A 115,343-nucleotide genomic window follows, 5' to 3' on the forward strand; every position below is an offset into this window, starting at 1 on the left:
TATATGATGACACATATAGAAGTACTTTAGTGAAAATTTAATGCATTTTTACTTGTTTTTTACCACAGTACTTTGTTCTGGTTTGTATTTATTTTTATTAACCAGATGTCCCGTTAGGAATTCCTCCCTTAATAACCCAGTTTCCATTCTCTTTAATTAAAATTCGAATACCATTTCCTCCTGTTTTATTTTTTGTGTAAGTTTCATGGATAATGGCTTTTTTCTTGTCTTTAGTAAATAAGGGTTCGGAAAATCGAATTAACGGTATTGAATCTCTATATCGTTCTATGTCCTTTAATGAAATCAGTTTTACTTTATTGTTTTTTATATTTGATTCCTGCCAATTTTCAATGGACCATGACTTATATTTTTCGTTCATTTCATCTAGCTCTTTTAAAGATATGATATCCACGACTTTTTGATATAAAATTTGATAGGCAACTGTATTCTTTTTGGAATTATAGGCTCTATAGTAAGGATTTAAAATATTTATAGGTTTAAAGGCATTTTCATTAAAATAAGTTTCTCTTATTAACAATACTGAATCATATTCTTTCAAAATAACGTTGACAATTTCTTGAGTATCCTTATTCAATATACCTATTTGACTTTTACAAGAGACACACAACAATAGTATAAATAATTTCACTAAAAGATGATTTTGTGTATTTTTCATAATATTAAATTTTTAGTTGCAGGGGTTTCCTTGTGCGGTTGCTGAATCCGTATCTTCAGCAAGATTAATGTTTTCAATTCTTGTTCTATCTGCCTCACTCAAATCCGATATTGATTGAAATATTTGAGTATTCATTAAACCTCCCCAAGCCAAGTCGTTATAATATTGGTTAGTATTTTGATTATTATCCCAAATTGAGATAGCATTCGAAATTGTGTTGACATAGTTTCTGGCCATTTCTTCATGGTGATATTGATTCCATCCTGCAGCACTATTTGGGTCTCCATATTTTTTTGCAACCAAGTCATTCCAAAGTTCTGGAAATGTTTTAATGAAATCATCTACATTAGAATCCACATAACTTAAAATATAAGCATGAATGGCTTCGTGCACTATTGTACGTGCAATAGCTGTCGTTGTTGCAGAATTTACAAAATTAGGATTGATTTTTGTCAGATAATTATTTGCTGTTTGATTATTCCAATCTGTATTTGCAGCGTCGGCTGTAATACTAGTTTCAAGCGTCCAATTAAAATCTGAATTTTCATCTAAAAATTGATTGACGATATCTTCAATTGCATTGCCATTTTGAATAGCTTCTAAAATAGCTTTTGAGCAAGCGTCTAAATTATCCGAGTCAATCTTGTCATCTATTGTTGCGTTTGCATTAGAATTGCCACCTGTCCCAGTGCCACCACCATAACCATCATCTCCATCATTCCAGTCCCAATCATCACTGCAAATTTGAAAAGTATGAATTAAAGTACTCTCTTGAGTTCCGTCAGAATAGGTGACAATTTCATACACTCCGTACCATTCACAAACGGGTTCGGGGGCTTCAGCTGATCTGTTAGCTGTAGAATCGGATTTATTGTTTGAATAATTCGGGATTAATCGATTTTCTTGATCAAATGAAATGGAAGTCAATTTCAATATTTCAGATCTTTCCTTTATGTTTGAGTAATTCGAAATGAAAACCTTTAGGTTTACTGAATATGGTTCACTTCCACTTTTCCCGAATATGAGAAATGGATAAGTCATTTTATTCTTAGATTGCTTTTTATTCTTTTACGTTAAAGACAAGTTAGAACTTGAAAAAGGAACATAAAGTTTTTCATTTTTTAAAAAAGAATTATTCCAATCTATTTTACCTTTATAAAAGCTGTTCTTAGTTATTGGTAGATTAGGGTTTTGCTCGAACCAGTTTTTAGCCTCAACCACATTTTGAGGTAGTTCATCATATAATGCACCCTGTTGGCAACTTAATACTGTTATTGCGATTGCTACAAGTAAATTTATTTTTTTTAAATGTTGTTTCAGTTTTTTCATAATTCATTAAGGTTTTAAAGTTAGTGAAAATGTTTATTGTTTTGGTCTTATAAACCATAACTTCAGGATATAGATAGTTTTAATTGCTTACATCCAGAATTAAACGAATTTATAATTTTTTTCGCACAAAGTCAATTAATTTATTGAGGCAACTAAAAGTTTTTTATGTTTTTCAAATGGCTTTAAGATGAGCCAAATAATTTTAGAGTATCCCTAAATTATTAGTATTTGCGAGATAGTTTTCAATACTCGTGTTCCAACTATTAAAAATTCATAAATTATCGTATTTTTGCTGCACAATTTAAAAGGTAGATGTTAGACAAATTACAAATAGTAAAGCAACGTTTTGATGAGGTGAGTGATTTAATCATTCAGCCAGATATCATGACCGACCAAAAACGATACATTGCATTAAACAAAGAATATAAAGACCTTAAGATTCTCATGGAGAAACGTGAGGAATATATCGAGGTAACTAATAATTTTGCTGAAGCTGAAGGAATTATTTCAGAAGGTGGTGATGCAGAAATGGTTGAAATGGCCAAAATGCAATACGATGAAGCTAAAGAGCGTATCCCACAAATTGAAGATGAAGTAAAATTCCTTTTAATTCCGAAAGATCCTGAAGATGCTAAAAATGCTGTAGTAGAATTACGTGGAGGAACCGGTGGTGATGAAGCGAGTATTTTTGCTGGCGATTTGTTTAGAATGTATTCCAAGTATTGTGAAAGTAAAGGCTGGAAAGTGGATACGGTAGATTTTAGTGAAGGTACTAATGGTGGCTTTAAAGAGATTCAATTTGAGGTTACTGGTGAAGATGTGTACGGTACTTTAAAATTTGAAGCCGGTGTACACCGTGTACAACGTGTACCGCAAACAGAAACCCAAGGGCGTGTGCATACCAGTGCAGCAACCGTTATGGTGTTTCCGGAAGCTGAAGAATTTGATGTGGAAATTAACCCAAAAGAAGTTAGAATTGATTTTTTCTGTTCATCAGGTCCTGGTGGTCAGTCTGTAAATACAACGTATTCTGCAGTACGTTTAACGCATATTCCAACGGGCTTAGTGGCGCAATGTCAAGACCAGAAATCGCAACATAAAAATAAAGAAAAAGCGTTTAAAGTATTACGTTCTCGACTTTATGAAATGGAATTGGCTAAGAAAAACGAAGCTGATGCCGCTAAACGTGGTACCATGGTAACTTCAGGTGATAGAAGTGCTAAAATTAGAACCTATAACTATCCGCAAGGGCGTGTAACCGACCATAGAATTGGTTTAACGCTTTACGATCTATCAAATATTGTAAACGGAGATATTCAAAAAATTATAGATGAATTACAATTAGCTGAAAATACTGAAAAGTTAAAGGCTAATAGCGACGTGATTTAGATTCCATATGGGTTTTTCCTTAGGGAAAGATATTAGGACGAGTAGAATAAAACAAGAATAAGCACAAAACAGTTTCCTCCTTTGGAGGATTAAGGAGGAATGACAACAAACCAACTAGTAACTGAGATCAAAAAAAAACAATCCTTTCTATGTATTGGGTTAGATGTCGATTTAAATAAAATACCACAGTATCTTTTAAAAGAAGAAGATCCTATTTTTGCTTTTAATAAAGCGATTATAGACGCCACGCATCACTTATGTGTGGCCTATAAACCAAATACGGCGTTTTACGAAGCTTATGGTTTAAAGGGGTGGAAATCTTTAGAGAAAACCATTAAATATATAAACGAAAACCATCCAGAAATTTTTACTATTGCCGATGCAAAACGTGGTGATATTGGGAATACCAGTACCATGTACGCAAAAGCTTTTTTTGAAGATTTAGCTTTCGATTCGGTTACGGTGGCTCCCTATATGGGGAAAGATTCTGTAGAGCCTTTTTTGGCGTTTGAAGATAAGCATACCATTCTATTGGCATTAACTTCAAATCAAGGTGCTTTCGATTTTCAAACGAAAACAGTAGACGGTACAGAATTGTATAAACAAGTGTTAGAAACTTCTAAAACTTGGAAAAATTCTCAGAATTTAATGTACGTTGTTGGTGCGACTAAAGCAGAATATTTAGCGGATATTAGAAACATTGTACCAGATAGTTTTTTGTTAGTTCCTGGAGTTGGGGCGCAAGGAGGTAATTTGCAAGATGTTTGCAAATACGGAATGAATGCCCAAGTTGGTTTGTTAATAAACTCTTCTAGAGGTATTATTTACGCATCTAATAGCGCCGATTTTGCGCAGGTTGCAGCAGCTAAAGCTTTAGAGCTTCAGCAAGAAATGCAAGCAATTTTATCTGAATAGCAATTAACCGTTTACCGTATGGGAATAGTCAACCTTGTGGATGTCTTCTACAAAGTTTGAAATGATTCTTTCAATTTCTTTTAAATTCATTAACTTATTTAAATTGGGCTTAATTTTGCCAACTTTACAAAAATGTGGACTCATAACTTCTTTTTGTTTAAAGTACGGAAGTTTTGAATTACTGGATGTAACTTAATAGTTAAAGAATTGATAAAAAAAAGCTTAAATTAAATTTGTGCGTGATTTCTTGAAAAATAACGCAGTGCATTTAATTTGTTTAGAAGCCGCATGGCTCTAAATTCAGCGAGATCGCTAACTTCAGAATCTGTTTGGCGGAAATTATAGGCTTGCTCCATGAGTTGTTTGTATTGCTCATCGAGTTTTTCTTGACGGTTTTTTATGGTATCGTTGACTCTCATATAGTTGACTGAATAACAGGGTATTAAATATACATTTTTTATTCAGAAATGAAAATAAATATTTAATTTATTTTTCAGCCACTAAAAAAAGAGCTTTTATTAATCTTGAAGCGCGAATACTTTCCTTAATAAATCGGTGGTTCTAGACGATAAATTGGTGCGAATTTCTTTTTCTTCAACAGCAATCATGGTGTAAACACCTTTTAGAGCTTCACCTGTAACGTAGTCTGTTAAGTCTGGGTTTACGTTGGCAGTAAAAGGAATGCTATTGTATTTGTTAATAAGGTTGCTCCAAATTTCATCGGCTCCTACTTTACTAAATGAATTTTTAATTACAGGGTTGAATTTATCATATAACGCAGTTTGAGTTTTCCCGTTTAAATATTGGGTTGCTGCATCATCATTACCAATTAAGATATTCTTAGCATCAGCAAAAGTAATGCCTTTAACAGCGTCGATAAATATTGGTGTTGCTTCTTTTACGGCGTCTTCAGCAGCTCTATTCAGTGCTTTTAAGCCTTCATCAGCCAATTTACTTAAACCAATATCTCTAAGACCTTTGTCTACTTTTTGTAACTCTTCAGGTAATAAAATTTTAACTAAGTCATTTTTATAAAAACCATCTGTTTGAGTCAGTTTTGCTACTTGTTTGTCGATACCAAAATCCAAAGCTTGTCTTAAACCCGATGCAATTTCATCATTTCCAATACCAATGCCACCTTGTGGAAGTTGGTTTATAACTTGTTGTAGTTCTGCACAAGCAGTAAGGTTTAATACTAAAAATAAAACTAAAATTTTACGAATCATGATTTTTGAATTTTGGGGTTTTACGAATGCCAAAGATAGGGGTTTATGAGAAAATAACTGTTTTATTATTGTAAACCATTACTTTTCTATTTGTGTGTAATTTAACCGCATTGGCCAACACTATTTTTTCTAAGTCACGTCCTTTAGCGATTAAATCTTCAATAGCATGTGAATGTGTTACACGTGTCACACCTTGGTCTATAATAGGGCCAGCATCTAACTCTTCGGTTACATAATGACTGGTGGCGCCTATAATTTTAACACCGCGTTTAAATGCGGAATGGTACGGTTTAGCACCTACAAAGGCTGGTAAAAATGAATGGTGTATGTTGATTATTTTGTTTGGGTATTTAGCAATTAAGTTGCTAGAAATAATTTGCATGTAGCGCGCCAAAACAATAAAGTCAATTTTATGTGCTTCTAATAATTCAAGTTGTTTCTGTTCAGCAGCTTCCTTAGTGTCTTTCGTTACCGGAATGTGGTAAAACGGAATCTTAAAATTATCAGCAATAGATTTTAAATCTAAATGATTACTGATGATAAAAGGAATCTCCAAATTAAGCTCTCCTGAATTGTAGCGTCCTAATAAATCATACAAACAATGGTCGTACTTAGAAATGAAAAGTGCCATTTTTGGTTTTCTTGCAGAAGAATAAATACGCCACTTCATACCGAATTTGGCAGCCAAAGCATTTCTAAATGAGTCTTTAAAAGCATCGGCTGTAAAAGAGTCGTGTATAAACTCACTTTCTAAGCGCATGAAAAAGATATTTTGCTCTCTGTCAACATGTTGGTCTATGTATACAATGTTTCCTTGTTTTTCTGCGATGAAATTTGTTACAGAAGCAATGATGTTTGGTTTGTCTTTACAATGAATTAAAATCGTAATCTTTTGCATGCTTTATTTAAATCTTTTATAGTTTCAAAATTAACCTAAATATTAGAGACCAATTAACTGTGATTATAATTTTAGATAATCGTCTGTAAATGCTTAGTTTTTTTGAATATTTCGTAAATTTGAGCCAGATATATCAATATTTATTAAAATGACTGAAACAAAACCTTATAAACCTAAGTATAAAGTTAGAATTGTAACGGCGGCCTCATTATTTGATGGGCACGATGCTTCTATTAATATTATGCGTCGAATTATTCAAGCTACTGGTGTGGAAGTGATTCATTTAGGGCATGATAGAAGTGTTGAGGAAGTGGTGAATACGGCCATTCAAGAAGATGTGAATGCTATTTGTTTAACCTCATACCAAGGCGGTCATAATGAGTATTTTACTTATATGTTTGATTTGCTAAAGGAAAGAGGTGCGGGTCATATTAAAATTTTTGGCGGTGGCGGCGGTGTTATTCTGCCATCTGAAATTAAGGAATTAATGGATTATGGGATTACCCGTATTTATTCGCCTGATGATGGACGTGCTATGGGCTTGCAAGGTATGATTAATGACTTGGTTCAAAAATCTGATTTTGCTGTTGGAGATGTCTTAAATACTGATGTGGATTTACTTCAGAATAAAAACGATAAAGATATTGCACGTATTATTTCTTCTGCGGAAAATTTTCCTGAAATAGCGAAAGATGTTTTAAACAAAATACATGCTAAAAATAAAAAGTCTAAAACACCAGTATTAGGAATTACAGGTACTGGTGGAGCCGGAAAATCGAGTTTGGTAGATGAGCTGGTACGTCGTTTTTTAATTGATTTTCCTGAGAAAACAGTTGGGATTATTTCGGTTGATCCTTCAAAAAGAAAAACAGGTGGCGCTCTTTTGGGTGATAGAATTCGTATGAATGCCATAAACAATTCGAGGGTGTATATGCGTAGTTTGGCAACCCGACAGTCTAATTTAGCTCTTTCAAAATATGTGCATGAGGCTATTGAAGTGTTGAAAGCTGCCGAATACGATTTAATTATATTAGAAACATCGGGGATTGGACAGTCTGATACCGAAATTATAGAACATAGTAATGTGTCCTTATATGTTATGACGCCAGAATTTGGTGCTGCAACCCAATTGGAGAAAATTGATATGCTCGATTTTGCCGATTTAGTCGCTATTAATAAATTTGACAAACGCGGATCTTTAGATGCCTTACGTGATGTTAAAAAACAATACATGCGTAATAATAGTTTGTGGGATATACCACAAGACCAATTACCTGTTTTTGGAACCATTGCATCTCAGTTTAACGACCCAGGAATGAATACGCTTTATAAAGCGGTGATGGATAAGTTGGTTGAAAAAGCGTCGGCAGATTTAAAATCGACTTTTACTATTTCAGATGAAATGAGCGAGAAGATTTTTGTCATTCCGCCAGCAAGAACCCGTTATTTATCTGAAATCGCAGAGAATAATAGAGGTTACGATGCAAAAGCCATCGACCAGGTAGAGGTGTCTCAAAAACTGTATGGTATTTATAAAACGATAGAATCTGTTTTAAACGTGGTGTCCAGTGGGACGAAGCAATCTTTTCTTGATAAGTACGGTATTAATGATGCTGAGATTCAGCAGTATTTAACAGCAGAAAATAAAGATTTTATTAAACTTTTAGTATCAGAATTCGACCGTGTAAAACTCAACCTCGACCCCTATAATTGGGGAGTTATTACGGGGTGGGATGATAAGGTGAATAGATATAAAAACCCTGTGTACACTTTTAAAGTTCGTGATAAAGATATAAATATTGAAACGCATTCAGAATCCTTGTCGCATATTCAAATCCCTAAAGTGGCTTTGCCTAAATACCAAGCTTGGGGTGATATTTTAAAGTGGGTGTTGCAAGAAAATGTGCCGGGAGAGTTCCCGTACACTTCAGGTTTATACCCTTTTAAAAGAACGGGTGAAGATCCTGCGCGTATGTTTGCCGGTGAAGGAAGTCCGGAACGTACCAACAAGCGTTTTCATTATGTAAGTGCCGGTTTGCCAGCAAAACGATTGTCTACTGCTTTTGATAGTGTGACGCTTTATGGAAATGACCCCGATTTACGACCTGATATTTACGGTAAAATTGGTAATGCAGGAGTGAGTATTTGTTGTTTAGATGATGCAAAGAAACTGTATTCAGGTTTTGATTTGTTTAACGTGATGACTTCGGTGAGTATGACTATTAATGGGCCTGCTCCCATGCTTTTAGGCTATTTCATGAATGCTGCCATCGATCAGCAATGTGAAGCTTATATTAGTAGCAAGGGACTAGAGGCAGAAGTGGAAACTAAAATCGCGAAGTTATATAAAGGTAAAGAGCGCCCTAAATATAATGGCGAATTGCCATTAGGGAATAATGGCTTAGGTTTAATGCTTTTAGGAGTTACAGGAGACCAAGTATTGCCTAAAGCGGTGTATCAAGATATAAAAACAAAAACCATAGCCCAAGTTCGTGGTACTGTACAAGCTGATATTTTAAAAGAAGACCAAGCGCAAAATACCTGTATTTTTTCGACTGAATTTGCACTGCGCTTAATGGGGGATGTACAAGAGTATTTTATTGAGAATAATGTGCGTAATTTTTATTCGGTGTCTATTTCTGGATATCACATTGCCGAGGCTGGTGCGAACCCAATAACACAAATAGCGCTAACGCTATCGAATGGGTTTACCTATGTGGAATATTATTTAAGTCGTGGGATGGATATTAATAAATTCGGACCCAACTTATCGTTCTTTTTCTCAAACGGAATCGATCCTGAATATGCTGTTATTGGTCGTGTTGCTCGAAAAATATGGGCCAAGGCAATGAAACTTAAGTACCATGCGAACGAGCGTGCTCAAATGCTTAAATACCACATTCAAACCTCAGGTAGAAGTTTGCATGCCCAAGAAATAGATTTTAACGACATTCGTACTACTTTACAAGCGCTTTATGCTATTTATGATAATTGCAATTCCTTACACACTAATGCCTACGATGAAGCCATTACAACGCCAACCGAAGAATCGGTTAGAAGAGCCATGGCGATTCAACTTATTATAAATAAGGAATTAGGCTTAGCAAAAAATGAAAACCCCATTCAAGGTTCCTTTATTATTGAAGAATTAACCGATTTAGTAGAAGAAGCGGTGCTTCTAGAATTTGATAGAATAACGGAACGTGGTGGTGTTTTAGGTGCCATGGAAACCATGTATCAACGTAGTAAAATACAAGAAGAAAGTTTGTATTATGAAACTTTAAAGCATAACGGTGCGTTCCCTATAATTGGGGTGAATACCTTTTTAAGTAGTAAAGGGTCGCCAACAGTTTTACCTGCGGAAGTAATTAGAGCTACCGAAGAAGAAAAACAGTCTCAAATAAAAACCTTGCAAAACCTGCATAAGGCGCATGATACCGATGCTTTGTTAAAAGATCTTCAGCAGAAAGCCATACATAATGAAAATATTTTTGAAGCTTTAATGGATGTTTGTAAAGTGTGTTCACTTGGGCAAATCACAAATGCCTTGTTTGAAGTAGGTGGTCAATATCGCCGTAATATGTAAACAGCACAAGTTTTTGAATTCGATTAAATGAATGAACAGTTCATGTATTTTTACCCCGGTAAAAGTATATGAGCTGTTTTTGTATATGCCCTTTTTTTAAGATGCTGAAAGTCTACAAATTAATGCGTCGTTTTATCGATATTTTTTGCAAATCGAAACCACTCACAGTTTTTAGAAGCCCTCTGAACTAATTTTTTTATTGAAATTTTTTGGTTTTTAAAGGTTAATGTAGATTTACCTTGTAGAAATTAATTATTAGATACTTATAACGCGTTTCTAATGAAAATATCACAAAAAAAACGTGTCGTTAATTTGTGAATATTGTAAAGTTAGAACTAAAAATATACTGTTTTTTAAATTAAAAAGAACAAGACTCTCAGTTGTTTTTTTTGGAATCCTTGTAGAAATACAGGGATTTTTTTGTTTTGATATGTATAGGGTGAAAGTTGATTATAACGTCAACATCCAAGTGCGTTGCAATTGTTTAAACTTTTTTAATTCACTACGTAAAATAGGTAAGAAGTCTTTTCCGTCGCTGTTAGAATGTTCTAAACGGTACGAGTTTTTATAAAGCATATTGGTTAAGCGACGTAGCGATGCAATGTGTTTGTGCTTTCTATCTGTATAACGTTCTAACTCTGCATTCGCAATTTCTGGAGCTAATGAAATGGACTGTTGTATAATGTCGCCAGAGAAATAAATATGCTTATCTTCTGATCCATCGCTTTTTAGGGCTGATAAATCGTGATTTAGATACATAGAAATGCTTTGGGATAGTGCAAATATCTCAATAGCTTTTTTATAAATCGGTAATTCCGATAGGTTTGATGGGGTATTCGATAACATATTCTTCTTTTCTTAGCAATTGTATCAAAATTACTCACAAGAATTGATAAACTACTTTCGGTTTTAAAGTAAAAGTGTATATTTACTTTAATTATTAATTTATTCTATCAAATTTCCTTTGAATATGAATTTGGACACACTTAACTGGAAGATTTTGAAGTGTTTGCAGGAAAATGCACGACAATCTAACGCCGAAATTGGTAGGCGCGTGGGCATTAGTTCACCCGCTGTGTCAGAGCGTATTAAGCGCATGGAAGATGCCGGTATTATTTTAGGTTATAAAACCGTGGTGTCTCCTTTAGATATGGGGTACCAATTAAAAGCCATCATAACTTTGCATGCTTTTATTGGGAAATTAAAGCCTTTTTTAGAGAAAGTAAAAACTTATGATGAGGTTTTGAACTGCTATAGAATTACTGGTAATGAAAACATTGTTATGGAAGTGCTCTTAAAAAACCAAAAACACTTAGAAACCTTTATAGACCAACTTATTGTTTATGGTGAAACAAAAACGCAAATAGTGCTATCTCACGTTATTCGTTACAAAGAAGTAAAACCTGTAAAATAGATTTTAGTGCCTTATGATATACGCCAAGGTGGATTTTTTCTATGGACTCCGGCATGATAGATAATAATTTTGTTGCCATCTAAATCCTTTAAATGTGCTTCGCGCCAAAGCCAAGGTTTGTCTTCTGGATCACTTATAAAAATGAGCCCTTTTTGTTTCAGTTGTAAAACGGTGTCATCTATGTTTTCATTTTCAAAATAAATAGATACTCCTGTTCCGCTAGGCAATTCATCTACTTTATGAATGGATATTGTGCTATCTCCGTCAGGACATTCAAACCTAACATATCTTGGAAGCGCATCTACAATAAGGTGCAAGCCCAATGTTTTGTAGAAGCCTACGGCCTTCTCAACATCTAGAGACGGAATGGTTATTTGGTTTAAGTTCATTATAGTAAGCGTTTCGAGTTTAAAGTTCGGTTAAGCATCCATAGCAAGAAGGCGCAAATAAGGGCTATTAAAGATACAATATACCAAGTCGCATTATAACCCATAGCGGCAGCTGTTTGTAAACCCGCATTATGCCCAATAATATGAGAAATTGAAAAAGCAATAGAATACAATGCCATATATTCGCCTTGGTTTCCTTTTTTGGCGCGCTCAACCGCAAAGGCGTTCGAAAAAGGAAAGGTAATCATTTCACCGAGTGTCATTAAAAGCATTCCAATGATTAAAACTCCAGACCAAGATGTGAAGTTTAATATCAATAGACTTAAGCCTGTTAAAATGGCTCCAAAACACATGAGGGCTAGTTTGGTGTATTTGGTGTTTTCTAACCATTTGATTAAAGGCATTTCAAATATAAAAATAAGAAACCCGTTCATGCCTAAAATAATTCCAATTTGAAGTTCGCTTAGTGCATGTACATCGTTATAATAAATAGTAACGGTCGAAAAGTATTGTAAAAACACAATGCCGAATAAAGCCATTGCTACCAGAAATATCATAAAAGCCTTGTCGCTATATGCCGAAACAGGATGTTTGATTTCAAAAACATCTAAAATCTTTGCCTTTTTAGGGTGCAATACTTTTATCATTAATAAGGTCGCGATAATACAAGTAATGCCATCTACCCAAAATAAACCAGCATAACTAAGTCCTGTAATGATGAGGCCGCCAATGGCAGGTCCTGCTGAAAATCCTAAATTTATAGCTAAACGTATTAAGGTAAGGGAGCGTATTTTGTTTTCGGGTTTACTATACGCGTTTAGCGCGACAAACATGGCTGGTCTAAAGGCGTCGGCAACAAGCATTACAATGAAAATACCTAAGCATATGGTTGCGAACGTATTTAAAAACTGCAAGCCTATAAATAAAACGCCCGTGGCCCACAAGCTATGAACCATCACTTTGTAATAGCCAATTTTGTCGGTTAGTTTACCGCCAATCCATGAGCCAGCTACCGAGCCCAATCCAAACGCACTCATAACCCAACCCACATGGCTTACCGTGAAATGTAAATCTTCCTTTAGGTAGAGAGACAAAAAGGGAATCACCATAGTGCCCGCTCTATTAATAAGCGTAATAAGGGCAAGCCACCATATTTCTTCTGATAGGCCTCTAAAAGTATTTATGTAGCTGTTGAATAATGTTTTCATGAGTTTTTCAGGTTGGTGTAAAACAAAACAGTCCGACTATGAAGTCGGACTGTTTACATCTTGTAATATTTATAATAACCATATCACTGCACGTAAAGAGCCCAACTGCTTCGAATCGAAGTGGTATATGACTTTTTATAAATAGTGATGTTATTGCGCATTTTTAATTTTCTGAATTACAAACTTATAGAAAATAATTGTAAGTTGTACTTTTGTTTCTAAATTATATTTTGAATGAAGTTTCTAGTAACTCTATTAGTATTTATTGTTTGTGTTGTAAGTTGTGCCCAAGAAAAAAGGGCTATTCAAGGGGATACCGATTTTCAACGGGAACTCAATGCGGAATATAAAGATGCTACCACATCACCATTAAAAGATAAGGATAGAAAGCATTTTGAAGGTTTGGATTTTTTTAAGTTCGATGCAAGCTATGTAGTTACAGCAACTTTAGAGCGCACTCCCAATACAGCCTATTTTAATATGAAAACAACAACAGACCGTGTTTCAAAAGAACGTATTTTTGGGGTTTTAACGTTTGAATTAAGAGGAATCAGTTATCAATTAAATGTCTACCAAGGAAAAGATATAATGCTTCGAGAAGGGTTTGAAGATTATTTGTTTCTGCCTTTTTTAGATGAAACTAACGGATTGGAAAGTTATGGTGGCGGTCGTTATATAGATGCCAGAATTCCTGATGGCGACACCATGGAAATTGATTTTAACAAGTCCTATAACCCATATTGTGCGTATAATGATAAGTATTCTTGCCCTATTGTGCCAAGAGAAAATTATTTAGAAACCAGGATTGAAGCAGGTGTGAAGGCTTTCGGGGAGCATTGAGTTTCTTTTAAATGGAGTAGTTGTTTTTTTATTTCCAGAAATATAGCCTCACTGGGTTGCTAAAGTTCATAGATTTCTATGGGCAGTTTGTCTGGATCCTCAAAAAAAGTAAATTTTTTATTAGTAAACGGGTCTATTCTTATGGGTTCAGTTTTAATCTTCTTTTTTGTTAAAATATCAATAGAATCTTCAATGTTTTCTACTTCGAAAGCGATATGTCTCAAGCCTGTAGATTCAGGCTGTGTTTGCCTTTCTGGTGGATTAGGGAATGAAAATAATTCTATTAAATAATTTTCATTTAAAGCTAAATCAAGCTTGTATGATTGCCTTTCTTCGCGGGATATTTCTCTTTGTATTTTAAAGCCTAATACGTTGGTGTAAAATTTCTTTGATTTATTATAGTCTTTACAAATTATTGCAATATGGTGTAGCTTGTTTATTTTGAGCATTCTATTTCTGAATTTTTAAAATGTTGTAGAACTCTAAAATAGGATTGATTTTAATTTAGACTATGAATTGTTAGATACAGTTCTCATTCCTATCTATAAATAAACCGACTACTTCACCAAAAACATCCCTAGAAACACCGCTAAAAAACCAAGAACAAAACTGGCTATGGTGTAAACAGCAAAGCTTAAAAAGTCGCCCGATTTTAAAAACACATGGTTTTCATAAGCGAAGGTTGAGAAGGTTGTAAAACCACCACAAAAGCCTGTGGCCAGGAGCAAGGTTTGGTTTTGAGAAAGGGTGTTGTTTTTTGCAGCTAATCCCAAAATAACACCAATGAGTAAACTACCTAAAACGTTGGCTAAAAAAGTGCCGTAAGGGATGCCGTTTTCGGCGTTATTTAAGTTTTTTCCAATAATATAGCGTAGCACACTACCAAAACCACCACCTAAAAAAACAAGTAAAAGACTTTTCATTTATTCTTCAATATCTTTAATAGCGATATAAATTTCGGTAACTAAATTTGCTGGGTTTGGTGTAATAATAGGGTCTGTGACGTAGGTTTCTAGCATGGGGCCATTTTCCGCAAATTCAAATCCGTTTTTTGGAATGTATTCCATAGTGGTTTCCCAAGCTTCTTTCAAATGGCTGTAATTTCCTTTTAAGGTTGTTTTAATGGCTCTAAAACTCTCGAATTTACCGGTAAGCATATGGTCTCCTTCCGCAGTAATAACCTGTTCGGTTGTAGGGATGCATGCTGAAAATATAACGGCGTTGTTGTCTTCATCCCATTTTATATAATTTATAAAAGGAGTACCTGCTAAAGTGATGTTGTTATTTAGAGCATAATTCCCCATTTTAGGAAGTATTTCGTGTATTCTTTTTTCTAACTCACTGATTTTGCAAGAGGTTGTTTGGTATAAATAATAACCGCCACTGTGTCTTGTAGTGCCATTTACCGTGATGCTGTATTTTTTCATTTCGGCCACAATAATACTATCTAATTTTTCTAAACTACGCTCGTAATGTGGTGCAATTTGTTTTTCCATACCACCAGAAAAAATACTGAAGGCTTTAAATCCAAAAGGTAAATCTTTACCAGAAATAGTCCAAGTAACATCGGTGCTCCCGTTAGGGTTGGTTTTGAAATCCCAAATAATTTCAGAAGGCGGGAAGTCTTCAAACTGCATTTGTTGTTTTATGTATTTGTTGGCAACAGCTTCTAAGGTTTTCATAGTGCCTACGCCATCTTTATCTTCCCAAGTGTAAAAAGCACCTACACCTTTGGTTTGTTCAGGTAGAGTAATAGTCATTTCTGGGTCTGCTTCTACCCAAGACGACCAGTCCTTCCAGTTTTTATAATCGATCACATTGCTATATATCACAGCGGCTGGTGCTTTTATATTTCGTGATCTACTCACTTCAAATGAGTTAGGTTGTACCGAAATATATATAGAGGTGCCTATAATGGCGATTAACAATAAAAAGGCGATGTACTTAGAAGCTTTCATTTAACTCTTTTTTAATATGATGAGAATCAAAGATAAACATTTTAAAACTCTCATTAATAAATTATTATATTTGCACTGTTAAAAATAAATATTCAATAATAAAAATCTCTTATATTCGCATAATCAATAATTAAGTTGGATTAATTATTGATTTTTTATAAGAATAATAAATATAAATAAATGAAATTGAAATCAATATTTAGCTTTGTGTTCCTAGGAGCACTTGTGTTTTCTTGCGGAAATGATAAAACTAAAGAAAATACCGAAGATTTAAAAGTAAACGAAACAACATTTGATAACAATGTTGATCAATTTGCAGACATTAAGGTGTTGCGATACCAAATTCCGGGTTGGGAGAACTTGACCTTAAAAGAACAAAAATTGGTGTATTATTTAACCCAAGCAGGTTTGTCTGGTCGCGATATTTCTTGGGACCAAAACTACAAACACAACCTTAAAATTAGAACAGCTTTAGAAAAGGTTTATACTAATTTTAATGGTGATAAAACCACCGAAAATTGGAGCGCTTTCGAAGTATATCTAAAACGTGTTTGGTTTAGTAATGGTATTCATCATCACTATTCAAACGATAAAATTAAACCAGATTTTTCAGCAGACTATTTAAATGAATTACTTGCCGAAACGCAAACCGTTTTGGAAGGAGATGCGTTTGACGTTATTTTTAACGATGTTGATGTTAAAAAAGTGAACCAAGCGAAAGGTGTGGATAATGTAGCAGTTTCTGCCGTTAATTTTTACGGAGAAGGAGTTACCAATAAAGATGTGGAAACCTTTTATGCTGCAAAAAAATCGCCAGACCCAAGTAAACCTTTATCATTTGGTTTAAACTCCCAGTTGGTAAAAGAAAATGGTGTGTTAAAGGAACGTGTTTATAAATCGGGTGGTTTATATGGTTCTGCTATCGATGAAATTATTAAATGGTTGGAATTGGCTAAAGGGGTTGCTGAAAATGAGGCGCAAGCCCATGCTTTAGGTTTATTAATTTCTTATTACAAAACAGGCGATTTACAAACTTGGGATGATTATAATGTCGCTTGGACAGCCGCAACCGAGGGGAATATCGATTATATAAATAGTTTTATTGAAGTCTATAACGACCCATTAGGCTATAGAGGTTCCTATGAAACCATTGTACAGATCAAAGATTTTGATATGTCTAAAAAAATGGAAGTGCTTTCTAAAAGTGCCCAATGGTTTGAGGATAATTCACCATTAATGGAAGCTCACAAAAAGAAAAATGTTGTAGGTGTTTCTTATAAAACAGTCAATGTTGCGGGTGAAGCGGGTGATGCTTCTCCAGGTACACCAATAGGTGTGAATTTACCAAATGCGAATTGGATTCGTGCTGCTGTTGGTAGTAAATCAGTTTCTTTAGGAAACATTGTTGAAGCTTCTAATAATGCGGGTAGTTCAGGTAGATTAAAGGAGTTTGTAAATGATGAAGAGGAATTAGAACTTGAGGAAACTTACAGTAAACAGGCCGATAAGTTGCATACTGCATTGCATGAAGTGGTTGGGCATGCATCAGGACAATTAAACCCTGGTGTTGGTGAAACCAAAGAAACTTTAAAAAATTACGCTTCCACTTTGGAAGAAGGTCGTGCGGATTTAGTTGCGCTTTATTATTTATACGACAGTAAAATTCAAGAATTAGGCCTTACAGATAACTGGGAGAAAACAGGGAAAGCAGCTTATAACGATTATATTAGAAACGGACTTTTAACACAATTAATTCGATTGAATTTGGGTGATGATGTTGAAGAAGCTCACATGAGAAATAGACAATGGATTTCGGCTTGGGTTTTTGAAAAAGGACAAACAGATAAGGTGATTGAAAAAATAACCAGGAACGGAAAAACCTATTTTAATATAAATGACTATGCGAAACTGCGTAAGCTATTTGGGGAATTATTGACAGAAACACAGCGCATAAAATCTGAAGGGGATTATAAAGCGGCTGAAGCCTTAGTTGAAAATTACGGTGTAAAAGTAGACCAGAAAATTCATGCTGAAATTTTAGAGCGTAATAAGCAATTTAAATCGGCTCCATATACGGGTTATGTGAACCCTATATTAGTTGCAAAAACAAATGAAGCTGGCGATATTATTGAAGTTCGTGTGGAAGAACCAAAAACGTTCGTAGAACAAATGTTAGACTATGGTAAAAAATTCAATTTCTTACCCGAAGTCAATTAATTTAAAGCTTAAAACAGTATAAACAAAAAAACAGAATCTTAATCAAGGTTCTGTTTTTTTGTTTACACTAAAAGTTAAAAGAATAAGATTTACCACTATAAGCGCACTAATAATTAGAATGATATTCATGGTCTTTAGTTTTGTTAGTTATCTAATAGATGCGCGATTTCACAAAAGGTTGCGTAAAGAAAGTAATATAATTTATAACTAGTGGAAATTGCTTTATCAAGAAGCAAGGTCGTCTTTTAATATGGTGTGATTTATTTATAGTGAGCTATTGGTAAATGGGTATTTTTAGTCCAACAAAAACATCGGTTGTTTTTGATGAGTCTGATATTAAATTGGATAGAATAGAGCCAGAGCCTACCGTAAGTGGTCCTAACCTAATGCCGCCGCCCCAAGCAAATTCACCGTATTGTCTAATACTAATTGGGCTATATAAACTAAATAATTTGGTTTCTAGGCGTGGAGCTAAAGTAACCGAGTTTATTGAAGTGTTTGCGTTTTCAGTGTTACTTTTTATTAGTGATAAGTTGCTTAATAAACTGATGTATATTCTTTTTCTTAAACGGTAGTCTATTAGTAAATGAAACGCCGTAGGTAATTTAATGTCTTGAGCCAGGGTAGATTCTACTCCGGTGTAATTATCTTCTAAGAATTGTTGCGTGTCTTCATTGTAATTAGTGGCGTCTACTGTTTTGTTTAAATCATAAATAGTTACAACACTTTCTTTGTAATTAATAGAGCCGATATCGGTAATTGAAGCACCGATTTTAAGCTTGTATTTGTTTTTGTTTTTAGAAAGTGAATCCTGAATTGTATTTGGCCTATACTCATAAGTGAAACCAATATCAGCTCCATAACCGGCACTTAAATTTTCGAAGGTAATATCATTATTGTCAAAGTCTTGACTGTTACCATAGGTAAGTTCACCTGTTGTGGTAAGTTCTTTGTTACTTGCAGTGTACTGTCCTGTGAAATTGGGGCTGTTTAAAAATACACTTCCTGCACCTTGAAGATATTTTAACGTAATTCCAGCTTTTAAGAAATTAGTGTTTTTATTAACTAAAGTTCGACCATACACTAAGCCTATCTCAGCCCAGGCATGTATGGTTCCAGTAAGGTCTTTTGAGTTGAAATCAAAATCTTCATTGATGTCAAAATTGTCTGATATACTTTCATAAAGTTCTCCGCTAATATTATTAATGTTTAAAAAGGCTCGTACTCTACTTACTATGCCTATACTGCTTTTTGGGCTTAGATTAAACATAAATGAAGGGCCTATAATATCTGCATTAGCAAAAAAGTTGTTTTCATCGGTAGGATATTTATTTGAGTCCGATTCAAAATCAAAACCTCCTTCAGAGTTTAAAATGTCGCTTACGTTTATTCCGAAATAATCGCTTCCGCCAAAGCCACTAACCGAGATTAAATTAATGTCTGCTTTAAATCCTGAATCTACCACATTGGAGGGATTGGAAATTAAGGAGTGGATACCAGCATAATTGTCGATACTGTGTCCAATATAACTTTGAGCGTTTAAGCTAATTGAAGTTGTGATAACAATTAGACATGCGAGGGTAATGTTTAGTGTTTTCATTTTTTGGTTGGTTTTATAATAGCACCTTAAAAATACAATGAAGATTTGTATGAAAAAATACCTAGTAATAGGTATTTTTTCATATTCATGAGGAGTATTATAGGTAAACGGTTAACTTATTGTTCTTTTAAAGATTCAATAAAGTCTATTAAAATACTGTTGAATTTTTCTGGAGAGTCTAATTGTGGCGTATGTAAAGCGTCTTTTATTAGCAAAAGTGTTTGACGCCATAGCATCGGGATGCTTAAGTTTTCAATATATGTTGTATTCACTAAAACATCATTTTCTCCACAAACGAATACTTTGGGAATGGGTGAGTCATGTAAAATAGATACTTCATTAAGCATATCCCCATTTTCAATAGATAGCGCTAAATGTTCCCTAAATTTAGCGTCTGTTTTTTTTATGCTATTTTGAATCAAATCAGTATTTGAGTTTGAGGCAAGGTTTGTTGTGAAAATCGCTATTTCAGGAGGTGTTAATTCTTTTTTGAAAAGTATAGGCATTAATTCATTTGGTAGGTAAGCCTCTCCTATATTTAAAGGCAGTTTTATGGGCGAGGTCCCAATGATGAAAATACCAATACAATGGCTTAACTGTGGTAAGGCTTGTATGGTGAAATGTCCCCCTAGTGAGTGGGCAACTAAAACGAAATTTTTAAGTTTTAAAGACTTACAAAAATCAACAAGAGTGTTCACAAATAGCGGTATAGAATAATTTGAAACAGAATCTGATTCACCATGTCCAGGTAAATCTATAGCTAAGAGTCTGAACTTATTTAAGGAAATGTTGTTTAGTTGTTTGTTGAAGCTTTGAGAACTTAATGAATTTCCGTGTATAAAAACAACTGAAATGTTCGATTGAACCTCGTTATCAAGATAAGCAATTTTTATATTGTTGAATAGTTGAACCTTTTTTATCATTATAAAACACCAGTTTTATGACAAAATGCAATCAATTCTGTAGCGTTATGGCATTTGCTTTTTTTAAGAATATTTTTTCTGTGTGAGTAAACTGTATGCTCACTAATAAATAATTGTTGGGCTATAGATTTAGTGTTGTGTTGGCTTGAAATTAATTTAATAATTTCCGTTTCTCGCCTTGTAAAAAAGTTGTTAAACTCCTTATATATTTCTCTTTTAAACGTTTTTTGTTCAATGAGCGGTGCGTTAAATTCCCAGTGTACAGTCTCGGAATTATCAAAAAAGGAAATATCGGTCAAAAGTGATAAATTGCTTTTCATTTTACCATTTCTAGTAGGTTCATAAAGTGACGATTGCCTTAGAATTTTAACATAAGTGTTGTCCTTTTTTCTGAATCTGTAGGTTAGGTTTAATGAGCTGTCTTTTAAATTATCACAGGTATAATGAGTCAGATGGTTTACCGCTGCCTGTGTAACGCGTTTAATAAGGTCTAAATCATCAGGATGCGCAATGTTAAGTAGGGTTTCTAGTGTAAATTCATCTGTAGTATAGCCTAATAATTTGTGAATGTCTTTTTGAAATGAAACACGGGCCTCTTGCCAATCAATAACATATATGCATTGCTTTGCATTTAGTGGAAAGTTTTTAATATTCGAAAAATCATTTTGAGATAAATCAAGTAATTTTAATTTCGAGGATATTTCACTTATAAATATTGATGTTGGCTGAATCATCAAACTTTAGTTTTTAAAAGTTTGGCTATTTTATTAGTAGATTATTGGGTTTTAATTTTTTGAAATATTGGGTTTGGTTAATTACTGTAAAAATATACCCAATGCTAGGTATTAATTTATTGAAAAGTAGATGTAATATTTTATAAAACAGATAAAAAGCATAAAAAGTCGGAGTGTAGCTTTTTTACAACTTCTTTTCTAAGTAATTCTTGTGCTTGATTGCAGGAAAATTAAATTTCCCCTAAAGCAAAAACTTAATAGCACTAATCATAGCGATAAAACCAATAAAGGCAATTAAAATCCAAATACTTCCAGAGTAAAAGCGTTTGTGGAGTTTTAAATCTTTGCGGTAGGTGTAACCAATTACGATGGCGAAGACAATAAAAAATAAAACTCCGAAAATGATTTGACCTTTACTAAACATATGATTAATTTTATGCAAAAATAAGCAAATATATAGATGAAAAATAAAATAGAAGCAGTAAAAGCATTTCATACCGCATTTAAAATTGGTCACAGAGAAACTCCTAAGGGCGATTTGGGGATTGATAAAAACACCTTGCGTTTTAATTTAATGAAAGAAGAAAACGAAGAGTATTTGGAAGCGGCTAATAACAATGATTTGGTTGAGGTTGCAGATGCTCTTGGCGATATGCTTTATATTTTATGTGGTACGATTATAGAACATGGTATGCAGTATAAAATTGAAGAAGTGTTTGAAGAAATACAACGTAGTAACATGAGTAAGTTAGGGGAAGATGGGCAACCTATTTATAGAGAAGATGGTAAAGTGCTAAAAGGCCCTAATTACTTTAAGCCAAACATTGCGTCTATTTTAGATAAATAAGCATCGAGATTTAGTTCTTATTACTGAATCATCTAAAATACATGCTCTGAAAGCAATTTTAGGTATAAAAAAAGAGAAGCTCACGAGCTTCTCTTTTTTTATAAGGACAAATCGACTTCCATTAAGAAGCTTTTTTGTTATAGTTTATAGCGCCATCCAAATGGATCTTCAACTTTATTCGTTTGAATATCGGTGATGCGTTTCTTTAAGAAACCAGCAAAAGTTTCATCTAGTTCAGGGATATCGAAATCTTCATCTTTATAGCCAAAACCAGAAATTGGAGAAATAACAGCTGCAGTACCTGCACCAAACATTTCTTTTAAGCTTCCGTTTTTAGCTGCTTCAACAACCTCGTGAACAGATAGTTTTCTTACTTCAACCTCGATGCCTTCAGATTTTGCTAATTCAATAATACTTTTTCTAGTAATACCGTCTAAAATTCGGTCACTTGTTGGTCCTGTGATTAGGGTGTCATTTATGCGAACAAAAATATTCATAGCACCCGCTTCTTCAATATATTCGTGGGTGGTATCGTCCGTCCAAATTACTTGTTGGTATCCTTTTTCAACGGCTAGTTGCGTTGGGTAAAATTGACCTGCATAGTTACCACCGGCTTTAGCATAACCAACACCACCGTTTGCCGAACGTGAATAGGTTTGTTCTATTAAAACCTTCACTTTTCCAGAGAAATAAGCTCCAGAAGGTGCAGTACAAATAATAAATTTATAAGCATTTGCAGGCGATGCGTGAAAACCGTTTCCAGATGCAAAAACAAAAGGACGTATGTATAATGAGCTGCCTTCGTTTTTAGGAATCCAGTCTCTATCAACTTCCAATAAAGTTTTTAAACCATCCATGAAATAGTTTTCAGGTACTTCTGGAATGGCTAAACGCTTAGATGAAATGTTCAAACGTTTAAAATTTTCTAGCGGGCGGAATAACCAGACATCTTCATTTGCATCTTTATAGGCTTTCATACCTTCAAAAACCGATTGTCCGTAATGGAAAATCTTAGCTGAAGGATCTAGCGTTATAGCTTGGTAAGGAATCACCTTGGGTGCTTGCCACTTGCCATCTTTAAAATTGCATTCAAGCATATGGTCTGAAAAAACACTACCAAAAGCCAAATTATCGAAATCTACTTCATTGATTTTAGTAGTTTCCGATTTTATAATCTCGATGTCATTGATTATAGAGTTCATAAATATTGTTATTTTATGTTACAAATTTAAGTAAAATCGTTTTTAAAAAAGAGGTATATTTACAACAAATCAAATAAAAATTAAATTTTACTGCATGAAACCTCTATTATTCGCAATTTTTTGTTCGTTTTTAGTTTTTTCTTGTAAAAATAAAGGCACATATCAGTCTTTTGGTGAAGAAATCACAATATTGAAAACTGAAAATGGGCCATTTATGGCATCACATTATAAATCTATGCAGGTAGGTGATAGTATGAATACCAAAATAAAAGCAAAAGTGATTGATGTTTGTCAAGCAAAAGGCTGTTGGATGACTTTAAATTTAGAGGATGGCAACGAGGTTATGGTGAAATTTAAAGATTATGGGTTTTTTGTTCCAAAAGATATCGCAGGGAAAGAAGTTATTATAAACGGAAAGGCTTTTGTAAATGAGGTGTCTGTTGAAGAGCAACGCCACTATGCCGAAGATGCAGGAAAAACAGAAGCAGAAATAGCAGCTATAAACATACCAAAACGCACATTTTCATTTGAAGCAAATGGCGTTTTAATACAAGAATAATATTGGAAAGAGAAGTCGTTATTACAGGAGATGGTTCATCAACCATACATTTACCAGAATGGGATGAACAATACCATTCCAAACACGGTGCTATACAAGAGGCTTACCACGTGTTTATAAAGCATGGATTACAGCATTTCTGTGATTCAGAATTAAAACAAGATGTTTCCATACTAGAAATAGGTTTCGGTACGGGTTTAAATGCTTTTATAACTTTGCTTGAGGCCGAAAAATTAGGCATAAGTATAGATTATGTAGGTGTGGAAGGCTATCCTGTTTTAAGTGATGAAATTTTACAACTCAATTACCCAGGTCAATTAGAAGCCAGCGGTAAAGAGTCGCTTTTTGAAATGATGCACACCGTTTCTTGGGAAGAAAAACATGCCGTTTCAAATGGCTTTTCTCTAACCAAACAAAATCGATTTTTTTCAGAAATAGCAGATAAGGACTTATATAATCTTATTTATTTTGATGCTTTTGGAGCCCGTGTGCAACCTGAATTATGGACAGAAACCATCTTCCAGAAAATGTACGAAGCCTTAAAAGAACATGGTGTTTTAGTAACCTATGCAGCCAAAGGTAGTGTGCGTCGTGCTATGCAGGGAGTAGGTTTCAAGGTTGAAAGACTTCCTGGACCTCCAGGTAAACGCGAAATGCTTAGGGCTACAAAATAGTCTCAGTTTTTAGTTGCAATAATCAGATCTTGTTTATAAAAATAGTAGCATTTTTTTTAGCGCCCCTTCATCTTTGGTGAGGTTTTTAGTTTTACATTATCAATTATTCTGTTAAACCTATTACAAAATCATAGTACGTAGTCATTACGTTTTGTAACTTTAAAATAAAAAATTAAAAATGCGAGTTTTAATTACAGGGGCGACGGGATTAATTGGGCAAGAAATTGTGAAACTGTGCCATGGAAGAAATATTTCTGTAAATTACTTGACAACGAGTAAGTCTAAAATAAATCAATCTGCGAAAACACAGGGGTTTTATTGGAACCCTAAGCAGCAAGATATTGATGTAAACTGTTTTAAAGAAGTCGATGCAATTATTAATTTGGCAGGCGCCACGGTTTCAAAACGATGGACTTCGGCTTACAAAAAAGAAATAATTGCAAGCAGGAAAGAAACAACGCAATTATTAGTAAATAGTTTAAAATCGATTGATCACACCGTAAAGCAAGTTATTTCAGCAAGTGCCATTGGTATATACCCAGATTCCTTAATTAATTATTACGATGAAACTTTTCAAGATTTTGATACCTCATTTTTAAGCAATGTGGTGCAAGTTTGGGAACAGGAAGTCGATGCTTTTTCTAGTTTGAATATAACAGTGTCTAAAATTAGAATAGGCTTGGTATTATCAAATAAAGGAGGTGCGCTCACCGAAATGATAAAGCCAATTAAATACGGAGCCGGAGCTGCTTTTGGTGACGGGAGGCAATGGCAATCGTGGATACATATTAGCGATTTAGCACAACTGTTTTTGTATGTATTGAAACACCAATTGGAAGGCGTCTATAATGCCGTAGCTCCAAGTCCAGTAACAAACCAAGAACTCACAAAAACCATAGCGACTAGTTTAAATAAACCGCTTTTTTTACCCAACATACCAAGAATTTTTATGAAACTGGTTTTAGGTGAGATGCATACCTTGCTGTATGATAGCCAACGCGTCAGTTCTAAAAAAATAGAAGACACCGGTTTTTATTTTGAATACCACCATTTACAACCTGCTTTGGAGGATTTGTTAGGGTAGTTGTGCTACCAAATTTTCCACCAAGGTTTATTATTTTCCACCGCTTTTTTTATTGTTTTGGCATTAAATTCTTCTTGTTTGAAAGTGTATCTTAAACATTTAGCGTCTAACGCTATTTCGTGAAATGATTCTCCCAATGTTTTTTCAATCAGATGATATATTAATTCAGGTTTATCATCTTCATTTTTTTCAAAATCAAATGGAGTTCCTTCGTTTTCCATAATCTTGTCTTCTGCTTCGATAATGGTTCGAATGTTTTTTCCGTTTTTAACATAATTAATACAGAAAGTCATAGTCATTTCAGATAAAACAAAGGAAAATATATTTTGGTTTTTTACGTAAAATTCTAAACCTCCCTTTTCCATTGTTAAAAGTATAAATGTTCCTTTTTCTGAGTAAAATATATCACAATGTCCGTCTTCCTTGAAACTTTCACAAGAGTCTACAAACATTACTTCTTTTTCAAAAAGTAATTTTTCTCCAATAATAGCTTCAAGTTCAGATATGTTTTCTGAATAATCTTTATCAATTACAATTCCTGAAATATTTAGTCCCATAGTTTATTTATTTACTGTCAAGATGGTGGTGTGAATAGTTTTATCTTGTTAAAATTTCCTTTAAAGTGCCTTCTCCTGAAATTTCTGATTCCCATTTCATAGATGAACTTGTTATTTCTGTAATTGTATAAATTTTTGTTTCATAATTTGCGTCGTCAAAATCTATTGTCAAAGTGTTTCCATTCTTTGACCAATTGCCTAGCTCAATTTTTAATTCAATATCTACTCCATTATAAACTAGATATCTAAATTCTGTTTTGTTTTCAGCTGACAATAGTCGAATTACACTTTGATTAGTGACATCTTCTCCGTTTAATTTACTTTCTGATACCGTCCAGCCTCCAACTACTGATAATTCATTTTCATCAGTACTTGAACAGGATGAGAAAATCAAAAGTCCAATTAATAAAATTGGAAGAAGATTATATTTTTTCATTCGTAGGTATAGTTAAATTGTAGGCAACTCTGAGGTGTAGGCTATTTTAATAGCCCATATCACCTGTTAAACGAATTTATATTTTTTTACTGACAAAGTCAAGTTGCTGAAGAATTTTTCAATCTAAATTAAATAAAAATATTTAATGACATTATGACATTTTTACAAGATTGGCAGTACTTTTGCCAACCAATTTAAGTATTTATATAAAAATTGAAACGAACGTTCTAAGAATAGTGTCATTAAAAGGATGTTATTATTAGCGAGCAGCATGTGTCAATTAAAAAACATTAAGTAAAACACCAGAAATACAGCAATGAGTAAAAAGGAAAAAGCAAACGATATAGAAAAAGAGCAGCTTGACGCTGTACAAAGCGAAACGGTTGAAGTTGAAGAGCAAGTTGTTGAAGAGCAAACGGTTGAAGAGAAGCTTCAAAGTGAACTAAAACAAGAGAAAGATAAGTTTTTACGCTTATTTGCTGAGTTTGAAAATTATAAACGTCGTACCTCAAAAGAGCGTATGGAGTTGTTTTCTACAGCGAGTGAAGATGTTATGAAAACCTTGTTGCCAATTTTAGACGATTTTGAACGCGCATTAAGTCATAGTGACGACGATAAAGAAGCGGAAGCATTACGCAAAGGTGTATTGTTAATTTATAACAAATTAATAAGCACGTTAGAGCAAAAAGGACTTAAAGTAGTAGCTGTTGAAAAAGGGGAAGTATTTAATGCAGATAACCACGAAGCTATTACCCAAATACCTGCACCGACTGATGATTTGAAAGGAAAGATTATAGACGTTATAGAAAAAGGATATAAACTGGGCGAGAAGGTAATTCGTTTTCCTAAAGTAGTAATAGGACAATAAAACAAAACCATGGCTAAAAAAGATTATTACGACACATTAGGTATTAGTAAAGGAGCAAGTACTGCTGAAATAAAGAAAGCTTATAGAAAAAAAGCAATCGAATTCCATCCTGATAAAAATCCCGATAATAAAGATGCAGAAGCGAAGTTTAAAGAGGCGGCTGAAGCTTACGAGATTTTAAGTGATGGCAACAAAAAGGCACGTTACGACCAATACGGACACCAAGCTTTCGAGAATGGCGGTGGCTTTGGCGGTGGCGGAGGCGGCATGAATATGGATGACATATTCAGCCAATTCGGTGATATTTTTGGCGGCGGTGGCGGCGGCTTTAGTGGCGGCTTCTCTGGTTTTGGCGGTGGCGGTGGCCAACGCCGAGTTAAAGGAAGTAACTTACGTATTCGCGTAAAACTTACTTTAGAGGAAATCGCTAATGGTGTCGAGAAAAAAATAAAAGTAAAACGTAAAGTTCAAGCGCCAGGAACTACCTATAAAACCTGTCCTACCTGTCAAGGTGCTGGACAAGTTACCCGTATTGCAAATACTATTTTGGGTAGAATGCAAACATCTGCACCTTGTAATGCCTGCGGTGGCGCTGGACAAACTATAGATAAAAAATCTGCCGATGCTGATGCACAAGGTATGACGGTTGCAGAAGAAACTGTTTCTATCAAAATACCTGCGGGTGTCGTAGATGGGATGCAACTTAAAGTATCTGGAAAAGGTAATGATGCACCAGGAAATGGTATTTCGGGTGATATTATTGTGGTTATAGAAGAAGAACAACACGAGAAACTACAACGTGAAGGTGATAATTTACATTACGATTTGTATGTGAGTTATTCTGATGCGGTGTTAGGAACTTCAAAAGAGATTGATACCGTTACAGGAAAAGTGCGTATAAAAGTGGAAGCTGGTGTACAATCTGGTAAAATTTTACGCTTACGCGGAAAAGGAATTCCAAGTATTAACGGGTATGGTAGAGGCGATTTATTGGTGCATGTGAATGTTTGGACACCAAAAACACTAAGCAAACAACAGCGCGAGTTTTTTGAGTCTATGCAAGAAGATGATCATTTTATGCCGAAACCAGATAGTACAGATAAATCATTTTTTGAGAAGGTAAAAGACATGTTCTCATAATATTACTGATAAAGGAAAAACCAAAACAATCGATTATATTTTTTTAAAGTTCCTGTTTTGTTTTAAGGGTTTTTAGAAAAAAAAACATATATTTGGTTTATCACTAATTAATTTTAGTGAAAATTTTTCTTTTTCATAGCAATTTTTTTCCCATCCTTAATTTTTTTTGAGGGTGGGTTTTGTTTTTATACCCATTGACTTTTGGTAGTCGCCTCAAAGTGCTTATTGGTGTTTGTTTATTTCAGAATGAAATCAAAAAAAATCATAAATTATATCTAAAGCATTAAGCTTCTACTTTAACATTTAATATATTTACATTCTACAAGTCAATTGAAAAACACACATGAGTAACTTATTAGAAGTTAACCAAGTTTCTAAAAGTTTTGGAGACTTCAAAGCCCTTAACAACGCATCTATTTCGGTTCCTAAAGGCAGTATTTTTGGGTTATTAGGGCCTAATGGCGCAGGAAAAACAACTTTAATACGCATTATCAATCAAATTACCATGCCAGATACTGGTACGGTGCATTTAGATGGCGATTTACTTAACGGGTCGCATATAAAAGATATTGGATATTTACCAGAAGAGCGTGGGTTGTATAAGTCTATGAAGGTAGGCGAGCAAGCGTTGTATTTAGCGCAATTAAAAGGGCTGAGTAAAGCGGAAGCTAAAACCCGATTAAAATATTGGTTCGAGCGCTTAGAAATTGGAGACTGGTGGAACAAGAAAATACAGGAGCTTTCTAAAGGGATGGCCCAAAAAATACAGTTTATTGTAACCGTATTGCACGAACCCAAATTATTGATCTTTGACGAACCTTTTTCTGGTTTCGACCCCATCAATGCGAATTTAATTAAAGATGAAATTTTGCGTTTACGCGAAAATGGGGCAACGGTTATTTTTTCCACCCATCGTATGGAATCGGTTGAAGAATTGTGTGATGATATTGCACTAATTCACAAATCGAATAAAATTTTAGACGGGAAATTAATTGATATTAAACGACAGTATAAAATAAACACCTTTGAAGTTGGGATTAAAACAGCCAATAGCGATGCTTTAAGAACGGAATTGTTACAAAAATTTGATGTATCGTTAGCCAACTTTAGAACCTTGGAAGACGATTTAAAACTAAATATTAAATTGAATGCAGGCGACTCACCAAACGATTTGCTAAGCTTTTTAACAGCAAAAGGAGAGGTGTCTCATTTTGTAGAATTGATACCAAGTGTAAACGATATTTTTATTCAAACCGTAAAAAATAATTAACAATTAATAATTGATAATTAAAAACGAGTAATCGTTAAAACCCAACACCTAATGAACCATTTACCACTTATAATAAAACGCGAGTATTTAACGAAGGTTAAAAATAAATCGTTTATAGTGATGACTATTTTGAGTCCGCTAATAATGATTGCATTGATATCGGTTGTGGCATATTTATCACAATTAAATAATGATAAAGTGCGTGTCATTACTGTTTTAGATGAATCGGGCTTCGTTCAAGACGTTTTTGAAAATACAGAGCGTACCAAGTATCATGTTCTAGAAAACATGTCGCTTACAGATGCTAAAAAATTAGCAGAAGAAACGGGGTCTGTAGGATTGCTTCATGTGGCTACCCCTAATTCTATTGATGATGTTTCAAATCATATCAAGTTTTATTCAGAGGAATCACCGTCCCTTTCTTTAATTTCAGATTTAGAAACTAAATTAGAGCATAAACTTACCGACGTAAAACTTCAGGAAAACGGTGTAGATGTGGCCATGATTAATGCGTCTAAAATACATGTTAACATTGGGCAGGAAAGTTTTGCTGGTGAAAAAACATCTAAAATTGATAGCGTTATGAAACTCGCTTTTGGTGGGGCAGCAGGCTATCTATTATTTATGTTCATTATTATTTATGGAAACATGATTATGCGTAGTGTGATTGAAGAAAAAACAAGTAGAATTATAGAGGTTATTATTTCATCTGTAAAACCAATTCAATTGATGCTTGGTAAAATTATAGGAACCTCTTTGGCGGGTATCACGCAGTTTGTTATTTGGTTAATAATTGGTGGTGTGTTGCTAAGTTTGGTGTCTATTATTTTTGGTGTGAATTTACAAACACCACAACAAGATATGATGGAGCAGGCGATGGCGAACCCGGAATTGAATATGCAGGTGCAAGACCTTATAAATGCGTTTTTTTACCTACCGTTGGCAAATTTAATTATCGCGTTTCTATTGTTTTTTATAGGAGGTTATTTGTTGTATAGTTCACTATATGCTGCCATTGGTGCGGCTGTTGATAATGAAACGGATACGCAACAATTTATGTTACCTATTATAATGCCGCTAGTTTTAGCTGTTTATATTGGCATTTTCACGGTGGTTGAAGACCCTCATGGCACGGTTTCGGTTGTGTTTTCGTTTATACCTTTAACCTCGCCAGTGGTAATGCTTATGCGTATTCCTTTTGGTGTGCCTTTGTGGCAACAATTGGTATCGTTATTGATATTAATTGCTACCTTTATGTTTACCGTGTGGTTTGCGGCGAAAATTTACCGTGTTGGTATTCTTATGTATGGTAAAAAACCGACTTATAAAGAATTGATGAAATGGATTAAATATTAAAAAAAATGTATCAAGAATTAAATAAAATTGAGAAAGCAGTCGAATCAAGTTCTGTTTGGAAAGAGGCAAATGGTTTTCTAAATCAGCATTACGATTTTAGTGATAATATTAGCATTTCAGTAAAAGATGTTTTAATTATCATAACCGTTATTTTTGTTACAACCTTAGTATTAAGGTTTGTATTAAAAGTAATTACAAGAAAATTACCAGATGATGATAAAGGAAAGTTTAATGTGGTATTTGGCTATTTTAGATGGCTGGTGTATCTGCTCATTTTATTAATAACCTTAAATGGTGTGGGCGTTAATGTAACCGCCATTTTTGCAGCATCTGCGGCATTAATGATTGGTATTGGTTTGGCGCTACAAACTTTATTTCAAGATATTATTTCTGGAGTGTTTATTTTGGTAGATCAAACGGTACATGTGGGTGATATTATTGAAATAGATGGGCAAATAGGCCGTGTTGAAGAAATTAAATTAAGAACCACTAGAGCTGTAACTATAGATAATAAAGTGTTGATAATCCCCAATCACTTGTACTTAGAAAACAGTCTTTATAACTGGACGCAAAATGGCTCGGATACTAGAGAAAGTGTAGAGGTTGGAGTGGCTTATGGAAGTGATGTGCAATTGGTTAAAAAATTATTAATTGAAGCTGCCGCTTCAAATAATGATGTGTTGTATAAAGAAGATATATCTGTACGGTTTACAAATTTCGGAGATAGTTCACTAGATTTCAAGGTTGTTTTTACTATTAGTGATAGCTTTAATGCCAATGCTATACGAAGTGAAATACGCTTTGTAATTGATAAATTATTTAGAGAAAATAATATTAGCATTCCGTTCCCGCAACGCGATATACATATTATTCAAAGACCAGATCAAAGCGTAAGTCTTCGCTTAGATTCATCCGAATTAAATACGAATTTAGGGAAAGATTAATGTTGAAAATTAAATAAAATATCTGAAAAATAGATGCTTTTTAATGGTGTCTATCTTCTAAAAATATAAATACATATGCCGAAAATATTAATAATTGAAGATGAAGCAGCTATAAGACGTGTGCTTGTTAAAATTCTTTCAGAAGAAAACGATACATACCAAGTTGAAGAAGCTGAAGATGGATTGGTAGGTTTAGAGAAAATTAAAAATGATGATTACGATTTAATTCTTTGCGACATCAAAATGCCAAAAGTAGATGGTGTTGAAGTGTTAGAGGCAACAAAGAAGATCAAGCCAGAAATACCAATGGTTATGATTTCTGGCCACGGTGATTTAGATACGGCAGTAAATACCATGCGTATGGGGGCGTTCGATTATATTTCGAAGCCACCCGATTTAAATAGATTGCTTAACACCGTTCGAAATGCTTTAGATAGAAAAGAATTGGTTGTTGAAAATAAGCTTCTTAAAAAGAAAGTTAGCAAGAATTTTGAGATGATAGGTGAAAGTGATGCCATTTCTCATATTAAAGATATTATTGAAAAAGTAGCCCAAACCGATGCGCGTGTGCTTATTACAGGTCCAAACGGAACGGGAAAAGAGTTGGTCGCACATTGGTTGCATCAAAAAAGTGAACGTGCTGGGGGGTCTATGATCGAAGTTAACTGTGCCGCTATACCTAGTGAATTGATTGAAAGCGAGTTGTTTGGGCACGTAAAAGGCGCTTTTACAAGTGCTGTAAAAGATAGAGCTGGTAAATTTGAAGCGGCTAATGGTGGTACTATTTTTTTAGATGAAATTGGTGATATGAGTTTGCCTGCGCAAGCCAAAGTGTTACGCGCCTTGCAGGAAAGCCGTATTCAGCGCGTGGGTAGTGATAAAGATATTAAAGTGAATGTTCGGGTGGTGGCAGCAACCAATAAAAATTTAAAAAAGGAAATAGCTGAAGGGCGATTCCGTGAAGATTTATACCATCGATTAGCTGTTATTTTAATACAAGTGCCAGCGTTAAATGATAGACGTGATGATATACCTTTATTGGTGAATCATTTTACCGATAAAATAGCAGGAGAACATGGTACAGCTAAAAAAGTGTTTTCAGATAAGGCTATAAAATTGCTTCAAGATTATGATTGGACCGGTAATATTAGGGAACTTCGTAATGTGGTCGAACGCTTAATTATATTAGGCGGTGCACAGGTAAGTGAGCAAGATGTGAAAATGTTTGCTAGTAAATAAACAAAAAAAAAGGACTCTTTCTAAGAGTCCTTTTTTTTTGTTTCAGAATTATCGAAGCTTTAAAATAGTAAAGCTCAATAACCCTTATTTATTTTGCACATAAATCTAAGGCAGATAGATAGTTTAACGTCAGCGCTTTTAAACTGTTTATATAATATATTTTCACGTCTTTTATGTTTTTTGAAGCGCTATCTTCCAAATCATCCATGGTTTTTAATGGTGTGTGGTCACAATCACAAGTTTTTAAAGTTTCATTATAAGTTTTAATATTGGCGGAAATAGCCGTTTTATAATTCAGTATTAAGGTCTCTTTCTGGTGTTGCGAATCTTTTTCCTTTTGTGCTGCCAATCTTGTTTTAATTTCAGCTTCCTTCAGTTTTAAAGCTTCTTGTTGCTGTTTTAATTTTAACTGTTCTTGTTCTAAATCGTCCAGTGCTTGGTTGTTGGTAGTGCTTACTTTAGTGGGGGCTGTACTGCATTTTTCAATGGCAATAACACTTTCTTTACTAATATCTCTACCTTGTTTTACATAAAACCGGGCATCTTCATAGGTTTTTTCGGCTTCCACTTTTTCTAATAAAAAAATTGCTTTGTCTGCAAGTGTTAAAGCAGGAACACAATCACATTGGGTAAGTTGCTTTTTTGACAGTTTTAAGGATTCTATCGATCTGTTCGCATAATATTTTAAATGACTAATATTATTAGCCTCGAAAGATGATTTTACATGCGAATACGCACTTACGAGATAATAGTTGGCATCGTCGCATTTGGATTGGGCACTAATTGATATAGACGTAATTAAAATTAAAAGGAAGTAAAGGTTTTTCATAGAGCTTGGGGTAAAACATAAATAGGTTATTGCTAAGGTACCAAAAACAATAAACTTAGCCATGTTGTTCATCGAATTTGTGGGATTTAGTATATTTATAGAATAAAGTCGTAAATCAAAAGCTTATACATGGAAGATCATTTAATGGAAAAATATAAAGTAACCTCGCCAACACAGTTGAAAGATGCTGAAACAAAAGTGGTTATAGATAAAGCTGATAAAAAATTAAAAGGCATTCGTAAAGATTTAGGTAAGCTTCAGGACACCATGTATGCGCACGGAAAATATGCGGTATTGGTTTGTTTACAAGGCATGGATACCTCTGGGAAAGATAGCTTAATACGTGAGGTTTTTAAGGAATTCAATGCTCGAGGCGTGGTGGTTCATAGTTTTAAAGTGCCCACGGAATTGGAGTTGAATCATGATTATTTATGGAGGCATTACATTGCGCTTCCGACTCGTGGTAAGTTTGGTGTTTTTAATAGAACCCACTATGAAAATGTATTGGTTACACGTGTGCATCCAGGTTATATTATGGGTGAAAACATACCAACAGTAAATTCTGTAGACGACATTGATGATGCTTTTTGGGATGCTCGTTTCGACCAAATAAATAATTTTGAAAAACATATAGCAGATAATGGAACCATCATTTTTAAATTCTTTTTAAATCTTTCTAAAGAAGAACAAAAATATAGGTTGCTACGCCGCTTAAATAAACAAGAAAAAAACTGGAAGTTCTCTCCCGGCGATTTGAAAGAGCGTAAACTGTGGGATACTTACCAGGCCTGCTATGAAGATGCTATTAATAGAACCTCCAAACCACATGCGCCTTGGTACACCATTCCTGCAGACGATAAAGATACAGCGCGATATACGGTCGCTAAAATTATGTACGATACGCTGGTTAAATATACGGATATACAAGAACCGGAGTTGGGCGATAAAATTAAAGCCAATATGTCTGTATATAAACAGGAGTTAGAAAACGAATAAGCTGTATTCAGCGTTTTTTATGATTTCTTTTGGAGTCCTCGCCCTTTATAAATACTATTTTTAGCCTAAATTATATAATGTTATGATAAGAACAATTACAGTATTGTGCTGTTTCTTTATTTCAATAGGGGTAAACGCCCAAACCGATGAAGCTGTTTTAAAAAAAATATACCATACCACTTTAACCAATGGCAAAAGTTACGATTGGCTCAACCATTTGTCAAATCAAATAGGGAGCCGATTATCGGGTTCCTTGGGTGCAGAACGCGCTGTAGCTTACACCAAAGAAGAACTCGATAAGTTGGGTTTAGATAAGGTTTGGTTGCAACCCGTTATGGTGCCAAGATGGGTGCGTGGTGCTAAAGAATATGCTTATGTAGAAACAACTCCGGGTAAAACAAATACAGTTAATATTTGTGCCTTGGGTGGCTCGGTGGCGACACCATCCTTGGGTTTAAAGGCGCATATTGTAGAAGTTAAAAATTTTGAAGAATTAGACGCTTTAGGGAAAGCGAATATTGAAGGTAAAATAGTGTTTTATAACCGCCCAATGCAAGCAGATTTAATAAGCACGTTTGATGCTTATGGAGGTTGTGTTAATCAGCGTTACAAAGGCGCTGTGGAGGCTTTAAAATATGGTGCTGTGGGTGTTATTGTAAGATCTATGAATTTACGTTTAGATGATTTACCTCATACAGGAAGCATGACTTATGACGATTTGCCTATTGAAAAACGAATTCCAGCAGCAGCTATAAGTACCAATGATGCTGAAATTTTAAGCACTATGCTACAGCTTGATAAAAACATTAAATTTTATTTTAAACAGAACTGCAAGCAATTAGCCGATGTACAATCGTATAACGTGATTGGAGAAATAACAGGTAGCCAATTCCCTAATGAATATATGGTAGTTGGTGGGCATTTAGACTCTTGGGATTTAGGTGATGGTTCTCATGATGATGGCGCCGGCGTTGTGCAGTCTATGGATGTTTTAAGATTGTTAAAAGAATCTGGAATCAAACCGAAACGTAGTATTCGCGTGATATTATTTATGAATGAAGAAAACGGACTACGAGGTGGTAATAAGTACGCCGAAGAAGCTAAACAGAAAAAGGAAAAGCATGTGTTTGCTCTAGAAAGTGATGCAGGTGGTTTTACTCCACGTGGCTTTAGTTTTGATTGTAGTGAAGCTAATTTTAATCAAGTTTTAAGTTGGCAGTCTTTGTTTAAACCGTATTTCATTCATTATTTTGAAAAGGGTGGAAGTGGTGCCGATGTGGGGCCGCTTAAAACTGAAAAGAACGTTTTGGCGGGATTAAGACCAGATTCTCAGCGTTATTTCGATCACCATCATGCCAGCAACGATACGTTTGATGCTGTTAATAAACGCGAATTGGAATTGGGTGCTGCTACCATGACGGCTCTAGTGTATTTATTTGATAAATATGGGGTGAAGTAATTTTAATTAAGAATTGAAAATTAATAATGATGAACCTAATATTTTTTAAATGAAACAATTTATATGTGTTTTTGTTTTAATGAACTCAGTGATTGCAATGGCTCAAACAAAAGAAGCATTACCTTATTATGAAATTCCTGAATACACCGAAGCATACACAGCAAATTCAGTTGCTGCGAGAATGATTGATGCTTTAGGGTTTCGTTATTATTGGGCAACCGATGGGTTGCGAGACGTCGATTTAAACTATAAGCCAAGTGAATCTGGACGCGCCACTTCCGAGACTATTGAGCATATTTATGGCTTATCTAAATTTATTAGAAATACGGTTTTAAGTGCTGATAAGGATACTAATAAAGCAGAATTGTTATTTGAAGAAAAGCGTAAACAAACATTGATGAATTTGAAGGCGGTGTCCGATGTTTTGAGAAATACTGAAACGCCAATTCAACTGGAAGCTGTTGAAGTCCCTTTTTGGAATATGATAAACGGCCCTATTTCTGATGCGTTGTGGCATTGCGGTCAAGTCGTGTTATTGCGTCGGGCTTCCGGGAATCCGTTTAATTCTAAAGTCAATGTTTTTAGCGGAAAAGTTAGAGAGTAACATGAAGGTTTAATTATAACTTCATCCTAATAAAATTTAAAAAGTCATTCAATTTTTTCCTTGAAAAGTTTAGCTCAAATTTGAAAAAATGAGATTATTTAACTTTCTTTTTAAATACTTTTATAAGTACAAAAATTAAGCTTAAAGTTGCTATAATTATGGCAGTAGCAATAGCTTCTTTTGAAGAAAGACTAGATAAAAAATAGAGTATAATAGCAATTGCTAAAATAGGCACCGTCCAACCACCAGGAATTTTAAAACTGTCCTTTTGTTCTTTTTGTGATTTACGTAATTTAATGACTGATAGGGCAACTCCTAAATAAAGTATGAGCATGGAGCTACTGGCAATAACTGCTAACTGCTCGAAACTACCAGAAATAGAAAGTAAGAACCCAATGGTTGCATAGCTTATAATAGCAATATAAGGTGTGGCAAATGATTTGTGTATTTTTGATAATGCCTTTATAGGGAAAACCTGATCTCTTGCAAGTGCATAAACTATTCTAGGGCTATTAAGTATGGTGCCGCTCATATATCCAAACATAGAAATAACGGCTCCAACAATTAAAAGCATATATCCAAAAGATCCCATAATGGCCTTAGCTGTTTCTGCTAGAGGAGCTGCTCTAAAATTGGGTAAATCAGCTCCTAAAACACCTTGTGACACGGTTTGAATTAAAACATAAACAACCACAACTGTGGTTATGCTAATTAAAATAGCTTTAGGAATGGTACGTTTAGGATTCTTAACTTCACCACCTACAATGATACCTGTTTCACATCCTTGAAAAGCAAAAAACAAAATTAGTGATGTTTCGCCTAGGGTTTTAATACTGGGCATACTTTCAAAATATAAATTGCTTATAGAAACATCTTTAAAGCCAATAATAATGAGTAATAGTAATGGAATAAGTTTAATAAGGGTATTAAATTTCACTAAATCAATGCCTTGTTTTAATCCAATAACGTTAATGAAAACCAATCCATAAAAAAGAATAAATAAAAACAAAAAACGAGGCCAACCATCTGCAAATACGGGGTAAGCAGCTCCAATAACATTAACCAAAGCATTTGATACGGCGGCATCTGCAAATAAATTACTTCCAATGGCAAAAAAACCGGCAATAAAGCCTGCGTAATTTCCAAAAGCTGTTTCTATATATGTATAAGGGCCTCCTGTAGTGGTTACTTTACTTCCAACTTCAGCAAAACAAAGCATAATCATCGCCATTAATAAGCCGCAAAAAAGGTAGGCTATAATACTTGAAGCCCCCATATACGTGGCTACTATGGCTGGTAAAACAAAAATACCAGACCCAATTATGATGTTGATAATGTTAGCTGATAAACCTAATACGCCAACACTCCGTTTTAATCCTTCTTCTTTTTGTTCTAACATGGTACTCGTTAAATTACAGGTAGCTTAGCCACGATTTGTTTTTGTTGTTTTGTTTATATAAGTCAAATTTTTTGCAGAGCGGATACAGAAGTAGGATAATGCCAATCCAAACTAAATACAGCATGTCTAAGTTGAGGCCATATCCTTTTAAGGCGGGTGTTTCAGTAACCCAATCTTTTAAAATCATTGTTTCCCAACCAAAGCCTGAAAGTTCTGCGTAAAGTAAAGCCAAACCATGAATGAGGTATAAATGCAATATATAGTAGAAGAATGGGACGCGCCCAAAAACTTTGAAAAAATCGGCTACTTTTCCTTTCAATTTTTCAGTATGGGCTAGAAAAATAAATGTAACTCCTAAAGTCATTAATAAATAGGTTAAGGAAGGCGGGTATTTTGCAGGATTTAAAAAGGAAATCAAATTTTGTGATAGCGTGCTATAATTTTTCCAAGGTGAAAGGTTGCCGTAAATATTGGTAAATCTTAATATTATAAATAGAGCTAAAGATGCTATTCCTATAATGTTGAACATTTTTTTTCGTCTATCAGCATCAAAAGTACTGTTATAAAATGCGCCAAAGTAATACCCTAAGGACATGACAGCAACCCAAGGAATAAGCGGGTATGCCGTTTCAAAATCGAAGCCATTGCCTAAATCGAAATAAGCGTATTCATGAAGTATGGCCCATAGCATGCTGCCATCATAATGGATACTGTCTAAAAGATTATGACCAAAAATTAAAAGGAAACTAAAAAGTAAAATATACTGTCTTGGTAACCATATAATACCAGCTAAAGCTATCATGCTTATTCCCAAAACCCAAATAACGAATAAACCCGGGCTAGAAAAACTAACATCAAAATACCATGCAAAATTAACGATGGTTAATTCAATAAAAACCAGCCAAAGTCCCCGTTTTATTAAAAAACCAGACAGTTCCTTTTTTGTTTTTCGTTTACTGATGATGAATGCAGAAATTCCTGCTAAAAAACTAAATGCGGGAGCACAAAAATGAGTAATCCAACGCGTAAAAAAAATGGGAAGGTTACTTTGTGTGGGGTCTTCCGGACTAAAAATAAATGAGTCATAGTGAAAATAATCTCGAGTATGATCCAATGCCATAAGTACCATGACTAGGCCCTTTAGGATATCTATGGATTGAATTCGTGTTGGTTTAGTCATATTAAGATTCGGTTGAAATTATAAATAGCTTAACCACCATTTGTCTTTATTAGTTGCTTTGTAAATCATGTATTTTTTACAGGGGAAATAAAGCATTAAAATAACTGATACCCAAACAAGATACACTATAAAAAGTGAATACCCATAATTTAAGAGGTTGCCAGACGAAAAGGCGTCTTTAGTAAGAATCATATCTAGCCAATTTCCACCAAATAGGAGTATGCCAATTATGGCTAAAACATGAATGACAAGAATATGTGCAAAATAATAGAATAATGGAACGCGCCCGAAGACTAGTAAGAAATTAGTTAGCTTGTTCTTTACAGTTTCAATGCCATATAAAAAGAGTAGGGCAGGACCCAGGGTGATAAGAATGTAAGCAAGTGATGGTGGGTATTTTGAAACCTTGAAAAATGATAAAATAGTTTTTGTAGTGGTGTCTTGAACAGACCATGGTACTAAGTCTCCATAAATATTGATGCCTCTTAGAATGAAAAACAAGAGAATGGAACCAGTACCTAAGCCAATCAGCCATTTTTTTCTTAACGGAATATGAAAGTTTTTAGTGTATAGTTGCCCAAAACAATAGCCTAGAATCATAACACCAATCCAAGGTAGTACGGGATAAAATATGCCAATATCGATATGGTTATTTACAGGTACAATATTTGGTTGGTGCAGTAAGTACCAAATAATATCAAAAAAACGAGTACCGTTTTTAACAATACCATCTAAAGCATTATGGCCAAAAACAATAAGTAGTCCAATAGTTAGTATTATTTTTTTTGGTAAATAAATAAGAAAGGCTAAGGAAACCATACTAAAACCGATGGCCCAAATTACTTGAAGAATAATTCTGCTATAAGTAAGGTCGAATTTCCATAAAAGGTTATTTACAACAAGTTCGAGGACTATTAACCAAAGCCCTCGAGTTAATAAAAACTTGGACAACTCGTGCTTAGTTTTTTTTGTGCCGTATAAAAAAGCAGAAGTTCCCGCTAGAAACACAAATACAGGCGCGCAATAATGTGTTATGAATCTCGTAAAAAAGAGAAAGGGTGTTGTTGTTTCTAAATTAGTTGGGTCGTTAAAAAAAGCGCCGTAATGGAAAAAATCTCGCACATGGTCTAATGCCATAATAACCATGACAAGGCCTCTTAAAATATCAATAGATTCTATTCGGTTGGTTTTGATTTTCATGTGTTTTTAATAAATATTTTAAAATGTCATTTTGGTTTTGTTAGAAAACGTGTCTATAGCCTCTCTCTGCTTTTTGAAATTTATTAGTTTAATAAAAACTATGGTTAACAAAGGTGATAATGCGGTGCACAGTAAAACGTATTCCCAAGACATAAGTTCTTTAAATGTGCCCAGTAATCCAGAACCAGCTGCACGTCCCATATTATTAAGAGCCATAAAAAGTGTGAATTGTGTAGCAGCTACGGTTTGCCAACATAATTTCATGCAGGCAGCAAACATGCCGATACAAATAAACGTGTAAAAGAGGTAGTAGAATAAAATGAAACCGAAAATTATTTTATCGTTCCCCCATAAATTGGGTAACAATGCAAGTGCAGTAATTAATATTAGAGTTGCTGTTAGGTAAATAATGAGCATTTTTTTATCACCAAAAAAATCAATTAAAGCACCACCTACAAACATGCCAAAAAAAACACCAATAATTGTGGTTATAGAGTATACTTGCGAAAAGGATGTATTTGTCCAGCCTAATTCTTGTATCGTGAAAATTGGTAAAAAGGTGTCGATTAATCCATACATAGCCCCATTAATAACAGAAGCCATACCCATGAAAATAGTTGAAGGTAAAATAATGACTCTTAAAAGGTTTTTAAATATTTGTCCCCAAGTTTTTAATTGCGCTTCTCTAGATTCTTGTGATGCTTCGCCTTTTGTCCATGGGAATAATTTTTCATTTGGTCGTTCTCTAAAGCAAATGGGAACCAATATAATAATGGCGACTGCAATAGATAGAGATGAAATGGCTGTTGTTAACCCTAGTTTATTTATTAAAGAGGTCCCAATAACTAAGGCTAATGATGAGCCAATAATTTTGAAGCCCCACATTAAACCATTGGCTCTGGCTTGTTGGTTAATAGGGATAATATCTATGGCCATTCCATCGGTTGCTACGTCTTGAAAAGCACCGAAAAAACTAATAAAAAAACCAGCAATCATTAATCCGTTTAAATTATTTAACGGGTCTTGCACGAAACCAATGGACAAAAAACTGACGATTAATCCCAATTGACCAAAAATAACCCAAGGGCGTTTTCTTCCCATGGATAAAATGGTAAACCGATCCATAAGTGGGGCGATAAGAATTTTAAAACTCCAAGGAATACCAATTACAGCAACAAAGCTTGCTATTTCAATTGGTGTTTTATTATTCATGGCTAACCAAGCAGGAATAGCAAAATAGGTGATACCTTCTGGAATGCCTTGAGCCATATATAAAGCCGAAAATGCTAAATACCTTAAAACGGGGTTCTCACTTAAAAATAGATTTTTATGTTTTAATTTTAATGTCTTCGGTTGGTTATCCATTAATTCAGAATTTTGTTTAATTCTCTTCCTGATGCGTTATCAGTTTTAATTACACGTGTTTTTTTATAGAATGATTATTAGCCAGGTTTGAGGTTAAATAGACTTAGTTCGTTTTATGAATCTCCAATTCGATTTCGATTAAAAATTCAGGTATGGCTAGTTGTTTTTTTTTGTCTTATTTTGTGGCATCTGCAAGTTTCTTAGTATCTACGTATTGCTGAAAGCTTATCACTTTCCCGTCTTTCAAAGTCCATAAGTGAGCTACTTGGGCGTTGTAAGTTTTGCCTGTTTTTTTAACTTTTGCATCATATCTTAATGTGGCTAGTACTTTATTTTCAGACATGTCATGAAGGTGAATGTCGATTAATTTAAAATACTCATGGTCTGCGCCAATACGTGCAAATACACCGTTTAAAACGGCTTCGGGACCTTTGTATGGGTTGCCATCGGCATAAGCATTACCTTCAGCTTCATTCCAAATAACATCGGCGTCTAATAAGTCTAAAACGGTAGGAATCTCTCCAACAGCAAAAGCGTTGTAGAGGCTATTGATAACCTCTGTGTTTCCGGGAGCCGATGCTATGCCAAGTTGCTGCATAAACACGGTGCTGTCCATAAAATCTTGTTCCTCTGCAATTTTACCATCTTTCATTTTTACTAAGGTCACACCATCAATATTTACCGTGTTTCCGGTAGCGGGAATGCCAAAGAAATCGCCTGTGTGGGTGCCTTTAAAATTCCAGTGTTTTACAATGTTGTCGTTTTGTCCAAAAATGTTCACCACAGTAAATTTAATATCAGAAAAACCAGTTGTGAAATTTTGATAGTATGCTTTAACAGCTTCAATACCTACCACGTTTTCAGGATGTGATATCAGTGTAATGTCATTCGTAAAATGAGTGTTATTTATAAGGTCTAAATTGGCATCATTAATTACTTTATCCCAAGTTTCGGAATACATTTTAATGTCTTTTTCAAATTTTGAATTATTGCAGGATGCCGTAATTACTGCAATGAATAGGAGGCATAATGTTATTGGATTTTTCATGAGGATGTGTTTTAGAGGGTTTTATATATGGAGTGATACACGAAAGGTTTGTAAATATGTGGTCGCATTTTGAGTTGTACAAAATGTTAGATGCATTGTTTACTAGTAGATTTGTTGAATGGTTGAAAAATATAAAAGAGTAATTTTTCATGAAGTCTTTTTATTAAAATTGATTTAACTAAAAAAAGACTTAGGGGAATGCACTATAATATTAAACAAAATATTAAATTTTAACAAATATTTTGTGTTATAATTAGTAAGAAGGGTGTTTAAATAAAAAATGCTTAACATATGTTAAGCATTTTTTATAATAACTAAGATTTAATTCGGAATTTATTTAACCAATTCCTTTGCTTTTTTAGTAGTGAAATCTACTTCAATTTGGTTGTTTATAATATCATCAAAGGTTTCTCTTTTTCTTATTAAGTGGGCTTTGTTATTGTACCATAAAACTTCTGCAGGTCTAAACCTAGAGTTGTAGTTGCTCGCCATAGAGAAGCAATAAGCACCTGCATTTTTAAAGCATAATACATCATTCTCATTAATCTCATTAATACGGCGGTTATTACCAAAAGTATCTGTTTCACAAATGTAACCTACCACGGTGTAGAAACGCTCACGCCCTTGTGGGTTTGAAATGTTTACAATATCATGATGCGACCCATAAAGCATCGGGCGTATTAAATGGTTAAAACCAGAATCTACTTGAGCAAATACGGTTGAGGTTGTTTGCTTAATGGCATTTACTTTAGTTAAAAAGCTTCCAGATTCGCTCACTAAAAACTTACCTGGCTCGAAAGCAAGGGTTAAATCTTTACCGTACTCTTTACAGAAATCATTGAATTTTTTAGATAATTTTTCGCCTAATTCTTCAATATTCGTTTCAATATCACCTTGTTTGTAAGGGACTTTAAAACCAGAACCAAAATCAATAAAATCTAAATTTTTAAATTGTTTTGCGGTTTCAAATAATATTTCACTCGCATATAAAAACACTTCAATATCTAAAATATCACTACCTGTATGCATGTGTATACCATTAATAGTCATTTTAGTATTTTCAACAATACGTAAAATGTGTGGTATTTGGTGAATAGAGATTCCGAATTTAGAATCGATATGTCCTACGGAAATGTTTGCGTTTCCTCCAGCCATAACATGCGGGTTGATACGAATACAAACCGGTGTTTTTGGGTGTTTAGTTCCAAATTGTTCTAAAATGGAAAGGTTATCAATATTAATTTTAACCCCAAGTTTTGCTGCTTCTTCAATTTCATTTAAAGATACACCATTAGGCGTAAAAATAATTTGTTCTGGTAAAAAACCAGCAGCTAAACCTAATTGCACTTCTTGTATAGAAACGGTGTCTATTCCAGAACCTAACGAGTTAAAAAGTTTTAGTATAGATATATTAGATAATGCCTTAACAGCATAATTTAGTTTAAGATGTTTTACGTTTTTAAAAGCATTCGTAAGTCTTTTGTATTGACTTTCAATCTTTTCGGCATCATAAACATAAACCGGACTCCCAAAATCCTGTGCAATTTTCAGCAATTGATTTTCTAACATAATGTATAATTTTCGTCAAAGATATTTCTTTAGAAGAAATAAAAAAGAAATAAATAAAAAATTAAACAAATTAAACAAAATGTTAATTATTTAACAAATAAAAAAACTTTATTTCTTTATAGATGTTTTAGTAATTAAATATTAGGGTAAGTTATCACTATTATTTACATTTGCGCATCTTAAACTATTTAGCAAATTATGAATTTACACGAATATCAAGGTAAAGAAATATTAAGCAGCTTTGGAGTACGTATCCAACGTGGTATTGTGGCTCAAAATGCACAAGAGGCAGTAACAGCAGCAAAACAACTAACAGCAGAAACTGGTACAAGTTGGTATGTTGTTAAAGCACAAGTTCATGCTGGTGGGCGTGGTAAAGGTGGCGGCGTTAAACTTGCTAAAAACCTTAAAGAAGTAGAAGAAGTTGCAGGAAGCATTATTGGGATGAACCTAGTAACACCTCAAACATCTGCTGCTGGTAAAAAAGTACACCAAGTTTTAGTTGCAGAGGATGTGTATTATCCAGGTGAAACTGAAACAAGTGAGTTTTACATGTCTGTACTTTTAAATAGAGGAACAGGACGTAACATGATCATGTATTCTACCGAAGGTGGTATGGATATTGAAACGGTTGCTGAAGAAACACCTCATTTAATCTTTACTGAAGAAATTGACCCTGCTGTTGGTATTTTACCATTCCAAGCAAGACGTATTGCTTTTAATTTAGGATTGTCTGGTAACGCTTTTAAGGAAATGACAAAGTTTGTTACTAATCTTTATACAGCTTACGTAAAATCTGATTCTTCTTTATTTGAAATCAATCCGGTTTTAAAAACAAGTGATAATAAAATTTTAGCTGTTGATGCTAAAGTAACTATAGATGATAATTCACTTTTTAGACATAAAAACTATGTTGATTTACGTGATGTACGTGAAGAAAGTGCTATTGAAGTAGAAGCAGGAGAACTAGGTTTAAATTATGTTGATTTAGACGGAAATGTGGGATGTATGGTTAACGGAGCTGGTTTAGCAATGGCAACTATGGATTTAATTAAGCATTCAGGTGGTGAGCCAGCTAACTTTTTAGATGTTGGTGGTACTGCAGATGCTGCACGTGTTGAAGCTGCATTTAAAATTATTTTAAAAGATCCAGCTGTAAAAGCAATCTTGATTAATATTTTTGGAGGTATTGTACGTTGTGACCGTGTGGCACAAGGTGTTATTGATGCTTATAAAAACATGGGAACTATTAACGTGCCAATTATTGTACGTTTACAAGGAACCAATGCAGATATCGCTAAAAAACTAATTGACGATTCAGGACTTGATGTAATGAGCGCAACAGAATTCCAAGAAGCTGCAGATAAAGTACAACAAGTATTAGCTTCATAAATTACTGTAAAAACAGAAATTTAAATATAAAAAAAAAGAGCAACATTAATGGTTGCTCTTTTTTTGTGGTTTAGGTTTATTGAAATTTTTATTATTGTCAGGTTTCTTAGAACCTGTATACGGTTTTTTATCAGAGGTTTGGTCTTTTGAACTTTGAGGTTTAGCCGCTTTTGATTTTTTATCCGGCATCGGTCCTCTTAAATGAATAACCAAGCCGTTTAAAAAGTTTCTTAATATTTGGTCGCCACACTCCATATACTTCGGGTGGTCTTCACTTCTAAATAAAGCGCCTAATTCGCTTTTAGAAATTCTGAAGTCTACAAGCTCTAAAATCTTTACAATATCATCATCTCTAAGCTTTAAGGCAACACGTAGTTTTTTTAATGTATCGTTGTTTGTCATAGTAGTAATTTTTAATTTAAATACGGGGTACCGTTTATCGATAATGCATTTAAGAGGTTGCTAAACTAGCGTTTTCGTAATTTTTGGTAAAGATACCCTAAATATTTATTTTGCTTCGGTTAATTTGGGATAATTTTTATTCGCGTAAATAGCTTTAAATCAGTTGTTTATGTTGATTGTGTTTTTGTTGAAAATATAAAATTTAGTATTGAAAAATCATCTTTTTTTTAAATTCAATGTCTATTTTATTGATGAAACAAATAAAATTCACGACCAACTGCGCTAGTGTTTTCGATAAGTTACATAATATCCACGATTATTAAATTACTCTAGTGTGTATCTTTATGTTATAGTTTAATTAATCCCCTAGAACATGATTAATAGAGTAGAAAAATTAAGTCTTCTTTCCGAAATGATAGCCTTCGCGAAGTATGACAAGGACATAAAACATATAGAATATAACTTTTTACTAGGTGTGGCGAAGCAGTTAGAGATTTCGCGTGAAGATTTTGATTATTTAATTGATAATCCTATAAATTATATTCATTTAAAGTCTCATAGTGAACGTATTGTTCAATTTCACAGATTGGTATTATTAATGAATATTGATGGTGATAATGGCGATAATAATTCCAAAAACGTGATCAAGTTGTATAACTTTGGTCTGCGAATGGGTTTGAGCCATGAATCTATTACAAAAGTACTATACTTAATGGATAGTTTTCCTAATAAAATAGTGCCACCAGACGTATTAATAGATATTTTTAAAACACAATATAATTAAATAGAACTGCTAAGTTTTAATTATTAGCGTGTTTTAATAATTTGACCTACATAGGTTATGGAAAAGCTAAAAGTTTACACTTTTAGCTTTTCCATTTTTGTTTGGTAGGCCTTAATTTCGTCGCGTAATTTTGCTGCTACAATAAAGTCTAATGCTTTTGCAGCTTCCTCCATTAATTTACGTTTGTCTCGAATTTTCTTTTCTAATTCAGGTTTCGTTAAATAAGCACTTTCTGGTTCTGCCGCTTTTGCAGCTTCCAATTCATAACTATAACTACTCACAGAGTTTTTTGTAAGTGCGTTGTCTAAACTTTTATTTAAGGCTTTTGGTTTTTGGTTGTGTTTGGTGTTGTATGCTATTTGTTTTTCACGTCTGTAATTCGTTTCGTCTATAGTTTGCTGCATGCTTTTCGTAATTTTATCAGCATACATAATGGCCTTACCATTTAGGTTTCTAGCAGCTCTACCAACCGTTTGGGTAAGTGAACGTGCAGAACGTAAAAAACCTTCTTTATCAGCATCTAAAATGGCTACTAAAGAGACTTCTGGTAAATCTAAACCTTCTCGTAATAAATTTACGCCCACTAGAACGTCAAACAAACCTTTTCGTAAATCTTGCATGATTTCTACGCGTTCCAAAGTATCGACATCACTATGTATATAACGGCAACGAATTTGAATTCTGTCGAGGTACTTCGTTAGTTCTTCTGCCATACGTTTGGTAAGTGTGGTAACCAAAGTGCGTTCATCTTTTTCAACACGTTGTTGAATTTCTTCAATTAAATCATCAATCTGGTTTAAACTAGGTCGAATCTCAATAATAGGATCTAGTAAACCTGTGGGTCTAATCACTTGTTCCACATACACACCGTCAGATTTTTTTAATTCATAATCAGCAGGTGTGGCACTTACATATATAACTTGGTTTTGTATGGCTTCAAATTCTTCAAACTTTAAGGGTCTGTTGTCCATGGCTGCTGGCAGTCTAAAACCGTATTCTACCAAATTCTCTTTTCGGCTTCTATCACCACCATACATCGCGTGAACTTGCGAAATAGTAACGTGACTTTCATCGACCACCATTAAATAATCATCTGGGAAATAATCTAGTAAACAGAAGGGGCGCGTACCAGGTAAACGCCTGTCTAAATAACGCGAGTAGTTCTCAATACCAGAGCAATAACCTAATTCGCGAATCATTTCTAAATCGAATTCGGTACGTTCTTTTAAACGTTTTGCTTCTAAATGTTTACCTATTTCTTTAAAGTAGTCGTGTTGTTTAACTAAATCGTCTTGAATTTCTTTTATGGCACCTTGTAACACATCGGGTGAGGTTACAAACATGTTTGCAGGGTAAATAGTAAGGATCTCGTATTTTTCAACGACTTGATTGGTTTGAATGTTGAAGGATTCCATATCTTCAATTTCATCTCCAAAAAAGTGAATTCTAAAGGCGTCATCGGCGTAACTTGGAAAAATATCAACAGTGTCTCCTTTTATTCTGAAGTTACCATGGTTGAATTCGCCTTCGGTACGTGAGTACAAACTTTGTACTAATTGATGTAGTAATTTGGTTCTAGAAATAACTTGATCTCGTTCGAGAGTGATTACATTTTTTTGAAATTCAACAGGATTTCCAATACCGTAAATACATGAAACCGATGCGACCACTAATACATCGCGACGTCCAGAAAGTAGGGAAGAGGTGGCGCTTAAACGCATCTTCTCAATTTCTTCGTTTATAGATAAATCTTTTTCTATAAAAACGCCCGATACAGGAATGTAAGCTTCCGGTTGGTAATAGTCGTAATACGACACGAAATACTCCACCGCATTATTTGGAAAAAATTGTTTGAATTCTGAATATAATTGTGCCGCCAAGGTTTTATTATGCGCTAAAACTAAGGTGGGTTTTTGTACTTCTTGTATAACGTTGGCTACCGTAAAGGTTTTACCCGAACCGGTGACACCAAGCAGGGTTTGGTATTTTTCGTTGGCATCGATTCCTGAAACGAGTTGTTTTATCGCTTGAGGTTGGTCGCCGGTGGGACTGAATTCGGATTCTATTTTAAACTTCATAATGCTTTGAAATACTTAAAAGTACTAGAATGGACTAAATTACTTAAAGTTGTTGGGATTATAAATTTTAGAAAAGACTTTTTAGAAATCTCCTTTTTTGATGACACAGAATAACCCCTTGAAATTGTGGTCGCTGATGGGCTGCGTTAGGGGTTGTAGTGGCATCCTTTTTAAAACGTAATAGTTACCGTTTTTGGTAGAAGTAAATTTTTTTGATTGCCACGTACTTCACCCAGGTTATTACCTTTTAAAAAGATACAACGGAAAACCCGACCCGCAGGGTAACGCCCAAATATTAATTTATCGTTTTAAAGTAAAGTGCCCCATGTGGGTTCTGCCATCTTCTAAAAATACTTTAAACCAATAATCGTCTGTGGGTAATATGTTGCCGTTTATGGTGCCGTCCCACCCATTGGAAGCTGGGTTTAGTTGCTTTAATAGTTTACCGTAACGGTCGTAAATAAGTATGGATGTGTTTGGTTGTACGATGTTGCTAACTCCAATAAGTTGCCAATAATCGTTAAACCCATCGCCGTTTGGTGTGAAATATTTGGCATGACCTATTACAGAAATATCGAGTGTTGCTACGCCGCAAATACTATCTTCAATGTAAATGGTGTAAAAACCGGGTTTGACGTTGTTGAAGATCGGTTCTGTTTGGTAGTTTATAAATGGAGAACCCACTTCTCTTAATGCAAATTCGTATTCGCCACTGCCTAAATTTGCGGTGCTTATGGTGACTGAATTGTTTTCTGAAAGGTCTACAATGGTAACAGCATCTGTTGTAATATTCGCTTTTTCTGAGGCATCAACAAAAATATCTCTGGATCTGGAACACCCCGTGCCGTCGGTTTTTGTTAGTGTGATGGTGTAGGTTCCTGGAGTTGATACGGTTAAAGTGGATGCGTTTGAAACGATGGTGCCTTCTAAGGTCCATTCGTATGAGAATGATTCTATGATGCTAGCTTCTCTTGGATCTAAAAGAACAGAGAAAGTAGGATCGGAGGAGCATACAATTTGAGGTGTATCTACGGTGAAATCGGGTAATAGGTTTACTCTTAAATCGATGGCAGTAGTTGCTGTACACGTGGTGTTTATAGGGTTTACAACGCGTACATTAATTGTTTGGTTTTCTGAAATTAATGGGTTTGGCAAGGTGGTGCTATTTAGTATGCTGGTGCCCATTTCGTCAATATAATCAAAGAAAATGTCCATACCGGTTTGTGAGCCTAAAATATCATTTTTAAAAGTTGAAGTATTAAAAGGGTACACGCCATCGGTATCTTCATCGCCGCCGTCGCCATCACAAACAATTAAAGGAGCGATGGTGTTTGCAAAAGGGCTTATATCTACAATGAATTTTAAAGTAGTTTCATCATAACACGGGCCGTCTGGTGCTGAAGAGGTATTGTTTGTAACACGAATGGTTATGGTTTTGCTAACCGTTAGATACGGGTTTGGCAGCGGACTTGGTAATGAGTTCCCTAAATCGTCAAAATAGGTTACGGTTACATCTGCAGGGTTTTGTGTTCCTAATACATTACTTTCAATTTGCGAGGTATCAAAAGGGAAGCTGTTGTCATTATCATCATCACATGCTCTCATGTCAGAAAGCGGGTTCGCTACAGGTAAAGCTTCTACAGTTAATAGAATGTGTGGGCCTAAACCTAAGCAATCGTTAGAAATACTGCTGTCTACTCTCACATAGATATACTGTGAATTTGGGTAACCTATATTTCGGTAATTAGAAATATCTGTAATTTCGTTGGTTTCAGCTAAGGCATCGGCTTCATTTCTAAAATAACGGGGTGGAAGTGGATTTTGTCCTGCTGGAATAAAGGTAGAAATACTGGCGTTTGCACTGCTGAAATCGAAAGTAGCGATGCCATCTCTGTCGTTATTATTTGCATTGTCTAGACCGTTAGTATCAAGAAAATCATCACATTGATTAAATGTCATTAAGAAGCTTGAAGGAATGGCTGTTGTTGAAACTAATAGTTGTATTTCTGAAACATTTGCGCAACCTAAATTGTTTTCTATTCGCGCCCAAATAGCGTCTGTATTTATGGTTCTGTTTGTGAATGATGATGGTGTATTGATGTAATCAGGACTTGATATATCTCCAGAATTAGCAGCTAGTTGCGTTGTGAAATAAGTGAATGTTTCGTTGGCAGCATTTGCTGAAATTTTAGTATTCGCTTCTGTTAAGTTGAAAGCACTAAAACCTAAAGTAGACGTGTCATCATCATCACATTGTACCAAAGTTACTGGGCTATTAACAACAGGGCGCGTTAGTACGGTGAGTGCAACTTCACTTGAATAAAGACCACAACCATTTCCTGTTAAATTAAGGAAGGCTCTGTATTTATACGTGTTGTAGGTTATAGGTGTGTTTGAAATAATTAGGTTTGCTGTTTGAGACCCACTGTAAATGACGGTGTTTATTATGGGGTTCCAATTAATTCCATCGGTGCTTACTTCCCATTGAATACTGTCAAATGAGTTTGATACTAAAGAAATGGTCGTATTTGCAAGTTCGCAAACTTCGGTATCTACGGGTTGTGTGGTAATCGAGATGGGGGCGGATACTAAATAATTGCTATGAGGTTGTGTGTAACCATCACTCGCATTGGTAACCCTTCCAGAAGCATCAATAGTCACGGCATTATCGCCTAATAAGGAATCACCATTGGCGTCTGAGAATCCTGCTTCGATAACGTCACTACATAAATCACCATCACTATCGAAATCTATATAGCTGTAAAGTGCATCGCCGTCTAGATTGTTTAGGGTATAGCCAATGGTATTACTATCGGGCGTAGTTTCTGCATTATCATCCCATCCGTTTGTGCCTATAGTAGTGGTTATATTGTCAATAATACCATCAAAATCGCTGTCAGGTAAGCCACTTCCAGATTCCTCTAAATCGTAAATACCGTCGTTGTCGCTATCTAAATCATAAAAATCGGGAACGCCGTCTGTATCAGAATCCAGCGGTGTTGTATTGCTAGTATAAACATCATCTAAACCATTAAAATCGGCATCGACACCAGATAGGGCTACGAAAGCTCCTGTGTTTTCAATAAAATCGGGGATGCCATCGTTATCACTATCTAAATCTAATGAATCGTCAATACCATCCAAATCGGTGTCTTTTTTAAAGCAAGTAACAGATAGTCCGCCTGTAAATATTGAACCTGTGGTTACATTTTCTAGTCTATGTATAAATGTAAAGCCATCAACTTGGTTTGCCAAAAACATATATGGCGTATTCCCAGAAGGTGAAGGGTTTATTTTAAAATGAATTTCAGAACCTGAAATACTAGTAACGCCTGTTTCAAAAATGCCATCAAAATTAGAATCGACTAATAAACGATTATCTGGGTCTAATAAGGTGATGTTTTTATTCACCGGAAGTATACCTACTATAAAATATTCACCAGCAACAGGTATGTGCGTAATAGATTCTTCATACTTCATGTTTACAGGTTCTGTAAACGAAATTTTGTAATTATTTTCGGCACTTGTGCCACTGCTTAAATTACTAGTGAAGCCACCAGAACTATTCCCTGTGAAATAATTAGCGCCTCCTGAATTGTTGAATTCTGTATAGGTGCCCGTTGCAATAGTGTTGTCTCTTGTACTATCTTGAAATATGAGTTCCGGAATATTTATAACGCTTAAATTTAGTGCCGCATCTCCTTTAGATTCTGTGCAGTTTAAAATGCCGTCGTTATCATTATCGATATCTAGATTGTCAATAATACCATCACTATCAATATCATCTGGGCATGTACTTACGGGTATTTCAACAGATTCTAACTCTTCACCGGTACATGCAATAACACCTATAAGTTTGTATTTACCAGGAATTGTTGGCGTGATTTGTGGGGTGTTAATCATGAGGTCAACAAAACCCGAACCGCTTCCGTCATCCAATAACCACTTAAAACTATCAAAATTTTGAGTATTAGCAGCAGATAAAGTGACGTTAGGAATACAATTTCCTAGAGTGATAAATTGGGCATCAAAATTGATTTCTGGAGGCGAAGGGAAACCAGAATAAAAACTTCCAGAAGTTGCAGCGCCGTTATAGTTGAAATAGGCACAATAGAGCTCATCGGTACTTTGAACAGAGATGTTGCCTAAAAGGTTTGTTACTTTATAAGTGACATAATTAGTGTTCCCACTAACCGTGCTCGGTCCAATGGTTGAAAAACTAGAAATAGGTGAATTGTTAATTGTTACTGTGGCGCCAACCTTGGTTACTATGGAAATACCACCAGAATAGATCGTGTTCCCAATGGATTGAATCTGAGCAATGTTGTCTAGATTACCTCGTGTTTCACAGCTTAAAGGTGGTACAAAAAACATGCCTTGGTTTGCTTCACTGGTTGTGGCCCCAACTCCTTGATATGCAAAAACAGGTTGAGAGGTTTGTACATACATGTTACCATTGGCATTGTATTGGTTGCCTTCAATTAAGTAATAGTCTCCAGCATTAATGGTAGCTGTTACCGTGTTTCCGTTAATACTTATCGTTGTATTATCGGTGTGGGCTACTATTAGTACATTTTCCCATCCATTTTGTCCACCACCTTTTACAAAAATATATTCGGTACCTACTTTATCAAGCCCCACAATTTGGTCTATACCATAATCTCTTGCGTTACCATTATGGAAACTACCATTTGCAGAACCACAGTTTACAACAATTGATTTATCTGAAGTAACCAAACAACCAATTAAACCATCTCGGTTAACCGTAGATCTGATGCTGTTGGTGGCAAGTGTATAACTTTCGCCTTTATTTAGCGTGATAACTACTGGAGTTGCTCCTGTATAGTTTTCTATAATTAATCCAGCAGGTAAATCGCTAAAAGTAACTACTGTGTTGTCTTCCGTAGCCATCACAGAAACAAAGTTCAAGTAATTGTCTTGAGGGTTTTCATTGGTGAAACTACCAATTCTAAATATTGTACCTAAAGCAGCAGAGCCTTTGCTTACCAATGCACCGGCTTGAGACCCCGCATTAATACGCGCGGAAACATACACGAGACCTTCAGATTCAACAATGTAGCCTTTGTTTGTTTTAACGGTACTTGTCTCATTAACATTTACAAATAGCTGTGTGTTTCTGCCAGAACCAATAGTGTATGTGAAAGGTGTGGTTTTAGAAACCGTTCCTGTAATGTAACCCGCAGTACCTAAACCAATAGGCTTTATAGTAAAACTAATAGCAGATACACTTGGTGTTGAAATATAGATATAATGGTCTTCTGGTTGTGATGAGTTTGATCCAGACTCGGTTACAGGTGGTATATAATGTGTTTTACTTAATTGGGAGAATGCTAACTGACTAACAAATATGAATAGTAAAAGAAGGAATTGATTGATATATTTTGGAATATGCATTTTCAAATTAATTAAGCATTTTTTAGTTTAGATGTCTCAATTTTGGGCAAAAACTAAAGTATGCTATTTTAATTAAAATAGACTTGGGAAATTATAAAAGGTTTAATGCTTTAAGATGAAGGGGTCATTTATTCGTTAACAAACAAGGTTTTTAGCGTTTTAGGGCAAAATGGCCTTTAATATTAAACGGATTTCCGTTTTGAATAACTTGGGCTACAAACCAATAATCGTCTGAAGGCATGTTTTCACCATTGTAAGTTCCATTCCATCCCATTGCTGTGTGCGGTAAGGTTTTTAGTAGTTTACCGTATCGGTTATAAATATAAACTATGGTTCCTGGTAGTTGATTGACACCAACGATGTGCCAAGTGTCAAACGTGCCATCGTTATTGGGTGTGAAAAACTTAGGAATGTCTATAACAACCACTTCGGTGGTAACATCTTCACAACCATTTAAGTCGCGTATAGTTACAATATGAAGACCAAAGGTGACATTCTCAAACACATTGGAAGTTTGTGGTTCGCCATCGTCTAAAATAAAAACGTAATCACCAATACCACTAATATTAACCGTAATACTATTCGGGTCGGCAAAATCGACCGTGGTTGTAAAGTTTAAATTAGCGTCTTCAGATTCTATTACGGTGAATGTTTTTGTATATGAACAATCAGCCGAAGTTAAGTGCGGTGTGGTGGCAGTCACCCAATAATCGCCAATTTGTGAAGGGTCGGTTAATAGAATTTGTGATGTTCTTGCTCCGGTAGACCATAAATAGGTGTCGTTCGGGTTTCCTGTGTAAGCATCAATAACCAAAGGTAGGTTGTTAATACACATAGGTATTACATCGTCTAATGATATAATAGGAAGTGGGTTTACTACGGTGGAAAATTGAGTGATGTCGTAGCAGCCTGTTGTGTTGTTTTCTATTCTAGCATAAATAATTTCACCATTAAAAGCGGCGTGTAAGTTGCCTAAGGCATCAGTGCCTGCTTCCGCATTATCTAAATCATTATAATAACTAATGCTGTGTTGGTTTGGGTTTTGTGTACCTAAAATATAGTTTGCTGTAACCGATAAGTTGAATTCGAAAAATCCATCAAAATCATCATCACAAGAAATTAAATTAGGAGTTGAATTGGCAACTGGATTTGGATTTATTTGCAGATTAAATTCTTGAACAATGAAACATGCTGTTGTGTCATCTGAAACTCTCGCATAAATAATGTGATTACTTGCTGTATAATTGTAGGTGTTCGCTAAAGGATTTGTATTGGTATCCGCATCATTTTGTGAATCGAAATAGGTAATGGTAACGCCATTAGTGTCATTCACAAATATGGTATTTACCAAGGTTAAATCGTACGTGTTCGTATCATTATCACAGATTTCAATAGTGCCAATAGTATTTGTTGGAGGTGGTAAATTCACAATAAGTTCTAAAGGGATGACGCTGTAACAACCTGTTAAAGTATTGGCTACTTTGATATAAACGGTTTTTGAATTAGAATCATAAGCCGATGGGTTTGTAATTTCATTTGAATTATCTAAACCATCATTTGGGTTGATATCATTAATGGTTTCAAAGTAATTGGTAATTAGGTTGCCTTGAACTCGGTCATTTATTTCAAAATCGGCCAATTCTAAGTTGAAGGTGGTAACGCCATTATAATCGGCATCGCACTCAACTAAAGGGGTAGATACTTCTGTAATGTCTGGCGCTGCAATAATGTTTATACCCAATTCTTCAATAACAAAACATAATGAATTGCTACTCTCAATTCGAACATAAATGGTTTGTGGGTTAGTAGCATTGGTATATTGCTCAGGTAATGGATTGATATTCATTTCCGCCCGTTGGCGTGTGCCGTGAAAGGAAATGTTTAAATTATCAGTAGAACCTTGGCCAATTTCTGTTCTTTTTAGACTTAAATCGAACACATTTATACCATCGTTACTTTTATCATCACAAACTAAATAATCTTCAATGGCATTATAAACGGGGTCTGGCGCTACTTGTATTATAAATGAAGAGGTGCCAAAACAATTTGCATCGGTAATATTTTCAACCCTTACGTATATTGTTTGTGGACTTGATGTGTTTTGATAAATCGCGTTTTTGTCGATTGCTGAAGTAAAGGCTGCATCTTCAAAATAAAATACTTCTTTTCCTGATTGACCGTTTAGAATTTCAGCATCTTTTTCAGATAATAAAAAGTCTGCAAAAAAGTCACCGTCTTCTTCACAGACCTGGTATTCGCTTATTACCGGAAAGTCTGGAAGTGTATTAACAATGACCTCGAAAAACTCAATAGAAAAACAGCCCGTGTTCGATATACCATCTTCAACGCGAATGTATATGGTTTGTGTATTTGAATTGTAAGCTGTTAAATCTGAATTTGGAATGGCGTTAGAATTTGTGTTGGCATCATCAATTGACGTGTGAACACTAATGTTAACACCGGATCGACTTGCGACTGCTTCATCAATTTTATTGTTAAGGTTGATGATAGAAAATCCATCTAAATCGTCATCACAAATAATAATATCTGAAGGCGTTGTAGTTGCAGGAGCTACTAATATCTCAATATCAAAAGAGTTTACTGTGTAACAACCTGTGGTGATGTTTTCAATACGTGCAAATATAGTTTCAACCGAATTCGAATTGGTGTAAAAAGGCGGAAGCTGTGGTGAATTCACTTGTGCATCTGCATCGCTAGCAAAATAAGATACGCTGAAATTTGAATTACCATTGGTAACAATATCATCTAACGAATGTAAGTCTATTTCTACAATGCCATCATTGTCCGTGTCACAATAAGGCAACGGCGCTGCTGGTTGAAATAATAGAATTGGATTTACTAAAAGAGTGATTTCTGAGACTTCAGAACAACCGCTATCTGTGTTTACAATTCGTATGTATAATAATTTCGGACTTAAAGCACTATATAAAACGTTTTTAGGTATTGGGTTTATATTAGCGTCTCTGTCTTCCTCCGTTTCGAAAAAAGTTACTTCAATTGGAAAAGGTAATTCGTTTGCAACTTCAGATTCTACTGTGAAAAGGTTGAAGTCTAAAGTGTCTGTATTATCATCATTATTGTCGCATAATGCGTAATCGCCCGTATTTGTTGCTGTTAATAATAGGTTGGAGTGAATTTCTAATGGAACGATAGACGCACAACCCGTACTATCATCTTCCACCCTTACGTAAATGGTTTGTTCTTCTGGATTTACATTTTGATAATTAGTAGGGTCTGCAATAGGGTTAGTACCTGATTGGGCATCATCAAAACTTTCATGAAACGTGGAGGTAACATTGGTTAATCCTGCTTCAATATCGCTTATAACTTCAGTTAAATCGAAACTAGCAAAGCCATCATGGTCGGCATCACAGGCATCTAAATACCGGGTGTCTCTGTCTAAAATGGGACTTACACTCACATTAACCTCTAAAGTAGTGGTGTTTATACAACCGGTTTGCGTATTCATAATACGTGGGTACACCGTACTTGTTGGTGTTGCTGTATTAATGTAAGGTGATGGTATGGGGTTGTTTCCGGAATTAGCATCAGCAGGCGTGTAATGATAGGAAACGGCTAAGTTTGATTGTCCTGCAGTAATTTCATCATCTTTTTCATCTAAATACACAACGGCGTAACCATCAGGAAAATCGTCATTATCACAAACCTCTAAAGGGGTAGGAGCAACAATATTTGGGACTTGATTCACTATTAAATTAAAAGTGGTGTACGAAAAACAATTACTGTCTAAATCGTCAATTCGAACATAAATAGTTTGAGGGTTTGAAGAATTAGGGATGGGTGTAATAATTTCATTAATATTACTTCTAGCCTCTAAATCGGAATAGTGGTAACTAAATGTATAATTGCTAAAAGGAATATTGGCAGCTAGTTCCGAATTTTTAGTTGTAAGGTCGAATATCTCGATACCGTCTGCACTCGCGTCATCACACAATTGGTAATTGGTTATGGCATCTATAGGTTCTTCGGTATTAAGAATTACTACAATTTCATCTTCTTCAACGCAATTATTTCCATTTAAAGATACTGTTACTTCTACTCTATAAGTTCCATTTTGAGTTACATCTAAGGTAGAATTTACTGCGGTAGTTATGATGTTGTTGTCTAAATACCATTGGTAAAAGGCTGAAGGGTTTTCTATATCGGCATCTAAGGTTACTAAACTCGCACAAGTTGTAATGTCTTCACCTAGGTCTAGAATTTTAAAACTATCGCCTTCAATAAAAACAGCTGAATCTGATTGGAAATCCGTTTGATCTGCAATAATTAATTTAATATGGTATTGTACATAAGGCGTAATAGTTGCCGATGCTGTTAAAACGGTTGTTCTACCATTGTAATTGGTGTCTCCAACATTATAACCATCAAAGTATTGTGGGTTTTGGGCGGAACAAACACCGAAAATTTCGTCGTGAATGGTATTGGTATTCACAGGTGTTGTAGTACCTGGAACTAAAGCGATGTTTTGATAAGGTCCTGGACTGCCAGTTTCTTTTATAAGAAATACAAAGCCATCTGAAAATTGACACGGGTTGATACCAAAATACTCTTCAGAAGCTAATAAATAATTAAATTGAAGCTGGTTAGAAATGGAAACAATATCAAATTCTATTGAGGTCGCATTAACAGTGTTATTAATACCTAAAGCGGTTTCTAAATCAGGATCGGTTCCCCAATTTGAAGAGCCTTCGCTTAAAGTAGGTGAAGTGGCACCATTACCACCAGAAGTCGCATTTCCTGTTGAAAGCATGATACCGTTTTGAAACGGAAAATTAGAACTTCCTCTTTCAAAATAGGCGTAACTTGAAAATCCACTCGCGGTTCCATTTACAGACGATGTGATGTTTGTAATATCAACACAACTATTTTGCACTAAATTATCTTCAATAAGTTGTTGTAAACCAACGGTGTCATCTACAGTTATTTGCTGAGAAAACATGAGGTTGTAGCTACAAAAAAGTAGGGTAAAAATAAGGGAATTATGTAGGCTTCTTTTCACTTTGCTTTATTTGGGTAAAAAACGTGCGAATGCTAAATTTTATATGGCGAAAAATAGGTAAATTTCAGATGAAATGCAAAAAAAATAGGACGAAACGCTTGTTTTTATTGTTTTAAAGCAGAAGTCTATCGTTTTAAGGAAAAATGATTCTTAAATATACGACCATCTTGTAGCTCAACAGAAAACCAATAGTCATCTACCGGTAATTCTTTTCCATTAAATAAACCATTCCAACCTTCTTCTAAAGGTTTTATTTGTTTGATTAATTTTCCAAATCTATCAAAGATAAGAATTTTTGTATTAGGCTGAAACATTTTGGAAACCCCATATACTTGCCAGGTATCGTTATAACCATCGCCATTTGGAGTGAAAACTTTAGGGAAACCAATAACAGAAATTTTGTCGTTTACAATACCACAGTCGTTTTTTACGTCTTTAACAGATATCGTGTAGATGCCTGGTTTCACATTTTCAAAGAGATTGCTTGTTTGAAAATTGGCATAAACGTTATTATTCTCATCGAGTAGTCGGTATTCATAGGTGCCTTCACCAGAAACAAGTACGGTAACGGTATTGTTTTGAGTCACATCTTTTATGACAACGTCTCCAATAGTCGCAATATTTGAGGGGTTAACTGTAACCACGCGTTCTTTACTACAGCCATTAGCATTACTTACGATTACACTATAGCTTCCTGTTTCATTGACTTGAATTTGATAGCTAGTTTCTCCTGTAGACCATTGGTAAGTGTAGTTGTTAGGCGAATCGTTAAGCATACCAGCATCGATAGTAACTGTTTCAGGGAATTTATTTAAACAATAAAACAGACTGTCTTCTGTTTGAATAATTGGTAATTTATTAATCGTTAATATAACCTTATTAATACCAAAACAGCTGTTGTCATTTTCCACACGGGCGTAAATGGTTTCAGAGTAGGGTGTCTTATTTGTATAGGAAATAGCTAATTTGTTTTGTTCTAAAAGAGCGTCTTCAAAGGTTTTGTAATACGTAATGTTGTATATGAAATTGTAGCTAGCCTGCATTTCCGTAGTAATAGTATCTAGATTAAACACGTTAATACCATCTTCAGAACCCAGCTCATCGCATAGCGGAGTTGGTGTGAAATCGGCTATTTGCGAAGTGGTTACGTTTAGTGTTAATATGGAAGTGCTTGAGCAGCCCGTTTTTGTGTTTAATACGCTCACATACACAGGTTGTGGCGCATCAGAATTGTAATTATACGCCTTGGTGTTCGTTATTTCATCTGTTCTAGCAGCATCGGTGTAAAATATAACAGACAATGTTGGGTCGTTTCCGGTTAAGTATGTTGTCGCTTCGTTTAGGTTGAATCTTGTAAATCCGCCAGCAACACCATCTTCATCACATTGACTCAGGGTGTAATTGTTGGCCGCGGGGTTTTCGTTATAAGTAACATAGGCAACACCTTCAAAAGTACTATCACATTCACCGGTATTGGGGTCTATAAAAACTTTATAGAATCCATCTTCAACAACTTCTAACTCATTGGTAGAGTTAGTCAGCGGTTCATCATTACGCGTCCAGCTATAAGTGGCGCCTGGAATAACATCAGATTTTAATGTAAAAATGTCTCCTTCACATAAAAGGAGTTCCGTACTACTTGAATTATTTCCTATAATATCAATTTTTTCGGAAAAAAACGAGGTTATAAAAGGAGGCAGGCCTTGTCTTGCATTTCTGCTTAAACGAAAGCTATTATTTGTGTAATTACAGGCTGCTCCAATATTGTTGGGAGCGTTTATAACTGATAAATAAGGTGTGCCTTGGCCATAGGTGTCATTCATGGAACGGTATATTTTTCCATTGGGGCCCAATTGCAAGCCGCCGCGGTAGGTAATTCTACTGTCAATTACAATTTCACTGCTGCTTATATTTGGAGCTGTTAAGTTGTATTGTAATAAAGCACCATACTGGGCATTCGGGTTATTGGTATTATCTCGGTCTGTTTCGAAATAACTTGTTATATATAGTAATTGGTTGTTTTGAGAAAATTCAACACCGTATGAAATTTGTGGTTTTGTATTGTTAAGCGAAAAACCAATATTAATACGTCTTTCATTCGCTATTGTTCCGGTGTCTTTATCAAAATCATAAATATATAAACCAGAAGTTGCATTTGATGAAACTAGTTTTGTCCCATCTGGGGATAATTTTAAATAACCTCGTGAATCTTCAGTAAATGTGGAGAAAGTTGAAACTACAGGGGTTGTGTTTAACCCTGTGCTACTAACTTCATAAGCAAAAAAGCTGTTGTTAAAACCGGCCTCAAATGGGCCGTAGGTGATAACCCATATGGATTGACTCACACAATCTTTTACCACCGCTGTAACTTTTTCCGAAGTGAAATCGAGTAAATTGTTGTTTTTAACGGTGATATTTCCTAAGCCACCTTCTAATGTTAAATCGACAATAGAATAGTTGAATCCGAAATCTGGATCGTTATTTACAGTAGTGTCTACCGTGAATATATAGTAAATAGTCGGGTCTTTTGGTTTAGGTACAACAATGGCCGATTGCGTACTTGATGAATCTCCAAATAAGCCAAAACCATTTGGCATTATGCTGTGGTTTTTATTCCAAACGGTAACACCATCGGTGTAAAATAATAGATTTCCATTAGCATCTGAAATGGTTGTACAACCTTCTATGGTACTTAATTTTCCGTCTGTTATTTCTGTAACCGATCCATCGGCATTAAAGCGAATTCCCGCATTGTCACCAAAGTACCAATTGGAAGCTTCTTTTTGGCCAAAGCATAGAATACTACTGGCAAATATTAAAATTAATAAGGTCTTTTTCATTTATACATAGCAAAGCTATCAAAGATATCATAAATCGCGCTTTTTTAATAATCTGTACGATAAAAAGATGAATAAGGCTGTCCAAGCCAATACGATGGCTATTTCATACCAATGTACGGCATAATCATAGGTTAAATTTGCTTTGTCGGGAAATTTTGTCATGGCAATACGTTGGAAAGGTTGGTCTATAAGTTTGTACATAGACTTTAAAGGAAAGAAGTTTTGAATTTTTTCTGCAGTACTAGCATCAAATTTCCATGCCATGATTCCAAAAAGGATCCATTCTAAAATAAATAGAATGAATAAAAAAGCTAAGGCAAACGCGGAACGTTTTACTAGCATTCCGAAAAATAAACATAAACTAAAAAAGCCGACGAGCTTAATAAAATAAGCCACCAAAAAATTAGTTTCACTAAGTATAATGAAGGCTTCGTTATAGCTGGAGTAATACATGCCAATACAAAACGAGATAAGAGTAATTAACACCGTAGAAACGAATGAGAAAAACACAATGGTGTAAAATTTAGAAAGTATAAATTCCTTTTTACTTAAACCATCAATAAGGTTTTGTTTCAGGGTTTTGTTACTGTATTCGTTTCCAATCATGCTTACTACGACAATGGCAAAAAAGAATTTGAATTGTGAGGCAAAAAAGGTAGTAATGTGCCAAATTATAGGGAAATTGAATATGCCTAATTCACCTAATTCTAAGGTGAAAAAACCGAAAATATTTATTTTTAAGGATGATAATAAGATTACAAAAAACGGTAAAATGAAGGAGATGAATATGAGTATTTTACTGGTTCTATTTAGTAAAAGTTTTTGTAGCTCTAAATTTAAAAGTCGTAACATGTGGTTGGTATTAGTGGGTATCTGTTAATTGCAAAAACTGTTCTTCTAAACTTTCTTTACGTTGTACTAAATGGGTGAGTATAATGCCTTTTTCAAACAGGAGTTTGTTGAAATCTTCAGATTTCATAGGTTCATTTAAAAAAGCAGTGACCAGGTTGTCTTGTACTTTTATTTTTCCGAAGGTAGGGTAGTTTTCTAAAAGCTTTACTAAACCTTCTTGATCATTACATTTTAATTCGAAAAAACCGTGGCTGGAAATCATTTCATCGACTCTGCCAGAATATAGTTTTTCGCCTTTTCTAAGTACCACTACATGTGAACAGACTTTTTCTACTTCATCTAATAAGTGAGATGCTAATAAAATAGTGGTGCCTTTGGTCGCAATTTGTTTTATAATTTCACGTATTTGGTGAATACCTTGTGGGTCTAAACCATTAGTAGGTTCGTCTAGAATTAAAATTTCTGGATCGTTAAGAAGGGCAGAGGCGATGGCTAAACGTTGTTTCATACCCAGCGAATAGGTGCTAAATTTGCTGTTTTTTCGTTCTAAAAGAGCCACAACTTCTAGTTTTTCATCAATTTTACTGAAATCGACATTCTTAATTTTACAAACTAATTTTAAATTTTGGGCAGCCGTCATGTACGGGTAAAAGTTGGGGCGTTCTATAATGGCGCCTACTTTTTTTAAAGCATCGTGCGTGGTTGTGTTACCGTTAAACCATTTAAAATCGCCTTGAGTTTTGTTAACTACGTTTAAAACAATGCCTAAGGTGGTCGATTTTCCGCTGCCATTTGGTCCTAAAATGCCATATACATTGCCTTTGTTTATGGTGAATGATAGGTCTTTTACAGCTGTTAAAAATCCAAATTTTTTGGTGAGATTGGTAATGGTTAGTATGGGTTCCACAATGATTATGTTTTGTTCAGAACGTGAATTCTGTTTAGTTCGCTTTAAAGTAGGACGATTGTTTGTCTGATTTGTTACATGTTAAAAAAAATAACTATATTTTGTGATGCGTTAGGGATAGCAACGGAAATCCTTTTGGTGAGGCACGAACAAAAAGATTGCAGTGAATAGCCCGACCCTTGTGGTAACGCCCTAAAAAACGCTATTTTTGATTAACTTTATATGCTATGGACGATTTAATAATTTCTAAGAAAAAACCATCTTTCCCAATAAAACCGAAGTTACACGAGTACCTTTCTGAATATAATAGGAATATAAAAATCCCTATTTTTTATGATGATTTATTGCGTTTTCAAGGGTCTATTGTGGTTTATGATAAGGAGGATAATGATACACTTTGGATACGGGTGTACTATAATGAGTTTGAAAGACAGGAAATTGAGTTGTCGTTGAAGAAAGTTTACACCATTTTACACTCCGATGGAAACGAAAATACCATCCCTTTTTTAAGTGTAGATGCGATTGATTTTTGCACGTTTGGAAACTCGAAACCTTTCAGGATAAAAATCCGAAATATTTTAAATGATAATTTTACCTATTTCTATATTAAAACGGCCGATGCGTCTCGGGTTTATGGTTTGGAATTAGAGCATATGTTGTCGCCGTATAATTTGAATTTTTTGGTTTATAAGGACACTTTAATTGAAGAGCATATTGCGGGTATTCCGGGAGATGAGTTTATTAAGAATTTTTTACCGAAGTGTGATAAGTCTGAAAAATCGCAAATAGCGAAGGAGTTTGTGAAATTTAACGAACGTTGTATGATCAGGCTTTTGGGCGATATGCGTTCGTATAATTACGTGATTGTACCAACCCACGATTTTGATCACGTGGTGTATAAAATTAGAGCCATTGATTTTGATCAACAATCATACGAAGGGAAGTTTAATGTTTACAGACCTCAGTTTTTTAAGGAAAATTTAAAAATGGTAGAATTGGTATCTGAAACCTTTCAAAAGTTATCGATAGACCAATATAAAATTGAAGAGCGTTCTATTTTAGTGAAACGTCTAAAAAGTTTTCATGGAAGAATTGATGAACTTGTAGATTGTATGGTAAATGACGTGATTTCTAAAACAGCCAACATTGATTTGCTAAAAGGAAAAATATTTGAGTATACTTTAGATGCTGAGTTTATGGAATGCCAATCTATGGGACAAATTCTAAAGAAATCTTTAGAATTTTTAACCCAAAATTATGAAAATATAAACCCTGCTAACTTTAGGTAAAGTGGGGTTAATTCCAGTTTTCGTCGAAATCTAAACCGTCGTAATCTTCTACGTCTAGGTCGTCATCAAACTCGTTGAAATCGTCAAAATCATCGTCAGATTCGAAGATTTTTTCTGGTGCTTCATCCGGTATTTGCCCATGTACAAACATTAAGTTAGGGTAATCGACACCTTGAGTTTCTTCAACAATTTCAGCTAATTCCACGTAAAATGTCCACATGCTTAAAAAGTCGTACACATAAATAAGTCGTGTTTGTTTATCGTGAACCACATCGTTAATAGCCGTTTCGCTCATTAAACGTGCTGAAGCATCTTCACTTAAATCAAATAATGATATTTCTTCACCTTGATCCCATTGAATATTACTTAAATAAAAGGACGCCATTTCGGTACCATCGAAGCCAAAAGATTGGGTGATGATGTTATGTAAATCTTCAAGCGTATCGGTTTCACGAATTTCTAAATCGCGAAAAACGTCGTCATCAACGTCATTGTCAAGTATTACTCTAAATCTGTAAATCATGGAAAAAAAATATTTTGCAAAGGTATGTTTTTTAAAACTATTTTGAAAAGCGATGTAAGGTAAATGTCATGGCACTTAATAATAAAAAAGCACCTATTTGATGTGCTACACCTAGCCATAGTGGAACTTGTAAAATAATGGTAAAAACACCTAAAACAAATTGAGCAAACACCAAAATTATTAAGGCGTTAATCCCTTTTTGTTGTTGTGTTGTTAATGACAGTGTTCTAGATTTTCTCCAAATAAGAAATATGAAAAACACGACTAAATAAGCCGTTGTACGGTGTATAAACTGAATGCCGCTTGGGTTTTCTATAAAGTTTTTGTAAAATGGTTCTAGTGTGTAGGCTGTAAAATGAATAAATTCGCCCTCATTCATCAATGGCCAATGGTTGTGTAATAAACCGGCTTTTAAACCTGCCACAAATGCGCCATAAATAATTTGAAAAATGAGCACAACGTAACTTATTATAATAAGTTTTCTGATGGGTTTGTTGGCTGGTTTTCGGTGTGGAAACATCAAGTCTAGTGCCACCCAAAGTGTTGCTGCAAATGTTAGAAAAGCCGTTGTTAAGTGGGCGGCGAGTCTAAAATGGCTAACATCTGGCATGTCTACTAAGCCACTTTTCACCATATACCAGCCTAAAAAACCTTGAAAACCCCCAAGACCAAGCAAAACCATGCATTTTAATATGGTTTTTTTAGTAAGTTGTTTTCGTAGTAAAAAGTAAATGAACGGAATAATAAATACCAAGCCAATAAAGCGACCAATAACGCGGTGTAACCACTCCCAGAAATAGATGCTTTTAAAATCGTCTAAACCAAAGTGGTTGTTAAGTTTCTGGTATTCAGGGAACTGTTTGTATAAGTCGAAGGCCGCTTGCCATTCTTGTTCGCCTATTGGCGGAATAGTGCCAGAAATTAATTTGTAATTAGAAATTGATAAGCCCGAATCGGTTAACCGGGTTATACCGCCAATTATAACCATTATAAAAAGTAGTAGGCATCCGGTTAATAACCAATAGATGACTTTTTTGTTGTCTTTGTTCATGCTAGTCACGAATACACGAATTGTTTTAATTGTTAATTTTTAACCCGAGTCTCTTACCCTCCTTCAACATCAATTGGTAAGCTGCTTCATGCTCATTTGGTATCTCTCCTTCCAGAATGGCTTCCTTGATGGTTTCCTTAATAATGCCAATTTCTTTTGAAGGTTTTAAGTTGAACGTTTCCATAATTTCTTCACCAGAAATGGGAGGTTGAAAATTTCTTACCTGGTCGCGTTCTTCAACTTCTATAATTTTATCACGAACAATTTTAAAATTGTTGTGGTATTTATTGAACTTTTTAGGGTTTTTTGTAGTGATATCGGCTTCACAAAGCGTCATTAAATCGTCTACAAAATCGCCTGCGTCAAACACCAGTCTGCGAACTGCAGAATCTGTAACTTCATCGTTGGCTAATACAATAGGGCGCGAACTCATCAATACCATTTTCTGAGTAAATTTCATTTTCTCATTCAAAGGCATTTTTAGACGTTTGAATAATCGATAAACCATTTTGGAGCCTTCAAACTCATGGCCATGAAAGGTCCAACCTACTTTTTTACTGAATTTTTTAGTTGGTGCTTTTCCAATATCGTGCAGTAAAGCAGCCCAACGTAACCAAACGTCGTTTGTATTTTTTGCAATATTATCAACCACTTCTAATGTGTGATAAAAATTGTCTTTATGGCGCTGTCCTTCCACTTCATCAATACCTTTTAAGGCAATAAGTTCGGGTAGGATATGTTTTAAAAGATTGGTGCGTTCCAGAAGCAAAAATCCAATGGACGGGGTCTCGCTTTCAAGAATTTTATTAAGTTCTACAACAATACGCTCGTTGGTTATTATTCTAATTCTATCAGAATTTCTCGTAATGGCATCTAAAGAACTTTGCTCAATCGTAAAATTTAATTGGGTTGCAAAGCGAATGGCACGCATCATGCGTAACGGGTCGTCACTATAGGTGATATCTGGGTTTAATGGGGTGCGAATTATTTTGTTTTCTAAATCTTCAACGCCATTAAAAGGGTCTAGTAAATTACCGAAATTAGATGCACTTAAATCTAAAGCCATGGCATTTATACTGAAGTCGCGACGGTTTTGGTCGTCTTGAAGGGTGCCATTTTCAACCGCAGGGTTTCTGCTGTCTTCGGTGTACGATTCTTTTCGTGCTCCAACAAATTCAACTTCAATATCATCATAACGAAGCATGGCAGTGCCATAGGTTTTAAAAACCTGTACTTTTGGTTTTGTTGGTAGGTTTTTAGCAACTTGTTTGGCGAGTTTTATACCGTCGCCAATAGCAACCACATCAATATCTTTAGCAGTGCCGCGTTTTAATATAAAATCGCGTACAAAACCGCCAATAACGTAGCTGTCTAAGCCTAATTCTTTAGCAGATTGGGAAATTGTTTTAAAAATATTGTGGTGTAATGCTTCTTTGTAATTCATTGATGATATTTCAATACTCGAAAGTCAAATTCCAAGAAAAATGACCACCGAAATTGGAGTTTTACGCTCGTATTATTTTCACAACCCCACTATTGCTTAATTTAATAATAGATGATGGTTTGTTGCAAATTTTTTCGTGCTGCAAATTTACAACATAGTCTACACCTTTTAAAACCTCTTGTTGTATTTCTTTAAATGAATTTGGTGTAGGGTAACCACTTATGTTGGCAGATGTAGAAACAATTGCGCCATTTAATTTTCTTGAAAGTTGAAAGCAAAATTCGTCATCAGGGATTCTAATGGCAATGGTGCCGTCTTCAGCAATTAAATTGGGTGCTAAATTACGGGCGTCATCATAAATAATGGTTGTTGGTTTATCTGTAATATCAATAATATCTAAAGCTACTTGGGGTATTTCTTTTATATACTTTTGTAGCATTCTATCATCGGCAACTAAACATATTAATGCTTTGCTGTCTATACGTTGTTTTAGAGCGTATACTTTTTTTACGGCTTCGGCATTTGTGGCGTCACAGCCAATGCCCCAAACAGTATCGGTAGGGTAAAGTATCAGCCCGCCTTCTTTTAAAACTTGAAATGCTTTGTTAAGTTCTTGGTGCATAGGGTTCTCTTTTTTTTGACAAAATTAACATTACTTTTGTTGATTACTCAACAACTTTGTAATTTGCTGTCAAAATAATTCTAATTTTTAATAATGTTTAGAAGACCATATGTTTTTGTTAGTAGGAAGTTCAGGCAGTTATTTAAAGATTACTATAAGAAAAAAGATATTGCTCTTTTAGGAGATAAAAACTTTGTAATAGTTTCTAATAATTGCTGGGGAGGCTCCTTGTACCAGTGGTATAATAGGCCTTATAACACTCCATTTGTAGGTTTGTTTATTTGTGGTGATTGTTTTGTGAAACTGCTTTCAAATTTTGAACATTATATGAGTCAAGATTTACAGTTTATAAAAGAAACGAAGTATCCTTTAAAAAATGTAACCTATCCTATTGGTTTATTGGATGATATTGAAATTCATTTTCAACACTATCTTTCTGAGGATGAGGCTAAAATTAAATGGAAAAGAAGGACGGAGCGGATGCTAGAAGAAACCAATTTTGATAACTATTTTTTTAAAATTTCAGATAAAGAACAAGTCACTAAGAATAATATAGTTGAGTTTCACAAGCTTCCATTTAGAAATAAAATATCTTTTTCTTTAAATAGATGTGAAGAGATACCTGATGCGTATCATATTAAAGTTGAAGAATCTCATAAGAATAATAAATTTTGTGTGCCTAACGGAAAGAAACTTTTTAAAATAACCTATTTGTACTTAAATTTAAACAGTTGGCTTACGCGCTAAATATTAATGAATTTAATGCTGCTATTCTTAAGTTTTCAAAATTTCAAAACTATCTTTGCAACATTAATAAAGGTAATAGGACACTGTAATATCGTTGAATGAAAGAAATTAAAGTTTTTAATAGTGGTTTGGAAGATGCGTTTACAACGAAACTAACGAAGGTGATCCGTAATTTCGATTCGTATGAAGGTGGGGTAGGTGATAGGAATGTTATTAAAATTATAGAGCTAGACCAACTAAAATTAAATATTAAGGCCTTTAAAATTCCGAATGTCGTAAATAAAATAGTTTATAATTTTTTCAGGAAAAGTAAAGCACAACGCTCATTCGAGTATGCTAATAAACTTCTGGAGTTGGGAGTTGGGACACCAAAACCCATAGCGTATTTTGAGTATAAATCTCCTTTTACTTTTAAACAGAGTTTTTATGTAAGTGAACAATTGGACTGTGATATGACCTATCGTGAACTTACCAAAGATTTCACCATCCCCAATTACGATGCTATTTTAAGAGCCTTTACAAGATTTACCTATTCTTTGCACGAAAAGGGAATTCATTTTTTAGACCATTCACCTGGAAACACCTTGATTAAGAAGAATGATACTGGTTATAATTTTTATTTAGTGGATTTGAACAGAATGGATTTTGGCCCATTAGATTTTGAAACGCGCATTAAAAACTTTTCTCGCTTAACCATTCATAAGTCTATGGTAGAAGTGATGAGTGATGAATATGCGAAATGTACAGGCGAGGATTATGATAAGATTTTCAATTTAATGTGGCATGAAACAGAAACGTTTCAATATAAATTCCACAGAAAAAAACGTTTAAAAAAGAAGTTGAAGATTAAGAAAAACTAATTATATAAGTTCTTAAGTTTTTGATACCTGTAGTAAACACCATAGGCACTAAGGTAGCATAAGGTGAAGCCTTCTTTCCCGTCAAGAATCCCTAATCGCAGAAAATAATTAACTATAAACTTATAAAGCGGCCGGACATAAAAATGAAAAAAATGAGGTTTTTTACCCTTATTATATAATTCTAAAGCCTTTAAAGAGGCGTAATGTTCCATTTTAGCTTTGTAATGTGCAGCACTATCAAAGGAATAATGAATCATTTTGTTTTTTAGCAGTTTACTTACTCCTGTTATTTTAGGCTGTTCATGTACTATTTTGTCATCATAATATTGAACTGAACCTTTTTTGAATAAACGGTATGTTTTATCCGTTTGAAATCCACTAAACCGTATTCTTTTTTGTTTGAAGAAAAAGATGCGTCTAAACATAAAGGCAACAAATTCTTGCGGATTGTTTATTTCAGAAAGTATTTCGTTTTCAAGTTTTGGTGTAATACGTTCATCAGCATCAATAAACAAAATCCAATCGTGTGAGGCTTTTTCAATGGCGAAATTCCGTTGATCGGCAAAATTATTGAAAGCTCGTTGAATAGTAGTTATATTTTCAAATTTAGAAAGTATTTCAAAAGTACCATCAGTACTAAAGGAATCTATAACAATAATTTCATCTGCAAAATCTATGTTCTTTATAACAGCTTCAATATGTTTAACTTCATTGAAAGTTATAATTAAGGCAGATATTTTAGGTGAATTTGTCACTGTTGCTTTTTGAAAATTTAAAGAAGGTGTAAGTGGTTTTTCGGGTTGTTTATTGGTTTTGAATAAAAGTAATATTGTAAAATAATTACAGCCTTAAAAGTTAACTTGGTGCTTGAAAGCGCAAATATATAGTATTTAAGTGTTTTTTAGGAAGTAAAACGGTTTAATAAGCGAGATGTGTGGTTCTTCGTTTTATGATATAAATATTGGTATTTTTTTTAGTATTACACGTTCTTTTCATAATTTGCCATACTATTATAAATTCACATTTCAATAAATAATTATGTCTGAAATATCAGTAATCATAAGTACGTACAATGCTGAAGCTTGGTTAGAAAAAGTGCTTTGGGGCTATAGTTGTCAGACTTTTAAAGATTTTGAAATTGTACTAGCCGACGATGGTTCGGGGCCGAAAACAAAAGATTTAATAGATGATTTTGTTAAAAACACAGGTTTGAAAATAAACCATGTTTGGCAGGAAGATGACGGTTTTCAAAAATCTAGAATCTTAAATAAGGCTATTGTGGCTTGTAGTTCCGATTATATTGTAATGAGTGATGGGGATTGTATTCCACGTGCCGATTTTCTAGAAATTCACCAAAATAATAAGGAAAAAGGCTATTTTTTATCGGGTGGCTATTTTATGCTACCCATGGATATTTCTCAAAAAATTGATAAAAACGATATTATTTCCGGTAACTGTTTTAGCTTAAAATGGTTGAAAAGTAATGGCTTAGAAGGTTCTTTTAAAAATAATAAACTTACAGCAAAAGGAACTATCTCTAAATTATTGAATAGGTTAACACCTACTAATCCCAGTTGGAACGGGCATAATGCGTCTGGCTGGAAGCAAGATATCGTGGCTATTAATGGGTTTGATGAGCGTATGCAATATGGAGGTCAAGACCGTGAGTTAGGAGAGCGATTAACCAATTATGGTATTAAATCGAAACAGATTCGTTACAGTGCCATTTGTATACATTTAGACCATAAACGCGGCTATAAAACACCAGAATCTATCGCGAAAAATCAAGCTATAAGAAAACATACAAGAACATCTAAAACACCTTGGACAGCTTTTGGGATAAAAAAAGATTAGGAATTTATAAAGTCAATATATTTTTTTTGTTGCACTTTATAATCCATCATTTTGTTGAGGATAAAATCAGTATCTTTTTCTGTTTGAAGATTGTTGCTTAATAATTTTGATAAACCTTCAGAGGAATCATAAAACAGTGTGTTTTCTTCTAAATCTTTGATAATGTTTAATTTGGATGGGGCAATAAGTCGTTTGTCCAATCCGAAGGCTAAATTCAAAACACCACTAATTTTATATTTTAAATACGAATTATCGTTTAATTGAAGATTCGCTAAAATATAATCGGAAGCTTTTAAGTAAGAAAAAAACAAATCGTTTTCAACAAAAGCATCAAAAGTTATAAAATTGGTTTTTAAACCATGTTTGGAAAGAAGTTCAAGAAAGACTTCACCATCCTTAGGAATAGCATTTATTTTACCAAGAATTATAAACTTTAAATGGCTCGAATTGGTTGTTTTTAATAAACTTTCAATAACAATACTATAATCTCTTCTTTTAAAATTAACCTCACCAGGTATGCTAATCCATATCTCGTTTGTAGGTTTGTTAACTTGGCAGGTTTTGTAATCAGGAAAAAAGATAGGGTAATAACTGTTTAGCCTAATTTCAGTATTTTTAATAGGGTGAGAACTTAAAAGAAAATCATTAAGCACAAAATATTTTTTAATTTTTATGTTAAGTAACTTCTGGGAAAAGCTACCTCCCATTTTTTTTAAGTTGTGAATAGTACCTATACATTCCACATCACTAAATTTTAATAGAAGTGTGATGAAAATTATGGTTTTAGAAGAACTAGCCGTATTAAAAATGATTTTATCAAATTTTTTCTGAACGATAAATCGATAAAGTTTAAACAAAAGAAAAAGCTTCTTTATAAAAGAAAAAGAAGCTTTTTTGTCATAATAATAAGTTTCATCTATAAGATGAGAATATGATGCCGTTAGATTTTTAGATTTCGGATTGATTATCAAAGTAACCTTTGAGTGGTCCGTTTTTAAAAATTTAACTTGGCTGTAAATACACTCCTGATGATAATTGTTGAATTCTATCAGAGCTACATTCATATTTTTATTTTTTAAACCGCCACATCGTTTTCACGAAGCGCATTGTTTAGAGATGTTTTCTTATCGGTACTTTCTTTACGTTTTCCAATAATTAAGGCACAAGGTACTTGGTATTCACCTGCAGCAAATTTTTTGGTATAACTTCCAGGAATCACTACCGAACGAGCAGGTACACGACCTTTCATTTCAATAGGAGTATCTCCAGTAACGTCAATTATTTTAGTACTCATGGTTAATACCACGTTAGCACCTAAAACAGCCTCGGTTTCAACACGTACACCTTCAACCACAATACATCTAGAACCAACAAAAACGTTGTCTTCAATAATTACTGGAGCCGCTTGTAATGGTTCTAAAACGCCACCAATACCAACACCACCAGATAAGTGAACGTTTTTACCAATTTGTGCACAACTTCCAACGGTAGCCCAAGTATCAACCATAGTTCCTTCATCAACGTAAGCACCAATGTTTACATAACTAGGCATTAAAATAGTGCCTCGTGAAATATAAGCACCATGTCTTGCAACAGCATGAGGGACTACACGAATTCCTTTTTCAGCATATCCTTTTTTTAATGGAATTTTATCATGAAATTCTAATGGGCCACATTCAATGGTTTCCATTTTTTGAATAGGAAAATATAAAACAACGGCTTTTTTCACCCATTCATTCACTTGCCATCCACCTTCTACAGGTTCTGCAACTCTTAATTCTCCTTTATCTAACAAATCGACAACCTGTCTAATAGCAGAAGTTGTTTTCTCTTCTTTTAAAAGATCTCTATTGTCCCAAGCTTGTTCTATGGTTTGTCTTAATTCGGTCATTTTATGTTTTAATTTTTGGCAAATATAATACCTATCTGTCAAAAAACAGGAATGAAATAGCTTTTAATGCGAAATGAGAATTCTGTTAATTGCTGTCGTTGAACGGTTCTAATCTGTATTTGAGTGGTGTATTTTAGCTTTTAAAAAGGGAAATAAGCAGATAAACGGCATTTTACGTGTATTTGGTCTATTGAAAGATGCGTTTTGTCTTTTGGTCGTCAAAAACAGGTCACTCCACTGCTAAACGAGAATACAAGTTAGTTAACTAATTAATTGTGTGTTAGGCTTAAAGAGGTCATATATTTGAATCATCAAACAAGGATAAACACATGAAAACAAACTTTTACATATTATTAATTTTCTTATTAGCTTTCAGTTTTGGAAATGCGCAAAGCACTACTGAGGTTGTAACTGTTGAAATTAGTAATACTGTTTCTGTTTCTGAGGATGATAAACAAGTTACTGTTGAAACTGTAACTAACATTGAAAACGAAGCTGTTTTAATTGATGCTTCTCAAGTTAAAGAATCTGTTGCTCGTACTAATAGCGATATTAAACTTTACTTAAACCATGTTAGAAATGTAGATAACTTAGATTTATTATTTCCTAAAATGAATAAAGCTGTAAAAGCTTAATTAAAAAGAGTTCATATTCAAATATTACATAAGGTTAAATTATAAAAAGGCTTTCTTGAAAAAGAAGGCCTTTTTGTATTTATTGCTTTATTTTTGTCTCAAATAAATTATATGGCACGTATTTTAGCAATCGATTATGGGATGAAACGCACGGGTTTGGCAGTAACCGATGCTTTACAAATTATAGCATCTGGACTGACTACTGTTAATACTAAAGAATTGCTTGCCTATTTAAAGGAGTATACTAGCAAAGAACCTGTCGAACTATTTATTGTAGGTGAGCCAAAACAAATGGATAATACCGCCTCAGAAAGTGAAGCGTTAATTGTGCCCTTTTTGCAAAAGTTACAAAAACAATTTCCAAATATTCCTATTCAACGTGTCGATGAACGCTTTACTTCTAAAATGGCGTTTCAAACAATGATAGATAGTGGTTTGAAAAAGAACCAACGAAAAAACAAAGCGCTGGTTGACGAAATTAGTGCAACTCTTATTTTACAAAGCTATTTGTATTCAAAGTAATTAGAATTTTCAAAAGAATAAATTCCGTTTAATACAATCCATATATTATAAGAATTGTATTTTTGCAGTTAATAACAGAAATTACAACCATGATTTTACCCATTGTAGCCTATGGCGACCCTGTTCTAAAAAAAGTAGGAGTCGATATCAATAAAGAATATCCAAAACTTGATATTCTGCTAGAAAACATGTTCGAAACCATGTACAATGCTTCTGGCGTTGGTTTGGCGGCACCTCAAATAGGTTTAGCAATTCGATTGTTTATTGTAGATGCAACTCCATTTGCAGATGATGAAGATTTAACCGAAGCCGAACAAAAACTATTAGAAGGGTTTAAACGGGTATTCATAAATGCTAAAATTACTAAAGAAGAAGGTGATGAATGGGTGTTTAACGAAGGGTGTTTAAGTATTCCAGATGTGCGTGAAGATGTTTTTAGAAAGTCTACAATAACTATGGAGTATCTGGATGAAAATTTCGAACCACATACAGAAGTTTTCGATGGTTTAGTGGCGCGTGTTATACAACATGAGTACGACCATATTGAAGGTGTTTTGTTTACTGATAAGCTATCAAGTTTGAAAAAACGCTTAATAAAAGGGAAGCTTGGTAACATATCTAAAGGAAAGATAGATGTGGATTACCGCATGCGTTTTCCAGACCAAAAAAAGAAACGATAATATTTGCAAGGCAGTATTAAACAGTTGATATTTGCCCTTCTAAAAAAAATAATTTATGAGCTTAGAGAAAGTTATAGCTATTACAGGAAAACCAGGATTGTATAAGTTAATTGCACAAACTCGTGGTGGTTTTGTAGCAGAATCGTTAATAGATAAAAAAAGAATGTCTGTTAATATTCAGCAAAATGTAAGCGTTTTAAGTGAAATAGCTATTTATACTTTAACCGAAGAAGTGCCCTTAAGAGAGGTGTTGAAAAGCATCAAGAAAAAAGAAAACGGCGGAGCAACTTCAGTAAAAGCTAAAGATGGTAAAGATAAATTGGAAGAATATTTCTTTGAGATTTTACCAGATTACGATGAAGACCGTGTATATGCGAGCGATATCAAGAAAGTAATACAATGGTATAACTTATTGTTAGAACATAATATGTTAGATTTAGAAGAGGATTCTGAAGCTAAAACAGAGGACGTTAAAAGCGAAGAGGCATAAAAATCTTTTTGTTTTGTTAGATATAAGGCATAGTTTCGACATAGAGACTATGCCTTTTTTAATGAATATATATGAAGTTAAGTAAATCAAAAATAAAGAACATCCTTTTTATAATTGTTCTTGTGGTTTTAATTATTCCGCAAACAAGAAAACCTGTTCAGGTCGCACTGCATAAAGTTATCGCCTTTATAAAACCAGTAAGTGTGCAGGAAGATACATTGGAAAAGATTACAGACTATAATTGGAAGTTAAAAGACGGTAGCAATACGGTTTTTAATTTCGAATCGGCCAAGGGGCAAGTGGTTCTTATCAATTTTTGGGCAACTTGGTGTCCGCCCTGTATAGCAGAAATGCCGAGTATGCAAGCGTTGTATAATGATTATGGAGATAAGATCGTGTTCCTGTTTGTTACAAACGAATGGTTTAGTGAGGTCGATCCGTTTTTAGCTAAAAATAATTATACGTTTAAAGCACACCGGCCAGCGGAAGGTTATCCTGAATTTTTTAATATTTCAAGCATTCCAAGAACCTTTTTAATAGATAAGGAAGGTCATGTTGTTATAGATGAAAATGGCGCTTTGAATTGGAATAGTGATAAGATTAGAAGTACTATTGATGGTTTGTTGAAATAATTTAAATCAATTGTGCTGCTGCTTGCGTTCGTTTTTTATTAAATTTATTCAGAATTATAAAGAACGATAACGTGAACATAGTAGTTTTAGATGGGTTTACTTTAAACCCCGGAGATTTAAGTTGGGAGGGCCTGAAGCAATTAGGCGATTTTAAAGTGTTTGATCGCACAGATTTTGAGCACAAAGCAGTCGTAGAGGCTATTGGTAATGCCGAAATTGTATTCACGAACAAAGTTCCTATTCCTAAAGAAGTGATCACGCAAGCGCCTAACCTTAAATATATAGGTGTATTGGCAACGGGCTATAATGTTGTTGATGTGGAAGTGGCACGCGATTTAAATATTCTGGTAACCAATGTTCCGAATTATGGAACTACGGCGGTGGCTCAGTTTACTATGGGTTTGTTGTTAGAAATGTGTCATCATATCGGTGATCATAATAATGCGGTTAAGGAAGGTGCGTGGACAAAATCATTAGACTTTTGTTTTTGGAATACACCACTTATAGAGCTTGCAGGTAAAACCATAGGTATCATTGGTTTTGGTCGCATTGGGCAAGCGACTGCGAAAATGGCTCAAGCGTTTGGGATGACTGTTTTGGCAAATAACAGAAGTAAAGATTATTCATTAGAAAGTGATACTTGTCGCTATGCGGAATTGGATGAGTTATTTGAAAAATCGGATATTATTAGTTTGCATTGCCCATTAATTGAAAGTACTGCTGGCATCATCAATAAACAGAATATTTCTAAAATGAAAGAGGGCGTTCTAATTATTAATACCTCTAGAGGTGGGTTAATAATTGAAGAAGACTTAAAAGAGGCGCTTGATGCTGGAATTGTAGCTGGTGCTGCTGTTGATGTTGTGTCCTCGGAACCCATAAAAGCAGATAACCCCTTGTTAAGTGCTAAAAACTGCATCATGACACCACATATTGCTTGGGCGTCTAAGGAAGCAAGAATGCGCTTGATGGCTATTGTAGTTGATAATCTAAAAGCTTATTTGGATGGAAATCCAAAAAACGAGGTAAACCCTTAGCGTGATTTTGGTTTTTCGATAGTTTGTATCACAAATAGATTCAATAGAATAAGTGTAAAGGCATAAACGGAATCTTCAACGGGAATGGTGAACAGTCGTATGTTTAAGTTTTCGGTGTTGTTATACCAAACCACTTCATCGGTTATGAAGCTGCCTGTTAAAACGCCATTCACTATAAAAAAAGGAATAAGCATTACTAAGAAGGTGAGCAGGTAGGACTGTAATAACTCAGGTTTCTTGTTAACTACTAGAAGCGTTAAAATGGTTGCAAGCGTGAAGTTTACAAACGTATACCATTTATCATAATTATAGATTGAAATGATTAAAAAGCTAAGTATCAGTATGTAACTTATTAATTTTGTAGCACCGCTACCTAATTTTAAATTGGGGAAATAATGCAACAGGGCATAGTGTGTAAATACGCAGGCATACGGAATGCATATGAAAAACAACCACTCTTCAATAGGTAAGCTGAATAAAGTATAACCCAGGAAATAGTCAGAATTAAAGCCCCATATGCGATTCAGGGTGAAAAACACATCCCAAGGAATAAAAATAGACATACTTATTAAAATACCTATGGCTAAAGATTTCCAATGGGAATAGAATTTTAATTTCGGGTGAAAACTATAAATAAAAGGAATTGAAAAAGAGCCTAAATTTAATAGCAGATATAAATAAGTCATCTGCATTATTTTTTAAAATATTTAAAAGGCACGAAAAGCATCCCGAAACATTCTCCGTCTTCTTTATTAATATGTTTATGGTGCATTTTATGTGCACGTCTTACGCCTTTAGCATACCAGTTATTAGCATTTCTAAACAATTTAAAACGTTGGTGTATAAAAATATCGTGTACTAAAAAATAAGATAAGCCATAAGCGAAAATCCCAACACCTATAGGGAGTCCAGCCCAAAATATATCGTGTTTCCATAATAAAAAACAAGTAATACTTACTACGGCGTAGAAAACAAAAAAAGCATCGTTACGTTCAAACCAGCTATCGTGGTCTTTTTTATGGTGGTCTTTATGTAGGTTCCATAAAAAACCATGCATTACGTATTTATGGGTAAACCACGCCATAAACTCCATAAAGCAGTAGGTTGCTAAAAATATAAGGATCCAAAGTACTGTTTGCATGCTATAAATTTACATTATATTTAATTGATACTTCACATAGCTGCGCATTAAGAGCTCTATCTTTTTTGGGTTTGAAACGCGTATTCTTGCATTTCTTATTTGTAATGCAGGTGTTTTTTTAAGCTTTTTTAAGAGTTGTGAATAGTATCTGTAAGCCATAAAAACTCCGAATTTAGCCTCAATAGGTAGTTTTTTTATGCCACTCAAACCTTTTTCAAAATCGTGTTCAATGTCGGTTATAATCTGTTGTTTGGAAGCTTCATCTAAACTATTCAAATTAACATTTGGGAAATAACTTCGGTTTAAACCATCAAAATCTGCTTTTAAATCTCTTAAAAAGTTAACCTTTTGAAACGCAGAACCCAGAGCCATAGCGGTTTCTTTTAGTTCGTTGTATTTAGTAGTATCGCCCTTAACAAATACCTTTAGGCACATAAGGCCAACCACATCGGCAGAGCCATAAATATAATTTTTATACTCTTCGTTGGTTAAGTAGGTGTTTTTGTGTAAATCAAGACGCATGCTTTTCATGAAGGCATCGACTAATGATTTGTCTATATTATATTTGTGATAGGTATATTGAAAGGCGTTTAAAATGGGGTTTAAACTTATTTTATCCTTCAAGGCGTGTTCTAAATCTTTAGAAAACCTATCAAAAAGTGTTTCTTTATCATATTCGTGAAAAGAATCGACAATTTCATCGGCAAACCTTACAAAGCCATAAATGTTATAAATATCACTTCTTATAGATGTGTAAAGCATTTTAGTAGCTAAAGAAAACGATGTGCTATATGTTTTTGTTACAGTTTTACTGCAACTGTATGAAACAGTGTCGAAAAGTGATTTCATGGGCTAAAAGTTTAATTACTTGTATGGTGATGCTTTTTTACTAAATCTGCTACTAATTTTCCTGATATAAGCGATGGTGGTACGCCAGGGCCAGGAACTGTTAACTGTCCTGTAAAAAATAAACCGCCAACCTTTTTACTTTTTAATTTAGGTCTTAAAAAGGCTGTTTGTGTTAGTGTATTTGCCATACCGTAGGCATTTCCTTTATATGAATTGTAATCTTTTATAAAATCGTTAAGGCAAAAGCTTTCCTTAAAGATAACATGTTTTAGGGCATTTTGGGATGTTAAATTTTCAAAACGTTCTAAAATTTTGTAAAAATAGAGGTCTCTTAATTCGGGAGTGTCTTCCAAACCAGGGGCTAGTGGAATTAAAAAGATACCTGCTTCTTTACCTTCAGGGGCGGTGCTATCATCTGTTTTACTAGGAAAGCTGGCGTAAAATAAAGGGTCTTCCGGCCATCTGGGGTGGTCGTAAATAGCTTCGGCGTGTACATCAAAATCAACATCAAAAAATAAGGTGTGATGATTTACGTTTTTCAGTTTCGTATCAAACCCTACATAAAATAATAGGGAAGAGGGTGCAAAGGTTTTTTTCTCCCAATAGCATTCTGAGTATTGTTTGTATTCTATATCGAGTAAGGTTTCGGTGTGATGGTAATCTGCACCGCTAACTATAATGTCACTTTTATATGTCACTCCGTTTGAAATAATACCAATTGCTTTTCCGGTATCTACGATAATTTTATCTACAGGGTTTTCAGTTTTAATGGTGACGCCTAGTTCTATGGCTAAAGCTTCTATGGCCAATATTACTTGGTACATGCCTTTTTTAGGGTGAAAGGTGCCAAGACCAAAATCGGCATAATTCATAAAACTATAAAAGGATGGGGTGTCGCTAGGTTTTGCGCCTAAAAACAAAACTGGGAATTCTAGAATTTTTACAAGCCTTTCGTTTTTAAATTCTCTGCGAACATCTCTTTTTATGGTGCTAAAAAATTGGTTTAGTTTTTTTATGGTTTTGGGTGTAACCAGTTCTAAAGGGGAAACGCCAGGGTTGTAAACCAAATCTTTAATAGCAATGTCATAATTGCTTTTGGCTTTTTCTATAAAGGTGTTTAACTTTCTAGAGCTGCCTTTTTCTTCAGCTTCAAAGGCTGTCTTTATTTTTTCAAGTGTATCTTCTATGGTAATGAAATCGTCTTTACCAAAGTAAACGCTGTAGGCGGGGTTTAATTTTTCTAAAGTATAATAATCGGAAGGTTTTTTATTGAAGTCTGAAAAAAAGCGCTCAAAAACATCGGGCATCCAATACCAAGTAGGGCCAATATCAAACGTGAACCCGTATTTTTTAAGTTGCCTGGCGCGACCACCAATGGTTTTGTTTTTTTCAAAAATGGTGACCTCATAACCTGCTTTAGCTAAATAGCATGCCGCAGACAGAGATGCGAACCCTGAACCTATAATACTTACTGATTTTTTCATATTGTTTAACAAATATGGTTTAAAGTTAAACAAAATATGAAGTTAATCATAAATCTTTAACGAAATTTTCTAAAGACTTGTAAATGGTTATGTTTTCTGGGAGTTCTAAATTGGTGTAATTAACCAGTTTTTGACCAAATAACCAGAGTTTAGAGTTGCTGTCTTTTAAAAGTAAATGATTAAAATCTTCTATATAAGAACTTATGTTTTCTTCTTCGGGGTAAATGGTGAAGTAAGATATGAAGTAAATGTTAGAATAAAAATTGAAAATATCTTTTAAATTTTTCTTGGGAACACTTTCACCTAAAAAGATGGTGTGGAAGCCTTTTTCTTTTAATTGGTAATTAATAAAGAGTAAACCAATTTCGTGTATTTCGTATTCTGGTAAAAATAACACAAAGGTTTTGGTGCTTGGGTGTGGTGCTACATTTTCAAGAAGTTCAATTTGAAGTAAGATCTTTTGTTTAATCAGAACAGCTAAAAAATGCTCGTGTGCCGGTGTAATGGTGTTGGTTTGCCATAATAAACCAATATCATTAAGTAAGGGGAAAAAAACGGTGTATACTATATCTGTGAACGACTTGGTTTTTATTATGGTGTTGAAGGTCGTTTTAAAAAGACCTTCATCAAAATTGAACATAGCCAATTTAAAATCGTTAATTGCAAAGTTCTCGGGGTTCGATTTAATAGCTATTTCTTTAACCAATAAAGGTATTTCCTCTTCTGTAAAGTTTGCTATTTTCGAAATTTTATAGCCATTATTGTTTAAGTAAGCAATGTTTAATAACTTTTGAAGACTCGGAATGCTGTAATGTCTAATATTGGTATCGGTTCTATTTGGGCTAAGTAGGTTATATCGTTTTTCCCAAATACGTATGGTATGTGCCTTGATGCCAGAGAGGTTTTCTAGATCTTTTATGCTGAAGGTTGACTTAATATTGTTCATCAATAGGGACTTAATGTTAAACAAAAGTAAGTCAATCCATTGATTAAATCAATGTTTATGGTGATTTTAACTTCTAAAAGTAATTAAAAGTGCGCACGAGAAGATTCGAACTTCCACATTCTAAGCGAATACCAGCCCCTCAAGCTGGCGCGTCTACCAATTCCGCCACGTGCGCATGCTGTGTACATATAAATAGGAAGCTTTGCTTTTACATGGTAGTGTAAATATGCTGGAATTAGCTTCGTTTAATTATGTTCAAGTAACTTAGGAAGGCAAATATAGTAATTTGTACTGCTATTCTATTTATAATTTTTTTGAATGCTTGTTTTTTATTTTGATAGCCCTTGAGAGAAATAGTATGTGTATTTTAAGTTTTAAAGCGTTATTTGTACGTTTAATAAGTGTGTTTTATGCTTTTTTGTACCTGTTATAACTTGTTAATGCTCTAATTTGTGCTTAAACTGGCGGTTCGTCGACTGTTCGTTAGTTGGTACTAATGTTACGTTTTTACACACATCTTCAATAAATTACCATTCATCGACACTCTCTTTTGGTTTCATCGTTTATTGATAATTTAAACTAGATATAGGTTGTAAATTTACACCAGTAATGAAGCTAAAGCGCTGAATTATAAAGTTTAACCCTTAAAAATTTTATCATGTCTAATTTAATCCTTCTTTTATTATTTGCTTTAATAACATATGTTATCTTCTTTATTGAAAAAGACGCTCTTATATTAGATTTTTCAGAGATATCTTTTTTTAATGAAACATTTGAAAACGGAGACGAGACTAAAAATCGTGATTTATTTAAAACGGCACCGGGTAAAACAAGTATCGCTACTATTACTGAAGAGGTTTTAGTTTCTAACCCAAAAATGGTTCAAACAGTAATCCCAACTATAGAAAATTCAAAAATTAAAGCGTTAAGACAAGAACTTAATATTAACTTAATGCATTTAGAGTATACAATCTCTTTTGAAGATCAATTAGCAGACCTTGCTTCTAAAGATAGAGTGTCATTAGAGCGTTTACAAGAGTATGCAGTTGCTAAGCAAGAATTACAATTAAAAATTATTGAATTAACCCAAACCATCTCTTACTACCAATCAGAAAAAATCAACTTGTGTTAAGATTATTAAACAAATACATTAATTAAAATTTAACTAATACTCCCCGAATAACACTCTAAGTAAAGTCTCCCAAGTAACCTTTTAAAAATTATCTACTAGTAATCCCTTAAAATAACTGTATTTATTATCTCTTATTTATTATAATTCAGTAATCAAAATAAACGACTTCAAACCTCATACATCGGCATCTTTCTTTCATTCGTCGATACAAAACTGCTCCTTAAACGAAATTAACCACATTTTTAGCTTAAATTAGTGCAACTTTACTCTGCTGTGCAGCAGTAGTAATTTAACTTAAGCATTAAGCCAACCAGCTACCTATCGGTACTCTCAATTTATTAATCGATGGTGATCATTTTTTATCGATAGATAAGGTGTTAGTATACTAATTTAATGCATGTTTAAAATGAAATTAATAGCACTAATCAAAATTAAATGTCAAGTAAATTATCAATCCTGTTCATAGAAGACGATCTGGTCGAGACCATGAAAATGAATAGAACCGTAAGTAGGTTAGGCCCTTTTTATGATATTCAAGAAGCAAAGAATGGAGAGGAAGCCTTAAGGATTTTAAACCTTAAAAAAAATCTTCCAGATATCATTTTATTAGATTTAAATATGCCTAAAATAAATGGCATCGAATTTTTAAGAATTTTAAAAAATGATAAACAACTTAAATACATTCCCACTATTATTCTAACAACATCGAATAACAAAAGGGATGTTTTGGAATGTTATAAAATAGGTATTGCAGGGTATATTTTAAAACCTTTGAAGTATGAAGATTATGTTTCGAAGTTAGAAAAAGTGTTGGCCTATTGGCGTGTAAATGAATTAATAAAAGCATAATATGAAAGGTATTGTTTTTACAGAATTTTTAGAATTAGTTGAACAAAAGTTTGGGTTAGAAATGGTTGATGAAATCATAGAGCAATCTAATTTACCATCAAAAGGAGTTTATACTTCGATAGGTTCTTATGAGTTTTCTGAGATGCTTTCGTTACTAAAACAATTAAGTGAAAAAACGAATATAAGTATTGATGATTTGCTTTTAGTTTATGCCGAACATTTTTTCAGTGTTTTAGTGTCAACATATCCAACGGTTATAGAAAACTATAAAGACCCTATAGAGATGTTAGCATCCATAGAAGATCATATTCATTTTGAAGTTCGTAAAATATACCCAGATGCCGAGTTGCCAAGCTTTGAGATTCAGGATAAAACAGAAAATTCATTAGTTATGATATACAAATCAAGTCGTGCCATGTACTATTTTGGTCTTGGGTTAATGAATAAAACCTTTGAACACTTTAATTCGAGCGCCGAGATTATCATGGAAAAATTAAAGGAAGATGGCACCGAAGTGAAATTTATTATTACTAAAAATTAATGAGCGATAAACGGGTCGAAATATTAGAACGTGCTAGGTTACGAGAAAAGTTGGCTAGAAAACAGGCCGAAAAAGTTCTTGAAGACAAAGCCTTCGAGCTTCATAATTTAACTGGAAAATTAAAAGAAAGTAATAACCAGCTTGAAAGCCTACTAGCCAAAAAGAATTTGCAGTTAGAAGGTGTTTTCAGAAACATTGCCGATGCCTATTGTGTGGCCGATATGTATGGTAATGTGCTAGAAATGAATAAAGCTAGTTATAATATTTTAGATTGTGACTCTGAAGACAAATGTAGAAATATAAATTTAATAGATTTTGTACATCCCGAGGATGCATCGCATCTTCTTACCGTATTTCATAGGCTTAAAAAACACGGGGAATTTAAAGATTTAAAAATAAGAATAATTTCTAATAATAGGGTAACCAAACATGTCCATATTAATGCCAGTGTTATTTTAAATGATAAAGGTAAGCCCATTGCCATTCAGGGCATTGCCAGAGATATTACGAGTGAATTTAAAACGCAAAAAAACCTTGTAAAATCTGAAAACAGATTAAAAGCGCTTATTTTAAATTTAGATTGTGGTATTTTGTTGGAAGATGAAAATTGTAATATTATAGTTACTAATAGGAAGTACTGCGATCTATTTGAAATACATGAAATACCGGAAGTGCTTCAAGGAGAACATTGTTCTTTTAGAACGGACCAGACAAAATTGTATTTTGAGTGTCCAGAAGAGCACGTGTCTAGAATGCAAGCTATAGTCTGTGACCGTGAAGAGGTGTTGGGTGAAGAGTTGAAAATGGTAAATGGAAAAATTCTAGAACGCGATTTTATACCTATTTATGAGAATGAAAATTATAAAGGCCATCTTTGGAGTTATAGAGATGTAACATTGAGTCGAAACTATTCCAAGAATTTAGAAATTGAAAAACAGAAATACAGTGGCATTATAGCCAATATGAATTTAGGGCTGGTTGAGGTTGATAATAATAGTAAAGTAGCTTTAGTTAATCAAAGTTTTTCTGATATAACGGGTTATTCTGAAAAAGAATTAATAGGTAAGGATGCTCTAGGAGTTCTTATTCCAGATGCTGACAAAGAGTTTATGACTGCCGTCCGTACTGAAACTAGAACAGGGAAATCTCAATCTTTTGAGATGCGCATGTGCAATAAAGAGGGGCACATACGAACCGTTATTACAAGTACAGCTCCTAATTATGATTACAATGGAAAAGTTGTTGGTTCTATAGGAGTAATCTTGGATATTACTGAACAAACCCGAATTAAAGATCAATTAATTGAACAAAAAAAACAACTGGATTTAATTGTTCAAAACTCTCCAGTTGGGATAGGTTTATTTAAAAAATCGGGAGATGGTTTGTTAATGGTTAACAAATCGTTTTGTGATATGTTTGGCTACACAGAAGATGAGTTATTAAATAAAGTTATAGATCACGATCCCACACATCCTGACGACCTAGAAGTTTCTAATAAATTGAGAAAACAACTTCAAAATGGGGAAATTGACAATTATGCTGTAGAAAAGCGCTATATAAAAAGAGATGGTTCCATTATTTGGGCAAAATCAAATTTTAATGCTATAAAAGATAGTAAAGGTTTTATAAAAAATCAAGTGGCTATAATAGAGGATATCACTGCAGAACGGGAGAAAACCTTGATGCTAGAAACCATTAATAATGTGGCCAAATCTATTTTAGGTAAAATTGATATTTACGAAATAGCTTGGGAAGTAACGCATAACATTACCAGGTATTTAGATTCTAACGACTGTGTAATTTACTTGGTTGATAAGGATTCTCAAGTTTTACGGCAAATAGCGGCTTACGGAAATAAAATTAATGAAAACCGTGAGGTTGTAAATCATCTAGAAATACCTGTAGGTGAGGGTCTTGTGGGCTATGTAGCGCAAAATGGAAGGCCTTTAGTTATAGGGGATACGTCTTTAGATAAACGTTATATTCAAGATGATGAATTTTGTTACTCTGAAATTACGGTACCCATTATTAATGATGGCGAGGTTTTAGGGGTTATTGATGCCGAACATATAGATAAAAACTACTTTACAGAAAACCATTTATCTACGTTGCAAAATGTAGCAAGACTAGTGTCTTTGCAATTAAAAAATGCAATTAACCGTATAGAACGAAATAAAGCAGAGCAAGTGAATGTGAATTTATTAAAAGAACTTGAGTCTAGTAATAATGAACTTCAAGAATATGCACATATAGTATCGCACGATTTAAAATCGCCGCTGCGCAGTATTTTTGCCTTAGTGTCTTGGATAAAAGAAGATAATCAAGAATGTTTAAATGAAGATAGTTTAACTAATATCTCACTTATTGAATCGACTCTAGAAAAGATGGAGCAATTAATTTCAGATATTTTAAACTACTCGAGCGTTTCGTCTCAAAAAGTAGAAGATACACCCATCGATTTGAATTTGGTTTTAAAAGATATTCAAAAAATTCTATTCATTCCAGAGCATATTAAACTAAGTTTTAAAAGCAATTTGCCTATTATTATGGGCGATCATACCAGACTACAGCAATTATTTCTAAACTTATTAAGTAATGCGGTAAGATACATAGATAAAGACGTTGGTTATATAAATGTTGATGTTGAAGAACACTTAACACATTATCAATTTTCAGTACAAGATAATGGGATAGGTATTGCAAAGGAGTATCACGATAAAATTTTTAAAATTTTCCATACCTTAAATGATATTAAAGAGTCGTCTGGAATTGGACTTTCTATAGTTAAAAAAATTGTTGACATGTATCATGGCGATATTTGGTTAGAAAGTACTGTAGGTATAGGAACCACATTCTTTTTCACTTTAAAAAAATAGTTATGCTAGAACAACCAAGTTTATCGTATATTAAAGAACTCTCTGGCGGAGATACTGAATTTGAACTCAAAATAATTACGGTTATTAAAAAAGAGTTTCCATTGGAGAAGGCTATCTACTTTAAAAACTTGAAAGAAAAAAAATACAAAGAAGTTGCGGAAATTGTACATAAACTTAAACATAAAATTAGTATTTTAGACCTTGAAAAAAGCTACGAAGTCGCAATAGAGTACGAAAACAACTTAAATAGCTGTAATACAATTCTTAAGGAGGAGTTTGAGAGCGTGCTACTAAACATGACTAATTTTTTAAACACTATTTAAACTATATATATGACTAGTATAATAATAGATGACGAAGAAACAGCAAGAGCCATTTTAGGTAAATTGTGTTCAGATATTCAAAGTTTGGATGTTATTGAAGAGTTTTCGAACGCCATGGATGCCATTAAGTTTTTGAATAAAAACGAAATTGATCTTATATTTCTAGATATTCATATGCCCGATTTTACGGGGTTCGATTTTATTCAAACCTTAAAAAGTCCACCAAAAATAATACTGACTACGTCTGATAAGAATTTTGCAATCGAAGCTTTCGAGTACGATTGTATAGTCGATTATTTAGTAAAACCATTAACAATGGCTCGATTTACAAAAGCTGTAAGTAAAGCGGAAGTGTTTAATGTAGATATAGAACCTGTTGAAGAAAGTACTGCAGGAGCGTCTCCATCATCAAAAGCAGCATCACAAATTAATGTTTCAGCAGAAAAAGAATTATTTGTAAATATTGATAGACGATTAATTAAAATTGATATCTCTAGTATTAAGCTAATTGAAGCAAAAGGAGACTATATTCTTTTAAAAACAGATACACAAAATTATACAGTACACTCAACTTTAAAGAAAATTGTAGAAAAACTTCCAGATGCTCAATTTTTAAAAGTCCATAGGTCTTATGTTATAAATACAGGCAAAATAATTGATATTGAGGATAATAGCGTCTTGATAGGTCGAGATGTGATACCTGTAAGCCGTTCAAATAGACCCGAATTAATGAGACGTCTTAATTTACTTTAATATATAGACGGTTTTCAATAAGCTTCAGTATTTATTTAAAGCTTATTTACTACTAGTCGTCTATCGATAACCGTAATCCATCGAAAAATTCTAATTTAAGTTCGACGAGTGGTTAATTTTAATTTTAAAGATAAAATTAAAAAACCGACATATGAACTGTATTATAATTGACGACGAAGCCACGGCAAGAAGTTTTTTAAACAAGCTCTGTACTAAAGTTAAAGACTTAAATGTAAAAAAAGAGTTTGATAATGCTAAAGATGCCCTAAAGTTTTTAGAGAACAATAAAATAGATCTTATCTTTCTAGATCTGCACATGCCCGTACTTAGTGGGTTCGATTTTATAGAGGTTCTAGAACAGCAACCCAAAATTATACTAACAACTACCGATAGAAATTCCGCACTCAAAGCCTTTGAGTATAAATGTATTGTCGATTATTTAGGCAAACCATTTAAAATGCCCCGTTTCTTGCTTGCTTTAGATAAAGTGAACCGCGCCATTAAAATTTCAAAAGAACACGAAGAAAGTTTAAAAGATAGGTATGAAGCTTCAGATTTATATATAAACATTAATAAGAAGCTGGTTAAGTTTTCACTTGGTGCCATCGAAATTATAAAAACACACCCTAAAGGCATAGAGATTTGTACCAGTAAACAAAGCTTTGTAGTGAAATCATCCTTAAGTAAAATAATAGATAAGCTACCTAAGTCTAAGTTTATCAAGGTACACCAGTCCTATATCATTAATATAAATAAGATAATAGATATAAAAAACGGACATATTTTAATTAACCACGACAGTATTCCTGTTAGTAGAATGAACAAAGCAGAATTGATGAGTAAAATTAATTTATTCTAGATTTTGGTTCAACGACGAACTTGGCTTGTTATCGTGTGTTTAAAAGCGTTTTGGGTCTATTCACCTACAGTTAACGTTTACTCATCGAAATAACGAGCTTGAAACTAAGACCTTAACATACATTTGTATCAAATTAATATTAACAATTTAAATATTTTATTATGAAGAAAATTAACCTACTATTTATGGCAGCTTTAGCATTAGGAACAACAACTGCAATGGCTCAAGACAATGATGACACAAACATTGATCAACACACTTTAGCTGTACAAGTACAGGAAGTTGCACTATTAGATATCTGGGATGCCAGTTTAGCAACTCCAGCCGATGTTGGAACTATTACTTTTGACATGGCCGACGCTACAACTAGTGGTATTAACGCTGAAGCAGGTATGTATGATTTTGGAGCATTAAGTTATACAGATTTGTATTTGAATTATACAAGTGTTGTATCAGCAGCCGATCCAACAAGAACCATTTCAGTACGTTTGTCTACAGGAAATTTTCCAGGAGGCGTTAGATTGGTAATTACACCAGAAACATCAACTGTTGAAAATGCAACAAACGGAACACCAGCAGATATTTCTGGAGGACCAATAACCTTAAACGCATCAGATTTAGGATCAAGCACATCTAGAGTAATTGCAACTAACATACAAAGTGTATATAGTGGTGACGAAGCTTTTGGAGTGAAACTGGCTTATACTATCGAACAAGACGGAAATTTTGATCTATACATGGCAGGTAGTTATTCTACAGAGGTTGTTTATACATTATCTGATATCTAATCAACATATAATATCCAAACTTTTTAAAATAAAAAAAAGCCCTTCAATGGGGCTTTTTTTTATGCACTTAGTTTAATGAACAATTACCAGATGTCAAATGCGGTAAATCGCTGGTTTTCCTTGTAAATACGGGCAATATGTGGCTTTTTATGAAAATCGTTTAAAGGCTAAAAATTACTACCGACCGACACTTACTTGCCACTTAACGAAATAGAACTAATTCTTGGGTAAAAGCCCATTTCTTTGTGAAACCGAAAGTGTATTAATAACAAATTTAAAAATCAAGATATGAAATCAATTGCATTAACATTTATAAGTTTCCTTTTTTGTGTTCAAGTAATACAAGCCAATGTTATTGTTTTAAATGGTCTTACGCATTCTTATTCAGGTGTGTCTGGTCAAACGTTCCAGGGGCAAGTTGTTTTAGCAAACACGTCTAACGTCGACCAGAGAGTGACTTTTAGTTTAAGTGAAGCGATTTATTCTTGTGATGCTGAAAGAGTATTTGCAGCAGATGTATTACATAAAAATTCGGCTACCAATTGGTTTGAAAGTTCTATCATGGATAAAGTGTTAGGGCCAAAAGAACGCTACATTTTTAAATATAATATCACGGTGCCAAACGACCAGGCTTTAAAAGGATCTTTCTGGACCACATTAATGATAAATGTTGAGAAGCCTATTTTAGAAGAGGTTGTAAGTGATTTTAAAATTGGAAGTAAAGTAAGATATGCGGTTCGTCTTTTAGCAGATGTAAATATTAATGATGATGTGCAATTAGATTTTGAAAGTGCAGATATTGTTTTAAATACGATAAGTACCACAAGACAACTTGATATTAAAATTAGAAACCAAAACACGTTTATTGAAAACGTAAGATTGAGTTTAGAGTTTTACGATGTGTACGGAAATTTAGTTTTAGAAACTGAAACCAAGCGATTGAAGGCCTTTCCAGAAACCTGTAAAATATTTTCTTTAGATATATCGAAACTTCCAGTAGGAACTTACCAGTGTGTTGCAATTGTTGATTCTCGAGACGAGTATGTTGGCACTAATTTAAGCTTAACCATAGACTAGATTAAATAAGCGCCTAGTAAAAAATTATTCGTTTTAACCAAAGCAAAAGAATCATGACCAAAAACCTACTTTTTATATTTATAGCTTCCTTTTTATATTTGGCTTGCGCCAAAGAGGCTCAGGAGGAAAAAGTGCTATTTGAGTCGATGCTTTTTGAAGATCAGCTTTGGAGTAGACAACAAGACTTAGTAACCTTTATAGAGGATAGCATAAAAGGTAATCGACAGAAATTAAACGATTTAAAGGGAAATAGCCCTTTAGTTACTACACCAAAATCTAATAAAAATATACCTAAGAGACGAATTTCAAACATTAAGAAAAAAATACAAAACACAAATTACTTACCTACTTTAATAGATTCTACCAATAAAAAAAATGTAACCAATAAGAATAAGACCTCTAATAGTGATAAAGCTTCTAATGTTCCTGTATCTGATACAAACACAAGTAACAAAACAACTAATGCTACTTTAGTAGAAGGAACCCAGGATGCTAATAAGTCTGTAACCACGCAATCACCTAAATTAATTACAGGTGCGGCTGTTGTAGCTAATACAAATATTACAAGGAATACACCTGAAGTTGCCAAGGTTACAAAATTAAAGGATACGGTATTTGGTAAATCTAAAAAAGCTAGTAAAAAAGCGGCTTCAACTGATGCAACAAAGAAGGTAGAGAAAAAGAATATCCCAGAAGTATTACCAAAAACACCTAAAAACACTACTGAAACTGCCAAGGCTAACAAATTAAAAGATACTGTACTTAATAAGACGAGTAATAATGCTAGTAAAACGGCTTCAAACGACATAAAAAAAGAAGTAAAAGATGTTTCAGAAACTAAAAAAGTATCTGAAACAATTTCTAATAATAACAAACCAAGTTCCGTTTCGATTCAAGAAGGCGTTGTTAACCCAACGGGAGATTTATCATTAAATGACGAGGTTGATTCTGAAACAATTACGTATGAAATTCCTGAAAAGGAAAGACGTGTTGCGGCTTTATTTACAGACCCAAGTGCTCATAATAAAAGGGCAAAAAGAACGGTTACCGTGGTGAAAAATAAACCTAAAACGGCGCCAATTACAGCAGCAATAACTAAAAAAGCAGTAGCTAAAAAAATTGTAACTGTTCCTGTTGTAGAACCAGTAGTAGAAAAAGAAACTGAAAAACCAATAAGTAATAATTTGAATACCAATCAGGTGGCTTTAGCAAAACCTGTTTTAGAATCAAATATTCCAACAACTATAGATGTACCAACAAAAAAGCCAGAAAAAAAGGTTGCTAAAGTAACCGTTTTAAAGAATAAAACAATTGAAAGCTTAGAGATACCAAGCATAAAAAGCAATATTACAACTAATAATAAGGCCATAAATACGGCGAACAATATCACCGCTGGCGATTTGTCTATTCGTTTATTAAGAAAAGAAAGCACCTACCAAACAAACAAAAACTACACACTTTTAGTAGAGGTTTTAAATAATGGTGACGCTATCGACCCTATAAAATTAGAGACTATTTTACCAACCGATTGGAAAGTTATTTCTATTAGTGCCTTAGGATCTCTGGGTACAAACGAGCGTAAACTTGTTATGATTAGCTTTTTTATTCCAGCAGAAAGTTTGTCTGGAACAACCCAAAGCACCTTAATTTTAAAATCGAATAATTATATTTTACATGAACATACTTTTGATTTAGTGGTTGCTAAAAATTACGAATTAGAGGTGTTTAATATCTCTGGCGCTCAACAAATACAGGCAGGAGAAACTTTTAAAGCCAAATTTGGTGTACGTAACAATGGTAATGTAGACCAGGAAGTTGTTTTAGAGTCTAGAAACTCAATTAAAGGAAGTACCATTCTGGTAATACCCAGAGATTCTACGGTTGTGGTAGAAGTGTTGCAAAAATCAGATTCTAAATTAAATATGTTTAGAACCTATTCTGCGAATTTAGATGTGTTGGGTAGAATTTCAAATCAGAAATACTATAACTCGCAATCTTACGAGGTGATTCCTACTAAAATCACTCAAAAGGATCCTTATTTAAGATACCCTATTAGAGCGAGTTTATATTACAATAGTTATACAAATCAATCCACGCATTATTCAACATTATCTGCAGAACTTATGGGAAATGGGTATTTGGATGAAGCACGCGATCATCATTTAAATTTTACCTTTCGAGCTCCGAAACAGGAAGATATTAGAAGGTTTAGTATTGTAGATCAATATAGTTTAATTTATCGCTACAAGAATAAAACCGAATTGTATTTGGGCGACCATTCTTATAATCATAATAGATTGGGCTTTACTTCAAGATACGGAATGGGTTTTAAATTAAGTCATACTATTGACAAATGGACCTTGTCTACATTTTATAGCAAACCAAGATTGTATAGCTATAACAGAAAAGCTTTGTTTGGTGTAAGAGCAGATTATAATTTATCTGATAACCAGAATGTAGGGCTTACGCTTGAAAGATCTCAAGGAAATATTTATACTTACAGAAATATTTATAATATTGATGGTAAAGGACAAATTGCCACTTTAGATTATGATTTTGAAGATAAAAACACCTCGTTAAGTTTAGAAATGTCAACCAGTTTTAATGGTTCGAAAGCGGGATATGCAACAGATATAAATTTCAACCAAGGAATTGGCGATTTTAGATATAACAGTGCTATTATTTATGCAGGTAAAGATTATTTCGGAAAACTGTCTAATAGTTTTCAATTTTCAAATAGCTTGTATTTTTATAAAAAAGGATTCAATGCGGGCTTCGGTCACTCGTTTTCACAAGTTAATAGACGTTTAGATCCGCTTTTATTCGAAACAGAACCTTACTACGAGAATTATTTCGCAACCGTAGGTTATAGATTTACAAATAAACATTACTTCAGCTTTCGATTTGATAAAAGAGAAAGGGAAGATCAATTAGAACCTAAAAACTATCATTATGGAGAATATGGCGTTAATTATAATTTTGTGTACACTGATAAGTTGTTCACTGGAAGTTTTGGTGGCCGCTTTGGTAAAACCGAAAACAAACTGGTTGCCAATAGCAGTTATAGAAATACCTATTCAAACAATTTAAATGTTTCTTATAAACTGTTTAAAAACTTTAGTTTAAGAGGTGGTTTAAACCATATTTATACTTCTAGATATGGAACTACTTACGAGAATATTAGTTTTGTACGCTATAATGTTGGTGTTAACCATAGAATAAGTAGAAATTTAAGGTTTAATGCTAATTATAATAGTGGCTTTAGTCCAGAAGAGAGTTACAAGCAAAGAGAATATATTAATTTCAATTTGGTAGCTCAACTTAGTTCGCATCATCGTTTAGAAATGCGTGCAAATTATTTTGAAAGACCAGGCATAGTGGACCAAAAAGAGCTGTTCGCTTACGCTAAATACACTTATTCGTTTGGTGTTGGTGTTAAGAAGATTATTGAGCAAGGTGGTGTAGAAGGAGCTGTTTTTACAAATAACAGTGATATAGATGTGACCGGTATAAAATTATACAGTGCAGGTAAAACCATTGTAACAGATAAAAATGGAAACTTTGAAATTAATAACTTACCAGTAGGTACTAATTACCTTTTTATAGACGATGAATCTTTACCATTAAATGTGGTTTCAATGAATAAGAAACCTATTGAAATTGAAATTCAAGAAAACAGAAAAGCAAGTTTAAATATAGAATTAGTAAAAGCAGGTACCGTAGTTGGGAAACTAGTGTTAAACAACATACTTAATGTTATTGAATCTAATTTAGAGAGTTATGTGAAGTTAGAAAATGAAAATTTCACTTATTATGCTGAAGCGAGTAAAGAAGGGAATTTCAGATTTAGAAACATTGTTCCAGGAGAATATACGTTTACTTTAATTCGATTTAAGAAAAATGAAAAGTTCTTTAGTCTAGTAAAAGAAACAAACGTAACTGTGAAACCAGAAGTAGGAACCGAATTAAATATAACAGTGAACGGTAAAGAGAAGAAAATTAAATTTAAAGATACTAACTTAAAAGTAGGCTATAATGAGTAAAAATATAAAGAACATAATGTTTTGTAGTTTCTTGTTAACCGCATTTCTTGGGGTTGCTCAAGAAACCGCAAACGGATCGGATGTTAATAGTTTTATTATTGGTGGTGGACAAGAGTTTACAGAATCCAGTGTATTCGTAAATTCTGTAGCTATTTTAGATGTGTATACTATTGGCGGCGGCGGTGGCGGCGGCGGTACTGTTTTTGAGGCAGGTATGCCTTTTAGTGCTGGTGCTGGCGCTATGCCAGAAGTTTGGTTGAATTATACCTACAGACCTATTGACCCTAATGATGAGTCCGAAATTTTTGTAAGGTCCAGCCATCCCATTCCTGCTGGAATTGATATAGAAGCTCGGGTTATTGAAGTGAGTTCAGGAGGTGACTTTGTCGATAGAGGTGAAAATGGTAATTTCTCTATAGATGAAAACAATGGTAAAATTGTTAAAAGTTTTGGTGCTGGTTATACAGATGATGGTGAAACTAATGGGTATAAAATAGAATACACATTTTCCAATTCTGGGACAGAATCTTTACCAGCAGGGTTTTCAATTATTTATGAAATTATAAAAAAGTAGAATTCATGAAAAGATATTTATATAGCATTCTATTTCTAGTAACATTGCAATATGCTAACGGTCAAGTACAAGATGGGACTTTGGTAATTACGGGCTCACCTAGTTTTTCACAATCTGCAGCAACTCAAGAAGCTGGTTTAGACGATTCTGAGAATATTATAGGTTCCTTAGACCCGTTGGTTACTTTTATTTTAAATGAAACCATAAACCCGGTTACCGGAGATACAACATCTAGAGAGCAAAACTGTGAAACGGTTTATTTGTATAAAGTGTTTATGCATACCAGCAATATGCCCGCAGGCACCATTATAAAAGCAAAAACCTTTGATAATAGTGGCAGTAGGTTTCCTTTAGTGAGTAATTATGATGGGTTGCCACCTTCTGGTAAATATTTTGGTGATAGAGATTTAGTGGCAGAAACCAACGGTGCAGATATTGATGGTTTTATTACAATTCCTGATGATGGAACGGTAGCTATTAAAGTTTTTGAGTTTAAAGGCTGTAGAGAAGATATTCCAGTAGAGTTTCGGGTAACTCCAAGTGTAGGCACACCTTCTGGTACAAGTAATTTTCAAGTGTATTATACCATTACTGCAGAGCCTTTTAGTTAACATCCGTCTTGTAGAAATAATAATAATAATAAATAAGTTGGTACCATTAATCGCTTAGAATGTGTATTTAAATTGGAAATATGATAGCATTTTTAGTTTTTCGAAGCTAAATTAAAATTTCCTAAGTTGATTAATAGCCAATTTAGTTAACTCATTTCTTTTTTATTTATAAAAAAGGGTGAGTTTTTTTAATCAAACTAAAGTAAGTCGTTATGTTATAATGGGTAGTTAAAGCTTTCGTTTATAAAATAAAATATATAGTATTACCCTACTTCAGGAACTATTTTAGTGTGGTAGGAGTTTCGTTTTTAGTATTTTAAATAACTGTTTTACAGTTGTTTATATGGGAGTGTTCTTGAGTTTAATTTGTTTGTAGAACAACTTAACAAGGGAATGCGTTCATTGACCCGTAGATTAGCTTTGCTAGTCTAAAATGTCAATTAAGAGGCCCCAATCAGTCGTATATTTGAAGTATATTAACCGATACTAATTAGCCTTTTTTTGCCCCCGCTTAAAAGAGAACTTAACCTAACCAGACAATAGTCCTGATATTTACTCATTCTTTTCTCCTAGAGGAAGAATGAGTTTTTTTATGCCATTCATGAAAGGAACTGGCTTCAAATTTACAGGTGTTTTCTTCAATCGAATTTTAATTTTGTTTGTTATTTAGGTGTTATATTCCTGTTTGTTAGCTATTTATGTTTTAACGTTATAAGTGGAAAAACGGTTGAACGCTGCATGGAGTTCATTTAACTATACTTGGTCCTGTTTAATCGAAAATGTAATCAAAAACCTTCAAATCGGTCGTATATTTGAAGTATAATAACCGAATATATTGAGCCTTTTTTGTCCCAAACATTAAAATATAACTCAACCAGATTAATAGCCCAAATCTCAGCTCATTCTTTTTCCTACTAAAAAGAATGAGTTTTTTTTATGTCCTTACTATTTAGATCAATTTCCAAATTAAAAGCACATTTCAAAATGGTGCGTCTCCTACAATATGTTTTTTCAATTTTAAAGATTTAATAAAGTAGTGAGTTATGTGCTTGTGAAATAGTTAATTATGTAGGTTTTATTCGTTATTTCTAATTAAAAGACAGTTTAACGCTACAATAGGTTCGTTTAACTACACATTAGCTTAGCTAGTCTAAAATGAGCGTAAAAACTTTCAAATGCGTGGTATCTTTGAAGTATAGAAACCGAAAACATATAACCTTTTTAAATCCCAATTTAAAAATAACAATATAGTCTAAGTTGATTAATAGCCAGTTTAGTTTGCTCATCCTTTTTTGATTATAAAAAGGGTGGGTTTTTTTTGTACTAATTTTATGTCTAGGGCGGCCACTCATGGACTTTAGCGTACATGGTGAGTAGTTATGTACACTTGATCCTGTAAGGCTTATTAATAGCGTTTATAATGGGTGTGTATGCTGTCTTTATGTGGTTGATTTATGGTGTGTTAGGTAATTTGTTTCTGTTTAAGGCCTGTTCTTAATGTTTGAATCCCCTCTTAACGGTTCAACGAGTTCATTTAACTATACATGACCTCTGCCAATCTAAAATGTAAATAAAAACCTTCAACCGTATTGTATCTTTGAAGTATAATAACCGAAACGAATCAACTTTTTTGCCCCAGCATAAAAATTATAATAAACTAAGTTGATTAATAGCCAATTTAGCAAACTCATTCTTTTTTTAATTTAAAAAAAGGGTGGGTTTTTTTTTGTGCTAATTTTATGTCTAGGGTGTCTACTCATGGGCTTTAGTGTACATGGTGAGTATTATGTACACTTGATCCTGTAAGGCTTATTAATAGCGTTTATAATGGGTGTGTATGCTGTCTTTATGTGGTTGATTTATGGTGTGTTAGGTAATTTGTTTCTGTTTAAGGCCTGTTCTTAATGTCTGAATTCCCTCTTAACGGTTCAACGAGTTCATTTAACTATACATGACCTCTGCTAATCTAAAATGTAAATAAAAACCTTCAATCGTGTTGTATCTTTGAAGTATAATAACCGAAACGAATCAACTTTTTTTGCCCCCGCATAAAAAATATAATAAACTAAGTTGATTAATAGCCAATTTAGCAAACTCATTCTTTTTTACTTTAAAAAAGGGTGGGTTTTTTTCTTTTACGGTAATATGGAGTTGTTAATTTATTATAGAGGAAGGAAGTGTTTAAGTTTCTTTAAATGAGTTGTTTGATGTGTTTTTGGCTGTTTGGTAGTCGTGGTGGCAACTAAACAATAGAACAGGTTCATTTAACTATATATTAGCTTGTTTTTATCTAAAATGTAAATAAAAACTTTCAAATATGTTGTGTCTTTAAAGTATAGTAATCGAAACCTATGAGCCTTTTTTTGCCCCCGCATAAAGAATATAATTAAACCTATACTGATCAAATTTCACCCAAGTGTTAATTAGCTCACTCTTTTTCCCCATAAAAAGAGTGGGCTTTTTTTCTTTAAAAGCTTATGCATGTGCTTTGTGTAAATTTTGATAGATGGATCGACTAACAAATGTCGTGTCTTTTATTTAGTTTACGAGTCTTTTTGCTAGGTGTCTGGCTGTTCGTTAATTAGTCTAGTGGTATGTGTTGGTTCCAGGAGTTTTATTTTTAATGTTAGAACGGCTTGTCGGCTTAAGGTGTTCATTTATCTAAACATAGTCTTATTTAATCTGAAATGTAAATAAAAACCTTCAAATATATTGTATCTTTGAAGTATAGTAATCGAAACCTATAAGCCTTTTTTTGCCCCAGCATAAAAAATAAAATACAACGTAACCCACAAAATTTTCCTGAAGTGTTAATTAACTCATTCTTTTTCTCGTAAAAAGGATGGGTTTTTTTTATGCCATAGCTTTTGGTTAATCCGACGTTCATTAATTGGGCTGCCTGTCTTATCGTTATAACAGCACAAATACATGCTAAAACATATTTCTAAGCGCTTTTAAAAGGTTAAATAGATGGTGGCAGGGAAAGTGAAAGGTTCTTGGAAATAGATGTTTAGAATGCGTTTTATGGTGGTCGCTTTCGCGGAAGTAAAAAGGAAGCTAGAAATGAAGGGTATGTTGGTTTAGGAAGTTCCAGTTGAGAAAGTTATGGTTGAGTTTCCATAAATAGAAAAAGGGTTTATTAGCTAAACCCTAGATAGATATATTTTGGTAAGGAAATGAATTATATGAGAATACATGTTAAACACTTAAGCTAAGCTATTAATTGGTCGCTTTTACAAAAATATTGGTGAAGTACCATCTGCCATTTTCATCTTGCTCTGCGCTTATACTAAAATGGGTATGGTTTCCTTCTATGTTCAATTTATGGCCGTCACTTCTTAACCAAGCACTTACAACCGATTCTGCTTTGGTGTAACCATAAGCCACGTTTTCTGAAACCTTCTCTGCATTCGCATGGGCTATTAAATAACTTTTTCTGTTAAAAAAATTATCATGAGAAGCAGAACTGTTGTTAATCATGTATTGGGTGTGGCTGTTGGTTTGGGTTCTTATTTGTTCATTTTGAATTAAAGAAGTCAAGCCTATAGAAACACGGTGGGCATTAATTAAATCTAGAATTTCAATTTCTATAGATTTAATACTGTTTAAAGTAGTCACTTTTTCTATAGTTGCAGTGTCGTTGTCTGTCGCTTCAGTAGAACAAGAGGTTATTGTGAAACTGGCGATCATTAAGTAGGTAATTATATATAGGTTTTTCATAATATGGGGGTTTATTATGATGCTAAGATATTATATAAGAGGGCCTTATTTAATATTTTTCGGTGACAAGGCTATTGCTGTAGTTGGTTGGAACTTTACTGTATATCTGTTTGATTTACAATTGATTTTGTTTCGTTGTACTGTAATAAAACATGAATTTATGGTGTTTTCTGTTGATTCTTTGTAGCGAAGGACTTGTTCAAAATACGTGTAAAACAAAAGCCTTATCTCATAAGGGATAAGGCTTTTATGTAAACAATTAATAAACTAAACTATAAATTTATAATGGGAGATTATGAATGTTAATTATTCTATATTGAACTTAGATTCTAACACGGTTTTAGAACTTCCACCAACATACACTTTAAAGTCACCTGGTTCTAAAACAAAATCGCCTGTATTGTTGAAGAACCCTAACTCATCTTTTGTTAAATTAAAATGAATGGTTTCTTGTTTATTTGGGCTTAATTCAATCATTTCAAATCCTTTTAACTCTTTTACAGGTCGTGTTACGCTTGCAAATAAATCTTGAATATAAAGCTGAACTACTTCTTTTCCTGTAACGCTTCCTGTGTTTTTAACATCCACAGAAACCTTAAACGTATCATTTGAAACCTTATCAATTACTAAATTACTGTATGAAAATGTTGTGTAGCTAAGTCCATGCCCAAAAGCATATAGTGGGTCGTTGCTTTCATCTATATAATGCGACCAAAATACTTCATTTGGAGCAGGAATTATTGGGCGTCCCGTATTTTTATAATTGTAATAAATAGGCACTTGCCCCACATGTCTAGGGAAAGACATGGGTAGTTTTCCGCTTGGGTTATAATCACCGTATAAAACTTCCGCAATTGCATTACCACTTTGCGTTCCTAAATGCCAAGCTTCTACAATAGCTGGGATGTGTGTATCTGCCCAGGTAATGGTTAAGGGGCGTCCGTTATTTAACACTAAAACAATGTTTTTATTAACCTTGTAAATAGCTTCAAGAAGTTCTTGCTGCACGCCTGGTAAATTTAAATCGGTTCTGCTTCTGGCTTCTCCACTTTGAAAGCCATGTTCTCCCAACACCATAACCACGACATCTGCTTTTTTAGCGGCTGCTATGGCTTCAGGGAATTCACTTGTATCTTCCGTGTTAATTTTAAGTTCTATGGCGAATTCTGCTTTCCCGATAGCTAAATCGGCGCCTTTGGCGTACGTTAATTTGTTGCCTGTATATTTTTGCAAGCCTTCTAAAACGGATACAGCTGTGTTGTCATCTGCAGCAATACGCCAGCTTCCTAACGGACTTGTTTTATCTGCAGCCAATGCACCTATTAAGGCAATATGCTGACCTTCTTTTTTAAGCGGAAGTAATTGATTCTCGTTTTTTAATAAAACGATAGATTTTTTAGCAACATCTAAAACCGCTTCATGAATAGCTGGGCTTCCGGTAACTTCTTTTTCATAATCTTCGTTACAATATTTATAAGGATCATCAAAAAGACCTAATTCAAATTTTACTTTTAAAATACGTGTCACCGCATCGTCTATAAGTGATTCTTTTACTTTCCCTTCTCTAACTAAATTTGCTAATTCATCCACATAGGCATAAGACTCCATGTCCATATCAGAACCAGCAATGGCTGAAAGTTCCGCAGCATGTTTTCTGTCCTTGGCATAGCCGTGAGCAATCATTTCGTTCATAGACCCCCAATCGGACACTACAAAACCATCAAAACCCCATTTTCCTTTTAAAATATCACGTTGTAGATACACGTTACCCGTTGCCGGAATCCCGTTTAATTCATTAAAAGAGTTCATAAATGTTTTAACACCAGCATCTGTAGCTGCTTTAAATGGCGGAAAAATGATGTTATTTAAGGTTGAAGTTCCAATGTCTACCGTGTTGTAATCTCTACCAGCTTCCGCAAAACCATAACCAGCCCAGTGTTTTGCACAGGCAGCAATGGTTTCATGAGATGCTAAATCGTCTCCTTGAAAACCGTGTATTCTTGCTACTGCAATTTTTGAACCTAAATAAGGGTCTTCACCAGCACCTTCCATAACACGTCCCCAACGGGCATCTCTAGAAATGTCTACCATAGGCGCAAACGTCCAGTTAATTCCTGCTGCAGCCGATTCTTTTGCTGCAACTTGAGCCGATTTTTTAATAGCTTCCAAATCCCAACTTGCTGCTTCAGCTAATGGAATAGGACTTAAGGTTTTATAACCATGAATCACATCAAAACCAATTATTAAGGGGATACCTAGTCGGGTTTCTTCAACGGCTACTTTTTGTACAGCTCTTACTTCTTTTACACCTCGTACATTCAGCATCGAACCAACGTAGCCCTTTTTTAAATGGTCATACTTTTTAGCGGCATCTCCTGCAGCTGGTTTTGGGCCTGTAACATCCCAAAAACCGTTGTATTGATTCATTTGTCCAATTTTTTCTTCCAAAGTCATTTTGGCTAGTAAATCGGCTACTTTATTATCTATGCTGTTTGTATTACCCGCAAAATCATTTGAAATGGCTTCTTTACAAGAAACGTTTAGAATTAGTAAAATAACGAGTAAGTTGTATAAGTTGTTTTTGTTCATAATTATTGGTATACTTTAATGTAATCTATCTCCATTACAGATTCTGTGAAATTTGGATCTATAGAAAACCAGCTGCCACCCATGGCAACATTTAGGATTAAAAACTGTGGGGCATTATAAGGCCAAGTGCTACTGTTTTGTGTTGTAGGTTTGTAGCTGTATTTTAAGTTTCCGTCTATAATAAAACGCAGTTCATTTTCGGTCCATTCTAAGCTGTAAACATGGAATGCTGTTGCGTAGTCGCTAATGGTGGTTTCTCCAACTTTGGTGTTTGTACACCCACCCGAACACGATGGCGTATGTGTGGCGCTTGAAATAATGGTTGGGTTGTAACCCCAATGTTCCATAATGTCAATTTCACCACAAGCAGGCCAGCCCACGTTGTCTATATTCGCGCCCAGCATCCAAATAGCGGGCCATGTGCCAGAACCACTTGGTAGTTTTGCTTTTACGTCAATACGACCATAAGTGAAATCGAATTTCCCTTTTGTTAATAGTTTTGCTGAGGTATATTCAGAACCTTGGTAATTTTCCTTTTTAGCTATTATTTTTAAAACACCATTTTCAACTTTAACATTGTCAGATCTATTCGTGTAATTCTGTTTTTCACCATTGCCCCAGCCGCATAAATCTGGACATCCATTCCCTAAGTCGTAACCCCATTTTGAAGCGTCTGGTGCACCGTCTGTATTAAACTCATCAGACCAAATTAATTGGGGACCACTTTGGCTTACAAAAACAGCTGTTTTTTTGAAAGTACTAGCTGTATTCCCTGTACTTGAATATGCAAATACGGTAATTATGTAGTCGTTTAGTCCTTCGGTTGTAAAGGTGTGGTTTAATATCCCTGTTGTGTTTTTTACTTCAGCATTGCTACCTATTTTAAAGCCATAAGTAATGGTGTTTGTTGCGGTAGCTGTGCAGGTAATAGTGCCAGAACCATCACCGTTGAGGTTATTTGTGTCTTGACCAAGAATATCAATAGTTAAGACTAAGTTACCCGGAACGATCTCTACTGGTTTTTCATTGGTTGTAGTGGTGTCTCCACCTGTAGAACAGGATAATAGAAATACCAACCCTATATGCATTATATAAAGCATCTTTTTAAACATGTGGTCTGTTTTTAATATTCACATTTAAACAGGGAGATTGTTTCACTCCCTACCTAAATATGGCTAAATATTAGTCTGCTATTAATATAAAGTTCCAGTCAAATTGGTTGTTACCATCTGTGGCAATTAATGACATGGTGTTGTCTGTTCTAGAAAATATTCTATAAGAATGTGGAGTACTACCTCCAATATAATAGCCTATAAAACCTAAACCACTTAAGCTTATGGTTTCAACGCCACCTGGAGCAGTTAAGGTCCAAGATTCAGAATAACTTCCGTAGGTATATTTTAGAATATCATCGCCATCAGCAGTACCGTCTCCTGGTCCGCCAATTTCATTAATAAGTCCGTTACGTCCAAAAACAGCACCATCAACTCCTGTATTATGGGTAAATGTACCGTCGCTATTAAAAGTGTAACGGTCATCATACATGCCTGAAGTAGATTTATCTGGAGTTCCTCCATTTGGGAAATACTCTCCCAATCGGGTGGTGCCAACAGGGCCTAAACCAAAATAATTAGGCATTTCATAAGCAATTCTCCATGATCTAGAACTGTTTGATGTAAGCATGGTTAGTAAATCTGCTGGCGGTTCGTATAATGCTTGTACTTCAACCTCGATGGTTTTAGTAGATGAAGCACCTCCGGTTCCAAAAGCAATCACGGTTACAGCGTAGGTGTTTGTACCTAGCGTTGTAAATGTATGCGATGCGCTACCTCCTTTTTGAAGTTTCGTTTGCCCTTGAATTACAAATTGATAAGCCGTTGCATTTGTTGCATTTGCAGATACTTTAATTTCACCACTTCCTAAACCAGGAGCGGGAGATTCTGCATCACCATCAATATAAGTTACTGTTATTTCAATATTCGAAGGTGCAACAATGTCACCTATAGAAATATCATCTTCTTGACAGCTCGTTAAAGTCAAAATAGCTATTAAAAAGAGACCTAATATATTATTTATTTTTTTCATCTTTTTTGAATTTTAATTATGAAAATATAAGTTGTCGATATACACAGTAGCTCCAGAAGACTCAAAAACTAATTGGGTAATAGCTGAAACATCTGTGCTGTAATTTGCTAAAGGAATATCTACACTCACCCAAGTACCACGTGTTAAGTTTGAAACCAACTCGATATCTTCTTTTAAAGGGTCGCCATCACCATAACTGGTGTTAACTAATTTTAAGCCAAGTGTTGTAGCATCTGGCGTGAAATAGTCGATGTGTACAAATTTAAAACCAGCTAAATTGGTTGGGTTTCCATAATCTGTTACAATTCCTGTGTAATTCATGGCTTCATATTTCCAAATATTATTGCCATTAATTGTGATGGTTGAAAGCGTTGTAGATTGCCCCCAATTAGGGTTTACTTCACTTAAATTTATGTTTGTAAATGAATCACTAAAAAGTGATACCACACTGCCTGCAGCGTTTGTTGGCGAAGGAGCCGCAACGGTAGGAGCAGAGCCATCACCATTTGTGTAAAAATACAAATTATCAATATATACTTTGGCTGATGAAGATTCAATCACCAACTGTGTAATTCCTGAAATATCGGTACTGTAATTAGATAATGGTATATCGACACTTACCCAAGTTCCGGCTGTAATACTTGAAACGAATTCAATATCTTCTTTAAGTGGGTCACCATCACCATAACCTGTATTTACAAGTTTTAAACCAAGCGATGTCGCATCTGGAGTGAAATAATCGAAATGCACAAAAGTTTTACCTGTTAGGTTGGTTGGGTTCCCGTAATCTGTAACGATACCTGAGTAATTTAAATTTTCATATAACCAGGTGTCATCTCCTTGAATGGCAACAGTTGATAAGGTTGTAGATTGCCCCCAGTTTGGATTAACTTCACTTAAGGCTACATTAGTATAAGCGTTACTAAAAATAGAGGTTACATTGGCTTGCGGTGCTGTTGGCGTTGGTGCCTTAGCAATAGGAGCCGTTGGAATTGAAGATGGTTTGTAAAAATAGATGTTATCTAAAAAGATAGTTCCAAAACCGTCAGCTGCATACGGAGAGCCAACAAATTTAAATTGAAAAATATCGGCCATCGATAAACCTTGATCTGTAAAGTCGCTTAATGGAATATCAAAACTCACCCATTGGTCTGCTACTAAGTTTTTTAGTACTGCTTTTTCACCAGTAGAACTACTAATAGGGTAAATTTCTAAAGCAGCTAAATCTGCTGTCCAAACATCAATATGTAAAAAGGTCATTCCCGAAGCGTCTACTGTCGATCCAAAGTCAACACCTTCATAGTTTAAGTTACCATATTGAATGATGTTATTACCATCCACATCAATTTGCGTGTAGGTTGTTGATTGTCCCCAATTTGGATAAAAGTCAACACCAGATAAACTGGAATAGGCATCACTATAAATTGAAATCACATCGCCACTATCACGTCTTGGTGGGGTTGTTGCATTTGTAATCGGTTGTAAAATAGCTGTTACTTCAAATTCTTGTGAAAACTCGGTAGTTTCTATCGCACCGCCCATCGCAACAACACGTATGGTATAGGTGCCTGCTTCTTGGTAGGTATAACTTACTACTTCACCAATGTTTCCTGTTACAGGAGTGTCATTACCAGCTTCTCCAAAATAAACGTCGTAAGACATCGCGAAATCTGCAGTGGCAGTCACATTTACTTGTTTTGATAAGGCAGGATCATTTTCAATAGTCACCATTAAGTTTTCTGGTGCTTTAAATGATACAGTAATATCTTTTGAAACGGATGTTTTAAGTCCAGTCATGCCCAACGCCTCAATGTTTACTGTGTAATCACCTTCAGCATACACATGTTGTGCGCTAGCACCTTGTTTTACTGAAATAGGTGAAGCACCATCACCAAGTGTGATGTTGTATGAAACGGCAGATTCTGCGTTTGGTGTTATGGTCACTAAGCCTGTATTATCTTGAGTAATTTGAAACAGAGCAGAAACGTTTGATGGCGCCACCACATTGTCTATAAAACTCAAATCGTTATCATCTTCAGTACAATTGATAAAGACGATTAAAATCAAGCTTAAGCTGAATATATATTTTAATGTTTTCATATCTTATTTTTTTAGTTTTGGTATCCAGGGTTTTGTGCCCATGTGTTACCCGATAATTCTATTTCTTGAATAGGAATTGGGAAAAGTTCATGTTTCCCTGTTTGAAAACCGGGTATGGCTTGGGCTGCTCTTCCTGTTCTTACCAAGTCGAAGAAACGGTGTCCTTCACCTACTAATTCAACACGACGTTCTTTATAAATATCGTTAGTTAGGTTGCTTCCCGTTGTTGTTACATTCCCTAACATCGCTCTGTTACGCACTTTGTTTAAATAATTTTGAGCTCTTGCATCACTTATAGTACCTCTATTTAAAGCTTCGGCTGCCATTAATAAAACATCGGCATAACGTATCGCTCGTGTGTTATTAGGGTTTGTAAGTGCCGCATCAGGTCTGTTCGCATCTCCCAAACGTGCGATGTACTTTCTATTAAAGTAGCCTGTCTGTTCATAACCAGCATCTTCATTATAACTGGCTGTTGGGTTTGCTTCAATCCATTTCTTAATATCTAAAATGGAATAATCCAATCGAATATCGCCTGCTTCAAAAGCATCTACAACATTTTGAGTAGGAACGTTAAAGCTATATCCAAAATCGAATACAGGGCCAACATAACCTCTTACGCCATTAAAACCTACAGCATAATTTCCTTCTAAACATTGAAAACAATCGTAAGAACCACCATCAACATCAGAATATTGAATTTCAAAAACCGATTCTATATTGTTTTCATATTCGTTCTCCCACATTAATGGAGCGATGTCTGAAGACAATAAATCGTGTGGTCCATTATTAATCAAGTTTTCTAAAGAAGTTGCAGCCTCCGTAAATTTTTCTTGATATAAGTATGCTTTTCCTAATAAAGCTTCAGCGGCACCTTTAGTTATTCTTCCAGTTTGACTTTGTGTGTAAGGAAGGTTGGCCACTGCAAAAATTAAATCGGCTTCTATTTGAGCGTAGACTTGGGCCTTTGGAGTTCTTTCTAATCCAAATTGATCACCAAATTGAATACGTTTGTCTACTACCAAAGGCACATCGCCAAACCATTTTACCAATTCAAAATAGTAGAAAGCTCTTAAAAATCTGGTTTGAGCTAAAACACTTGTTTTGTTTGAAAAATCAGTTTTATCTTGAAACTCCATGATGTAGTTGGTACGATTAACACCGGTGTACATCCATGTCCAAATATTTCTAAGTTGAGCATTTACTGGGGTGTGAATCATATCGTCGATTTCCTGAATTCCAGGTGAATCTGTTGCGCTTTCACCACCAGCAAGTGTATTGTCTGATGCTATCTCTGCAATTTGAAATTGTTGTGCGGTTGCTTGTAAAAAATCATATGCAGCAATTAATGCGTTTTGATAATCTGCTTCCGAATTGAAGAAATCTTCTGAATTCTCGTCTTCTGATGCCACATCAATAAAACTGTCAGCACATGAAAACATTGCTATAAATGCAAATGAAACAAGAATTTTTATTGTTTTTAAATTTTTCATAATACCTAATTATAATTTTAAGTTAATACCTAATAAAAATGTTTTAGCACTCGGATAAAACCCTTGGTCTATACCACCTCCTATAGGGGCTCCACTCGAAGCCGTTGGATCATAACCTTTATATTCTGTAAGTGTAAATAAGTTACTTGCTGAAACATAAAGACGTAGTTTACTTATTTTAGAATCTTCAAATACTTTATTAGGAAAAGTATAGCCTAATTGTACATTTTGTAAACGAACAAAAGAACCATCTTCTACATAAAAATCTGAAAAGAGACCATTAGGAGTTGCGCCGTTAGAAACTCTAGGGAAGGAGTTGCTTGTGCCTTCTCCCGTCCAACGTGCTAAATAAGAATTTGTTCTGTTGGTAAGTTGTTGACCACGTTCGTAATTGCGAACAATATCGTTTCCTACAGAAGCAAACGCGTAGGCAGCAAAATCGAAGTTCTTATAATCTAAAGAGATGTTAAGACCCATCGTTGCATCTGGTAATGGGTCGCCTAGATTTGTTTTATCATCTAAAGTAATTACACCATCTCCGTTTTGGTCTACATATTTAATATCACCAGGTTGTGGCGTAATATCACCGATAGCCGATGTGTTAATCTCTGCTTGATTTTGAAAAATTCCAGCAGTTTGATACCCGTAAAAATAGCCTATAGGGAAACCTGCTTCCATTCTAGAAGGTGCGGGTTGGCCAATGCCGAAGCTACCTCCTTCAAGAACGCCTGTATTGGTGTTCACATATAACACCTCATTTCTAATATAAGTAACATTGTACTTGATGCTGAATTTAAAGTTATCGCTAAAATTATCTGAATAACCAATGGCAAATTCAAGTCCTTCATTTTCTACGGTACCACCATTAACAACGGGTGCACCACCTGTACCTAATAATCCTGATACTTCTGGAATTACTAATAAATCTTCGGTTGTTTTTTTGAAATAATCGGCAGTGATATCTATTTTATTTTTCATAAAACGCATATCCAAACCAATATCGAAGGTTTTTTGTTTTTCCCATCTAATTTCTGGATTGGCAATACCTCCTGCTGCGGTTCCAATGAATTCTTGGTCATCAAAAATATAAGTACCTTCTCCATTTAATAATGAAATATATCTATAATCTGGAATTCTGTCGTTACCCAAAATACCATAAGAAGCTCTTATTTTTAATAAGTTTATAGCGTCGCTGTTTTTAAGGAAGTCTTCATCTGAAGCTATCCAGCCAATAGATCCTGAGGGGAAAAATCCGAATTTATTTTGAGGACCAAATTTTGTAGAACCGTCACGTCTTACAGCGGCAGTTAATAAATACTTCCCGTCGTAATCATATTGTACTCTACCAAAATAAGATAGTAATCTAGCATCGAATGTCGCATTTCTACCAGTAAACCTGTTGATGTTTTCAATATCTGTAGATTGCTCTAAATTCGCATTTAAATAGGAGTTATCTGGAATGTCAAACCCTGTCGCTCCTGTGAATTCCCCTGTTGTTTTAAAAACAGATGTTCCTAAAAGCACATTGATATTATGAATATCACTGAATTTGTTTTCATATTTAAGAAGTGCATCAAAGGTGTAATCTCTGTAGTAATTCAAACCTTCGAAGACGCTGCTTCTAAACACATTGCTGTTCTTTCCGCTTCCAAAATTGGCAATCGGGTTAAAAACTTTTGAAGACACTTCAGAATAGTTAAATTGAATATTAGTTTGTGCTGTAAAATGATCTAGGAAATTATAAGCTAACCCAGCATTTCCGCTTAACTTCATAACCTTACCTCTATCAAACGTGTCATCTATTTGGGCCAAGGGGTTAATAACCTCGCCACCCAATCCTTCTGCTAAGGTATAAGCACCGGCATCATCATAAACAGAAAAAGTCGGAGCCATGTTTATGGCATTAAAAAGAACAGATGAATTTGAGTTTTCTGGAAGATTTCTTTTAGAAGTTCTCATTAAGGTTAAACCTGAATTGAATTTGAAATTCTCTAAGAAATCGATACTATAACTTGCATTGTTGGTAAAACGTGTAAAATTAGAATTGCCACCACCAACAATACCATCTTGAGTTAAAAATGAACTACTGTAAGAGTAAGTTGAATTTTCACCACCACCTTTAAAAAGGATGTTGTGGTTTGTTATAGGGGCACTTTCAAATACTTGATCTTGCCAATCTGTACCAACACCTAAACCAGAAATGTTAGAGTAAGGAGGTGTGTTGCCACCAGCAGCATAAGCTTCGTTAACAATTAAAGCATATTCAGTCGCATTTAGAACCGGTATTTTACGTGTTGTTTCTTGAAAACCACCGTATGCATTATACTCAAAAGTTAAAGGCATGTTTTTACGACCCGTTTTGGTTGTTATAATGATAACACCATTTGCAGCTCTTACACCATAAATACCGGCGGTCGCATCTTTTAAGATGTTTATACTTTCAATATCGTTTGGGTTAACAACACTTAAATCTTCAATAACATTGCCGTCAACCAAAATTAAAGGTCTGCTGTCTCCATTTGTAGAGACACCTCTAATGCTTATTGTAGAACCACCACCAGGTGTGCCAGATTGCGAAGTGATATTAACACCAGCAACTTGCCCTTGTAAGGCTTGTTCTATTCGTGTTGGTTTTAAAGCTTCAATAATTTCGCTGGATACCACACTAACCGCACCCGTAATTTCTTTTTTAGTTTGTGTACCGTAACCTATAATAACAACTTCGTCTAGACTTGCTATATCTTCTTGAAGCGTAATAGTTAATGGTGAATTGTTGGTTACCTTAATTTGTTGAGTTGTATACCCAACAAAACTAAAGGTAAGTGTCGCACCTACTTTAACGTCTGCGATAGTAAAATTACCATCAAAATCTGAAGTGGCTCCTTTACTTGTATCTTTTACAAGAATGTTAACTCCAGGAATAGGTAAACCACTTTGGTCTAGAGTTGTTCCGCTTACATTCACATTTTGTGCACTTGAGTATGCTATGAAAAATAAAGCAAGGATTTTAAAGAGATAATGTCTCATATACATTTAGTTTTTAGTTTTAGTAAATTTAGTTATATAGATTGATGTATTGTAATTTTTAACCACAACAAAAAATATACATAGCAATAAAAGAGCTGTGTTTTTGTGAAAACACTAATAAATGTGGTTGATTTTAAGAAAAACACATTTCAGCCTTTAGTCCAAAAAACACCCAATGTTGTGGTGTTGTATAGGTGAAAAAGTGGTGTGTTGTGTATTTATATTTCTAAAATGTAATCTGTTAAGCTATCATCGTGCTCTAAATTCATTTTTTTACGAAGTCTGTATCGTTTTACTTCTACACTTCTTGCCGATATATTTAGTAGCGGTGCTATTTCTTTTGATGATAAATTGAGCCTTAGGTAGGCACAAAGACGCAAATCATTTGAGGTTAGTACTGGGTGTATCGACTTAATCTTTTTAATGAAGTCTTTATCTGCATTATTGAAGGCTTCTTCAAAGGCTTGCCAATCATCTGTATTGTTTAAGTTTCTGTCTATTATTTTTATAACTTGTTTTAAACTCTTGTCTTCTTGAGCCTTTTGTAACTCCTTTTTAATACTGTTTAAAAACTCATTCTTTTTAATTAAACTCATGGTAGAGATGCCTAACTCTCTATTTTTGTTTTCTATATCTTGTCTTAATTTATCATTATTAAAACGCATGAATTGTTGTTTGTTTTCAAGTTCTTTCAGTTCTAGTTTTTGTTGTGTTTTTTCTAATAGTTTTTCTCTTTGTTTTTTATAATAGCGCTTGTAAATGTTGTGCATAAGCAACGAGAAAAATAGAATAAAAAGAACGTAGCCCGTTATAGCGATATTAGAAATATACCAGGGTCTTTCTATCATAAAAGAATAGGTTTCTGTATTGTCTGAAAATTGGTTACCTAAGCGTCCTCGAACATGAAATGTATAGTTGCCATACGGTAAGTTTTCAAATAAAGCATTGGAGTTGGTAGACCATGTGCTCCATTCATTGTAAATACCATCTAATTTAAATTGATATTCGGCTACTATATATTTTTTATATTCAGGGATGCTAAATTCGAATTGTATGTTGTTTTCGTTGTTTTTATAGTCTCCTTTATCGTTTTTGTTTATTAAATTGAATTTGTACCCATTATTATAGGTACTTGTTAGAATGGAGTTGATACTTATTTTGAAATTCGTATCAACCATTTTAGCGAGATCAATTAAAATATAGCCTTGAGATGTTCCGTAGAGGTATAAATTATCATTTATATAGGTCATGTTTTCATAACCTGCAACATCATTTCTTAAGTTAATAGGTAAAGAAATCGTGTTTATTTTTGGAATGTCACTTAGCTTTCTAGGTGCTATATAACTAATATTGTATTTAGAAAAGCTCCATAGTTTATTAGATTGTGCGTCGGAAACTAGTTTGCCAGAAGTATAGGTTTCTTTATTTAATAATTGACTGTAAATGCTGTCTTTAATGAATTTTTGTTCGGCTTTATTATATTTGAAAACCCCTTCTCCATAACTATAAAGAATATCATTTTCGTATTTGATAAGACAAGATTTTGGACCTTTAGAAACCGATACATCTTGTTTAACATTCACAGCTGAAGATAAATTAGCATCTAATTTTACATGAAAAACACCTTTGTATTCATGACTAACTAAAACTTCGGTAGAATTTAATATTTCAAAATATCTGCTAGAAATATCAAAGCCTTTAATTTTGTTCTTTAGTTTCCAGGTGCCATTTGTTTTTTCGATGAGGTTTAAACCATTATAATTTCCTTGAAGTAATAAATCGGTTCTTCCATCAATTTTTTTAATGCCCCAAGTACCTAAAACATCTATAACTAAGTTGGCTTTGGTACCGTTTATAATGAAAGTCCCCGAATTGTGTCCGCAAAAAAGCGTATTATCTATGGCTGTTAAACACCAAACCGCTCCTTGAGTGCCTTCAATTAACTCGAATTTTGAACTATTGGCGTCTAGTTTCTTGTAAAATAAGCCTTGGTTCGTGCCTAGATATAAATAGCCATTAAAACTGGTTGAGGTGTTAACTGAGCCTATGTTTCCTTTTTGATCTTTATAGATACTAAATGGAGACTTGATATTAATACAGTTAATACCATTTTCTAAACCCAACCAAATATTGTTTTCCAAGTCTTCGAAAACGGATAAAACTGTATTGTTGCTTAATCCATTTGTTTGGTCTATTTGATAATTAATCTCTCCATTTGAGGTGAGGTGGATGATACCGTTTGATACAGTTCCTAACAAAAAACTTTTATCTTTAAGTTGTTTGCTACTGTAAATTCTAACTTTTGAAAGGGCTTCATTAGCCTGAATTTGCCATTTTTTAATGGTGTTATCCTTGAAGTGATAAAAGC

General features: G+C 34.2%; 96 protein-coding genes and 1 tRNA gene (1 of these 97 running past the window's edge). 43 read left to right on the top strand and 54 right to left on the bottom strand.

What is annotated here, in order from left to right:
* Positions 1–97: 97 nt before the first annotated feature.
* The 3 genes from Q5N74_RS04550 to Q5N74_RS04560 are packed head-to-tail and all read right to left on the bottom strand — an operon-like array spanning position 98 to position 2,005.
* A complete protein-coding gene (locus tag Q5N74_RS04550; protein WP_304387541.1) occupies positions 98–676 on the bottom strand; it encodes a hypothetical protein in 579 nt (192 codons plus the stop codon).
* 12 nt (positions 677–688) lie between these two features.
* The gene (locus Q5N74_RS04555) at positions 689–1,717 is read right to left on the bottom strand and encodes a hypothetical protein (RefSeq protein WP_304387542.1); all 1,029 of its coding nucleotides are present in this window, start codon (positions 1,715–1,717) and stop codon (positions 689–691) included.
* A 27-nt stretch (positions 1,718–1,744) separates the two neighbouring features.
* Positions 1,745–2,005, bottom strand: a complete 261-nt coding sequence (locus Q5N74_RS04560) for a hypothetical protein (protein WP_304387543.1) — start codon at positions 2,003–2,005, stop codon at positions 1,745–1,747.
* 312 nt (positions 2,006–2,317) lie between these two features.
* On the opposite strand from Q5N74_RS04560, the gene prfA reads away from it, so the two are divergent.
* Both prfA and pyrF read left to right on the top strand, forming a co-directional pair.
* On the top strand, positions 2,318–3,394 hold the full coding sequence (gene prfA, locus Q5N74_RS04565; RefSeq protein WP_304387544.1) for a peptide chain release factor 1: 1,077 nt from the start codon (positions 2,318–2,320) through the stop codon (positions 3,392–3,394).
* A gap of 99 nt (positions 3,395–3,493) precedes the next feature.
* Positions 3,494–4,309: an orotidine-5'-phosphate decarboxylase gene (pyrF, locus tag Q5N74_RS04570; protein ID WP_304387545.1), complete on the top strand. Its 816-nt coding sequence runs from the start codon at positions 3,494–3,496 to the stop codon at positions 4,307–4,309.
* A gap of 3 nt (positions 4,310–4,312) precedes the next feature.
* On the opposite strand, the gene Q5N74_RS04575 is transcribed toward pyrF, so the two are convergent.
* The 4 genes from Q5N74_RS04575 to purU all read right to left on the bottom strand — a co-directional run bounded on the left by Q5N74_RS04575 (position 4,313) and on the right by purU (position 6,433).
* Entirely contained in the window at positions 4,313–4,453 is a 141-nt protein-coding gene (locus Q5N74_RS04575) for a hypothetical protein (protein WP_304387546.1), read from the bottom strand.
* 83 nt (positions 4,454–4,536) lie between these two features.
* Positions 4,537–4,728 carry a Lacal_2735 family protein gene (locus tag Q5N74_RS04580; protein ID WP_304387548.1) on the bottom strand — a complete coding sequence of 64 codons (192 nt, stop codon included), beginning with the start codon at positions 4,726–4,728 and terminating at the stop codon, positions 4,537–4,539.
* 99 nt (positions 4,729–4,827) lie between these two features.
* Positions 4,828–5,535: a DUF4197 domain-containing protein gene (locus Q5N74_RS04585; RefSeq protein ID WP_304387549.1), complete on the bottom strand. Its 708-nt coding sequence runs from the start codon at positions 5,533–5,535 to the stop codon at positions 4,828–4,830.
* Between the two features lie 43 nt (positions 5,536–5,578).
* Positions 5,579–6,433, bottom strand: coding sequence for a formyltetrahydrofolate deformylase (gene purU, locus Q5N74_RS04590; protein ID WP_304387550.1), 855 nt, complete (start codon positions 6,431–6,433; stop codon positions 5,579–5,581).
* A gap of 148 nt (positions 6,434–6,581) precedes the next feature.
* Here purU and Q5N74_RS04595 point away from each other — a divergent pair, with 148 nt between their 5' ends.
* Entirely contained in the window at positions 6,582–10,019 is a 3,438-nt protein-coding gene (locus Q5N74_RS04595) for a methylmalonyl-CoA mutase family protein (protein WP_304387551.1), read from the top strand.
* 450 nt (positions 10,020–10,469) lie between these two features.
* Here Q5N74_RS04595 and Q5N74_RS04600 read toward each other — a convergent pair whose 3' ends face one another.
* Positions 10,470–10,865 carry a hypothetical protein gene (locus Q5N74_RS04600; protein ID WP_304387552.1) on the bottom strand — a complete coding sequence of 132 codons (396 nt, stop codon included), beginning with the start codon at positions 10,863–10,865 and terminating at the stop codon, positions 10,470–10,472.
* 124 nt (positions 10,866–10,989) lie between these two features.
* On the opposite strand from Q5N74_RS04600, the gene Q5N74_RS04605 reads away from it, so the two are divergent.
* Positions 10,990–11,433 (top strand): Lrp/AsnC family transcriptional regulator, encoded by a 444-nt coding sequence (locus Q5N74_RS04605; RefSeq protein WP_304387553.1) that lies wholly within the window; start codon positions 10,990–10,992, stop codon positions 11,431–11,433.
* Positions 11,434–11,444: 11 nt separating this feature from the next.
* On the opposite strand, the gene Q5N74_RS04610 is transcribed toward Q5N74_RS04605, so the two are convergent.
* Both Q5N74_RS04610 and Q5N74_RS04615 read right to left on the bottom strand, forming a co-directional pair.
* Complete coding sequence (locus tag Q5N74_RS04610) at positions 11,445–11,822, bottom strand: VOC family protein (protein ID WP_304387554.1); 378 nt, start codon at positions 11,820–11,822, stop codon at positions 11,445–11,447.
* On the bottom strand, positions 11,822–13,030 hold the full coding sequence (locus Q5N74_RS04615) for an MFS transporter (RefSeq protein ID WP_304387555.1): 1,209 nt from the start codon (positions 13,028–13,030) through the stop codon (positions 11,822–11,824). The genes Q5N74_RS04610 and Q5N74_RS04615 overlap by 1 nt, the downstream gene beginning before the upstream one ends.
* A 234-nt stretch (positions 13,031–13,264) precedes the next feature.
* Here Q5N74_RS04615 and Q5N74_RS04620 point away from each other — a divergent pair, with 234 nt between their 5' ends.
* Positions 13,265–13,870: a DUF1684 domain-containing protein gene (locus Q5N74_RS04620; RefSeq protein ID WP_304387556.1), complete on the top strand. Its 606-nt coding sequence runs from the start codon at positions 13,265–13,267 to the stop codon at positions 13,868–13,870.
* Between the two features lie 59 nt (positions 13,871–13,929).
* On the opposite strand, the gene Q5N74_RS04625 is transcribed toward Q5N74_RS04620, so the two are convergent.
* The 3 genes from Q5N74_RS04625 to Q5N74_RS04635 form a co-directional block, all read right to left on the bottom strand.
* Positions 13,930–14,319, bottom strand: a complete 390-nt coding sequence (locus Q5N74_RS04625; protein WP_304387557.1) for a VOC family protein — start codon at positions 14,317–14,319, stop codon at positions 13,930–13,932.
* 108 nt (positions 14,320–14,427) lie between these two features.
* Complete coding sequence (gene crcB, locus Q5N74_RS04630; protein WP_304387558.1) at positions 14,428–14,793, bottom strand: fluoride efflux transporter CrcB; 366 nt, start codon at positions 14,791–14,793, stop codon at positions 14,428–14,430.
* Positions 14,794–15,828 (bottom strand): GyrI-like domain-containing protein, encoded by a 1,035-nt coding sequence (locus Q5N74_RS04635; RefSeq protein WP_304387559.1) that lies wholly within the window; start codon positions 15,826–15,828, stop codon positions 14,794–14,796.
* A 180-nt stretch (positions 15,829–16,008) separates the two neighbouring features.
* On the opposite strand from Q5N74_RS04635, the gene Q5N74_RS04640 reads away from it, so the two are divergent.
* Entirely contained in the window at positions 16,009–18,045 is a 2,037-nt protein-coding gene (locus tag Q5N74_RS04640) for a dihydrofolate reductase (protein WP_304387560.1), read from the top strand.
* A 274-nt stretch (positions 18,046–18,319) separates the two neighbouring features.
* Here Q5N74_RS04640 and Q5N74_RS04645 read toward each other — a convergent pair whose 3' ends face one another.
* The 3 genes from Q5N74_RS04645 to Q5N74_RS04655 all read right to left on the bottom strand — a co-directional run bounded on the left by Q5N74_RS04645 (position 18,320) and on the right by Q5N74_RS04655 (position 21,302).
* Positions 18,320–19,645, bottom strand: a complete 1,326-nt coding sequence (locus Q5N74_RS04645) for a DUF5723 family protein (protein ID WP_304387561.1) — start codon at positions 19,643–19,645, stop codon at positions 18,320–18,322.
* Between the two features lie 116 nt (positions 19,646–19,761).
* Positions 19,762–20,568: an alpha/beta fold hydrolase gene (locus Q5N74_RS04650; RefSeq protein WP_304387562.1), complete on the bottom strand. Its 807-nt coding sequence runs from the start codon at positions 20,566–20,568 to the stop codon at positions 19,762–19,764.
* The gene (locus Q5N74_RS04655; protein ID WP_304387563.1) at positions 20,568–21,302 is read right to left on the bottom strand and encodes a LuxR C-terminal-related transcriptional regulator; all 735 of its coding nucleotides are present in this window, start codon (positions 21,300–21,302) and stop codon (positions 20,568–20,570) included. The genes Q5N74_RS04650 and Q5N74_RS04655 overlap by 1 nt, the downstream gene beginning before the upstream one ends.
* Before the next feature lie 460 nt (positions 21,303–21,762).
* Between Q5N74_RS04655 and Q5N74_RS04665 the strand changes: the two genes are divergently transcribed.
* On the top strand, positions 21,763–22,149 hold the full coding sequence (locus Q5N74_RS04665; RefSeq protein WP_304387565.1) for a nucleoside triphosphate pyrophosphohydrolase family protein: 387 nt from the start codon (positions 21,763–21,765) through the stop codon (positions 22,147–22,149).
* 137 nt (positions 22,150–22,286) lie between these two features.
* On the opposite strand, the gene Q5N74_RS04670 is transcribed toward Q5N74_RS04665, so the two are convergent.
* Positions 22,287–23,351, bottom strand: a complete 1,065-nt coding sequence (locus Q5N74_RS04670; protein WP_304387566.1) for a branched-chain amino acid aminotransferase — start codon at positions 23,349–23,351, stop codon at positions 22,287–22,289.
* A 94-nt stretch (positions 23,352–23,445) separates the two neighbouring features.
* Between Q5N74_RS04670 and Q5N74_RS04675 the strand changes: the two genes are divergently transcribed.
* The 3 genes from Q5N74_RS04675 (at position 23,446) to Q5N74_RS04685 (ending at position 25,668) form a co-directional block, all read left to right on the top strand.
* Positions 23,446–23,910, top strand: a complete 465-nt coding sequence (locus tag Q5N74_RS04675; protein ID WP_304387567.1) for a DUF4920 domain-containing protein — start codon at positions 23,446–23,448, stop codon at positions 23,908–23,910.
* 2 nt (positions 23,911–23,912) lie between these two features.
* Positions 23,913–24,584, top strand: a complete 672-nt coding sequence (mnmD, locus tag Q5N74_RS04680) for a tRNA (5-methylaminomethyl-2-thiouridine)(34)-methyltransferase MnmD (RefSeq protein ID WP_304387568.1) — start codon at positions 23,913–23,915, stop codon at positions 24,582–24,584.
* A gap of 178 nt (positions 24,585–24,762) precedes the next feature.
* A complete protein-coding gene (locus Q5N74_RS04685; protein WP_304387569.1) occupies positions 24,763–25,668 on the top strand; it encodes a TIGR01777 family oxidoreductase in 906 nt (301 codons plus the stop codon).
* 5 nt (positions 25,669–25,673) lie between these two features.
* On the opposite strand, the gene Q5N74_RS04690 is transcribed toward Q5N74_RS04685, so the two are convergent.
* Both Q5N74_RS04690 and Q5N74_RS04695 read right to left on the bottom strand, forming a co-directional pair.
* Positions 25,674–26,225 (bottom strand): hypothetical protein, encoded by a 552-nt coding sequence (locus Q5N74_RS04690; protein ID WP_304387570.1) that lies wholly within the window; start codon positions 26,223–26,225, stop codon positions 25,674–25,676.
* 40 nt (positions 26,226–26,265) lie between these two features.
* Positions 26,266–26,661 (bottom strand): lipocalin family protein, encoded by a 396-nt coding sequence (locus Q5N74_RS04695; RefSeq protein WP_304387571.1) that lies wholly within the window; start codon positions 26,659–26,661, stop codon positions 26,266–26,268.
* 316 nt (positions 26,662–26,977) lie between these two features.
* Between Q5N74_RS04695 and Q5N74_RS04700 the strand changes: the two genes are divergently transcribed.
* From Q5N74_RS04700 to Q5N74_RS04725, 6 genes are all read left to right on the top strand, one after another.
* Positions 26,978–27,529, top strand: a complete 552-nt coding sequence (locus tag Q5N74_RS04700) for a nucleotide exchange factor GrpE (RefSeq protein WP_304387572.1) — start codon at positions 26,978–26,980, stop codon at positions 27,527–27,529.
* Positions 27,530–27,538: 9 nt separating this feature from the next.
* On the top strand, positions 27,539–28,669 hold the full coding sequence (gene dnaJ, locus Q5N74_RS04705; RefSeq protein WP_304387573.1) for a molecular chaperone DnaJ: 1,131 nt from the start codon (positions 27,539–27,541) through the stop codon (positions 28,667–28,669).
* Between the two features lie 343 nt (positions 28,670–29,012).
* Positions 29,013–29,939 (top strand): ABC transporter ATP-binding protein, encoded by a 927-nt coding sequence (locus tag Q5N74_RS04710; RefSeq protein ID WP_304387574.1) that lies wholly within the window; start codon positions 29,013–29,015, stop codon positions 29,937–29,939.
* A gap of 51 nt (positions 29,940–29,990) precedes the next feature.
* Positions 29,991–31,295 carry an ABC transporter permease gene (locus tag Q5N74_RS04715; RefSeq protein WP_304387575.1) on the top strand — a complete coding sequence of 435 codons (1,305 nt, stop codon included), beginning with the start codon at positions 29,991–29,993 and terminating at the stop codon, positions 31,293–31,295.
* 5 nt (positions 31,296–31,300) lie between these two features.
* On the top strand, positions 31,301–32,239 hold the full coding sequence (locus Q5N74_RS04720; RefSeq protein WP_304387576.1) for a mechanosensitive ion channel family protein: 939 nt from the start codon (positions 31,301–31,303) through the stop codon (positions 32,237–32,239).
* A gap of 75 nt (positions 32,240–32,314) precedes the next feature.
* On the top strand, positions 32,315–33,478 hold the full coding sequence (locus Q5N74_RS04725; RefSeq protein WP_304387577.1) for a sigma-54 dependent transcriptional regulator: 1,164 nt from the start codon (positions 32,315–32,317) through the stop codon (positions 33,476–33,478).
* Positions 33,479–33,566: 88 nt separating this feature from the next.
* On the opposite strand, the gene Q5N74_RS04730 is transcribed toward Q5N74_RS04725, so the two are convergent.
* On the bottom strand, positions 33,567–34,307 hold the full coding sequence (locus Q5N74_RS04730) for a hypothetical protein (protein ID WP_304387578.1): 741 nt from the start codon (positions 34,305–34,307) through the stop codon (positions 33,567–33,569).
* Between the two features lie 129 nt (positions 34,308–34,436).
* Here Q5N74_RS04730 and Q5N74_RS04735 point away from each other — a divergent pair, with 129 nt between their 5' ends.
* From Q5N74_RS04735 to Q5N74_RS04745, 3 genes are all read left to right on the top strand, one after another.
* A complete protein-coding gene (locus Q5N74_RS04735) occupies positions 34,437–35,303 on the top strand; it encodes a polyphosphate kinase 2 family protein (RefSeq protein ID WP_304387579.1) in 867 nt (288 codons plus the stop codon).
* 82 nt (positions 35,304–35,385) lie between these two features.
* A complete protein-coding gene (locus Q5N74_RS04740) occupies positions 35,386–36,762 on the top strand; it encodes a M20/M25/M40 family metallo-hydrolase (RefSeq protein WP_304387580.1) in 1,377 nt (458 codons plus the stop codon).
* A gap of 49 nt (positions 36,763–36,811) precedes the next feature.
* Positions 36,812–37,366 carry a hypothetical protein gene (locus Q5N74_RS04745; protein ID WP_304387582.1) on the top strand — a complete coding sequence of 185 codons (555 nt, stop codon included), beginning with the start codon at positions 36,812–36,814 and terminating at the stop codon, positions 37,364–37,366.
* A 94-nt stretch (positions 37,367–37,460) separates the two neighbouring features.
* On the opposite strand, the gene Q5N74_RS04750 is transcribed toward Q5N74_RS04745, so the two are convergent.
* The 6 genes from Q5N74_RS04750 to lysA all read right to left on the bottom strand — a co-directional run bounded on the left by Q5N74_RS04750 (position 37,461) and on the right by lysA (position 45,127).
* Positions 37,461–38,765, bottom strand: coding sequence for an APC family permease (locus Q5N74_RS04750; RefSeq protein WP_304387583.1), 1,305 nt, complete (start codon positions 38,763–38,765; stop codon positions 37,461–37,463).
* 13 nt (positions 38,766–38,778) lie between these two features.
* Complete coding sequence (locus Q5N74_RS04755) at positions 38,779–39,945, bottom strand: DUF1624 domain-containing protein (protein WP_304387584.1); 1,167 nt, start codon at positions 39,943–39,945, stop codon at positions 38,779–38,781.
* Between the two features lie 18 nt (positions 39,946–39,963).
* Complete coding sequence (locus Q5N74_RS04760; protein ID WP_304387585.1) at positions 39,964–41,145, bottom strand: DUF1624 domain-containing protein; 1,182 nt, start codon at positions 41,143–41,145, stop codon at positions 39,964–39,966.
* 18 nt (positions 41,146–41,163) lie between these two features.
* A complete protein-coding gene (locus Q5N74_RS04765) occupies positions 41,164–42,510 on the bottom strand; it encodes an MFS transporter (RefSeq protein ID WP_304387586.1) in 1,347 nt (448 codons plus the stop codon).
* A 175-nt stretch (positions 42,511–42,685) separates the two neighbouring features.
* Positions 42,686–43,558: an ester cyclase gene (locus Q5N74_RS04770; protein WP_304387587.1), complete on the bottom strand. Its 873-nt coding sequence runs from the start codon at positions 43,556–43,558 to the stop codon at positions 42,686–42,688.
* A gap of 333 nt (positions 43,559–43,891) precedes the next feature.
* Positions 43,892–45,127 carry a diaminopimelate decarboxylase gene (gene lysA / locus Q5N74_RS04775; protein ID WP_304387588.1) on the bottom strand — a complete coding sequence of 412 codons (1,236 nt, stop codon included), beginning with the start codon at positions 45,125–45,127 and terminating at the stop codon, positions 43,892–43,894.
* Positions 45,128–45,325: 198 nt separating this feature from the next.
* Between lysA and sucC the strand changes: the two genes are divergently transcribed.
* Complete coding sequence (gene sucC / locus Q5N74_RS04780) at positions 45,326–46,519, top strand: ADP-forming succinate--CoA ligase subunit beta (RefSeq protein WP_304387589.1); 1,194 nt, start codon at positions 45,326–45,328, stop codon at positions 46,517–46,519.
* Between the two features lie 45 nt (positions 46,520–46,564).
* Here the strand turns inward: sucC and Q5N74_RS04785 are convergent, their stop codons facing one another.
* On the bottom strand, positions 46,565–46,921 hold the full coding sequence (locus tag Q5N74_RS04785) for a DUF1456 family protein (RefSeq protein WP_304387590.1): 357 nt from the start codon (positions 46,919–46,921) through the stop codon (positions 46,565–46,567).
* A gap of 373 nt (positions 46,922–47,294) precedes the next feature.
* On the opposite strand from Q5N74_RS04785, the gene Q5N74_RS04790 reads away from it, so the two are divergent.
* Entirely contained in the window at positions 47,295–47,705 is a 411-nt protein-coding gene (locus Q5N74_RS04790) for a TerB family tellurite resistance protein (RefSeq protein ID WP_304387591.1), read from the top strand.
* 74 nt (positions 47,706–47,779) lie between these two features.
* Here the strand turns inward: Q5N74_RS04790 and uvrB are convergent, their stop codons facing one another.
* The 6 genes from uvrB to Q5N74_RS04820 all read right to left on the bottom strand — a co-directional run bounded on the left by uvrB (position 47,780) and on the right by Q5N74_RS04820 (position 64,838).
* Entirely contained in the window at positions 47,780–49,783 is a 2,004-nt protein-coding gene (gene uvrB, locus Q5N74_RS04795; RefSeq protein ID WP_304387592.1) for an excinuclease ABC subunit UvrB, read from the bottom strand.
* A gap of 300 nt (positions 49,784–50,083) precedes the next feature.
* Entirely contained in the window at positions 50,084–55,198 is a 5,115-nt protein-coding gene (locus Q5N74_RS04800; RefSeq protein WP_304387593.1) for a T9SS type B sorting domain-containing protein, read from the bottom strand.
* 151 nt (positions 55,199–55,349) lie between these two features.
* Positions 55,350–60,239 (bottom strand): T9SS type B sorting domain-containing protein, encoded by a 4,890-nt coding sequence (locus tag Q5N74_RS04805; RefSeq protein ID WP_304387594.1) that lies wholly within the window; start codon positions 60,237–60,239, stop codon positions 55,350–55,352.
* A 125-nt stretch (positions 60,240–60,364) separates the two neighbouring features.
* On the bottom strand, positions 60,365–63,079 hold the full coding sequence (locus Q5N74_RS04810) for a T9SS type B sorting domain-containing protein (RefSeq protein ID WP_304387595.1): 2,715 nt from the start codon (positions 63,077–63,079) through the stop codon (positions 60,365–60,367).
* 27 nt (positions 63,080–63,106) lie between these two features.
* Entirely contained in the window at positions 63,107–63,931 is an 825-nt protein-coding gene (locus tag Q5N74_RS04815) for an ABC transporter permease (protein WP_304387596.1), read from the bottom strand.
* 10 nt (positions 63,932–63,941) lie between these two features.
* Positions 63,942–64,838 (bottom strand): ABC transporter ATP-binding protein, encoded by an 897-nt coding sequence (locus tag Q5N74_RS04820; RefSeq protein WP_304387597.1) that lies wholly within the window; start codon positions 64,836–64,838, stop codon positions 63,942–63,944.
* A gap of 227 nt (positions 64,839–65,065) precedes the next feature.
* Between Q5N74_RS04820 and Q5N74_RS04825 the strand changes: the two genes are divergently transcribed.
* A complete protein-coding gene (locus Q5N74_RS04825; protein ID WP_304387598.1) occupies positions 65,066–66,127 on the top strand; it encodes a hypothetical protein in 1,062 nt (353 codons plus the stop codon).
* Between the two features lie 7 nt (positions 66,128–66,134).
* Here Q5N74_RS04825 and Q5N74_RS04830 read toward each other — a convergent pair whose 3' ends face one another.
* The 4 genes from Q5N74_RS04830 to Q5N74_RS04845 form a co-directional block, all read right to left on the bottom strand.
* The gene (locus Q5N74_RS04830) at positions 66,135–66,650 is read right to left on the bottom strand and encodes a hypothetical protein (RefSeq protein WP_304387599.1); all 516 of its coding nucleotides are present in this window, start codon (positions 66,648–66,650) and stop codon (positions 66,135–66,137) included.
* Positions 66,651–66,687: 37 nt separating this feature from the next.
* Positions 66,688–67,701, bottom strand: a complete 1,014-nt coding sequence (locus Q5N74_RS04835) for a COX15/CtaA family protein (protein WP_304387600.1) — start codon at positions 67,699–67,701, stop codon at positions 66,688–66,690.
* A gap of 25 nt (positions 67,702–67,726) precedes the next feature.
* The gene (locus Q5N74_RS04840; protein ID WP_304387601.1) at positions 67,727–69,145 is read right to left on the bottom strand and encodes a CCA tRNA nucleotidyltransferase; all 1,419 of its coding nucleotides are present in this window, start codon (positions 69,143–69,145) and stop codon (positions 67,727–67,729) included.
* A 61-nt stretch (positions 69,146–69,206) separates the two neighbouring features.
* Complete coding sequence (locus Q5N74_RS04845) at positions 69,207–69,767, bottom strand: L-threonylcarbamoyladenylate synthase (RefSeq protein ID WP_304387602.1); 561 nt, start codon at positions 69,765–69,767, stop codon at positions 69,207–69,209.
* A gap of 93 nt (positions 69,768–69,860) precedes the next feature.
* Between Q5N74_RS04845 and Q5N74_RS04850 the strand changes: the two genes are divergently transcribed.
* Together Q5N74_RS04850 and Q5N74_RS04855 are read left to right on the top strand one after the other, a co-directional pair.
* Positions 69,861–70,514 carry a DUF1919 domain-containing protein gene (locus tag Q5N74_RS04850; RefSeq protein ID WP_304387603.1) on the top strand — a complete coding sequence of 218 codons (654 nt, stop codon included), beginning with the start codon at positions 69,861–69,863 and terminating at the stop codon, positions 70,512–70,514.
* Between the two features lie 98 nt (positions 70,515–70,612).
* Positions 70,613–71,374, top strand: coding sequence for a lipopolysaccharide kinase InaA family protein (locus tag Q5N74_RS04855; RefSeq protein WP_304387604.1), 762 nt, complete (start codon positions 70,613–70,615; stop codon positions 71,372–71,374).
* Here Q5N74_RS04855 and Q5N74_RS04860 read toward each other — a convergent pair.
* The gene (locus Q5N74_RS04860; protein ID WP_304387605.1) at positions 71,371–72,129 is read right to left on the bottom strand and encodes a glycosyltransferase family 2 protein; all 759 of its coding nucleotides are present in this window, start codon (positions 72,127–72,129) and stop codon (positions 71,371–71,373) included. The genes Q5N74_RS04855 and Q5N74_RS04860 overlap by 4 nt on opposite strands.
* Before the next feature lie 283 nt (positions 72,130–72,412).
* Here Q5N74_RS04860 and Q5N74_RS04865 point away from each other — a divergent pair, with 283 nt between their 5' ends.
* Positions 72,413–73,228 (top strand): glycosyltransferase family 2 protein, encoded by an 816-nt coding sequence (locus Q5N74_RS04865; RefSeq protein ID WP_304387606.1) that lies wholly within the window; start codon positions 72,413–72,415, stop codon positions 73,226–73,228.
* Here the strand turns inward: Q5N74_RS04865 and Q5N74_RS04870 are convergent.
* A complete protein-coding gene (locus Q5N74_RS04870; RefSeq protein WP_304387607.1) occupies positions 73,225–74,292 on the bottom strand; it encodes a hypothetical protein in 1,068 nt (355 codons plus the stop codon). The genes Q5N74_RS04865 and Q5N74_RS04870 overlap by 4 nt on opposite strands.
* An 11-nt stretch (positions 74,293–74,303) precedes the next feature.
* The gene (locus tag Q5N74_RS04875; RefSeq protein WP_304387608.1) at positions 74,304–75,119 is read right to left on the bottom strand and encodes a 2,3,4,5-tetrahydropyridine-2,6-dicarboxylate N-succinyltransferase; all 816 of its coding nucleotides are present in this window, start codon (positions 75,117–75,119) and stop codon (positions 74,304–74,306) included.
* 329 nt (positions 75,120–75,448) lie between these two features.
* Between Q5N74_RS04875 and Q5N74_RS04880 the strand changes: the two genes are divergently transcribed.
* The 6 genes from Q5N74_RS04880 (at position 75,449) to Q5N74_RS04905 (ending at position 79,115) form a co-directional block, all read left to right on the top strand.
* A complete protein-coding gene (locus Q5N74_RS04880) occupies positions 75,449–75,754 on the top strand; it encodes a hypothetical protein (protein WP_304387609.1) in 306 nt (101 codons plus the stop codon).
* Between the two features lie 111 nt (positions 75,755–75,865).
* Positions 75,866–76,276 carry a Holliday junction resolvase RuvX gene (ruvX, locus tag Q5N74_RS04885; RefSeq protein WP_304387610.1) on the top strand — a complete coding sequence of 137 codons (411 nt, stop codon included), beginning with the start codon at positions 75,866–75,868 and terminating at the stop codon, positions 76,274–76,276.
* An 89-nt stretch (positions 76,277–76,365) separates the two neighbouring features.
* Entirely contained in the window at positions 76,366–76,956 is a 591-nt protein-coding gene (gene def, locus Q5N74_RS04890) for a peptide deformylase (RefSeq protein WP_304387793.1), read from the top strand.
* A gap of 55 nt (positions 76,957–77,011) precedes the next feature.
* Positions 77,012–77,446, top strand: coding sequence for a DUF5606 domain-containing protein (locus tag Q5N74_RS04895; RefSeq protein ID WP_304387611.1), 435 nt, complete (start codon positions 77,012–77,014; stop codon positions 77,444–77,446).
* 71 nt (positions 77,447–77,517) lie between these two features.
* Positions 77,518–78,078 (top strand): TlpA disulfide reductase family protein, encoded by a 561-nt coding sequence (locus Q5N74_RS04900; protein ID WP_304387612.1) that lies wholly within the window; start codon positions 77,518–77,520, stop codon positions 78,076–78,078.
* Positions 78,079–78,149: 71 nt separating this feature from the next.
* Positions 78,150–79,115 (top strand): D-2-hydroxyacid dehydrogenase, encoded by a 966-nt coding sequence (locus tag Q5N74_RS04905; RefSeq protein ID WP_304387613.1) that lies wholly within the window; start codon positions 78,150–78,152, stop codon positions 79,113–79,115.
* Here Q5N74_RS04905 and Q5N74_RS04910 read toward each other — a convergent pair.
* The 6 genes from Q5N74_RS04910 to Q5N74_RS04935 all read right to left on the bottom strand — a co-directional run bounded on the left by Q5N74_RS04910 (position 79,112) and on the right by Q5N74_RS04935 (position 83,710).
* Positions 79,112–79,801 carry a lycopene cyclase domain-containing protein gene (locus tag Q5N74_RS04910; RefSeq protein WP_304387614.1) on the bottom strand — a complete coding sequence of 230 codons (690 nt, stop codon included), beginning with the start codon at positions 79,799–79,801 and terminating at the stop codon, positions 79,112–79,114. The genes Q5N74_RS04905 and Q5N74_RS04910 overlap by 4 nt on opposite strands.
* Positions 79,802–79,806: 5 nt before the next feature.
* The gene (locus Q5N74_RS04915) at positions 79,807–80,256 is read right to left on the bottom strand and encodes a sterol desaturase family protein (protein ID WP_304387615.1); all 450 of its coding nucleotides are present in this window, start codon (positions 80,254–80,256) and stop codon (positions 79,807–79,809) included.
* A gap of 9 nt (positions 80,257–80,265) precedes the next feature.
* Positions 80,266–81,105 carry a phytoene/squalene synthase family protein gene (locus Q5N74_RS04920; protein ID WP_304387616.1) on the bottom strand — a complete coding sequence of 280 codons (840 nt, stop codon included), beginning with the start codon at positions 81,103–81,105 and terminating at the stop codon, positions 80,266–80,268.
* An 11-nt stretch (positions 81,106–81,116) separates the two neighbouring features.
* Entirely contained in the window at positions 81,117–82,589 is a 1,473-nt protein-coding gene (locus Q5N74_RS04925) for an NAD(P)/FAD-dependent oxidoreductase (protein WP_304387617.1), read from the bottom strand.
* Positions 82,590–82,635: 46 nt separating this feature from the next.
* The gene (locus Q5N74_RS04930) at positions 82,636–83,535 is read right to left on the bottom strand and encodes a MerR family transcriptional regulator (RefSeq protein ID WP_304387618.1); all 900 of its coding nucleotides are present in this window, start codon (positions 83,533–83,535) and stop codon (positions 82,636–82,638) included.
* A 90-nt stretch (positions 83,536–83,625) separates the two neighbouring features.
* A tRNA-Leu gene (locus tag Q5N74_RS04935) sits at positions 83,626–83,710 on the bottom strand.
* 483 nt (positions 83,711–84,193) lie between these two features.
* On the opposite strand from Q5N74_RS04935, the gene Q5N74_RS04940 reads away from it, so the two are divergent.
* From Q5N74_RS04940 to Q5N74_RS04995, 12 genes are all read left to right on the top strand, one after another.
* The gene (locus tag Q5N74_RS04940; RefSeq protein WP_304387619.1) at positions 84,194–84,667 is read left to right on the top strand and encodes a hypothetical protein; all 474 of its coding nucleotides are present in this window, start codon (positions 84,194–84,196) and stop codon (positions 84,665–84,667) included.
* A 435-nt stretch (positions 84,668–85,102) separates the two neighbouring features.
* Positions 85,103–85,516, top strand: a complete 414-nt coding sequence (locus tag Q5N74_RS04945) for a response regulator (RefSeq protein WP_304387620.1) — start codon at positions 85,103–85,105, stop codon at positions 85,514–85,516.
* A 1-nt stretch (position 85,517) separates the two neighbouring features.
* Positions 85,518–86,057, top strand: a complete 540-nt coding sequence (locus Q5N74_RS04950) for a heme NO-binding domain-containing protein (RefSeq protein WP_304387621.1) — start codon at positions 85,518–85,520, stop codon at positions 86,055–86,057.
* Entirely contained in the window at positions 86,057–88,933 is a 2,877-nt protein-coding gene (locus tag Q5N74_RS04955; RefSeq protein ID WP_304387622.1) for a PAS domain S-box protein, read from the top strand. Before Q5N74_RS04950 ends, Q5N74_RS04955 begins: the two co-directional genes overlap by 1 nt.
* A gap of 2 nt (positions 88,934–88,935) precedes the next feature.
* Positions 88,936–89,256 carry an Hpt domain-containing protein gene (locus Q5N74_RS04960; protein ID WP_304387623.1) on the top strand — a complete coding sequence of 107 codons (321 nt, stop codon included), beginning with the start codon at positions 88,936–88,938 and terminating at the stop codon, positions 89,254–89,256.
* 9 nt (positions 89,257–89,265) lie between these two features.
* Complete coding sequence (locus tag Q5N74_RS04965; protein WP_304387624.1) at positions 89,266–90,009, top strand: LytTR family DNA-binding domain-containing protein; 744 nt, start codon at positions 89,266–89,268, stop codon at positions 90,007–90,009.
* A gap of 151 nt (positions 90,010–90,160) precedes the next feature.
* Positions 90,161–90,868: a LytTR family DNA-binding domain-containing protein gene (locus tag Q5N74_RS04970; protein ID WP_304387625.1), complete on the top strand. Its 708-nt coding sequence runs from the start codon at positions 90,161–90,163 to the stop codon at positions 90,866–90,868.
* 161 nt (positions 90,869–91,029) lie between these two features.
* Positions 91,030–91,656, top strand: coding sequence for a hypothetical protein (locus tag Q5N74_RS04975; protein ID WP_304387626.1), 627 nt, complete (start codon positions 91,030–91,032; stop codon positions 91,654–91,656).
* Positions 91,657–91,944: 288 nt separating this feature from the next.
* On the top strand, positions 91,945–92,733 hold the full coding sequence (locus Q5N74_RS04980; protein WP_304387627.1) for a hypothetical protein: 789 nt from the start codon (positions 91,945–91,947) through the stop codon (positions 92,731–92,733).
* 53 nt (positions 92,734–92,786) lie between these two features.
* Positions 92,787–96,776, top strand: coding sequence for a hypothetical protein (locus Q5N74_RS04985; protein WP_304387628.1), 3,990 nt, complete (start codon positions 92,787–92,789; stop codon positions 96,774–96,776).
* Positions 96,769–97,350, top strand: coding sequence for a hypothetical protein (locus Q5N74_RS04990; RefSeq protein ID WP_304387629.1), 582 nt, complete (start codon positions 96,769–96,771; stop codon positions 97,348–97,350). The genes Q5N74_RS04985 and Q5N74_RS04990 overlap by 8 nt, the downstream gene beginning before the upstream one ends.
* 5 nt (positions 97,351–97,355) lie before the next feature.
* The gene (locus Q5N74_RS04995) at positions 97,356–97,961 is read left to right on the top strand and encodes a hypothetical protein (RefSeq protein WP_304387630.1); all 606 of its coding nucleotides are present in this window, start codon (positions 97,356–97,358) and stop codon (positions 97,959–97,961) included.
* 3,219 nt (positions 97,962–101,180) lie between these two features.
* Here the strand turns inward: Q5N74_RS04995 and Q5N74_RS05000 are convergent.
* The 8 genes from Q5N74_RS05000 to Q5N74_RS05035 form a co-directional block, all read right to left on the bottom strand.
* Positions 101,181–101,681 (bottom strand): CAP domain-containing protein, encoded by a 501-nt coding sequence (locus Q5N74_RS05000; protein WP_304387631.1) that lies wholly within the window; start codon positions 101,679–101,681, stop codon positions 101,181–101,183.
* Positions 101,682–101,987: 306 nt separating this feature from the next.
* Entirely contained in the window at positions 101,988–104,270 is a 2,283-nt protein-coding gene (bglX, locus tag Q5N74_RS05005; RefSeq protein ID WP_304387632.1) for a beta-glucosidase BglX, read from the bottom strand.
* Positions 104,271–104,272: 2 nt separating this feature from the next.
* Positions 104,273–105,382, bottom strand: a complete 1,110-nt coding sequence (locus Q5N74_RS05010) for a glycoside hydrolase family 16 protein (RefSeq protein WP_304387633.1) — start codon at positions 105,380–105,382, stop codon at positions 104,273–104,275.
* 70 nt (positions 105,383–105,452) lie between these two features.
* Complete coding sequence (locus Q5N74_RS05015; protein WP_304387634.1) at positions 105,453–106,355, bottom strand: glucan endo-1,3-beta-D-glucosidase; 903 nt, start codon at positions 106,353–106,355, stop codon at positions 105,453–105,455.
* 12 nt (positions 106,356–106,367) lie between these two features.
* Positions 106,368–108,455 carry a hypothetical protein gene (locus Q5N74_RS05020; protein WP_304387635.1) on the bottom strand — a complete coding sequence of 696 codons (2,088 nt, stop codon included), beginning with the start codon at positions 108,453–108,455 and terminating at the stop codon, positions 106,368–106,370.
* A gap of 11 nt (positions 108,456–108,466) precedes the next feature.
* Positions 108,467–109,948, bottom strand: coding sequence for a RagB/SusD family nutrient uptake outer membrane protein (locus tag Q5N74_RS05025; protein ID WP_304387636.1), 1,482 nt, complete (start codon positions 109,946–109,948; stop codon positions 108,467–108,469).
* 9 nt (positions 109,949–109,957) lie between these two features.
* Entirely contained in the window at positions 109,958–112,975 is a 3,018-nt protein-coding gene (locus tag Q5N74_RS05030) for a TonB-dependent receptor (RefSeq protein ID WP_304387637.1), read from the bottom strand.
* Positions 112,976–113,193: 218 nt separating this feature from the next.
* On the bottom strand, positions 113,194–115,343 hold the 3' portion of the coding sequence (locus Q5N74_RS05035) for a triple tyrosine motif-containing protein (protein ID WP_304387638.1). It continues 667 nt past the right edge of the window; 2,150 of the gene's 2,817 nt are visible here — the last part of the coding sequence; its start codon lies beyond the right edge, outside the window; it ends in the stop codon at positions 113,194–113,196.

The sequence above is a fragment of the Mariniflexile sp. AS56 genome (genome assembly GCF_030552475.1).
Taxonomy (GTDB): domain Bacteria; phylum Bacteroidota; class Bacteroidia; order Flavobacteriales; family Flavobacteriaceae; genus Mariniflexile.

Coding starts and splice junctions, on each gene's coding strand:
- Q5N74_RS04550 (WP_304387541.1), bottom strand. CDS start 676: ATGAAAAATACACAAAATCATCTTTTAGTGAAATTATTTATACTATTG.
- Q5N74_RS04555 (WP_304387542.1), bottom strand. CDS start 1,717: ATGACTTATCCATTTCTCATATTCGGGAAAAGTGGAAGTGAACCATAT.
- Q5N74_RS04560 (WP_304387543.1), bottom strand. CDS start 2,005: ATGAAAAAACTGAAACAACATTTAAAAAAAATAAATTTACTTGTAGCA.
- prfA (WP_304387544.1), top strand. CDS start 2,318: ATGTTAGACAAATTACAAATAGTAAAGCAACGTTTTGATGAGGTGAGT.
- pyrF (WP_304387545.1), top strand. CDS start 3,494: ATGACAACAAACCAACTAGTAACTGAGATCAAAAAAAAACAATCCTTT.
- Q5N74_RS04575 (WP_304387546.1), bottom strand. CDS start 4,453: ATGAGTCCACATTTTTGTAAAGTTGGCAAAATTAAGCCCAATTTAAAT.
- Q5N74_RS04580 (WP_304387548.1), bottom strand. CDS start 4,728: ATGAGAGTCAACGATACCATAAAAAACCGTCAAGAAAAACTCGATGAG.
- Q5N74_RS04585 (WP_304387549.1), bottom strand. CDS start 5,535: ATGATTCGTAAAATTTTAGTTTTATTTTTAGTATTAAACCTTACTGCT.
- purU (WP_304387550.1), bottom strand. CDS start 6,433: ATGCAAAAGATTACGATTTTAATTCATTGTAAAGACAAACCAAACATC.
- Q5N74_RS04595 (WP_304387551.1), top strand. CDS start 6,582: ATGACTGAAACAAAACCTTATAAACCTAAGTATAAAGTTAGAATTGTA.
- Q5N74_RS04600 (WP_304387552.1), bottom strand. CDS start 10,865: ATGTTATCGAATACCCCATCAAACCTATCGGAATTACCGATTTATAAA.
- Q5N74_RS04605 (WP_304387553.1), top strand. CDS start 10,990: ATGAATTTGGACACACTTAACTGGAAGATTTTGAAGTGTTTGCAGGAA.
- Q5N74_RS04610 (WP_304387554.1), bottom strand. CDS start 11,822: ATGAACTTAAACCAAATAACCATTCCGTCTCTAGATGTTGAGAAGGCC.
- Q5N74_RS04615 (WP_304387555.1), bottom strand. CDS start 13,030: ATGAAAACATTATTCAACAGCTACATAAATACTTTTAGAGGCCTATCA.
- Q5N74_RS04620 (WP_304387556.1), top strand. CDS start 13,265: ATGAAGTTTCTAGTAACTCTATTAGTATTTATTGTTTGTGTTGTAAGT.
- Q5N74_RS04625 (WP_304387557.1), bottom strand. CDS start 14,319: ATGCTCAAAATAAACAAGCTACACCATATTGCAATAATTTGTAAAGAC.
- crcB (WP_304387558.1), bottom strand. CDS start 14,793: ATGAAAAGTCTTTTACTTGTTTTTTTAGGTGGTGGTTTTGGTAGTGTG.
- Q5N74_RS04635 (WP_304387559.1), bottom strand. CDS start 15,828: ATGAAAGCTTCTAAGTACATCGCCTTTTTATTGTTAATCGCCATTATA.
- Q5N74_RS04640 (WP_304387560.1), top strand. CDS start 16,009: ATGAAATTGAAATCAATATTTAGCTTTGTGTTCCTAGGAGCACTTGTG.
- Q5N74_RS04645 (WP_304387561.1), bottom strand. CDS start 19,645: ATGAAAACACTAAACATTACCCTCGCATGTCTAATTGTTATCACAACT.
- Q5N74_RS04650 (WP_304387562.1), bottom strand. CDS start 20,568: ATGATAAAAAAGGTTCAACTATTCAACAATATAAAAATTGCTTATCTT.
- Q5N74_RS04655 (WP_304387563.1), bottom strand. CDS start 21,302: ATGATTCAGCCAACATCAATATTTATAAGTGAAATATCCTCGAAATTA.
- Q5N74_RS04665 (WP_304387565.1), top strand. CDS start 21,763: ATGAAAAATAAAATAGAAGCAGTAAAAGCATTTCATACCGCATTTAAA.
- Q5N74_RS04670 (WP_304387566.1), bottom strand. CDS start 23,351: ATGAACTCTATAATCAATGACATCGAGATTATAAAATCGGAAACTACT.
- Q5N74_RS04675 (WP_304387567.1), top strand. CDS start 23,446: ATGAAACCTCTATTATTCGCAATTTTTTGTTCGTTTTTAGTTTTTTCT.
- Q5N74_RS04685 (WP_304387569.1), top strand. CDS start 24,763: ATGCGAGTTTTAATTACAGGGGCGACGGGATTAATTGGGCAAGAAATT.
- Q5N74_RS04690 (WP_304387570.1), bottom strand. CDS start 26,225: ATGGGACTAAATATTTCAGGAATTGTAATTGATAAAGATTATTCAGAA.
- Q5N74_RS04695 (WP_304387571.1), bottom strand. CDS start 26,661: ATGAAAAAATATAATCTTCTTCCAATTTTATTAATTGGACTTTTGATT.
- Q5N74_RS04700 (WP_304387572.1), top strand. CDS start 26,978: ATGAGTAAAAAGGAAAAAGCAAACGATATAGAAAAAGAGCAGCTTGAC.
- dnaJ (WP_304387573.1), top strand. CDS start 27,539: ATGGCTAAAAAAGATTATTACGACACATTAGGTATTAGTAAAGGAGCA.
- Q5N74_RS04710 (WP_304387574.1), top strand. CDS start 29,013: ATGAGTAACTTATTAGAAGTTAACCAAGTTTCTAAAAGTTTTGGAGAC.
- Q5N74_RS04715 (WP_304387575.1), top strand. CDS start 29,991: ATGAACCATTTACCACTTATAATAAAACGCGAGTATTTAACGAAGGTT.
- Q5N74_RS04720 (WP_304387576.1), top strand. CDS start 31,301: ATGTATCAAGAATTAAATAAAATTGAGAAAGCAGTCGAATCAAGTTCT.
- Q5N74_RS04725 (WP_304387577.1), top strand. CDS start 32,315: ATGCCGAAAATATTAATAATTGAAGATGAAGCAGCTATAAGACGTGTG.
- Q5N74_RS04730 (WP_304387578.1), bottom strand. CDS start 34,307: ATGAAAAACCTTTACTTCCTTTTAATTTTAATTACGTCTATATCAATT.
- Q5N74_RS04735 (WP_304387579.1), top strand. CDS start 34,437: ATGGAAGATCATTTAATGGAAAAATATAAAGTAACCTCGCCAACACAG.
- Q5N74_RS04740 (WP_304387580.1), top strand. CDS start 35,386: ATGATAAGAACAATTACAGTATTGTGCTGTTTCTTTATTTCAATAGGG.
- Q5N74_RS04745 (WP_304387582.1), top strand. CDS start 36,812: ATGAAACAATTTATATGTGTTTTTGTTTTAATGAACTCAGTGATTGCA.
- Q5N74_RS04750 (WP_304387583.1), bottom strand. CDS start 38,765: ATGTTAGAACAAAAAGAAGAAGGATTAAAACGGAGTGTTGGCGTATTA.
- Q5N74_RS04755 (WP_304387584.1), bottom strand. CDS start 39,945: ATGACTAAACCAACACGAATTCAATCCATAGATATCCTAAAGGGCCTA.
- Q5N74_RS04760 (WP_304387585.1), bottom strand. CDS start 41,145: ATGAAAATCAAAACCAACCGAATAGAATCTATTGATATTTTAAGAGGC.
- Q5N74_RS04765 (WP_304387586.1), bottom strand. CDS start 42,510: ATGGATAACCAACCGAAGACATTAAAATTAAAACATAAAAATCTATTT.
- Q5N74_RS04770 (WP_304387587.1), bottom strand. CDS start 43,558: ATGAAAAATCCAATAACATTATGCCTCCTATTCATTGCAGTAATTACG.
- lysA (WP_304387588.1), bottom strand. CDS start 45,127: ATGTTAGAAAATCAATTGCTGAAAATTGCACAGGATTTTGGGAGTCCG.
- sucC (WP_304387589.1), top strand. CDS start 45,326: ATGAATTTACACGAATATCAAGGTAAAGAAATATTAAGCAGCTTTGGA.
- Q5N74_RS04785 (WP_304387590.1), bottom strand. CDS start 46,921: ATGACAAACAACGATACATTAAAAAAACTACGTGTTGCCTTAAAGCTT.
- Q5N74_RS04790 (WP_304387591.1), top strand. CDS start 47,295: ATGATTAATAGAGTAGAAAAATTAAGTCTTCTTTCCGAAATGATAGCC.
- uvrB (WP_304387592.1), bottom strand. CDS start 49,783: ATGAAGTTTAAAATAGAATCCGAATTCAGTCCCACCGGCGACCAACCT.
- Q5N74_RS04800 (WP_304387593.1), bottom strand. CDS start 55,198: ATGCATATTCCAAAATATATCAATCAATTCCTTCTTTTACTATTCATA.
- Q5N74_RS04810 (WP_304387595.1), bottom strand. CDS start 63,079: ATGAAAAAGACCTTATTAATTTTAATATTTGCCAGTAGTATTCTATGC.
- Q5N74_RS04815 (WP_304387596.1), bottom strand. CDS start 63,931: ATGTTACGACTTTTAAATTTAGAGCTACAAAAACTTTTACTAAATAGA.
- Q5N74_RS04825 (WP_304387598.1), top strand. CDS start 65,066: ATGGACGATTTAATAATTTCTAAGAAAAAACCATCTTTCCCAATAAAA.
- Q5N74_RS04830 (WP_304387599.1), bottom strand. CDS start 66,650: ATGATTTACAGATTTAGAGTAATACTTGACAATGACGTTGATGACGAC.
- Q5N74_RS04835 (WP_304387600.1), bottom strand. CDS start 67,701: ATGAACAAAGACAACAAAAAAGTCATCTATTGGTTATTAACCGGATGC.
- Q5N74_RS04840 (WP_304387601.1), bottom strand. CDS start 69,145: ATGAATTACAAAGAAGCATTACACCACAATATTTTTAAAACAATTTCC.
- Q5N74_RS04845 (WP_304387602.1), bottom strand. CDS start 69,767: ATGCACCAAGAACTTAACAAAGCATTTCAAGTTTTAAAAGAAGGCGGG.
- Q5N74_RS04850 (WP_304387603.1), top strand. CDS start 69,861: ATGTTTAGAAGACCATATGTTTTTGTTAGTAGGAAGTTCAGGCAGTTA.
- Q5N74_RS04855 (WP_304387604.1), top strand. CDS start 70,613: ATGAAAGAAATTAAAGTTTTTAATAGTGGTTTGGAAGATGCGTTTACA.
- Q5N74_RS04865 (WP_304387606.1), top strand. CDS start 72,413: ATGTCTGAAATATCAGTAATCATAAGTACGTACAATGCTGAAGCTTGG.
- Q5N74_RS04870 (WP_304387607.1), bottom strand. CDS start 74,292: ATGAATGTAGCTCTGATAGAATTCAACAATTATCATCAGGAGTGTATT.
- Q5N74_RS04875 (WP_304387608.1), bottom strand. CDS start 75,119: ATGACCGAATTAAGACAAACCATAGAACAAGCTTGGGACAATAGAGAT.
- Q5N74_RS04880 (WP_304387609.1), top strand. CDS start 75,449: ATGAAAACAAACTTTTACATATTATTAATTTTCTTATTAGCTTTCAGT.
- ruvX (WP_304387610.1), top strand. CDS start 75,866: ATGGCACGTATTTTAGCAATCGATTATGGGATGAAACGCACGGGTTTG.
- def (WP_304387793.1), top strand. CDS start 76,366: ATGATTTTACCCATTGTAGCCTATGGCGACCCTGTTCTAAAAAAAGTA.
- Q5N74_RS04895 (WP_304387611.1), top strand. CDS start 77,012: ATGAGCTTAGAGAAAGTTATAGCTATTACAGGAAAACCAGGATTGTAT.
- Q5N74_RS04900 (WP_304387612.1), top strand. CDS start 77,518: ATGAAGTTAAGTAAATCAAAAATAAAGAACATCCTTTTTATAATTGTT.
- Q5N74_RS04910 (WP_304387614.1), bottom strand. CDS start 79,801: ATGACTTATTTATATCTGCTATTAAATTTAGGCTCTTTTTCAATTCCT.
- Q5N74_RS04915 (WP_304387615.1), bottom strand. CDS start 80,256: ATGCAAACAGTACTTTGGATCCTTATATTTTTAGCAACCTACTGCTTT.
- Q5N74_RS04920 (WP_304387616.1), bottom strand. CDS start 81,105: ATGAAATCACTTTTCGACACTGTTTCATACAGTTGCAGTAAAACTGTA.
- Q5N74_RS04925 (WP_304387617.1), bottom strand. CDS start 82,589: ATGAAAAAATCAGTAAGTATTATAGGTTCAGGGTTCGCATCTCTGTCT.
- Q5N74_RS04930 (WP_304387618.1), bottom strand. CDS start 83,535: ATGAACAATATTAAGTCAACCTTCAGCATAAAAGATCTAGAAAACCTC.
- Q5N74_RS04940 (WP_304387619.1), top strand. CDS start 84,194: ATGTCTAATTTAATCCTTCTTTTATTATTTGCTTTAATAACATATGTT.
- Q5N74_RS04945 (WP_304387620.1), top strand. CDS start 85,103: ATGTCAAGTAAATTATCAATCCTGTTCATAGAAGACGATCTGGTCGAG.
- Q5N74_RS04950 (WP_304387621.1), top strand. CDS start 85,518: ATGAAAGGTATTGTTTTTACAGAATTTTTAGAATTAGTTGAACAAAAG.
- Q5N74_RS04955 (WP_304387622.1), top strand. CDS start 86,057: ATGAGCGATAAACGGGTCGAAATATTAGAACGTGCTAGGTTACGAGAA.
- Q5N74_RS04960 (WP_304387623.1), top strand. CDS start 88,936: ATGCTAGAACAACCAAGTTTATCGTATATTAAAGAACTCTCTGGCGGA.
- Q5N74_RS04965 (WP_304387624.1), top strand. CDS start 89,266: ATGACTAGTATAATAATAGATGACGAAGAAACAGCAAGAGCCATTTTA.
- Q5N74_RS04970 (WP_304387625.1), top strand. CDS start 90,161: ATGAACTGTATTATAATTGACGACGAAGCCACGGCAAGAAGTTTTTTA.
- Q5N74_RS04975 (WP_304387626.1), top strand. CDS start 91,030: ATGAAGAAAATTAACCTACTATTTATGGCAGCTTTAGCATTAGGAACA.
- Q5N74_RS04980 (WP_304387627.1), top strand. CDS start 91,945: ATGAAATCAATTGCATTAACATTTATAAGTTTCCTTTTTTGTGTTCAA.
- Q5N74_RS04985 (WP_304387628.1), top strand. CDS start 92,787: ATGACCAAAAACCTACTTTTTATATTTATAGCTTCCTTTTTATATTTG.
- Q5N74_RS04990 (WP_304387629.1), top strand. CDS start 96,769: ATGAGTAAAAATATAAAGAACATAATGTTTTGTAGTTTCTTGTTAACC.
- Q5N74_RS04995 (WP_304387630.1), top strand. CDS start 97,356: ATGAAAAGATATTTATATAGCATTCTATTTCTAGTAACATTGCAATAT.
- Q5N74_RS05000 (WP_304387631.1), bottom strand. CDS start 101,681: ATGAAAAACCTATATATAATTACCTACTTAATGATCGCCAGTTTCACA.
- bglX (WP_304387632.1), bottom strand. CDS start 104,270: ATGAACAAAAACAACTTATACAACTTACTCGTTATTTTACTAATTCTA.
- Q5N74_RS05010 (WP_304387633.1), bottom strand. CDS start 105,382: ATGTTTAAAAAGATGCTTTATATAATGCATATAGGGTTGGTATTTCTA.
- Q5N74_RS05015 (WP_304387634.1), bottom strand. CDS start 106,355: ATGAAAAAAATAAATAATATATTAGGTCTCTTTTTAATAGCTATTTTG.
- Q5N74_RS05020 (WP_304387635.1), bottom strand. CDS start 108,455: ATGAAAACATTAAAATATATATTCAGCTTAAGCTTGATTTTAATCGTC.
- Q5N74_RS05025 (WP_304387636.1), bottom strand. CDS start 109,948: ATGAAAAATTTAAAAACAATAAAAATTCTTGTTTCATTTGCATTTATA.
- Q5N74_RS05030 (WP_304387637.1), bottom strand. CDS start 112,975: ATGAGACATTATCTCTTTAAAATCCTTGCTTTATTTTTCATAGCATAC.